This window comes from Arthrobacter sp. ok362 (genome assembly GCF_900102785.1).
Lineage (GTDB): Bacteria > Actinomycetota > Actinomycetes > Actinomycetales > Micrococcaceae > Arthrobacter.
The window spans coordinates 166,370-278,985 of the sequence record NZ_FNGC01000002.1 but is presented as its reverse complement, the minus strand read 5'-3'; the positions used below and the strand labels follow the sequence as shown (position 1 = coordinate 278,985).

103 protein-coding genes, 1 tRNA gene and 1 pseudogene (1 of these 105 cut by a window edge) are annotated in these 112,616 nt (G+C 67.6%); 51 read left to right on the top strand and 54 right to left on the bottom strand.

Features of this window, described 5'->3' with window-relative positions; all coding sequences use genetic code 11:
- Positions 1-718, bottom strand: partial view of an acetate kinase gene (locus tag BLQ10_RS03780; RefSeq protein ID WP_091558545.1) — the 5' portion only. Its footprint begins 452 nt before the window's first position; 718 of the gene's 1,170 nt are visible here — the first part of the coding sequence; the start codon lies at positions 716-718; its stop codon lies off the left edge, out of view.
- A 205-nt stretch (positions 719-923) separates the two neighbouring features.
- Between BLQ10_RS03780 and BLQ10_RS03775 the strand changes: the two genes are divergently transcribed.
- Positions 924-1,187: a hypothetical protein gene (locus BLQ10_RS03775; protein WP_091558543.1), complete on the top strand. Its 264-nt coding sequence runs from the start codon at positions 924-926 to the stop codon at positions 1,185-1,187.
- Here BLQ10_RS03775 and pta read toward each other — a convergent pair whose 3' ends face one another.
- A complete protein-coding gene (gene pta, locus BLQ10_RS03770) occupies positions 1,188-3,299 on the bottom strand; it encodes a phosphate acetyltransferase (RefSeq protein ID WP_091558866.1) in 2,112 nt (703 codons plus the stop codon).
- Between the two features lie 91 nt (positions 3,300-3,390).
- Between pta and BLQ10_RS03765 the strand changes: the two genes are divergently transcribed.
- From BLQ10_RS03765 to BLQ10_RS03750, 4 genes are all read left to right on the top strand, one after another.
- The gene (locus tag BLQ10_RS03765; RefSeq protein ID WP_091558540.1) at positions 3,391-3,936 is read left to right on the top strand and encodes a hotdog fold thioesterase; all 546 of its coding nucleotides are present in this window, start codon (positions 3,391-3,393) and stop codon (positions 3,934-3,936) included.
- A gap of 16 nt (positions 3,937-3,952) precedes the next feature.
- A complete protein-coding gene (gene paaK, locus BLQ10_RS03760; protein WP_091558538.1) occupies positions 3,953-5,281 on the top strand; it encodes a phenylacetate--CoA ligase PaaK in 1,329 nt (442 codons plus the stop codon).
- Between the two features lie 31 nt (positions 5,282-5,312).
- Entirely contained in the window at positions 5,313-5,918 is a 606-nt protein-coding gene (locus BLQ10_RS03755; protein WP_091558535.1) for a TetR/AcrR family transcriptional regulator, read from the top strand.
- Between the two features lie 103 nt (positions 5,919-6,021).
- Positions 6,022-6,864 (top strand): DUF427 domain-containing protein, encoded by an 843-nt coding sequence (locus tag BLQ10_RS03750; RefSeq protein ID WP_091558532.1) that lies wholly within the window; start codon positions 6,022-6,024, stop codon positions 6,862-6,864.
- A 108-nt stretch (positions 6,865-6,972) separates the two neighbouring features.
- Here the strand turns inward: BLQ10_RS03750 and BLQ10_RS03745 are convergent, their stop codons facing one another.
- Together BLQ10_RS03745 and paaZ are read right to left on the bottom strand one after the other, a co-directional pair.
- The gene (locus tag BLQ10_RS03745; RefSeq protein WP_091558531.1) at positions 6,973-7,380 is read right to left on the bottom strand and encodes a VOC family protein; all 408 of its coding nucleotides are present in this window, start codon (positions 7,378-7,380) and stop codon (positions 6,973-6,975) included.
- Between the two features lie 176 nt (positions 7,381-7,556).
- Positions 7,557-9,659: a phenylacetic acid degradation bifunctional protein PaaZ gene (gene paaZ, locus BLQ10_RS03740; protein WP_091558529.1), complete on the bottom strand. Its 2,103-nt coding sequence runs from the start codon at positions 9,657-9,659 to the stop codon at positions 7,557-7,559.
- 166 nt (positions 9,660-9,825) lie between these two features.
- On the opposite strand from paaZ, the gene BLQ10_RS03735 reads away from it, so the two are divergent.
- Together BLQ10_RS03735 and BLQ10_RS03730 are read left to right on the top strand one after the other, a co-directional pair.
- On the top strand, positions 9,826-10,242 hold the full coding sequence (locus BLQ10_RS03735) for a PaaI family thioesterase (protein WP_091558527.1): 417 nt from the start codon (positions 9,826-9,828) through the stop codon (positions 10,240-10,242).
- 257 nt (positions 10,243-10,499) lie between these two features.
- Positions 10,500-11,702, top strand: a complete 1,203-nt coding sequence (locus tag BLQ10_RS03730; RefSeq protein WP_091558525.1) for a globin domain-containing protein — start codon at positions 10,500-10,502, stop codon at positions 11,700-11,702.
- Between the two features lie 160 nt (positions 11,703-11,862).
- Here BLQ10_RS03730 and BLQ10_RS03725 read toward each other — a convergent pair whose 3' ends face one another.
- Positions 11,863-14,649, bottom strand: a complete 2,787-nt coding sequence (locus tag BLQ10_RS03725) for a S1 family peptidase (RefSeq protein ID WP_175558461.1) — start codon at positions 14,647-14,649, stop codon at positions 11,863-11,865.
- Between the two features lie 9 nt (positions 14,650-14,658).
- Positions 14,659-15,360 carry a tyrosine-protein phosphatase gene (locus BLQ10_RS03720; protein WP_091558523.1) on the bottom strand — a complete coding sequence of 234 codons (702 nt, stop codon included), beginning with the start codon at positions 15,358-15,360 and terminating at the stop codon, positions 14,659-14,661.
- Positions 15,361-15,630: 270 nt separating this feature from the next.
- Here BLQ10_RS03720 and BLQ10_RS03715 point away from each other — a divergent pair, with 270 nt between their 5' ends.
- Complete coding sequence (locus BLQ10_RS03715) at positions 15,631-16,479, top strand: SGNH/GDSL hydrolase family protein (RefSeq protein WP_139164172.1); 849 nt, start codon at positions 15,631-15,633, stop codon at positions 16,477-16,479.
- 45 nt (positions 16,480-16,524) lie between these two features.
- On the opposite strand, the gene BLQ10_RS03710 is transcribed toward BLQ10_RS03715, so the two are convergent.
- From BLQ10_RS03710 to BLQ10_RS03685, 6 genes are all read right to left on the bottom strand, one after another.
- Complete coding sequence (locus tag BLQ10_RS03710) at positions 16,525-17,148, bottom strand: GNAT family N-acetyltransferase (protein WP_091558518.1); 624 nt, start codon at positions 17,146-17,148, stop codon at positions 16,525-16,527.
- Between the two features lie 33 nt (positions 17,149-17,181).
- Positions 17,182-18,054 carry a 3-hydroxyacyl-CoA dehydrogenase family protein gene (locus BLQ10_RS03705; RefSeq protein ID WP_091558515.1) on the bottom strand — a complete coding sequence of 291 codons (873 nt, stop codon included), beginning with the start codon at positions 18,052-18,054 and terminating at the stop codon, positions 17,182-17,184.
- 2 nt (positions 18,055-18,056) lie between these two features.
- Entirely contained in the window at positions 18,057-18,872 is an 816-nt protein-coding gene (locus BLQ10_RS03700; protein ID WP_091558861.1) for an enoyl-CoA hydratase/isomerase family protein, read from the bottom strand.
- A 14-nt stretch (positions 18,873-18,886) separates the two neighbouring features.
- A complete protein-coding gene (locus BLQ10_RS03695; RefSeq protein WP_091558512.1) occupies positions 18,887-20,098 on the bottom strand; it encodes a thiolase family protein in 1,212 nt (403 codons plus the stop codon).
- Positions 20,099-20,207: 109 nt separating this feature from the next.
- Positions 20,208-20,885: a pentapeptide repeat-containing protein gene (locus tag BLQ10_RS03690; protein ID WP_091558510.1), complete on the bottom strand. Its 678-nt coding sequence runs from the start codon at positions 20,883-20,885 to the stop codon at positions 20,208-20,210.
- Positions 20,885-21,358, bottom strand: coding sequence for an SRPBCC family protein (locus tag BLQ10_RS03685; RefSeq protein WP_091558508.1), 474 nt, complete (start codon positions 21,356-21,358; stop codon positions 20,885-20,887). The genes BLQ10_RS03690 and BLQ10_RS03685 overlap by 1 nt, the downstream gene beginning before the upstream one ends.
- 111 nt (positions 21,359-21,469) lie before the next feature.
- Between BLQ10_RS03685 and BLQ10_RS03680 the strand changes: the two genes are divergently transcribed.
- From BLQ10_RS03680 to BLQ10_RS03670, 3 genes are all read left to right on the top strand, one after another.
- Positions 21,470-21,646 (top strand): CsbD family protein, encoded by a 177-nt coding sequence (locus BLQ10_RS03680; RefSeq protein WP_091558860.1) that lies wholly within the window; start codon positions 21,470-21,472, stop codon positions 21,644-21,646.
- Positions 21,647-21,751: 105 nt separating this feature from the next.
- A complete protein-coding gene (locus BLQ10_RS03675) occupies positions 21,752-22,519 on the top strand; it encodes a dienelactone hydrolase family protein (protein ID WP_091558505.1) in 768 nt (255 codons plus the stop codon).
- A gap of 107 nt (positions 22,520-22,626) precedes the next feature.
- A complete protein-coding gene (locus BLQ10_RS03670; RefSeq protein WP_091558503.1) occupies positions 22,627-23,484 on the top strand; it encodes a prephenate dehydratase in 858 nt (285 codons plus the stop codon).
- 202 nt (positions 23,485-23,686) lie between these two features.
- Here the strand turns inward: BLQ10_RS03670 and BLQ10_RS03665 are convergent, their stop codons facing one another.
- Entirely contained in the window at positions 23,687-25,618 is a 1,932-nt protein-coding gene (locus BLQ10_RS03665) for an FAD-binding monooxygenase (RefSeq protein WP_091558500.1), read from the bottom strand.
- Positions 25,619-25,841: 223 nt separating this feature from the next.
- On the opposite strand from BLQ10_RS03665, the gene BLQ10_RS03660 reads away from it, so the two are divergent.
- The 8 genes from BLQ10_RS03660 (at position 25,842) to BLQ10_RS03625 (ending at position 35,296) form a co-directional block, all read left to right on the top strand.
- Positions 25,842-27,314 (top strand): fumarylacetoacetate hydrolase family protein, encoded by a 1,473-nt coding sequence (locus BLQ10_RS03660; protein WP_091558857.1) that lies wholly within the window; start codon positions 25,842-25,844, stop codon positions 27,312-27,314.
- A complete protein-coding gene (locus BLQ10_RS03655) occupies positions 27,307-27,996 on the top strand; it encodes a GntR family transcriptional regulator (protein WP_091558498.1) in 690 nt (229 codons plus the stop codon). The genes BLQ10_RS03660 and BLQ10_RS03655 overlap by 8 nt, the downstream gene beginning before the upstream one ends.
- Before the next feature lie 15 nt (positions 27,997-28,011).
- Positions 28,012-29,538: a 5-carboxymethyl-2-hydroxymuconate semialdehyde dehydrogenase gene (gene hpaE, locus BLQ10_RS03650; protein WP_091558494.1), complete on the top strand. Its 1,527-nt coding sequence runs from the start codon at positions 28,012-28,014 to the stop codon at positions 29,536-29,538.
- A 39-nt stretch (positions 29,539-29,577) separates the two neighbouring features.
- Positions 29,578-30,672 (top strand): 3,4-dihydroxyphenylacetate 2,3-dioxygenase, encoded by a 1,095-nt coding sequence (gene hpaD / locus BLQ10_RS03645; RefSeq protein WP_091558492.1) that lies wholly within the window; start codon positions 29,578-29,580, stop codon positions 30,670-30,672.
- A 1-nt stretch (position 30,673) separates the two neighbouring features.
- Entirely contained in the window at positions 30,674-31,459 is a 786-nt protein-coding gene (gene hpaH / locus BLQ10_RS03640; RefSeq protein ID WP_091558490.1) for a 2-oxo-hept-4-ene-1,7-dioate hydratase, read from the top strand.
- Positions 31,444-32,277, top strand: a complete 834-nt coding sequence (locus BLQ10_RS03635) for an HpcH/HpaI aldolase family protein (RefSeq protein WP_175558460.1) — start codon at positions 31,444-31,446, stop codon at positions 32,275-32,277. The genes hpaH and BLQ10_RS03635 overlap by 16 nt, the downstream gene beginning before the upstream one ends.
- A 43-nt stretch (positions 32,278-32,320) precedes the next feature.
- Positions 32,321-33,838: an NAD-dependent succinate-semialdehyde dehydrogenase gene (locus BLQ10_RS03630; RefSeq protein ID WP_254785387.1), complete on the top strand. Its 1,518-nt coding sequence runs from the start codon at positions 32,321-32,323 to the stop codon at positions 33,836-33,838.
- Positions 33,839-33,901: 63 nt separating this feature from the next.
- Positions 33,902-35,296 (top strand): MFS transporter, encoded by a 1,395-nt coding sequence (locus tag BLQ10_RS03625; RefSeq protein ID WP_091558487.1) that lies wholly within the window; start codon positions 33,902-33,904, stop codon positions 35,294-35,296.
- A 131-nt stretch (positions 35,297-35,427) separates the two neighbouring features.
- Here the strand turns inward: BLQ10_RS03625 and BLQ10_RS03620 are convergent, their stop codons facing one another.
- Entirely contained in the window at positions 35,428-36,885 is a 1,458-nt protein-coding gene (locus BLQ10_RS03620; protein ID WP_091558485.1) for an amino acid permease, read from the bottom strand.
- 342 nt (positions 36,886-37,227) lie between these two features.
- Between BLQ10_RS03620 and BLQ10_RS21950 the strand changes: the two genes are divergently transcribed.
- The 7 genes from BLQ10_RS21950 (at position 37,228) to BLQ10_RS03585 (ending at position 44,054) form a co-directional block, all read left to right on the top strand.
- Positions 37,228-37,692 carry a hypothetical protein gene (locus BLQ10_RS21950; RefSeq protein ID WP_139164171.1) on the top strand — a complete coding sequence of 155 codons (465 nt, stop codon included), beginning with the start codon at positions 37,228-37,230 and terminating at the stop codon, positions 37,690-37,692.
- Positions 37,689-39,584, top strand: coding sequence for a hypothetical protein (locus BLQ10_RS03610; protein ID WP_091558479.1), 1,896 nt, complete (start codon positions 37,689-37,691; stop codon positions 39,582-39,584). Before BLQ10_RS21950 ends, BLQ10_RS03610 begins: the two co-directional genes overlap by 4 nt.
- Positions 39,585-39,689: 105 nt before the next feature.
- The gene (locus BLQ10_RS03605; protein WP_091558476.1) at positions 39,690-40,451 is read left to right on the top strand and encodes a CPBP family intramembrane glutamic endopeptidase; all 762 of its coding nucleotides are present in this window, start codon (positions 39,690-39,692) and stop codon (positions 40,449-40,451) included.
- A gap of 69 nt (positions 40,452-40,520) precedes the next feature.
- Complete coding sequence (locus tag BLQ10_RS03600) at positions 40,521-40,961, top strand: VOC family protein (protein WP_091558473.1); 441 nt, start codon at positions 40,521-40,523, stop codon at positions 40,959-40,961.
- Between the two features lie 21 nt (positions 40,962-40,982).
- The gene (locus BLQ10_RS03595) at positions 40,983-41,936 is read left to right on the top strand and encodes a 1,4-dihydroxy-2-naphthoyl-CoA synthase (protein ID WP_091558470.1); all 954 of its coding nucleotides are present in this window, start codon (positions 40,983-40,985) and stop codon (positions 41,934-41,936) included.
- A gap of 23 nt (positions 41,937-41,959) precedes the next feature.
- Entirely contained in the window at positions 41,960-43,105 is a 1,146-nt protein-coding gene (locus BLQ10_RS03590; protein WP_091558468.1) for an AMP-binding protein, read from the top strand.
- Between the two features lie 67 nt (positions 43,106-43,172).
- On the top strand, positions 43,173-44,054 hold the full coding sequence (locus tag BLQ10_RS03585) for a 1,4-dihydroxy-2-naphthoate polyprenyltransferase (protein ID WP_028276409.1): 882 nt from the start codon (positions 43,173-43,175) through the stop codon (positions 44,052-44,054).
- Positions 44,055-44,111: 57 nt separating this feature from the next.
- On the opposite strand, the gene BLQ10_RS03580 is transcribed toward BLQ10_RS03585, so the two are convergent.
- Entirely contained in the window at positions 44,112-44,435 is a 324-nt protein-coding gene (locus BLQ10_RS03580) for a DUF4229 domain-containing protein (RefSeq protein ID WP_091558466.1), read from the bottom strand.
- Between the two features lie 132 nt (positions 44,436-44,567).
- On the opposite strand from BLQ10_RS03580, the gene BLQ10_RS03575 reads away from it, so the two are divergent.
- A complete protein-coding gene (locus BLQ10_RS03575; protein ID WP_091558464.1) occupies positions 44,568-44,996 on the top strand; it encodes a PLD nuclease N-terminal domain-containing protein in 429 nt (142 codons plus the stop codon).
- 174 nt (positions 44,997-45,170) lie between these two features.
- A complete protein-coding gene (locus BLQ10_RS03570; RefSeq protein WP_091558462.1) occupies positions 45,171-46,754 on the top strand; it encodes an alkaline phosphatase D family protein in 1,584 nt (527 codons plus the stop codon).
- Positions 46,755-46,807: 53 nt separating this feature from the next.
- Here the strand turns inward: BLQ10_RS03570 and ccsB are convergent, their stop codons facing one another.
- From ccsB to BLQ10_RS03545, 5 genes are read right to left on the bottom strand one after another with little or no spacing between them, the layout of a single operon-like run.
- Positions 46,808-47,926, bottom strand: coding sequence for a c-type cytochrome biogenesis protein CcsB (gene ccsB / locus BLQ10_RS03565; protein ID WP_175558459.1), 1,119 nt, complete (start codon positions 47,924-47,926; stop codon positions 46,808-46,810).
- The gene (locus BLQ10_RS03560) at positions 47,926-49,716 is read right to left on the bottom strand and encodes a cytochrome c biogenesis protein ResB (protein WP_091558459.1); all 1,791 of its coding nucleotides are present in this window, start codon (positions 49,714-49,716) and stop codon (positions 47,926-47,928) included. The genes ccsB and BLQ10_RS03560 overlap by 1 nt, the downstream gene beginning before the upstream one ends.
- A complete protein-coding gene (locus BLQ10_RS03555) occupies positions 49,716-50,471 on the bottom strand; it encodes a cytochrome c biogenesis CcdA family protein (protein ID WP_091558456.1) in 756 nt (251 codons plus the stop codon). Before BLQ10_RS03555 ends, BLQ10_RS03560 begins: the two co-directional genes overlap by 1 nt.
- A 13-nt stretch (positions 50,472-50,484) precedes the next feature.
- Complete coding sequence (locus tag BLQ10_RS03550; protein WP_091558453.1) at positions 50,485-51,105, bottom strand: TlpA family protein disulfide reductase; 621 nt, start codon at positions 51,103-51,105, stop codon at positions 50,485-50,487.
- A gap of 2 nt (positions 51,106-51,107) precedes the next feature.
- A complete protein-coding gene (locus tag BLQ10_RS03545; RefSeq protein ID WP_091558450.1) occupies positions 51,108-51,773 on the bottom strand; it encodes a histidine phosphatase family protein in 666 nt (221 codons plus the stop codon).
- Between the two features lie 212 nt (positions 51,774-51,985).
- Here BLQ10_RS03545 and BLQ10_RS03540 point away from each other — a divergent pair, with 212 nt between their 5' ends.
- From BLQ10_RS03540 to BLQ10_RS03530, 3 genes are all read left to right on the top strand, one after another.
- Complete coding sequence (locus BLQ10_RS03540) at positions 51,986-52,534, top strand: YceI family protein (RefSeq protein WP_091558447.1); 549 nt, start codon at positions 51,986-51,988, stop codon at positions 52,532-52,534.
- A 498-nt stretch (positions 52,535-53,032) separates the two neighbouring features.
- Entirely contained in the window at positions 53,033-53,506 is a 474-nt protein-coding gene (locus tag BLQ10_RS22260; protein WP_175558458.1) for a hypothetical protein, read from the top strand.
- Between the two features lie 239 nt (positions 53,507-53,745).
- Positions 53,746-54,582: a Yip1 family protein gene (locus BLQ10_RS03530; RefSeq protein ID WP_091558443.1), complete on the top strand. Its 837-nt coding sequence runs from the start codon at positions 53,746-53,748 to the stop codon at positions 54,580-54,582.
- Positions 54,583-54,660: 78 nt separating this feature from the next.
- Here BLQ10_RS03530 and BLQ10_RS03525 read toward each other — a convergent pair whose 3' ends face one another.
- Both BLQ10_RS03525 and BLQ10_RS03520 read right to left on the bottom strand, forming a co-directional pair.
- The gene (locus tag BLQ10_RS03525; RefSeq protein ID WP_091558441.1) at positions 54,661-55,356 is read right to left on the bottom strand and encodes a redox-sensing transcriptional repressor Rex; all 696 of its coding nucleotides are present in this window, start codon (positions 55,354-55,356) and stop codon (positions 54,661-54,663) included.
- A 74-nt stretch (positions 55,357-55,430) separates the two neighbouring features.
- Positions 55,431-55,703 (bottom strand): glutaredoxin family protein, encoded by a 273-nt coding sequence (locus BLQ10_RS03520; RefSeq protein WP_091558438.1) that lies wholly within the window; start codon positions 55,701-55,703, stop codon positions 55,431-55,433.
- Positions 55,704-55,835: 132 nt separating this feature from the next.
- On the opposite strand from BLQ10_RS03520, the gene BLQ10_RS03515 reads away from it, so the two are divergent.
- A complete protein-coding gene (locus BLQ10_RS03515) occupies positions 55,836-56,654 on the top strand; it encodes an HAD family hydrolase (RefSeq protein ID WP_091558436.1) in 819 nt (272 codons plus the stop codon).
- Between the two features lie 131 nt (positions 56,655-56,785).
- Here BLQ10_RS03515 and BLQ10_RS03510 read toward each other — a convergent pair whose 3' ends face one another.
- The 3 genes from BLQ10_RS03510 to BLQ10_RS03500 all read right to left on the bottom strand — a co-directional run bounded on the left by BLQ10_RS03510 (position 56,786) and on the right by BLQ10_RS03500 (position 58,644).
- On the bottom strand, positions 56,786-56,884 hold the full coding sequence (locus BLQ10_RS03510; RefSeq protein WP_003792170.1) for a 30S ribosomal protein bS22: 99 nt from the start codon (positions 56,882-56,884) through the stop codon (positions 56,786-56,788).
- A gap of 204 nt (positions 56,885-57,088) precedes the next feature.
- Positions 57,089-57,310 (bottom strand): helix-turn-helix domain-containing protein, encoded by a 222-nt coding sequence (locus tag BLQ10_RS03505; protein ID WP_091558434.1) that lies wholly within the window; start codon positions 57,308-57,310, stop codon positions 57,089-57,091.
- Between the two features lie 197 nt (positions 57,311-57,507).
- Positions 57,508-58,644, bottom strand: coding sequence for a 3-deoxy-7-phosphoheptulonate synthase (locus BLQ10_RS03500; RefSeq protein WP_091558431.1), 1,137 nt, complete (start codon positions 58,642-58,644; stop codon positions 57,508-57,510).
- 353 nt (positions 58,645-58,997) lie between these two features.
- Between BLQ10_RS03500 and BLQ10_RS03495 the strand changes: the two genes are divergently transcribed.
- A complete protein-coding gene (locus tag BLQ10_RS03495; protein ID WP_091558428.1) occupies positions 58,998-60,344 on the top strand; it encodes an alpha-hydroxy acid oxidase in 1,347 nt (448 codons plus the stop codon).
- Positions 60,345-60,414: 70 nt separating this feature from the next.
- On the opposite strand, the gene BLQ10_RS03490 is transcribed toward BLQ10_RS03495, so the two are convergent.
- Complete coding sequence (locus tag BLQ10_RS03490; RefSeq protein ID WP_091558424.1) at positions 60,415-60,963, bottom strand: ArsR/SmtB family transcription factor; 549 nt, start codon at positions 60,961-60,963, stop codon at positions 60,415-60,417.
- Positions 60,964-61,044: 81 nt separating this feature from the next.
- Positions 61,045-62,268, bottom strand: coding sequence for an acetoin utilization protein AcuC (locus BLQ10_RS03485; RefSeq protein ID WP_091558422.1), 1,224 nt, complete (start codon positions 62,266-62,268; stop codon positions 61,045-61,047).
- A gap of 117 nt (positions 62,269-62,385) precedes the next feature.
- Between BLQ10_RS03485 and BLQ10_RS03480 the strand changes: the two genes are divergently transcribed.
- The gene (locus tag BLQ10_RS03480; protein ID WP_091558420.1) at positions 62,386-63,816 is read left to right on the top strand and encodes a TrkH family potassium uptake protein; all 1,431 of its coding nucleotides are present in this window, start codon (positions 62,386-62,388) and stop codon (positions 63,814-63,816) included.
- A complete protein-coding gene (locus BLQ10_RS03475) occupies positions 63,809-64,495 on the top strand; it encodes a potassium channel family protein (RefSeq protein WP_056433668.1) in 687 nt (228 codons plus the stop codon). Before BLQ10_RS03480 ends, BLQ10_RS03475 begins: the two co-directional genes overlap by 8 nt.
- A 67-nt stretch (positions 64,496-64,562) precedes the next feature.
- Here the strand turns inward: BLQ10_RS03475 and proC are convergent, their stop codons facing one another.
- From proC to BLQ10_RS03440, 7 genes are all read right to left on the bottom strand, one after another.
- A complete protein-coding gene (gene proC, locus BLQ10_RS03470) occupies positions 64,563-65,396 on the bottom strand; it encodes a pyrroline-5-carboxylate reductase (RefSeq protein ID WP_091558418.1) in 834 nt (277 codons plus the stop codon).
- A gap of 470 nt (positions 65,397-65,866) precedes the next feature.
- Entirely contained in the window at positions 65,867-67,168 is a 1,302-nt protein-coding gene (locus BLQ10_RS03465; RefSeq protein WP_091558416.1) for an RNA polymerase sigma factor, read from the bottom strand.
- A 22-nt stretch (positions 67,169-67,190) separates the two neighbouring features.
- The gene (locus BLQ10_RS03460; RefSeq protein ID WP_091558413.1) at positions 67,191-67,532 is read right to left on the bottom strand and encodes a YciI family protein; all 342 of its coding nucleotides are present in this window, start codon (positions 67,530-67,532) and stop codon (positions 67,191-67,193) included.
- A gap of 110 nt (positions 67,533-67,642) precedes the next feature.
- Positions 67,643-68,647 (bottom strand): Ppx/GppA phosphatase family protein, encoded by a 1,005-nt coding sequence (locus BLQ10_RS03455; protein WP_091558410.1) that lies wholly within the window; start codon positions 68,645-68,647, stop codon positions 67,643-67,645.
- Positions 68,648-68,730: 83 nt separating this feature from the next.
- Entirely contained in the window at positions 68,731-69,255 is a 525-nt protein-coding gene (locus tag BLQ10_RS03450) for an SseB family protein (RefSeq protein WP_091558407.1), read from the bottom strand.
- A gap of 116 nt (positions 69,256-69,371) precedes the next feature.
- On the bottom strand, positions 69,372-72,110 hold the full coding sequence (topA, locus tag BLQ10_RS03445; protein WP_091558404.1) for a type I DNA topoisomerase: 2,739 nt from the start codon (positions 72,108-72,110) through the stop codon (positions 69,372-69,374).
- A gap of 193 nt (positions 72,111-72,303) precedes the next feature.
- A complete protein-coding gene (locus BLQ10_RS03440) occupies positions 72,304-73,041 on the bottom strand; it encodes an ArsR/SmtB family transcription factor (protein WP_254785386.1) in 738 nt (245 codons plus the stop codon).
- Between the two features lie 79 nt (positions 73,042-73,120).
- On the opposite strand from BLQ10_RS03440, the pseudogene BLQ10_RS03435 reads away from it, so the two are divergent.
- Positions 73,121-74,404, top strand: a pseudogene (locus BLQ10_RS03435) (MFS transporter); the annotation flags it as partial.
- A gap of 27 nt (positions 74,405-74,431) precedes the next feature.
- Here BLQ10_RS03435 and BLQ10_RS22625 read toward each other — a convergent pair.
- Both BLQ10_RS22625 and BLQ10_RS03425 read right to left on the bottom strand, forming a co-directional pair.
- Positions 74,432-75,988 carry a DUF7059 domain-containing protein gene (locus tag BLQ10_RS22625; protein ID WP_254785397.1) on the bottom strand — a complete coding sequence of 519 codons (1,557 nt, stop codon included), beginning with the start codon at positions 75,986-75,988 and terminating at the stop codon, positions 74,432-74,434.
- A gap of 247 nt (positions 75,989-76,235) precedes the next feature.
- On the bottom strand, positions 76,236-77,060 hold the full coding sequence (locus BLQ10_RS03425) for a MerR family transcriptional regulator (protein ID WP_091558397.1): 825 nt from the start codon (positions 77,058-77,060) through the stop codon (positions 76,236-76,238).
- Between the two features lie 223 nt (positions 77,061-77,283).
- Between BLQ10_RS03425 and BLQ10_RS03420 the strand changes: the two genes are divergently transcribed.
- Both BLQ10_RS03420 and BLQ10_RS03415 read left to right on the top strand, forming a co-directional pair.
- Positions 77,284-77,742: a hypothetical protein gene (locus BLQ10_RS03420; protein ID WP_091558395.1), complete on the top strand. Its 459-nt coding sequence runs from the start codon at positions 77,284-77,286 to the stop codon at positions 77,740-77,742.
- 112 nt (positions 77,743-77,854) lie between these two features.
- Entirely contained in the window at positions 77,855-78,394 is a 540-nt protein-coding gene (locus BLQ10_RS03415; RefSeq protein WP_254785385.1) for a DUF6023 family protein, read from the top strand.
- Positions 78,395-78,428: 34 nt separating this feature from the next.
- Here the strand turns inward: BLQ10_RS03415 and BLQ10_RS03410 are convergent, their stop codons facing one another.
- Positions 78,429-79,322 (bottom strand): oxygen-dependent tRNA uridine(34) hydroxylase TrhO, encoded by an 894-nt coding sequence (locus tag BLQ10_RS03410; RefSeq protein ID WP_091558390.1) that lies wholly within the window; start codon positions 79,320-79,322, stop codon positions 78,429-78,431.
- 120 nt (positions 79,323-79,442) lie between these two features.
- Between BLQ10_RS03410 and BLQ10_RS03405 the strand changes: the two genes are divergently transcribed.
- Positions 79,443-80,135 carry a GNAT family N-acetyltransferase gene (locus BLQ10_RS03405; RefSeq protein ID WP_091558388.1) on the top strand — a complete coding sequence of 231 codons (693 nt, stop codon included), beginning with the start codon at positions 79,443-79,445 and terminating at the stop codon, positions 80,133-80,135.
- 151 nt (positions 80,136-80,286) lie between these two features.
- Entirely contained in the window at positions 80,287-82,719 is a 2,433-nt protein-coding gene (locus BLQ10_RS03400; RefSeq protein ID WP_254785384.1) for a DEAD/DEAH box helicase, read from the top strand.
- A 100-nt stretch (positions 82,720-82,819) separates the two neighbouring features.
- Here BLQ10_RS03400 and BLQ10_RS03395 read toward each other — a convergent pair whose 3' ends face one another.
- The 7 genes from BLQ10_RS03395 to ssd form a co-directional block, all read right to left on the bottom strand.
- On the bottom strand, positions 82,820-83,266 hold the full coding sequence (locus BLQ10_RS03395) for an Rv3654c family TadE-like protein (RefSeq protein WP_091558385.1): 447 nt from the start codon (positions 83,264-83,266) through the stop codon (positions 82,820-82,822).
- On the bottom strand, positions 83,263-83,715 hold the full coding sequence (locus tag BLQ10_RS03390) for a TadE family type IV pilus minor pilin (protein WP_091558382.1): 453 nt from the start codon (positions 83,713-83,715) through the stop codon (positions 83,263-83,265). The genes BLQ10_RS03395 and BLQ10_RS03390 overlap by 4 nt, the downstream gene beginning before the upstream one ends.
- On the bottom strand, positions 83,712-83,996 hold the full coding sequence (locus tag BLQ10_RS03385; protein ID WP_091558380.1) for a DUF4244 domain-containing protein: 285 nt from the start codon (positions 83,994-83,996) through the stop codon (positions 83,712-83,714). The genes BLQ10_RS03390 and BLQ10_RS03385 overlap by 4 nt, the downstream gene beginning before the upstream one ends.
- Positions 83,997-84,179: 183 nt before the next feature.
- Positions 84,180-84,809, bottom strand: coding sequence for a type II secretion system F family protein (locus BLQ10_RS03380; RefSeq protein WP_254785383.1), 630 nt, complete (start codon positions 84,807-84,809; stop codon positions 84,180-84,182).
- A gap of 13 nt (positions 84,810-84,822) precedes the next feature.
- Complete coding sequence (locus tag BLQ10_RS03375; protein ID WP_091558843.1) at positions 84,823-85,455, bottom strand: hypothetical protein; 633 nt, start codon at positions 85,453-85,455, stop codon at positions 84,823-84,825.
- Between the two features lie 209 nt (positions 85,456-85,664).
- Positions 85,665-87,005, bottom strand: a complete 1,341-nt coding sequence (locus BLQ10_RS03370) for a TadA family conjugal transfer-associated ATPase (protein WP_175558456.1) — start codon at positions 87,003-87,005, stop codon at positions 85,665-85,667.
- The gene (gene ssd / locus BLQ10_RS03365) at positions 87,002-88,111 is read right to left on the bottom strand and encodes a septum site-determining protein Ssd (RefSeq protein WP_091558375.1); all 1,110 of its coding nucleotides are present in this window, start codon (positions 88,109-88,111) and stop codon (positions 87,002-87,004) included. The genes BLQ10_RS03370 and ssd overlap by 4 nt, the downstream gene beginning before the upstream one ends.
- 134 nt (positions 88,112-88,245) lie before the next feature.
- Here ssd and BLQ10_RS03360 point away from each other — a divergent pair, with 134 nt between their 5' ends.
- Positions 88,246-89,976 carry a bifunctional 3'-5' exonuclease/DNA polymerase gene (locus BLQ10_RS03360; RefSeq protein ID WP_091558373.1) on the top strand — a complete coding sequence of 577 codons (1,731 nt, stop codon included), beginning with the start codon at positions 88,246-88,248 and terminating at the stop codon, positions 89,974-89,976.
- A 142-nt stretch (positions 89,977-90,118) separates the two neighbouring features.
- Complete coding sequence (locus BLQ10_RS03355) at positions 90,119-90,379, top strand: YegP family protein (protein WP_091558370.1); 261 nt, start codon at positions 90,119-90,121, stop codon at positions 90,377-90,379.
- Positions 90,380-90,446: 67 nt separating this feature from the next.
- On the opposite strand, the gene BLQ10_RS03350 is transcribed toward BLQ10_RS03355, so the two are convergent.
- From BLQ10_RS03350 to BLQ10_RS03340, 3 genes are read right to left on the bottom strand one after another with little or no spacing between them, the layout of a single operon-like run.
- Positions 90,447-91,127 carry an NUDIX hydrolase gene (locus BLQ10_RS03350; protein ID WP_091558367.1) on the bottom strand — a complete coding sequence of 227 codons (681 nt, stop codon included), beginning with the start codon at positions 91,125-91,127 and terminating at the stop codon, positions 90,447-90,449.
- Positions 91,124-91,957, bottom strand: a complete 834-nt coding sequence (gene nth / locus BLQ10_RS03345) for an endonuclease III (protein ID WP_091558838.1) — start codon at positions 91,955-91,957, stop codon at positions 91,124-91,126. The genes BLQ10_RS03350 and nth overlap by 4 nt, the downstream gene beginning before the upstream one ends.
- 33 nt (positions 91,958-91,990) lie before the next feature.
- A complete protein-coding gene (locus tag BLQ10_RS03340) occupies positions 91,991-93,400 on the bottom strand; it encodes a hypothetical protein (protein WP_091558365.1) in 1,410 nt (469 codons plus the stop codon).
- Between the two features lie 433 nt (positions 93,401-93,833).
- Between BLQ10_RS03340 and acs the strand changes: the two genes are divergently transcribed.
- Both acs and aroQ read left to right on the top strand, forming a co-directional pair.
- A complete protein-coding gene (gene acs, locus BLQ10_RS03335) occupies positions 93,834-95,864 on the top strand; it encodes an acetate--CoA ligase (RefSeq protein ID WP_091558362.1) in 2,031 nt (676 codons plus the stop codon).
- 193 nt (positions 95,865-96,057) lie between these two features.
- The gene (gene aroQ / locus BLQ10_RS03330) at positions 96,058-96,534 is read left to right on the top strand and encodes a type II 3-dehydroquinate dehydratase (protein WP_091558359.1); all 477 of its coding nucleotides are present in this window, start codon (positions 96,058-96,060) and stop codon (positions 96,532-96,534) included.
- A gap of 133 nt (positions 96,535-96,667) precedes the next feature.
- Here aroQ and BLQ10_RS03325 read toward each other — a convergent pair whose 3' ends face one another.
- Entirely contained in the window at positions 96,668-97,852 is a 1,185-nt protein-coding gene (locus BLQ10_RS03325) for a MarP family serine protease (RefSeq protein ID WP_091558357.1), read from the bottom strand.
- 214 nt (positions 97,853-98,066) lie between these two features.
- On the opposite strand from BLQ10_RS03325, the gene BLQ10_RS03320 reads away from it, so the two are divergent.
- The gene (locus BLQ10_RS03320; protein WP_011693220.1) at positions 98,067-98,744 is read left to right on the top strand and encodes a Crp/Fnr family transcriptional regulator; all 678 of its coding nucleotides are present in this window, start codon (positions 98,067-98,069) and stop codon (positions 98,742-98,744) included.
- Positions 98,745-99,101: 357 nt separating this feature from the next.
- On the opposite strand, the gene BLQ10_RS03315 is transcribed toward BLQ10_RS03320, so the two are convergent.
- Genes BLQ10_RS03315 through BLQ10_RS03305 form a run of 3 tightly spaced genes read right to left on the bottom strand, consistent with a single transcriptional unit; the run spans position 99,102 to position 100,778 of the window.
- Positions 99,102-100,013, bottom strand: a complete 912-nt coding sequence (locus BLQ10_RS03315; protein WP_091558355.1) for an NUDIX hydrolase — start codon at positions 100,011-100,013, stop codon at positions 99,102-99,104.
- Positions 100,014-100,029: 16 nt separating this feature from the next.
- A complete protein-coding gene (locus tag BLQ10_RS03310; RefSeq protein ID WP_254785382.1) occupies positions 100,030-100,620 on the bottom strand; it encodes a RidA family protein in 591 nt (196 codons plus the stop codon).
- A gap of 2 nt (positions 100,621-100,622) precedes the next feature.
- The gene (locus BLQ10_RS03305; RefSeq protein ID WP_009359196.1) at positions 100,623-100,778 is read right to left on the bottom strand and encodes a Sp36 family protein; all 156 of its coding nucleotides are present in this window, start codon (positions 100,776-100,778) and stop codon (positions 100,623-100,625) included.
- Between the two features lie 37 nt (positions 100,779-100,815).
- On the opposite strand from BLQ10_RS03305, the gene BLQ10_RS03300 reads away from it, so the two are divergent.
- The 5 genes from BLQ10_RS03300 to BLQ10_RS03280 all read left to right on the top strand — a co-directional run bounded on the left by BLQ10_RS03300 (position 100,816) and on the right by BLQ10_RS03280 (position 108,471).
- A complete protein-coding gene (locus BLQ10_RS03300) occupies positions 100,816-103,110 on the top strand; it encodes a transglycosylase domain-containing protein (RefSeq protein ID WP_091558352.1) in 2,295 nt (764 codons plus the stop codon).
- A gap of 3 nt (positions 103,111-103,113) precedes the next feature.
- Complete coding sequence (locus tag BLQ10_RS03295) at positions 103,114-104,061, top strand: metallophosphoesterase (protein ID WP_091558350.1); 948 nt, start codon at positions 103,114-103,116, stop codon at positions 104,059-104,061.
- Between the two features lie 399 nt (positions 104,062-104,460).
- Complete coding sequence (locus tag BLQ10_RS03290) at positions 104,461-106,284, top strand: ABC transporter ATP-binding protein (protein WP_091558347.1); 1,824 nt, start codon at positions 104,461-104,463, stop codon at positions 106,282-106,284.
- Positions 106,281-108,269 carry an ABC transporter ATP-binding protein gene (locus BLQ10_RS03285; protein ID WP_091558346.1) on the top strand — a complete coding sequence of 663 codons (1,989 nt, stop codon included), beginning with the start codon at positions 106,281-106,283 and terminating at the stop codon, positions 108,267-108,269. The genes BLQ10_RS03290 and BLQ10_RS03285 overlap by 4 nt, the downstream gene beginning before the upstream one ends.
- Before the next feature lie 125 nt (positions 108,270-108,394).
- A tRNA-Pro gene (locus BLQ10_RS03280) sits at positions 108,395-108,471 on the top strand.
- 168 nt (positions 108,472-108,639) lie between these two features.
- On the opposite strand, the gene BLQ10_RS03275 is transcribed toward BLQ10_RS03280, so the two are convergent.
- Positions 108,640-108,858, bottom strand: coding sequence for a hypothetical protein (locus BLQ10_RS03275; RefSeq protein WP_091558343.1), 219 nt, complete (start codon positions 108,856-108,858; stop codon positions 108,640-108,642).
- A 130-nt stretch (positions 108,859-108,988) separates the two neighbouring features.
- On the opposite strand from BLQ10_RS03275, the gene BLQ10_RS03270 reads away from it, so the two are divergent.
- Entirely contained in the window at positions 108,989-110,254 is a 1,266-nt protein-coding gene (locus BLQ10_RS03270; protein ID WP_091558341.1) for a helix-turn-helix domain-containing protein, read from the top strand.
- 15 nt (positions 110,255-110,269) lie between these two features.
- Here BLQ10_RS03270 and BLQ10_RS03265 read toward each other — a convergent pair whose 3' ends face one another.
- Complete coding sequence (locus BLQ10_RS03265) at positions 110,270-111,181, bottom strand: phosphoribosylaminoimidazolesuccinocarboxamide synthase (protein ID WP_175558466.1); 912 nt, start codon at positions 111,179-111,181, stop codon at positions 110,270-110,272.
- 62 nt (positions 111,182-111,243) lie between these two features.
- Positions 111,244-112,554, bottom strand: a complete 1,311-nt coding sequence (gene purD, locus BLQ10_RS03260; RefSeq protein WP_091558833.1) for a phosphoribosylamine--glycine ligase — start codon at positions 112,552-112,554, stop codon at positions 111,244-111,246.
- Between the last annotated feature and the right edge of the window lie 62 nt (positions 112,555-112,616).

The window sequence follows — 112,616 nt, the reverse complement described above, 5'->3', positions numbered from 1 at the left end:
GGAAGACCAGGATGGAAGGATCGAGGTCGCCGGAGCGGGTTCCCATGACGAGGCCCTCGAGGGGCGTGAATCCCATGGAGGTGTCGATCGACTGGCCGCCGCGGATCGCCGTGACCGAGGCGCCGTTGCCCAGGTGGGCGATGACGGCGTCGAACTCCTCGACCGGAACATCCAGCAGCGCCGCCGCCCGGTGCGCAACATATTCGTGGGAAGTGCCGTGGAACCCGTAGCGGCGGATCCCGTGGTTCGTGTAGAGCTCGTCCGGCACCGCATAACGCCAGGCGTGCTCGGGCAGGGTGCGGTGGAAGGCGGTGTCGAACACGGCCACCTGCGGCAGCTCGGGCCACTTCTTCGAGATCGCGCGGATGCCAAGGACGTTGGCGGGGTTATGCAGCGGCGCGAGCGGGTTCAACCGTTCAATGGCCCGGGTGATCTCGTTGTTGACCAGCACCGGCTCGGCGAAGCGCTCCCCGCCGTGCACCACGCGGTGGCCCACGGCATCGAGCACGCGGTCCCCCAAGGTTGCGTGGATGGCCGCGTCCACCTGCTCCAGCGCCTCGGCGTGGTCGCGGGGGCCTTCGATCTGGCCGTCGCCCTCACCGCCGGCACCCATGCCGATCTTCTCGATCAGGCCTTCGGTGAGCACGTTGCCGGCCTCGACGTCGCGCACCTGGTACTTGAGCGAGGACGAGCCGGAGTTGATGACGAGCACGAGCATGGGGCCTCCTAAGCCTTGGCTTCGACGCTACCTGCGAGGGTGCGTCGGGACTGGCATCACGCCGGAGCCTGGCGGAGCGCTCCTGGGTTCCACTATAAATTGCCGGATCAAATTGCCGGAACGCCAGTGGCGCCAATCCGTTGCGAAAGCCGGGCCGGGCGCCTAGAGTCGGCTGACCAACTAGACAACTCACGAAGGGATCTCCATGACTGACGACGCGACCCAGCCAAAGACCGCCCAGCCAGAGGGCACCGAGCCGGCCAGCGGTTCCGGTAAGCCGGATCCCACCGGCGTCGTAGGCGCGAACCCTGCCCTGGACGACACGGGAAACCCGAAGGCCGACGAGGTCGGAGAAGCCGCCGAGGCCCCCGAGAATCTGCAGGACCTGGATCTCACGCCGGCAGGCCTGGCCGATGAGCCCGCCAAGCAGGAAGATCCCGACAGTCTGGCGGAGCCGGAAAACAGCTGACTATGCACGGGCAGCCGCGGGTGCCGGCTCGGTGGCGGGCTCCACGGACTGCGCTTGGACGGCGGTGATGGCCACCGTGTTCACGATGTCCTCCACGGTGCAGCCGCGCGAGAGATCGTTGACCGGCTTGCGGAGCCCCTGCAGGACGGGCCCGACGGCGACCGCCCCGGAGGACTGCTGCACGGCCTTGTAGGTGTTGTTGCCGGTGTTGAGGTCCGGGAAGATGAACACGGTGGCCTGCCCGGCGACGGACGAGCCGGGCATCTTGGACTGCGCGATCGCGGCATCCACGGCGGCGTCGTACTGGATGGGGCCTTCGACGGCGAGATCCGGGCGGCGGGCCTTGACGACGTCGGTGGCCTGCCGGACTTTGTCCACTGCCTCCCCGGTCCCGGACCCGCCAGTGGAATAGGAGAGCATGGCCACGCGCGGCTCCACGCCGAACTGGGCGGCGGTCTCGGCCGAGGCCAGCGCGATGTCCGCCAGCTGCTCCGCGTTCGGGTCAGGATTGACCGCGCAGTCGCCGTAGACCAGCACCCGGTCCGGCATCAGCATCAGGAACACTGAGGAAACGATCTTCACGCCGTCCCGCGTCTTCACGAACTCCAATGCGGGACGAATGGTGTGGGCGGTGGTGTGAGCGGCGCCTGAGACCATGCCGTCCACGACTCCCAGTTGCACCATCATGGTGCCGAAGTAGCTGCCGTCGAGCATGACTTCCAGCGCCCGGGCGAGGTCCACGCCCTTGTGCGCCCGCAGCTCCGCGTACTTCTCCGCAAACTGCTGGCGAAGCTCCGACGTCGCGGGGTCCACGATGTTCATGCCGGAGAGGTCGATGCCCTGGGTGGACGCCAGCTCCCGGACCGCCGACTCGTCGCCCAGGATGGTGAGGTCGCAGACGTCCCTCCGGTGCAAAATTTCGGCGGCGCGCAGGATCCGCATGTCGTTCCCCTCCGGGAGGACGATGTGCCGGCGCTGCAGCCGGGCGCGCTCAACGAGGTCGTGCAGGAACCGCAGCGGCGTCATCCGTTCCGGGCGCGGCAGATGCAGGCGCTCCAGCAGCTCCGTTTCGTCCACCCGTTTGGCCCACAGGCCCAGGGCGGAGGCCACCTTGCGGCGGTGCCCGGACCAGATCTCGCTGCGCACCTCGGAGACCCGCTTGGCGGTGGTGTACGTGTCGCCCGGGGCCGCGTACACAGGGAACGGCGCCTGTGCCAGCAGGGAGTAGATGTTGGGGTCCGGGGCCAGGCCGCCGGTGAGGATGAGCGCCGACGGCACCGGGAACTCCGGCGAGAACGATGACGCGAGGCACGCAACCATCACGTCCGCACGGTCCCCTGGGACGATCACCAGGGCGCCGTCGTCGAGCACGTGCAGGAAGTTGGCAACATTCATCGCCGCCACCTTGATGGAATGGACGTCGCGTTCCATGTCCTGCCGGCCGGCCACCTGGCGGATCCCGAGGGCCGAAGCGACCTCGCCGGTGGTGGGCCTGGCGATGTCGTCAAGCTCCGGGAAGACGTACACGGGGCGGCCGGACGCACCCGGCTTCACGGCGGCGACGATCCCGTCCACGTCCTGCGGGTCGGCGCGGTTCACCATGATGGCCAGGAGGCTGCAGCGTTCCGCCGCCAGTTCCTTGCGGGCAACTTCGACGGCGTCGGCAGCCTCCGCCACGGTCCGCCCCTTCGCGCCCACCACGGCCACGATGGAGGCGGCCAGGTTGTTCGCGAGGCGTGCGTTGAGGTCGAATTCGACGGCGGCATCCTGGCCGGTGAGGTCCGTCCCCTCCACAATCACCACGTCGCAGTGGCGGGACATTTCGGCGAAGATCTCCACGCAGCGGGCGTCGATCTCGGCCCTGTTTCCCTCGGCCAGCAGCCCGCGGACTTCGGCAAACGTCAGGCCGCCGCGGCAGCGCTGATCGTCAAGGTCGAACCGGGCCTTCATCAGCGCCACCATCGGGTCCGCCGCGGCGTCGTTGCCGTGAACCACAGGCTTGAAGAAGCCGATGCGGTCCGCGTGCCGGTGCAGCGTGTCCGCCAGCCCCAGGGCTATGAGGGACTTGCCGGAGCCCGGGGTGGTCGCGCTGACGTAGATTCCTTTGGCCATGTGTCCCAGCATACTTACACCCCTTGACAGCAGGCACCCGGATGGGATTACCTAATGAACATTCGGTAAATAAAGCTGGAGGCAACGAGGCATGGCTGAAATGACGATTTCCGGTGACACCCACCCCATCCTGAAAGACGACTATGCCTCCGAATGGATGGGCATCGAAGTTGTCGCACTGGACGACGGACATGCCACAATCCGGATGACGCTCCGGCAGGAAATGCTCAACGGCTTCGGCATGGCCCACGGCGGAATGATCTTCGCCTTCGGCGACACAGCCTTCGCGCTGGCCTGCAACCCGGCCAGCCCGAAACCTGGCGAAGCCGGGATCGACACAGGCACCATCACCGTGGCCTCCGGCGTCGACATCAACTTCCTCAAGCCGGCCTTCCGCGGCCAGGTCCTGACCGCCGTCGCCAACCGCCGCGCCAGCACCGGGCGCAGCGGCCTCTACGACGTCCAGATCTACGCCGCCGATCCCGGCGCGGGCGCGCCTGCGCCGGGATCGGCACCCGCCGGCTCGGTTCCCGCCGCCACGGTCCCGGGCGAACTCCCCGCCGACTCCGCCGACGCACCTGCGTGGGAACTCATCGCCGAGTTCCGCGGCCGCAGCCGCACCATCTCCAAGAAATAGAAACAGGGAACCACAGATGACCCAAGAAACCGCCGCCGCCACAACTGACGCTGTCCTGGACCGCGAGGAAACAATCTCCCGCGACGAACTCGAGGCGCTCCAGCTCAGCCGCCTGCAGCACACGGTGGCATATGCCTACGACCGCGTCCCCCTGTACAAGCGCAAGTTCGACGAGGCCGGCGTCCACCCGACGGACCTGCGCGAGCTCTCCGACCTCGGCAAGTTCCCCTTCACCACGAAAGAAGACCTCCGGCTCGAGTACCCGTTCGGCATGTTCGCCGTGCCGCAGAACGAGGTCGCGCGGATCCACGCCAGCTCCGGCACCACGGGCCGCGCCACGGTTGTGGGCTACACAAAGAAGGACCTCGCCGACTGGGCCAAGCTCGTGGCCCGCTCGCTGCGCGCCTCCGGCGTCCGGCCGGGCATGAAGGTGCACAACGCCTACGGCTACGGCCTGTTCACCGGCGGCATGGGCGCCCACGCCGGCGCCGAGGCCCTCGGCTGCACCGTTATCCCGATCTCCGGCGGCCAGACCGAGCGCCAGATCACGCTCATCCAGGACTTCAAGCCCGACGCCATCCTGGCCACCCCGACGTACCTGCTGACCATCGCCGACGCCATGATGAAGCAGGGCATCGACCCGGCTTCCACCTCGCTGAAGTACGCGGTTCTGGGCGCCGAGCCGTGGACTGAGGAAATGCGGCACGAGCTCGAGACCACCATGAACATCAAGGCCTGCGACATCTACGGCCTCTCCGAGGTCATGGGCCCGGGCGTCGCCGGCGAAGCCGTGGAAACCCAGGACGGCAGCCACATCTGGGAGGACCACTTCCGCCCCGAGATCATCGACGCCTTCGACCCCACGGTGGTCCTGGCCGACGGCGAACCGGGCGAGCTGGTCTTCACCTCGCTCACCAAGGAAGCACTGCCGATCATCCGGTACCGCACCAAGGACCTCACCCGGCTGCTGCCGGGCACCGCGCGTCCGGCGCACCGGCGCATGGGCCGCATCACCGGCCGCAGCGACGACATGATCATCCTGCGCGGCGTGAACCTGTTCCCGTCCCAGATCGAGGAAATCGCCCTGCGCATCCCCGAGCTGAGCCCGCACTTCCAGCTGGAACTGACCCGCCCCGAGGGCCAGCGGATGGACCAGCTCACCGTCAGGATCGAGCGCCGGGGCGCTGTCACGGCCGAGGGCAGCGCAGCCGCCGCCAAGGTCCTTCAGCAGCAGATCAAGATCCACGTCGGCTCCTCCTGCACGGTCGACGTCGTCGAGCCCGGCTCACTGGAGCGGTCCAACGGCAAGCTGCGGCGGATCTATGACATGCGCCCCAAAGGCTGAGTGACCACCCGATCGTGAGAAACTAGCGAGTATGCCCAGCACAGCAACCACCACCAAGCGCGGCCGTCCCGGCTATGACCAGCAATCCGTCCTGCTGATCGCCGTCGACGTCTTCAACCGCCACGGCTACGACGCCACCTCGATGGGCATCCTCGCCGAGAACCTGGGCATCTCGAAGTCCGCGATCTACCACCACGTGCCGTCCAAGGGCGATCTCCTCAAGCTCGCGCTGGACCACGCCCTCGGCGGCCTGGAGGCCATCCTGGACCGGCCCGAGGCGCAGACCGGCTCGGCCGATGCCCGGCTGGAATTCGTGGTCCGTGAGACCATCTCAGTCCTGGTGGCACGCCTGCCGTTCGTCACGCTGCTGCTGCGGCTGCGCGGGAACACGGAGATCGAGCGGGACGCGTTGGAACGGCGCCGCACCTTCGACCACAAGGTCGCCGCCCTGATTTCCGAGGCCCGGGATGAGGGCTCGCTGCGCCAGGACATCGATCCCCGCACTGTGACCCGCCTGCTGTTCGGCACGATCAACTCGATCGTCGAGTGGTACAAGCCAGGCGGCTCGCTGTCCCCGGAAAAGCTGGCCGACGACGTCATCACCATGGCGTTCCACGGCCTCCACGTCCCCGACTAGCCTCCGCTGCGCCCGGCGTGCGCACCGCTGGGAGGACATTGACGCCCGGCGGCACCGCGGGGAGGACATTGACGCCCGGCGGCACCGCGGTCACTCTTGGAGCATGGCCACACGACTCTCCCGGGTGCTCTTTGGAGCGTTTCCGCAGCTGCGCTACGAACCGACGGCCAAACGGATCCGGGCACGTATTGCCGGCCACACCGTCGTGGACACCCTGAATGCCTACCTGATCTGGGAGCCGCGCCGGATCACGCCGGTCTTCGCCGTGCCGGAGAACGAGCTGCATGCGGAACTTGTCCCGCCGTCGCTGCCCGCCCCCGCTGTGGAGGAACACGCCGCGATCATCCGCCAGGACGTCCCGCCCGGATTTGACCCGAGGACCAGCTTCCATAAGCACACCGCGCCCGGCGAGGAACTCGACGTCGTGGCTCCGGGAGCCGCGGCGTCCCGGGCGGCCTTCCGGCCCGACGATCCGGACCTGGCTGGCTATGTCGTCCTGGAATTCGACAGCTTTGACTGGCTGGAGGACGACGAGGAGATCATCGGCCACCCCCGGGATCCGTTCCACCGTGTGGACATCCGCGCGTCCTCCGTGCCAGTGGAAGTCGCCCTCGACGGCGTCACGCTGGCCAGCACGAACCGTGCGGCGTTGCTGTACGAGACGATGCTCCCGGTGCGGTATTACATTCCGCCTGCTGACGTGCGGCTGGACCTCATGGAGGAGAGCCCCAAGCGCACGGTCTGCCCGTACAAGGGCAGAGCCAGCTATCACACGTACCCTGGCTCCGAAAGGGGCCGGAACATTGCATGGAGCTACGACCACCCCTTCCGTGACGCCGCCCAGATCCACGGCCTGGTGAGCTTCTTCAACGAAAGGGTGGACCTGACAGTAGGCGGAGTACTTCAGCCCCGGCCCGTAACGCCCTGGTCCACGAGGCCCGACTGAACGTCGCCCGGTTTACGGACAACAGAAGGGGCGCCCAGCTGAGCCGGAGCGCCGCGCTTCTGTCCACCCTGATTTTGTCCCCCCGAATTTCCAGGGCTGGACCGGACCTCAGAGCTGGTAATCAGCTGCCGTGGTGATGTTCTCGTGCACGCAGAGAATATTGTGCTCGGAGTCCATGAACCAGGCGCACTTCTCTGAATCCGTTGTACAAATGTGGTTTTCGGTCTTGAGATCCGGGCCATCGTAGTCCTGGAACATGACGCCTTTGGCTTCCATGTCGTGGACTGTGCGTTCGATCTCGCTGACTTCGAAACTCAGGGTGGTGTGCTCTGAGTGCTTTCCATCCTTGACTGGCATCAGCTGCAGCATGGGGCCGCCTTCTGAGCCGAACATTTCGCTTCCGTCGTCTGCCACGCCACGGTGCGGGAGCCCCAAAGTGTCCGCGTAGAAATGCCGGGCACGCGCTGCATCATCGACTGGCAGGACTGTTGTGGCTTTACTGAGTACTAGGGTCATTTCGCCACCTCCTACGAGCAAAATTTTACGCCGGAGCGGGGTGGAAAGAGCCTGCGATTTGCGCCTCTGAACAGTCGATGCTCCCTCGCTTCCGGCAGCTCTAGAACGGACGCTACCCACAACATGAGGGAGCGTCCGCACCGGAGCCGCAAGACGCGAGGGAGCGTCGGGAGGGACTACTTCTCGACGAGGGTCAGGACGTCGTAGATCGCCACGATTTCGTCGTTCTGGTTGGTCAGGACGGCGTCCCAGGCCACCTCGCCGTACTCGTCGGTCTCGCGCGGGGTGATCTTCTTGGCCGTCAGGGTCACCCGGATGGAGTCGCCCGCGGCCACCGGGGTGATGAAGCGAAGGTTCTCCAGGCCGTAGTTGGCCAGGACTGGGCCCGGTGCGGGCTCCACGAACAGGCCGGCGGCCCAGCTGAGCAGGAGGTAGCCGTGCGCCACGATGCCCGGGAAGAACGGGTTGGCCGCGGCGGCTTCCTGGTTGGTGTGGGCGTAGAAGGTGTCGCCGGTGGAGTTCGCGAACTTGGTGATTTCCTCCAGCGAGACCTCGCGCAGCCCCGAGCGGATGGCGTCGCCGATGTGCAGCGTGGCCAGGGATTTCCGGAACGGGTGCTGGCCCTCTGTCTCGAGCGTGAAGTTGCGGTCCGCACCGGTGTGCCAGACGCCGGTGACGGCGGTAAGCATGTTGGGCGAACCCTGGATGGCGGTGCGCTGCATGTGGTGCATGACGGAGCGGATGCCGCCGAGCTCTTCGCCGCCGCCGGCGCGGCCGGGACCGCCGTGGACCAGGTGCGGGACCGGGGAGCCGTGCCCGGTGGAGCTGCGGGCGTCCTCGCGGTTGAGCATGAGCACGCGGCCGTGGTGGGCCGCGATACCGGTGACCAGCTGCTGCGCCACGGCGGGATCGTTCGTGCAGACCGAGGCGACGAGCGATCCGCCGCCGCGGGCGGCGAGGCGGACGGCGTCGGCCAGGTCGGTGTAGCCGATCACCGAGGACACCGGGCCGAAGGCCTCGAGCGAGTGGACCTCCTCAGCCTCCGGGTCGGCCCAGCTCAGCAGGACCGGGGACATGAAGGCTCCGCCGTCGACGACGCCGACGCTTCCGTCCGCGCTGGTGACCTGCGGCGCATCGAGCGTGCCGTAGGCAAGCTCCCCGCCGGCGTCGAGCATGGACTGGACGGCGGCGCGCACGTCGGCGAGCTGCTCAAGGGAGGCCAGGGCGCCCATGGTGACGCCCTCGGCGCGGGGGTCACCGAGCACCACGCGTTCGCGGATGCGGTCCCCCACGGCGGCGGTGACGTCGGCGACGAGTTCCTGCGGCACGATCGCGCGGCGGATCGAGGTGCATTTCTGGCCGGCCTTGGCGGTCATCTCGGTGACGAGGGACTTGATGAAGGCGTCGAATTCCGGTGTGCCCTTGACGGCATCCGGGCCCAAAATCGCGGCATTGAGGGAGTCGGTCTCGGAGGTGAAGCGGACGCCGCCCGTGACCACGTTGGGGTGGGACTTGAGCGTGTTGGCGGTCGAGGCCGAGCCGGTGAAGGCCACGAGGTCCCGGTAGTCCAGGTGGTCCAGCAGGGTGCGGACGGAGCCGGAAATGAGCTGCAGGGAGCCCGTGGGCAGGATGCCGGATTCGTCGATCGCCTTGACCACGGCGGCGGCCACGTACCCGGTGGGGGTGGCCGGCTTGACGATGGTGGGCACGCCGGCGAGGAAAGCCGGGGCCAGCTTCTCCAGCATGCCCCACACGGGGAAGTTGAAGGCATTGATCTGCACCGCGACGCCGGGGATGCGGCTGTAGATGTGCTCGCCGGCAAACGAGCCGTCGCGGGACAGCACCTCCATGGGGCCGTCCACCACCACCTGGGCGTTGGGCAGTTCGCGGCGGCCCTTGGATCCGAAGGTGAACAGGACGCCGATCCCGCCGTCGATGTCGATCATCGAGTCGATTTTGGTGGCGCCGGTCTGCGCCGAGAGCGCGTAGAACTCCTCGCGGCGGCCGTTGAGGTACTGCGCCAGCTCCTTGAGCTTGAGCGCGCGCTGGTGGAAGGTCAGCGTGCCAAGTTCCGCCTGGCCGGTGGTGCGGCCGTAGTCCACGACGGCGGCGAGGTCGAGCCCCTCGGTGCTCACCTTGGCCAAGAGCTCGCCGGTGCTGGCGTCCAGGACTGGAGCTGCGCCGGCGGCGGAGGCGGCGTCGGGAGTCCACCAGGAACCCCGGATGAAGCTGGGAACGATCTCGACAGTGTCTACTGTGGGTGCGGCTGTGGTGGTCATCGTTGACGGGTCCTTCCAACGGGGGAGCAAGATCAACACGGCCGGAACATTACTGACCGTCCGTTCGGTAATATGATCTAGAGTACATGAATGAGGCCTGCCGCACACTAGCCGCGGCGGCACCGACCGTCCGGGCCCAGGGCCGGCCGGCAACAAAGGAGACGCTATGACGCCCGAGACCGGCAGCACCGAGTTGTGGAAGATCACCCTCGGGGAACTCGACGAGAAGATGGGCGTGAAGATCGTCGAGGAGTCCGTGGACCGCGTGGTGGCGACCATGCCGGTGGAGGGCAACCGGCAGTCGTTCGGGCTCCTGCACGGGGGTGCCTCACTCGCCGTGGGCGAGGCCGTGGGCTCCTGGGCCGCCGTCATCCACGCCAGCACCCTGGGCAAAACGGCGATGGGCGTCGACGTCTCGGCCACGCACCACAAATCGGCCCGCGAGGGGCTGATCACGATCACGGCAACCCCCATCCATCTGGGCGGCACCCTGACCACGCACGAGGTGCTGATCACGAACGAGGCCGGCCAGCGGCTCTGTACGCTGCGGATCACCAACCTGCTGGTGGACCGCAAGGCCTGACTACGGAGTTCGCGGTTCGCGGTTCGCGGTTCCGCCCCGAACCCTCGGATTCGCCCGAGACCTGCGGGGACGCCGGAGCCGTACGGCGAACACGCAGCTTTCCGGCGAGCCCGGGCCGGGAGGCCGCCTACACCAGGTCTCCCCTGGTGATGTAGGGCCGATCGACCCGGAAGGCCCGCTGCCCCGGCTGTTAGCTTGGAAGTACTGAGTCGCCCGGCACCGCTGGGTATCACCGCTTGCACCGGAAGGGATCCACCATGCTCTCAGACACCTCGTTTCCTATCATCAAGGCAACGCTTCCCGTAGTCGGCGAGCACGTCGAGGAAATCGCCAAGCGCTTCTACACACATATGTTCGAGGCGCGGCCGGACCTGCTGGACGGCCTCTTCAACCGGGGAAACCAGGCGGACGGCCGCCAGCAGCAGGCCCTCGCTGGCTCCATCGCGGCATTCGCCAGCATGCTCGTGGAGAAACCGGACCAGGTGCCGGACCATCTGCTCTCCCGGGTGGCCCACAAACACGTCTCGCTGGGACTGAGCCCGGACCAGTACCAGGTTGTCCACGACCACCTCATGTGGGCGATCGTGGATGTACTCGGCGATGCCGTCACTCCCGAGGTTGCCGCCGCTTGGGACGAGGTCTACTGGCTGCTGGCGAACCTGCTCATGAACAAGGAGCGCGGGCTGTACAACGCCGTGCACCTCTCCCCCGAAACCATCTGGCGGACGTGGCGGGTGACCCAGCGGATCCAGGAGACAGCCGACGTCGTGACGTTCGTTGTTGAACGGACCGACGAACGCGACGTCAAGCCGTCCCTGCCCGGGCAGTACGTGACCATCAAGATGACCATGCCCGACGGCGTGCAGCAGCCCCGGCAATACAGCCTGACCAAGGCCGACGACGGGCAGCACCGGCATTTCGCCGTCAAAAGGGTCCAAGGACTTCCGACGCCCGACGGCGAGATGTCCACCCTGCTCCACAACGATGTCCAGGTGGGCGACGAGGTGGTCCTCTCAGCACCTTTCGGCGACGTAGTGCTGGAGTACACCGACCGGCCCCTGGTCATGGCCAGCGCCGGAATCGGCATCACTCCCATGGCCGGAATGCTCTCACACCTAGTGAAATCCGGGTCCCCACGAAGTGTGATGCTGTTGCATGCCGACGACAGCCCGGCTTCGTTCCCTCTCCGGGCGCAGGTCAGCGAAGATCTCACGAAGCTTGCGGATGGGACACTTCACACGTGGTTCCTCAACCCCGAGGAGGGGCGGGACGAATCGGCGTTCTCGGGATTTATGGACGTGAGCGCGGTAGACCTGCCCGAGGACGCCGAGTACTACCTTTGCGGCCCCCTGCCCTTCCTCAAGTCAGTCCGGAGCGCCCTGATGGCCCGCGGGGTGTCGGCCAGGGACATCCAATATGAGGTGTTCGGCCCGGACCTTTGGCTGGCGGACTTCCAGTAGCCGCCGCGGCAGCCGGTATGCCTCCGGACTGCAAGGCCTGACCGGGCGAAACCATCGAGGTCGCCGGAAACCTGTGGGGTCGCCGTAACCGTACGGCGACCCCGCAGCGTTCCGGCGAGCCCGGGCCTGGACCGCCTCCGCCGAGGCCGCCGTCCGCCGGCTAGCGGCCCGTCCGGCGCCGGCCGAAGGCCACGAAGGCCGCGCCGAGCAGCAGGGCACCCGCACCGAGACCGGCGGCGGTCAACAGGCCGCCGGCTCCTGTGTTGGCCAACAGGCCGCCGGCTCCTGTGTTGGCCAACTGCCCCGCACTGCCCGACGGGCCGACACTTACGGTGACGGAGGTGTCCGACGGCGGGACGGGAGCCTGCGCCGGGCTTGCCTGGCCGTTGGCTGCTGGCTGGCTGGCCGCAGGCTGGCTGGCCGGCTGGTTGGGGGCCGGCTGGCTCGGGTCCGGGGTCCCGTGCGGGGTGCCCGCGGAAACAGGCGCGGCGTCGACAGTGAACGCCACGGCGGCCGGAAGCGAAGCGACACCGTCAATGGCTTGGGTAACTGTCAGGGTGTGCGCTCCGGCGGCCAGCCCCGCGGGGAACGGGACGCTCCACCGGGCGGCGCCGGCCAGGTTCAGCGGAACCTGCGGCTGCAGCGCGGCCCGCGCCCCGGCACCGCCGGAACCTGCCCGGACTGATCCAATGACCACCCCGTCCACCGCCGCGGTCACCTCGGCGCCATCAATGGCGGTGCCGGAGATGCCGGCGGGCAGGGCGTCCCGGCGCAGGTGTCTGCCATCCCGGAGGTTCGAGACGGCCGGAACCGGTGGAGTGACAGTGTAAGTGCGGGTCACCGAGGGACCGTCCGACTGTCCGGGAGCCGTGAGCACCGCCGTGACCGAAATTTTTCCGAAGACCGGCTGATGGGCCACCTTGATGCTCCAGTGCCCGTCTGCGGCGACCAGCCCGGTCCCGGTGAAGTCGCCGGAGAGCCGCACCGTGCGGCCGGCTTCTCCGGTGCCCTCGATCGTTTCGATGGCTGTGAGCGCCGGGCCTTCCAGCGGAGAGGTGATCGCCGGAGCCGGGAGGCGGGATACGTCGATGGACATGGAGACTGCCCCGGAGCGGCTGAATCCGTTCACCGTTTCAGCCGAGAACTTGAACTGCCCGGCCGAGGACGGGGCGGGGAACTGCCACTTTCCCGACGCGTCGATCGGCACTTCCAACGGCTGGCCTGGTTTCTGGCCCGATTTCTCGTCCACGACGGTGATGCGGACCTTGGAATGCGGAGCCACCACGGAGGCCGGACCGGCACCCACGTGCCCCGTGATCGGCTCCCCGGCCGTGACGGTTCCGTTCGCGGCCGCCGTGAGCGTTGGCTTGGTCAGGAACAGCTGCAGCTGGACACCGCCTGGGACCCGGCCGGTGGCGTCCTCGATCGTGGTCGCGATGGCCCGCGTCTGTACGCCGCCTTCGCTTTCCGCCCCGGTGTGCATGCCGACGGCGAAGTTCCCGCTGATCCACGGGCCGCCGGAATCTCCGGGGCGGGACTTGACCGTGCTGGAGTCGAAGCCGTTCAGCGCCCGGAGATCGTTGTCGTAGTCCGGCGGCAGGGAGTTCGGTCCGGCTATGACCCAGATGCCGACCGAGTCCACGGTCCCGCACGACCAGCCGAGGCTCCGGCCGGACCGGCACACGGGTTGGCCCCGGAATGGGGCCACGGTTCCCACGATCTTTACGGACGTCGGCCCCGGATCGGCGGGGTTGTCCCACCGAGTGACGGCGGGCTGGAGGTCCAAGCTGCTCCGGATGCCCCGGAGGACGGCGATGTCCGTGCCGACGTTGGTGCCGTCCGTCGCCACTACGGAATTGTCCGGACCGCCGAACTGGCTGAACCCGAATGTTCCCAGGGTCCCGGCGGCCGCGCCTGAACCGGCCCCGCCGGCCGCCGGAGCGCCCGCGGGATCTTCAATCCGGGCCTGTTTCGCGGCGCCGTCGGCGGCGCAGTGCCCGGCGGTCAGGACCAGGGGCTCGCCCGCGGGGCTGAAGGCCCCGAATCCGGCCGAACACACGGTGCGGCCGTCAATGATGTACCCCTGGCCGCCAAAGAAGCCCTCTTCCGTGGCGATCCGCGATCCTTGTTCCAGGGCCACGTTGGCGTAGCGGGCCACGAAATCCGCCGCGGACATCCTCGGCTTCGTGCCCGGCGCTGTCGCCGGCTGCGGATCAGAGCCGGAGGCGGGAACGGCGTCGGGAGCGGGAACGGCGTCAGAGCCGGGGACGGACTGCGCCGTGTTCGTGCCGCCGGTGCGGATCACGAAGTGGCCGTTGGTGTAGGTGACGGCCTGCAGCCCAGCGGCCCCGACCTCGCGGACGTAGGCCTCGAAGAGTTGCTGGGTGCTGGAGGCCAGGAGCTCCGCGGCCGAGGGGACAACGGCGGCGGCCGCAGGGGCGGCAAGCACGAAGTCGTCCGGGCCGGCGTGGTTCAGTTCGGCCACGCGGGCCAGGAGCTCGGGGCCGCTGCCTTCAACCGCGATCTTGCCGCCGGCGAGGCTGATCCCCACATAGCCGGGGAGGGCCCGCAGGGAGGGCGCGGCGTCGGCGGCGCGCCGCCCCAGTGCACCGGCGGCGTCAAATTCCGCAAGGGTCATGCCGAGGTCCCGCTGCACGGCCTCGGCGAGGCCGGCGTCGTTGCTTGGCGTCGCGGAGGGGACCGGAGAAGAATCAGCCAGAGGCGGGTCAGACGGCGCCGCCGTCGTCGAGACCGGCGCCGACGCCGGTGCCGGAGTCGAGTCGGCAGGGGCCGGCGTTGGCGTCGAGTCAGCCAGGGCCGGTGTGCCTGCGCCGGTTTCAGCCAGCGCCGGGACCGCGGTCAACGCAACGGCAGGCAAGGTGCCGGCAAGCGCAATCGCGAGGGCCGCGGCGGCCCGCACCATCGGCTGGAACTTCGGAGTGTTCACTCCGCTACCCTATCTGCCCACCTTTGCCAGGATGGCCGCGAGCTCGGCAGGCGTCACACCGTGGCGGAACAGGTAGTCCGCGGTGTTCAGGGACCGGACAAATTCCAGCAGGCTTTTGCCCCGGGATTCCAGCAGGGGCATCAGGACGTTCTCGGGCAGAAAACGCTCGTGCGGATGCGGGACAGCCGCGTGCCTGAGGTGCTCGTTGATGCCCCGCATGGAGCGCTCGTAGCCGCGCACAATGGCTTCGTCGCTATGCCCGGCAAGGTCCTGGAGCATGGCGGCGATCATGCCGCTCCGGTCCCGCCCGGCGGAGCACTGGATGACCACCCCGCCGTCCGCGGCGGCCACCGCTCTGAAGACACCCGCCAGCAGGTGCGGGAACAGCCTGGCGTTGTCGGCATAGCAGGCAGGGTCGTTCAGGTAGGGCACACAGAGCTCGCGGAATTCGCTGTTGCCCGGGTCTTCGGTGGGGGCCAGCACGACGTCGAAGCCGGCCAGGGCCGCCGCCCTCACCGGCGGGTCCGTCTCCCGGCACCGGATTTCGGCTTCATTGCGGAGGTCGATGACGGTTCGGATCCCACGCCGGTATGCCTGCCGCCAGCCGGCCTCGGTTAGCCATTCCCGGCGTCCCATCCGGAACACGTCCCCGGCCACATGCCATGCGTTGACCGCGCCGTCCCAGCCAAGAGGCCTCCCCCGCTCTTCCACCCCGCCAGCTAACCACAGGAGGTGCCAAGCCGGACAGCGGCACATCAAGGTAGCGATGCCGCGTACCCGCTCCGATAAACAGGTAGCGCCCACCGTGTCCGGCGCGGACGGCCTCGCGTACTGTGGCCGCATGATTGTCCCGGGAGCTGAAGGTCTTCACAGTCCCGGGTGGTCTCCCTGCCAGCCGGATTCCCGGGAGGCTCCGCTGGCCGCCACCTGTCGGTGCGCCCGCTGATTTCTCCCGCCGTGCCGATTCACAAGGGGACTCAAATGAACAATGTGCCATTCAGACGCTGGTCCGGACGACTGGCCGCGGCCGCGGCCGCCATGGCGCTGGCAGCCGGCTTCACGGCCGCACCCGCCACCGCGAATCCCGTCACCGCGAATGCGCCTGCACCCGTCTACATCGCCTTGGGCGACTCCTATGCGGCCGGCACCGGAGGCGGGGACTATCTGGTTTCACCGGCTGCCCCCCAGCAATGCCTTCAGACCGCAGCGGCCTACCCTGTGCTGCGGGGCGCCGCGCTGAACCTGGGCTGCTTTGGTGCCAAGACCACGGATGTCGCCGCAGCGGCAGGGCAGTTTGAACCGGCGCTGAAGACCGCAACGGTGGTGACTGTCACGGTCGGCGGCAACGACGTCGACACGGGCCAAGTGGCCGTGGCCTGCACGCTCGCTCCCAGCTCGCCCGAGTGCAGTGCGGCTCTGTACAACACGCTGGTGGTGAAGCTCAGAGAACTGCCGGGCAAGATCAAGGCGATGCTGACAACCATCAAGAACAAGGCACCAAACGCCAGGATCGTGTTGACCGGGTATCCGCGGCTCTTCACCATCAGCGCCGCGCTCACCACGCAGCAGGTGCAGGCGGCAAAGACGATGAACTCGGCGGCGGACCTGCTGAACGCCACCATCGCCTATTCGGCACTGGTGAACAGGGTCCGGTACGTCAGTGTCACGGAGCGGTTCACCGGCCACGGAATCGGTTCCGGGGACCCGTGGATCGTCGCGCCGTGCAATCCATTGGCCCCCTGCGCGAGGCCGCTTGACGCCTTCCACCCGACCGCAGCCGGCTACTCCGGCGGTTACGACGCGGCGCTGGAGGCGGCACGGGTCCCCTAGCCCCGGGAGACTCAGGTAGCCCCGGAAGATGACGCCAGGCGGAGGCTACCGCTGCCTGGCGAGCCGGAACTCCAACGCGTTGCGGACCATCGGCCACTCCTGTTCCAGGATGGAAAACACGACAGTGTCCCGCAGCGCGCCGTCAGCGCTGCGCGTGTGGCTGCGGAGCACACCGTCCTGCTTAGCGCCCAGCCGAGTGATGGCCTCGCGGGACTGGTGGTTGAGCCAGTGCGTCCGGAACTCGACGGCGGGGCAGCCCAGCGTCTCGAAGGCGTGCCGCAGCAGCAGCAACTTGGAGTCCGGGTTGGTGCCACTGCCATGTGCCGACGCCGCGTTCCAGGTGGAGCCGATCTCCACCCGGGGCGTGGCGGCGTCGATGTTCATGTAGGTGGTCATGCCGATCACCCGGCCCGGTCCGCCCGTAGCGGGGTCAAGCAGCCGCGTGGTGAAGGGCAGCATGTCGCCGCTGTCCTGCAGGGCCAGTCGCCGCTCAATCTCGGCGGCCATCTGTTGCGGCGCGGGCACACTGGTGTACCAGAGGTGCCACAGTTCGCCGTCGCTGGCCGCCTCGACCAGGCCGTCGTGGTGGTCCAGGCTCAGCGGCTCAAGGACGACGTATTTGCCGGTCAGGGTGATGGGGGCGATTGCGGGGCGGTCCAGGGAAGTCACCGCACCATCCTAGGGGCACCGGACAGGCTCCGGTCATTTGCTCCAGTCGAAGAAGCCCTTGCCGGACTTGCGGCCCAGTTCCCCGCGGGCAACCTTGTCGCGCAGAATCTGCGGCGGAGCGAAACGATCCCCCAGCGTGGACTGCAGGTACTCCGCGATGCCGAGGCGCACATCGAGGCCCACGATGTCGGTGGTCCGCAGCGGGCCCGTGGGGTGTTTGTAGCCCAGCACCATGGCGTTGTCGATGTCTTCAGCGGTGGCCACGCCCTCTTCCACCATCCGCATCGCCTCGAGGGCGATCGCGACGCCAAGCCGGGAGGAGGCGAAGCCGGGCGCGTCGTTGACCACGACGGCGGTCTTGCCGAGGGCCTCGACCCAGCCGCGGGCGGCCTGGGCCAGGGCGTCGGAAGTCTTCTCGCCGAGGACCACCTCGATGAGCGTCGACGCCGGCACCGGGTTGAAGAAGTGCAGGCCCAGGAAGTTCTGCGGCCGCTTCAGCTCACGGGCCAGTCCGTTGACGGACAGCGAGGACGTGTTTGACGCGAGGTAGGCGCCGTCGGCGAGCCGTTCCTCGATGCCGCGCAGCGCGGTGACCTTCAGATCCCAGTCCTCCGGCACAGCCTCGACCACCAGCTGCCGGCCGGCGAAGTCGTCGTAGTCCACCGTGACCGCGAGCCGGGAGACCATCTCGTCCAGGTTGCCATCCACGGCGCCGCGCTCGATGCTCTTGGCGGCTGCAGATTCGACCCGCTCGCGGGCGGCCTCGGCAGAAGCCTCGTCGCGCTCGACGACCAGGACGTTGGCTCCCTTGATCAGGAAGGCGTGGGCGATGCCGGCGCCCATGCGGCCGCCGCCGAGCACGCCGACTGCTGCGGGAAGGTTGGCGGGGAGTACTGGGTTGCCCATGATTACTTCTTCTTCTCGGATTCTTTGGCTGCCTTCTTTTCGGCAGATTGCTTGTCGGATTTTTTGTCTGATTTCTTATCCAAAAAAGCCTGCATACGGTCGAGCTTGGCCTGGGATTCGAAGAGGATCCCCTGCGCCAGCTGGTCAATGAGGGGATGCGCCTCGGCCGGGGCGTGGAACACGGACTTGGTGATCCGGACGGCGAGCGGGTCCTGCGAGGCGATCCGGTCCGCGAGCCCGTGGGCCGCGGCCATCAGACCGGACGGTTCATGGATTTCGGTGATGAGGTTGACGGCGAGGGCACGTTCTGCGCGGAGCACGGAACCGGCCAGCAGCATTTCTTTGGCGACGGGCTCCCCCACGAGTTCCTTGAGGCGCCAGCTGGCGCCCGCGGCGGCCAGGATGCCGAGGCCCGTTTCGGGATTGCCGATCCGGACGGACGGGGTGCCGATTCGGAAGTCGGCGGCATAGGCCAGTTCGGCGCCGCCGCCGAGGCAGAAGCCGTCCAGGGCTGCGATGACGGGCATCGGCAGCTTGGCGATCCGGACGAAAATGGTGGAGTTGATGCCCTGCAGGGCATCGTCGCGGCGCCGTTCGCGCAGCTGCCCGATGTCGGCGCCGGAGGCGAAAACCCCGTCAGTGCCGGCGATGATGAGGACTTTCGGGTATTGCTCGAGATGGGCGCAGACGGTGTGGAGTTCGTCGACCATCTGCTGGTCGATCGCGTTGCGGACCTCGGGGCGGTTGAGCACCACCACCACGCGGTCCTCGTGCTCTTCGACCAGGAGCGTGCTGAAGCCAGCCGGGTCGAGGTCCAGTGCCGGGGCCGCCACTACACGCGCTCCAGCAGCATGGCCGTGCCCTGACCGACGCCGATGCACATGGTGGCGAGGCCGATCTTCGCGTTTTCGCGTTCCATCCGTCCCAGCAGCGTGATGGCGATCCGGGAGCCGGACGAACCCAGCGGGTGGCCCAGGGAGATCGCGCCGCCGTCGCGGTTCACAATCTCCGGGTCGAGGCCGAGCCGGCGCATGCTGGCCAGGGACTGGGTCGCGAACGCCTCGTTCAGTTCGACGGCGCCGAGGTCATCGACGCTGAGCCCGGAACGGGCGAGCACCTTCTGGGTGGCCGGGACCGGTCCGATGCCCATAATTTCGGGCTCACAGCCGGCGGAGGCGCCGTCGATGATGCGGGCGCGCGGCGTGAGACCAAGCTTCTGGATGGCGGCTTCCGAGGCCACGATGATGGCGGAGGCGCCGTCGTTCAGGGTGGAGGAGTTGCCGGCCGTGACGATCGAGCCGCCCTTGACTACCGGCCGGAGCCCGGCGAGGACGTCCATGGTGGTGCCGGCGCGGGGGCCCTCATCGGTGTCCACCACGGTCTCGCCCTTGCGGGTCTTGACGGTCACGGGGACAATTTCCTCGGCGAACCGGCCGGCGGCTATGGCGGCCAGTGCGCGTTCGTGGGACCGGACGGCGAAGGCGTCGGCGTCCTCCCGCGAGATGCCGTCAACCCGGCCCACTTCTTCCGCCGTCTCGGGCATCGAGTAGGTCATCTTGCCGTCCCGGGAGAGCTCGCCCTTGGTGAACTGCGGGTTGACGAAACGCCAGCCGATGGAGGTATCGAAGATTTCGCCCGGTTTGGCGAAGGCGGTGCGGGGTTTTTCCTGGACCCAGGGGGCCCGGCTCATGGATTCGACTCCGCCGGCGATCACGATGTCCGCGGCGCCGGACTTGATCATGTGGCTGGCCATGATGATGGCGCTGAGCCCGGAGGCGCAGAGCCGGTTCACGGTGATGCCGGAGATGTGAAGGGGCAGCCCGGCAAGGAGGGTGGCCATGCGGGCCACGTTGCGGTTCTCTTCGCCGGCGCCGTTGGCGTTGCCGAGGATTACCTCGTCGATGGTGTCCGGATCGACGCCGGCGCGGGACACTGCCTCGCGAACCACCAGTGCGGCCAGGTCATCGGGGCGGACTGCCGAGAGGGCGCCGCCGTAGCGGCCCACCGGGGTGCGGGCCCCGCCAACAAGAAAAGCCTCGACCATGAGAACATCCTTCACCAAGAAAGCGGGGCCGGCAGCAGAGTAATTTACCGACCGTTCGTTCTATAAAGATTACACGGCGGGGCAAGGGGGTCAACCGGATGCCGCCGGATTACGCGACGACGACGCCCAGATGGGCTGCGAGCAATGGAGCCAGCAGGGTGAGCTGGTAGTCGTCGACAACGAGGCCGGCCAGGCTGCCCAGGCCGCTGATCGTGCGGAACTCGGTGCCCCGGAGATCGAAGTCCTTGAGCCGGGCTCCAGCGAAATCAAGGGTGCCGATCGTGCAGTTCTTCAAGGCCACTCGGGTGGCGGTGCAGGAACCCAGATCCAGCTCGTTAATGATGCAGTCGCTGATCTGCACATCCGTAAGCTTGGATCCGCGCAGATTCACGTAGTCGAGTTTGCCGCCGTCGATCCGCACCGACTGCCAGCCACATTCATAGAGCTCCGCCGATCCCCAGCGGGGGTTGCCGATTTCGACATCCCGCAGGCTGGTCCGTGCCGCCGTCAACACCGGGGCGTAGACCTCGGTCAGGATGCAGTCACGAAATGTGGCGCCGCGCAGCTCTGTCTCATTGAAGGACACGCCGGCGAATTCGCACTCGGCAAAGTCCGTGCCGCCAAGGTCCAGGCCGTCTGCAGACGCGCGGCTGTACCGGACGCCGTCGTACCGAACACCCCGCCGGAAGTCCGGGGCAGCGTCGTCCCGCAGCTCCGCCGGCCGGACCGGCGCGAGGCGGGGGGCGGTGACCTTGGGAGCTTTGTCCGCCGCAGCGCGCCGCGCCATTACAGGGACTCGGCTTTGGCGGCGATGTCCGCCAGGTCTTTCGCAAGCGCCTTGCGGGTGATGCGCATCCCGAGCGGGCCGAACACGGCGAGCATGATCCTGCTGAACCGGGTCGGTTTGACGACGTCGGCGCCGAAGGTCAGCGTGAGATCCGTTCCGCCGTCGCGCTCGGCCAGCGCGAACCTGGAGGTGTAGTCGGCGCCGCCCTGGAGGGCTTCTACCGTGGTGCTGCCGCGGCGGCCGTTCGACGGCGCCTCGGACTGGGAGACCCACATCTCCACCGTTTCCGAGCGCCCCATCATGGTGCGGGTCTCCTTCCAGCGGGTGCCCACGGCATAGGGTCCGTCGGTGAGCATCTGGATCGAGTCGACGCCGGACAGGGTCGCGGCGGATCCGGGAATGTCCGACACCACTGCCCAGACCGAGTCCGCCGGAGCATTGATGTGCTGCGTGAGAGTGGTCTTGTGGTCCATGCCCTTGAGCCTATCGGATCACCGCGCTGGACCCCTTGAATTAGTAAGCATGCTTCGTGTTATGGTGATCGGACAGTGAATTTCAACCGGAAACGAAAGGTGGCCAACACCATGGGTGTCGGAGACAAGATTCAGAACGAAGCGGAGAACCTGGGCGGCAAGGCCAAGGAAGCTGCCGGAAACGCCACTGACAACGACCAGTTGCGCGCCGAGGGCCAGAAGGATCAGGTTGTAGCCGACGCTAAGAAGGTCGGCGAAAACGCCAAGGACGCCTTCAAGAAGGACTAGTCCCAACAACTTTTGCGGCGCCGGATTTCCTTTGGGGGATGTCCGGCGTCGCTTTTTTGTACCCGTTTGGGAGAATAACCCCACACAGCCAATAAAGGGGACACCATGGCACGGACCGAAGCAGACCACGGCCAGCCCAGCCGGGATCACAGCAACGTCGACCTGAGCCGGGCCAGCGCTGCCGCCGGCGGTTCGCCGGCGCTGCGCGGCTACCTGGCGTCGCCGGAAGGCGAAGGGCCTTTTCCTGCGGTCCTGATGGTCCATGAGGCCTTCGGCCTGGACGACGTCACCGTCCGCCACGCCAACCGCATGGCGGCGGCCGGTTACCTGACGCTGGCCGTTGACCTGTACAGCGACGGCGGGGCCCGCCGCTGCCTCGTGGCCACCATGCGTGCGCTGGCGGCGGGCGAGGGCCGGGCCTTCACCGATCTGGCCACCGCCCGGGACTGGCTGCGGGAATCCGGCCGGACCACGGGCAAGATCGGCGTGATCGGTTTCTGCATGGGCGGCGGCTTCGCCCTGCTCCTGGCCAATGACGGCTTCGACGCCGCCGCCGTCAACTACGGCCGGCTCCCCAAAAACCCCGAGAAGGCCCTCGCCGGCGCCTGCCCGATCGTGGCCAACTTCGGTGGCAAGGACCGCACCCTGCGTGGTGGGGCCGCGAAACTCGAGTCCGTGCTCGACCGCCTGGGCGTGGAGAACGATGTCAAGGAATTCCCGCACGCCGGGCACGGCTTCCTTAACGATGTGGAGACCGGACCGAGGGCGCTGCGGCCGCTCTTCCGCGTCATGGGCGTCAAGCCGGATCCGGAATCGGCCCCGGAAGCCTGGCAGCGGATCGAGGACCACTTCGCCAAGCATCTGAAGGCCTGAGCGCCCTGCGCGCCCGCCGGCGCGCACGGGCTGTTTTGAGCCCTCAAAACGGCCCGTGCTGCGACTTACTTGGCTGGGCGGGCGCTTGGCGTGAAACCATACGGAACATGGCCCAGAAGATTGCGTACCAGGGTGAGCCCGGCGCCAACTCCAATATTGCGTGCATGCAGATGTTCCCCGACCTGGACAGCGTTCCCTGCGCCAGCTTCGAAGACGCCTTTGAACTGGTGTCCGGCGGCGCCGCCGACCTGGCCATGATCCCGATCGAGAACTCCATTGCCGGCAGGGTGGCCGACATCCATGTGCTGCTGCCCCAGTCCAAGCTGCAGATCGTGGGCGAGTATTTTCTGCCCATCCACTTCGACCTGCTGGGCATCCCGGGCAGCACCATCGAAGCGGCCACCGAGGTCCACAGCCACCTCCACGCGCTGGGGCAGTGCCGGCGGCTGATCCGCGCCGCCGGCCTGCGCCCCGTGATCGCCGGGGATACCGCCGGGTCCGCCCGCGAAGTGCGCGACTGGAACGATCCCACCAAACTGTCGCTCGCTCCCCCGCTCGCGGCCCAACTCTATGGCCTGGACGTGCTCGCCTCTGCCGTCGAGGATGATCCCTCCAACACCACGCGCTTCGTTGTCCTTGCACGGGAAATGCCGCTGCCGGCCCGGGACGTCCTGTCCGGACCGGCTGTCACCAGCTTTGTATTCCGTGTCCGGAACGTCCCCTCCGCTCTCTATAAGGCACTGGGCGGTTTCGCCACGAACGGGGTGAACATGACGCGGCTGGAAAGCTACATGGTGGGCAACGAGTTTGCCGCCACGATGTTCATGGCCGACGTCGAGGGTCACCCCGAGGATTTGCCGCTCAGCCTGGCGCTGGAGGAACTGGAGTTTTTCACCACGGAGGTGCGGATCCTTGGCGTCTACCCCGCCGCGGAATACAGGTCCGGGCAGACAGCCAGCCTCTGACCACCCGCAGAAATTCGCTGCGGATCCGGACCGGCGACGCGCAAACGGCCCGGCGTGACGACGCTCCATCCCAGTTACTCGGTGCTGGACCCCGCCGCACGTCTACGCACCCCCGGGATTTCGCGGGTACGTAGAGGTGCGGTCAGCAGCAACTGGGTGGGAGCGTCACTGCGCCATCGGAAAGGTGCCCGTGTGCCGGAGGTTAGCCTGCGTGGTTCTGGAATTCACGGGCGCGGTTGCCCGCCCGCAGGATCGGCGCGAAGAACGCGGCGAGCTCCGCGGTCGCCGTCAGGGGCAGGACATTCGCTACGTACTGATCCGGGCGCACCACCACGACGACGCCGCCGCGGTCGAGGCCGCGCAGCTCGAAGATGTCCGCCGAGGGATCGGTGCCGTAGACCTTCTCAAGGTAGGTGAGCTTGAACGGCCCGACCTCCGGCTTGAACACCGCAGGCACGCTGCCGATGTCGATGCCCGTGTGGTCCTGCTGGTAGATCACCTTCACGTCGAACCAGGCATCACGGTCGGCCCCTTCGGGGGTGGCGGCGAGCGGCGAGTCCGGAGCGTTCGCTAGCCACGCGGCAAGATCCGTGGTCGGCGACGCGGCTGCCGCCTGTTGTCCTGGCGCTGCCCCGTCCGCAAAGACATAGATGCGCCAGCGGCCGTCCGCCGTGGCCTGGTGGCCGAGCTGGACCGGGTTGGTGTCGGAGACGCGCTGGACCGGCGCGGACTTGAAGCGCTTGCCGACGGGGAAGCCTGTGGCAAGCTTCTGGTGTGTCGCCTCGGCGACGATCATCGACGGCGAGTACTCGGTCATGAAGCCCGCGGGGAACTCGGCGGTCCGCACGTAGAAGTCCTCGAGCTCCGAGGGGTTCTCGAACTCTTCGGGCTTCTTCGCCATGAGCGTCGACCACACCTTGTCGAAGTCGATGAGGTTCTTCGCGACGACCTGTCGCTCGGCCGAGTAGGTGGAGAGCAGGCTGTCCGGGCTGCGGCCCTCAAGCACGTGGCCGAGCTTCCAGCCGATGTTGAAGCCGTCCTGCATGGAGACGTTCATACCCTGGCCGGCCTTGGCGCTGTGCGTGTGGCAGGCGTCGCCGGTGATGAAAACACGTGGAGTGCGGGTGCCGAGCTCCTCCGGGAGGACGTCGTCGAACCTGTCGGTGAGGCGGTGGCCCACCTCGTACACGCTGTGCCAGGCCACGTTGCGCACGTCGAGCGTGTACGGGTGGATGATCGCGTTGGCCCTGGCGATGATCTGCTCGATGGTGGTCTTGCGGACGGCACCGTTGTCGTCTGCGGCGACCTCGCCGAGGTCGACGTACATGCGGAAGAGATGGCCGCCCTCGCGCGGGATCAGCAGGATGCTGCCGCCGTCATGGGACTGGATGGCGCATTTGAGGCGGATGTCGGGGAAGTCCGTCGAGGCGAGTACGTCCATGACGCCCCATGCGTGGTTTGCCTGGTCGCCGGCGAGCGTGCAGCCGATCGAGTCCCGCACCTTGCTCCGCGCGCCATCGGCACCGACGACGTACTTCGCCCGTACCGTGCGCACCTGGCCTTCGTCGGGGCCGGCAGTGTGGACGAGGGTCACGGTGACCGGGTAGTCCCCATCGTCGGCGACCTCGAGGCTGCGGAACTCAAGGCCATAGTCGGGCGACATGCGGGTGGGTGAGTTCGCCATGAACTCGCCGAAGTAATCCAGCACACGGGCCTGGTTGACGATGAGGTGCGGGAACTCGCTGATCCCGCCCGGGTCGTCGAGAGTGCGGGCGCTGCGGACGATGTTCGAGGGGTCCTGGGGGTCCGGCTTCCAGAAGGCCATTTCGGTGATCCGGTATGCCTCGGCGATGATCCGCTCCGCGAAGCCGAAGGCCTGGAAGGTCTCGACACTCCGGGCCTGGATGCCGTCGGCCTGGCCGATGGCGAGCCGCCCTGCACGGCGCTCCACAATGCGGGTCGTGATGCCCGGGAACTGGGACAGTTGGGCGGCCGCGAGCATACCCGCGGGTCCGGTGCCCACAATGAGCACGTCGACCTCGTCAGGAAGCGGTGTGGGGCGGTCGATGCCGACGCCGGCGGCCGGCTGGACGCGCGGGTCACCGGATACGTAACCGTGATGGTGGAAATGCACGGGCTTTCCTCACTTCGTTGTGTGGCGGCCTGTCGCCGTCTTGGTGTTCGATAATCGAATTCAGTGTTCGATAATCGAAATTTGGCTGGTGATCCAGAACTGTACGGCAGATATGACGCAGGTTACAAGTGCTTTGAAAACCCCCCGGAATCAGGGGTTGACGATCCGCTTTTCCTGGGTCATAGTCATCGTATACGATTTCGTACTCGATGAGGAGACATTCTTGGAACAGGTCACCGACCACATCCTGGCCGCGGCCCGTAAGGTCATCGCGGTGCATATCAACTACCCCAGCCGGGCAGCCCAGCGCGGCCGTACGCCGGACCAGCCTTCCTACTTCCTGAAGCCATCGTCCTCCCTGACAGTCGGTGCGGCAGCAGCCCCTTCAACGGTGGAACGCCCCGCTGGCTGCGAACTCCTCGGCTATGAGGGCGAAATCGCTTTGATCATCGGCAAGCCCGCCCGCCGTGTGGGCATCGAGGACGCCTGGAGCCACGTCGAGTGGGTCACGGCCAGCAACGACCTCGGCGTCTACGACCTCCGCTACGCGGACAAAGGCTCCAATCTCCGTTCCAAGGGCGGCGACGGGTTCACGCCGGTGGGGCCGGGCCTGATCGCGGCAGACGCCGTCGATCCCGCCGAACTCCGCATCCGCACCTGGCACAACGGCGAACTCGTCCAGGACGACACCACGGAGGACCTGCTCTTCCCGTTCGCCCGGCTCGTCGCGGACCTGTCCCAGCTGCTCACCCTCGAAGAGGGCGACATCATCCTGACCGGCACCCCGGCCGGGGCTTCGGTCGCCAAGCCGGGCGACGTCGTCGAGGTTGAAGTCAGCACCGCTGATTTGACCACCGGCCGGCTGGTCACCCGGGTCGCGGAAGGCACGACGCCGTTCGCCGACTTTGGTGCTTTGCCCAAGACGGATGACCTGCAGCGGGAGGAAGCCTACGGCTCCCGCGAAGCTGCCGGGCTTCCGGCCGTCGGCCCGGTCCTGTCCCCCGAGCTGAAGGCCAAGCTGGAAAGCGTCTGCACGGCCACCCTGTCCTCCCAGCTGCGCAAGCGCGGCCTGAACAACGTCAGCATCGACGGCCTCACCTCCACCCGCCCGGAAAAGCGGATCGTGGGCCTGGCCCGGACCCTGCGCTACGTACCCAACCGCGAGGACCTCTTCAAGACCCACGGCGGCGGCTTCAACGCCCAGAAGAAGGCCATCGACTCCCTCAACGAGGGCGAGATCCTGGTGATGGAGGCCCGCGGCGAAAAGGGCACCGGCACCATCGGCGACATCCTGGCCCTGCGCGCCGAGGTCCGCGGGGCAGCAGCCATCATCACCGACGGCGGCGTCCGCGATTTCTCCGCCGTGGCCGCCATGGACATGCCCACCTACTATGCCAACCCGCACCCCGCGGTCCTGGGCCGCCGGCACATCCCGTGGGACACGGACATCACCATCGCCTGCGGCGGCGCCACCGTGCAGCCCGGGGACATCATCGTGGCCGATGCCGACGGCATCCTGGTCATCCCGCCGGCCCTCGCCGAGGAGCTCGCAGACGACTCCATCGCCCAGGAACGCGAGGAAACCTTCATCGCAGAGATGGTGCAGCAGGGCCACAGCGTAGACGGCCTCTACCCGCTCAACGCCCAATGGCGGACCCGGTACCAGGAATGGGAAGCAGGCAAAGCCAATGACTGAGACGGCCACGACAACCGCGAGCAAGTCCCAGCGGGCCTACGAGACGGTCAAGGCCCGGATCGTGGACGGGACCTACTCCCCCGGCTACCGGCTGGTGCTGGCAAAGATCGCCGAGGATCTGGGTGTCAGTGTGGTGCCGGTCCGCGAAGCCATCCGCCGGCTCGAAGCCGAGGGCCTGGTTAAGTTCGAGCGGAACGTCGGCGCCACCGTCTCGGGCATCGACCCCACCGAGTACCTCTACACGATGCAGACCCTCAGCATCGTCGAGGGCGCCGCCACGGCACTCTCGGCTCCGTTGATCGGGGTGGCGGACGTGGCCCGCGCCCGGGCCGTCAACGCCGAGATGCGCGAATGCCTGCAGCACTTCGACCCCGTCCGGTTCACCCGGCTGAACCAAGACTTCCACAGCGTCCTGTTCGAGCACTGCCCCAACCCGCACATCCTGGACCTCGTCCACCGGGGCTGGAACCGGCTGGCGTCCCTGCGCTCCTCCACGTTCCGCTTCGTCCCCGGCCGCGCCCACGAATCTGTGGACGAGCACGAGGTGATTCTGAAGCTCATTGAAACCGGCGCCGACGCCGACACCATCGAGCAAGCCGCCCGCCGGCACCGCAGCGCCACCCTGGACGCTTACCTCGCCCAGGCGGCGGCAATCGACCTTCCGACCCAGCAGACCACATAGCAGTAAGGAAAAACAATGACGTTCACTGCCGCAGAAACCACCACCCACTACGTTCCGCAGGACCTTCCCACGCACATCCAGCACTTCATCAACGGCGAATTCGTTGATTCGGTGGGCGGGGCAACCTTCGATGTCCTGGACCCGGTGTCCAACACCAACTACGCCACCGCGGCCGCCGGGCAGAAGGAGGACATCGACCTCGCCGTCGCCGCCGCCCGCGAAGCGTTCGTCAACGGCCCGTGGCCGAAGATGAAGCCCCGCGAGCGTGCCCGCGTCTTGAACAAGATCGCCGACGCCGTCGAGGCCCAGGAGGCACGCCTGGCCGAGCTCGAGACCTTCGACACCGGCCTGCCCATCACCCAGGCCAAGGGCCAGGCGCTGCGCGCGGCGGAGAACTTCCGCTTCTTCGCGGACCTGATCGTGGCCCAGTTCGACGACGCCATGAAGGTCCCCGGCGCCCAGATCAACTACGTCAACCGTAAGCCGATCGGCGTCGCGGGCCTTATCACGCCGTGGAACACGCCGTTCATGCTCGAGTCCTGGAAGCTCGCCCCGGCCCTGGCCACCGGCAACACGGTGGTGCTCAAGCCGGCCGAATTCACCCCCCTGTCCGCCTCGCTGTGGGCGACGATCTTCAAGGACGCGGGCCTACCCGACGGTGTGTTCAACCTCGTCAACGGCCTGGGCGAGGAAGCCGGCGACGCCCTGGTCAAGCACCCGGACGTGCCGCTGATCTCCTTCACCGGTGAAACCACCACGGGCCAGACGATCTTCCGCAACGCCGCGGCCAACCTCAAGGGCCTGTCCATGGAGCTCGGCGGCAAGTCCCCGTGCGTCGTGTTTGCTGACGCCGACCTCGACGCCGCAATCGACTCCGCCCTGTTTGGCGTTTTCTCCCTCAACGGCGAGCGCTGCACAGCCGGCTCCCGGATCCTGGTGGAACGCCCCGTGTATGAGGAATTCTGCGGCAAGTACGCCGCCCGGGCCAAGAACATCGTGGTGGGTGACCCGCATGACCCCAAGACCGAGGTCGGCGCGCTGGTCCACCCGGAGCACTATGCCAAGGTGGCCTCCTACGTGGAGATCGGCAAGTCCGAAGGCCGGCTGCTGGCCGGCGGCGGCCGCCCGGAGAACTTGCCCGCAGGGCTCAACAACAGCAATTACATCGCCCCGACCGTGTTCGCCGACGTCGCCCCGGACGCGCGGATCTTCCAGGAGGAGATCTTCGGCCCGGTCGTTGCCATCACCCCGTTCGATACCGACGACGAAGCCCTCGCCCTGGCGAACAACACCAAATACGGGCTCGCGGCCTACATCTGGACCCAGAACCTGACCCGGGCGCATAACTTCTCCCAGAACGTCGAGGCCGGCATGGTCTGGCTCAACAGCCACAACGTCCGCGACCTCCGCACCCCGTTCGGCGGGGTCAAGGCCTCCGGGCTGGGTCATGAGGGCGGCTACCGGTCCATTGACTTCTACACCGATCAGCAGGCCGTGCACATCACCCTCGGCACGGTTCATACTCCTAAGTTCGGCGCCTGACAGCTCTGACCGGCCCCCTTTCAACGAAGAGAGAATCCCATGAACAACCAAATTCCACAGCACAACTTCGTCCCCACCCCCACCGTCCCGGCACCGGACATCGTCCGCTGCGCCTACATGGAGATCGTGGTCACTGACCTCGCCAAATCCCGCGCGTTCTATGTGGACCTGCTCGGTCTGCACGTCACCGAGGAAGATGAGAACGCGATCTACCTGCGCTCCCTCGAGGAGTTCATCCACCACAACCTGGTGCTCCGCAAGGGACCCATCGCCGCCGTCGCCGCCTTTGCGTACCGGGTGAAGTCCCCCGCCGAAGTGGACGCCGCCGAGGCGTACTACAAGGAACTGGGCTGCCGCACCGAGCGCCGCAAGGAAGGCTTCACCAAAGGTGTCGGCGACTCCGTCCGCGTCGAGGACCCGCTGGGCTTCCCGTACGAATTCTTCTACGACGTGGAGCATGTCGAACGCCTCACCCAGCGCTACGATCTCTACTCCGCCGGGGAACTGGTCCGCCTGGACCACTTCAACCAGGTCACCCCGGATGTTCCCCGCGGCCGGAAGTACCTCGAGGACCTCGGCTTCCGTGTCTCCGAAGACATCCAGGACTCCGACGGCGTCACCTACGCCGCGTGGATGCACCGCAAGCAGACCGTGCACGACACCGCACTGACCGGCGGCAACGGCCCGCGCATGCACCACGTCGCGTTCGCCACGCACGAGAAGCACAACATCATCCAGATCTGCGACAAGATGGGCGCCCTGCGCATCAGCGACCGGATCGAACGCGGCCCGGGCCGCCACGGGGTTTCCAACGCCTTCTACCTCTACATCCTGGACCCGGACGGCCACCGCATCGAGATCTACACCCAGGATTACTACACTGGCGACCCGGACAACCCCACCATCACCTGGGACGTGCACGATAACCAGCGCCGCGACTGGTGGGGCAACCCCGTGGTCCCGTCCTGGTACACCGAGGCCTCCCTGGTCCTGGATCTCGACGGCAACCCGCAGCCGGTCATCGTCCGCGAGGAAAAGAGCGAAATGGCCGTCACCGTGGGTGCGGACGGCTTCTCCTACACCCGCAAGGAAGACTCCGGCGTGGAGGGCTTCAAGCTCGGAGCGCAGGTCTAGCGTGCTGGATCCCGCGACGATCGAGGCGATCGCAGATGAACTGCTGGAGGCCGGCCGGTCCCGGACCCCGGTCCCCCGCCTGACGGCCCGCTACCCCGACATGACGGTGGAGGACTCCTATGCCGTCCAGCAGCTGTGGCGGCGCCGCAATGAGGACGCCGGACGGACCCTGGTGGGCCGCAAGATCGGCCTGACGTCCAAGGCGATGCAGGCCGCCACCGGCATCACCGAACCGGACTACGGCGCCATCTTCGATGACATGGTGCTGGAAACCGGCTGCTCCGTTCAGTGGGACCAATACACCCACCCGCGGGTGGAGGTGGAACTGGCGTTCGTGCTGAAGAAGGACCTGGCCGGACCCGGCTGCACCATCTTCGACGTCCTGAACGCCACCGACTACGTGGTCCCGGCCCTCGAGATCCTGGATTCCAGGATCGAAATGGAGGGCCGGACCATCGTGGACACCATCGCCGACAACGCCGCAATGGGTGCCATGGTGGTGGGCGGCAACCCGGTCCGTCCCGACGCCGTGGATCTGCGCTGGGTTTCCGCCATCCTCTACAAGAACCAGACCGTGGAGGAAACCGGGGTGGCCGCCGGCGTCCTGGACCACCCGGCCAGCGGGGTGCACTGGCTGGCGAACAAGATCGCTGCCCACGGGGACGGCATGAAAGCCGGCGACATCATCCTCGCCGGCTCCTTCACCCGGCCACTCTGGGTCTACAAGGGCGACACCGTCCACGCCGACTACGGACCCCTAGGGAGCATCACATGCCGCTTCGAGTAGAACCAGACGCCACCTTCCGGGACGCCCTGCGCAACCAAACCGGCGCTGCCGGCCGCCCACTGGCCGGAATGTGGGTCTGCTCCGGCAGCCCCCTGGTGGCGGAGCTCTGCGCCGGCTCCGGCCTGGACTGGCTCCTGGTCGACGCCGAGCACAGCCCCAACGGGATCGAATCCATCCTCGCCCAGCTGCAGGCCGTCAACGGCTACCCGGTCCACACCCTGGTCCGGCCGCCGGCGAACGACACCGTGCTCATCAAGCAGTACCTGGACCTGGGCGTCCAGAACCTGCTGATCCCGATGGTGAACACCGCAGCCGAGGCGGCGGCCGCCGTGGCCGCGACCCGCTACCCGCCCCACGGCGTCCGCGGCGTGGGCTCGGCCCTGGCCCGGGCAGCGCGTTGGAACCGGATCCCCGAGTACCTCGCCCACGCTTCCGACACCGTCAGCGTCACCGTCCAGATCGAATCCGAAGCCGCGGTTGCCGCCGTTGAGAACATCCTGACAGTGGACGGCGTGGACGCGATCTTCCTCGGACCCTCAGACCTCGCCGCTTCGATGGGGCTGCTGGGCCAACAGGAACACCCCGAGGTGCGGGCCGCCGTCGAACACTGCCTCGCCGCCGCCACCGGGGCCGGCAAACCCGCCGGCGTGAACGCCTTCAATCCCGCAACGGCCCGCGCCTACCTGGAAGCCGGCGCGGCCTTCGTGCTGGTGGGCGCCGATGTGGCACTGCTGGCCCGCGGCTCCGAGGCACTCGCCGCCGAATACATCCGGCCGGACCCGGTGGTTGAGCCTGGCGACACCCCCGCCAGCTACTGACCACTCCCGCACCAGCTACGCCCGCACGAGCGAAAGACTTCCAATGACAGCCTCACCTGTAATCTCCCCTGCCATCTCGCCCGAAATATCCCCTGCCACTGAGAGGGCGCTGCTCGCGTCCGTGCCCACCGGCCTGCTCATCAACGGGCAATGGCGGGGCGCGTCCGACGCCGGCACGTTCGACGTCCACGATCCCGCCACCGGCGAGGTCCTCGCCACCTTGGCCTCCGCCACCAGCGAGGACGCCCTGGCCGCCCTTGACGCCGCCGACGCGGTCCAGGCCTCCTGGGCCCGGACCGCACCCCGGGTGCGCGCCGAAATCCTGCGCCGCGCCTTTGGCCTGGTGACCGAACGCGCCGAGGACTTCGCACTCCTCATGACGCTGGAAATGGGCAAGCCGCTGGCCGAAGCCCGCGGCGAAGTGACCTACGGTGCCGAGTTCCTGCGCTGGTTCTCCGAGGAGACGGTGCGCGATTACGGCCGCTACCTCACCACCCCCGAAGGCAAGAACAAGATCCTGGTCCAGCACAAGCCCGTCGGCCCGTGCCTGCTCATCACCCCCTGGAACTTCCCCCTCGCGATGGCCACCCGCAAGGTCGCGCCCGCCATCGCCGCGGGCTGCACCATGGTCCTCAAACCCGCCAAGCTCACCCCGCTGACCGCCCAGCTCTTCGCCCAGACCATGCTTGACGCCGGCCTGCCCGCCGGAGTCCTCAACGTCGTGGCCTCCTCGAGCGCCGCCGGAATCTCCGGACCCCTGCTGGCCGATCCCCGCCTGCGCAAAGTCTCCTTCACCGGCTCCACCCCCGTGGGCAAGCGCCTCATGGCCGACGCCGCCCAGAACGTCCTGCGCACCTCCATGGAGCTCGGCGGCAACGCCCCCTTTATCGTCTTCGAGGACGCCGACCTGGACCAGGCCGTGCGGGGCGCCATGGCCGCCAAGATGCGCAACATGGGTGAGGCCTGCACCGCGGCCAACCGCTTCCTCGTCCAGGAATCCGTCGCGCAGGAGTTCACCGCCAAGTTCGCGGCCGCCATGGCTGCCCTGGCCACCGGCCGCGGCACCGAACCGGACACCCAGGTGGGCCCGCTCATCGACGCCGGCGCCCGCGACGACGTCCACGCGCTGGTCAGCGCCGCCGTCGACGCCGGGGCGACAGCGGTCACCGGCGGTTCGCCCGTGGAGGGCGCGGGCTATTTCTACCGGCCCACCGTGCTCGCCAACGTGCCCAACGACGCCGAAATCCTCCGCCAGGAAATCTTCGGCCCGGTAGCACCCGTCACCACCTTCGCCACTGAAGAGGACGCCGTCCGGCTCGCCAATGCCACTGAATACGGGCTGGCCTCATACATTTACAGCCGCGACTTCAACCGGCTGCTCCGCATGGCCGAACAGATCGAATTCGGCATGGTCGGCTTCAACGCCGGCGTCATCTCCAACGCCGCCGCCCCCTTCGGCGGCGTCAAGCAATCCGGGCTGGGACGCGAGGGCGGCTCCGAAGGCATCGCCGAATACACCACCACCCAGTACATCGGCATCGCCGACCCCTACGCCTCCTGACCTCCTGCAGTTCGCCAACCACTACAAGCGGGCACACCGTTGTGCCCGAGGGAACGAGACACCATGAGCGTTTTGTTGCACCCACCTCGCACTACGGCACGCGATACCCGCCGGGTAGCGTTTGCCACCGTCGTCGGGACCACCATCGAGTGGTACGACTTCTTCATCTACGCGAACGCTGCCGGCCTGGTGTTTGCCAAGCTTTTCTTCGAACCCGCCGGCAATGACATAGCCCTTTTGGTTTCCTTTGCGTCAGTGGGACTGAGCTTCCTGTTCCGGCCCCTGGGCGCATTCCTGGCCGGACACTTCGGCGACCGGCTGGGACGCAGGGCCATGTTGGTCCTCACACTGATCCTCATGGGCGCCTCCACCATGCTGATCGGCGTGCTGCCCACCTACGAGACCGCCGGCCTGGCCGCACCCGTCCTGCTGCTGTTCCTGCGCATCCTGCAAGGCATCTCTGCGGGCGGCGAATGGGGCGGTGCTGTCCTCATGGCCGTGGAACACGCACCCAGTTCCAAGCGCGGCCTGTTCGGTTCATTCCCGCAGCTCGGAGTCCCCTTGGGCATGCTGCTTGCCTCCGGCGTCCTGGCCCTGATGTCCGGCGTGGTCTCACCCGGCGCGGCCTTCGTCGAATGGGGCTGGCGTGTCCCGTTCCTGCTCAGCTTTGTGCTGATCATCGTGGGCTTCATTGTCCGCCAGAGCGTGGACGAGAGCCCTGTCTTTGCGGAAATTGCCACCCGGAAGCAGCAGACCCGCGTTCCGATCGTGGAGCTGTTCAAGAAGCACTGGCTGCTGGTCCTCCTAGCCGCGCTGGTCTTTGCCGGCAACAACGCCGCAGGCTACATGACCACCGGCGGCTATATCCTCAGCTACGCCACCGCCCCCAAGGGACTGGCCATGGACCGCACCGCAGTGCTCCTCGCCGTCACGGCCTCGGCTGCCCTGTGGTTCGTCTTTACGCTCATCGCCGGCTTCCTCGCCGACAGCATAGGCCGCAAGAAGACCTACCTCATCGGCTATGGCTGCCTGATCGTCACGTTCTTCCCGCTGTTTTGGCTCATCAATACCGGCAACATCTGGGCGATGCTCCTGGGCCTGGCCCTGTTCAGCGTCGGACTCGGCCTGACCTACGGACCGCAGGCCGCCCTCTACAGTGAACTCTTTCCGGCATCCATCCGTTTCTCCGGAGTTGCCATCTCCTACGCCGTGGGCGCGATCATCGGCGGCGCCTTTGCTCCGACGATCGCCACGGCGCTGGTCCAGGCGACGGGGACCACCATGTCAGTGTCTGCCTACCTGCTGATTGTCGCTCTGATCTCAACGGGCGCGGTTCTGGTGATCCGCGAACGGAAGGGCATCGATCTGGGCATCGACAACCAGTCCGAGCAGGAAGTCGGCGCCACGGTCTTCGATCGGCGCAGTCCCGTCAGCAGTCCCGGCGCAGTCCCGTCATGAACGAGGTCTGATCCCGCGGGGTTGAGCCACGGATGACCCGAGGCAGCGTTAACCTCGACGGCGGCAGCCACCTGGAAGGGTGGCTGCCGCCGTCGTCGTATATGCCGCCGCAGTGCAGGCCGCGGTGGGTCCTAGCTGAAGAGCTCGCTCTTGGGCCCGTTGTTCTTGACCTTCTGCCAGCCCAGCCACAGCACCAGGGCGAAGAACGGAACGGTGGCCAGGGTCCAGAGGCCGAGGTGGAAGACCTCGCCGGACTTGCTGGTCATGGTGTCAAAGCCGATCAGCACGGTGATGGCCAGCAGCGCGAGAAGTCCGGCCCAGCTGGTCCAGGGCGAGCCCGGCATGGGGAGGCTGGAGACGCGGCCCTTCTGGTGGCGCAGCGCGATCTGGCTGGCGAAGATGGCGCCCCACGTGAAGATCACGCCGATCGAGGCGGTGTTCAGCGCGAGGTCGAAGGCGTGCGAGCCGCCCAGCCAGATGTTCAGCAGGATGCCCACGAGGTAGAAAGCGGCGATCGCGAGGATGGCCGCGTACGGCACATGGCGCTTGGACATCCTGGTGAGCCACTGCGGGGCATGACCGTTGTTGGCCATGGTGCGGAACACGCGGCCGATCGAGTACAGGCCCGAGTTGCAGGAGGACAGCGCGGCGGTGATGACGATCATGTTCATCACGTCGCCCACCCAGCCGAGGCCCATCTGGCCAAACACGGTGACGAACGGGGACACGCCGGCCTTGTACTGGTCGGAGGGCAGCAGCATGGCCAGCAACAGCACAGACCCGACGTAGAACACCACGATGCGCAGTACGACGGCGCGGATCGCCTTGGGCACTTCGCGCTTGGCGTTTTCCATCTCGCCGGCGGTGATGCCGACGAGTTCGATGCCGTTGTAGGCGAAGATCACGGCGTTGAGCACGAGGACCATCACGAGTGCGCCCTTGGGGAACATCCCGCCGTCGTCGGCAAAGAGGTTGGCCACCGAGGCGTGGCCCGCGCCCACCTTGGCGTTGGTGACCACCATGAAGGTGCCAACGGCCAGGAAGATCAGGATGGCGCCGACCTTGAGGCAGGACGCCCAGAATTCAAACTCGCCGAACGCCTTGACGCTGAGCAGGTTGACGGCCACCAGCAGCGCGAGGGCGGCAATGGCCGAGGCTTCCACCGGCACGTTGGGGAAGAAGAACTGGAAGTACAGGCCGATCGCGATCAGTTCCGCGATTCCGGTCATGCCCCAGTTGATGAAGTACATCCAGCCGGAGAGGAAGGCGCCCTTCTTGCCGAACATTTCGCCGGCGTAGCTGACGAAGGAGCCCGAGGTCTGGCGGTACATGATGAGCTCGCCCAGTGCCCGCATCAGCAGGTAGGCGATCACGCCGGCAATGGCGTAGGAGAAGATCAGCGCCGGGCCCGTGGAGGCCAGGCGTCCGCCGGCCCCCATGAACAGGCCGACGCCGATCGCGCCGCCCATCGAGATCATGGTCACGTGGCGGCCGCTCAGGGTCTTCTTATAGCCCTCGGCGCTGAGGGTCGAGTCGACGGCGGGTTGCGCCGGCGCACTCTGAAGTTCGGTGGGGGTAGTTGATGGCACAGCTGATTCCTTGTAGGTCGAGGTATAGCCGGGACAGGACCGTGGATTCAAGTACACAAAATTCGGGCCTAAGCCTCTTGCAGGGGCTAAGACATGTACCGAACCTCACAAGTGTCGAAGCTCGCGCGGCTCATCTATCGTACTAGCACTCAGGACCCCGGCGTGACCCGGGCGACATCCGGATCCGCCCCGAACGCGCCACAACAACGGTCATTTCACGCAAAAGCGCTGGTCAGGCCGCTGTTTTCCATTAGTCTGGGCACACCGGCGGGGACTTTCCAGCCGGGGCGCCTGCAACATCAGTGCAGGCCATGGCGGGAACGCCGTGAGCCAGGGGGGACTATGAAACAGAGAGCGCTTCTGCCTGCAGTGCTGCTTCTCGTACTAACGGGGTGTTCGAGCGGCGGTTCCGGTCCGGCCGGACCCAGCGAAAGCCGCACCGCAGCAACGCCGGCACCATCAACATCAACAGCACAGACATCAGGATCTCCGGCGCCGGGTACCTCCGAGCCTGCCGATGTTTCCACTTCGCTGAACGCGCCCAACGCATTGCGGCAGCACGTCTGCACCGCAACAGCCGACGGGTCGTGGTCCTTCAAGGGCACCCTCGTCAACAACACCGATAAGAACAGAGTGTTCACCGTGGCCATCGCAGTCACGGTTGGCCCCGCGGTGGCGGGGCACACGCTCATCACCCAAGTCGTTGCAGCCGGCAAGTCGGCCGACATTGCCGCGGCGAACTTCGCGAAGACCAAGGACAGCGGCGGGACCTGCACGCCAGTCGTCTCCGTAGAGGATGCCCCATGAAAAAGAAGTTACTTCTCCTCACGGCGGTGATCCTCGGGCTTACTGCCGGGCCGCTGGCAGTCGGGCCGGCCTTCGCGGAGGATGCACCGACTGCGCCGCCGGCAACCAGCCCGGCGGCCACGCCGACCGAAACGCCGGCCGAGACGCCGACCCCGACTGGATCCGCCCCGGCTCCCGCCGGTCCGGTTCCAGAAGGAACTGCAACTCCCACTGCGACGGCGAAAGCCACCGCGGAGCAGACACTGCCCCTTGTCGAACCGACGCCGACCCCGACGAACAAGCCGACGCCTCCGCCCGTCGTCGTCCAAGGACCCATCGAGACGAAGTGGACGGCGCTGAAGGCTGCCGCCGGCGCCCTCGGCGCGCCGACGGCCAAACAGGTCTGCTCACTCGGCGTTTGCAGCCAGACGTTTGAAGGCGGGGTCATTTTCTGGACCTCGGCAACGGGGGCGCACCCGGTCCTGCGGACCGAGGGACACACCGGCCCCCGCTGGCACGCGAAGGGCGGCCTGGCGCTTTTCGGCTATCCCGTCACGGATGAGACTGCGGTGTCTGGCGGAACTATCCAGAAGTTCTCCAGTGGCCGCATCCTGGCGTGGACAGGGACGCGGTTGCTGGAGTTCTCGGCCATAAACGGCATCGGGAGCCGTTGGGTCGCGGCCGGCGGCGAGGCGGTCCTGGGCCTCCCCGTAACCGCCGAGGCCTGCGGACTGAAGGCATCCGGGTGCTTTCAACAGTTCGACAAAGGCTTCATCTACTGGGCGCCGGGAACCGGCGGCCATGTCGTCCGGGGTGGCATCCTGGGCCGATGGAAGGCCGGCGGGGCACAGAACAGCCTGCTGGGCTACCCGCTCACCGAGGAAACCTGCGGCCTGACTGCCAGGGGCTGCGTGCAGCGCTTCCAGGGTGGCAGCATCTTCTACTCGCCCGCCACGGGCGCGCACGTGACCCGCGGCGCTATCGGCAGCCGGTATTCCGCCGCCGGAGCGTCGCGAAGCATGCTGGGTTACCCGCTCACGAGCGAGACCTGCGGACAACCCGCCGGTGGCTGCGTGCAACGTTTCCAAGGCGGAAGTATTTACTGGTCGCCCACCACGGGTGCATGGATTTCCGGCAGGGGAATCGACAGCAGGTTCGTGTCAGCGGGTGGCCTTGGCGGCTCGCTGGGGTATCCGATCGCGAGCGAGCGTTGTGTGGCCGCTGCCTGTGCGCAGTCCTATCAGGGCGGGGAAATCACTTGGTCCAAGACCGCCGGGACCCGGCTCTACGGGAGGTCTGAATGCCATAAGCTCAACAATGGCCAGGCCAAGTACCCGACGTACGGCGCGAACCGTGTCCTGCTCACCTGGACCTCGGGCTACGGAGAGTCCCACGCGACCAACATGTACTGCATGAAAGTCGCCGGAGCTTATGTGCCGGACTGGCGGACTGACGGCTACGTCGGTAAGTCAGGGTTCAAGCGTCCGGGCGTGCCGTCCGGCCCCACGCGGAACCTGTACTCCCCCACTGGCTCGTTTTCCGTGACGGAAGCCTTCGGCCTGGGCAACCCGGGAACGAAGCTTTCCTACCGCACGCTGAACCCCCGTTCACGGTGGGGCGGCAACCCCTGGACGCCCACGTACAACAAGTACCACGAGTCGTCGTCCTGGGTCGGCTGGGACGAGAACATGTGGTGGTTCGCCAGCGGGGGCTACTACCGCCAGGGCGTGGTCATCAACTACAACCGGCCCAAAATCGTCCAGGACGCGGGCTTCGCCATTTTCCTGCACATGAACAAGGTGCCCACGGCCGGATGCATCTCTCTCGATGACTGGGCAGTGGTTGACTACATCCGCAAGTCCACCCCGGGCGACCGGATCATCATGGGGACCTACGGGGCACTGTTCCGTTAGATCCAGAGCACTGCAGCCCTCTAAGCTAACGCCCGGCGCCCTCGGCCCGGGCGTTAGCCGTTTCCGGGGGCTCGTGGTGAGGGCGGGCGGCGCTAGGCTGGGGACATGGGCACAGCTCTCCGCACACCACCCGCGCCGCAGCCGGAGCTATACCGGTTCTCCCGGCTCGATTTCATCACCGTTGGACTCTATGTTGCCGTGGCCGCATTCTTCGCCGTGGCGGGCGGGCTGTTGGCACCGCTGCTGCTGCAGATATCGCCCAATCCTGCGGTGGCGTCCTACGCGGTGAACCTGGTCTTTTACGCCACCATCGGCCTCCTTGCCCTGACCGCCGCGCGGCGGGTTGCCGGCCGCGACCTCCGCGTTCTGGCCACACGGCCCTGGTTCACGGCGTTCATGGTGCCGCTGGCCGTAGTGGCGATGCTCATCCTCACCGCGGTTCTCGTGGCCGCCAGCGGGCCGGTGCAGACCTCCGCCAATCAGGCCGGGCTCCAGGCGCTCATGCAGCAGGTCCCGGTCTGGCTCATGGTGCCCCTGCTGGTGGTGGTGGGCCCGTTCGTCGAGGAATACATTTTCCGCCACCTGCTGATCGGCAAACTGAGCCGCCGGGTCAACCTCTGGGTCTGCTGTGCCCTGTCCGCGGTCCTCTTCGGGGCCCTGCACATCGTGGGCCAGGAGCAAATGACCCTGCAGGTGCTGATGCCCTACCTCGCCATGGGCGCCGTCCTGGTGTTCGTATACGTGTGGACCGGGAAGAACGTGATGTTCTCCTACTTCGTCCACGCCTCCAAGAACCTTCTCGCGGTCATCTTCATTTACGCGATTCCGCCGGAGGTCCTCGAACAGCTGCAGCAGGTCCAGGGCTAGCCGAAGCAACGCGGGAGATCTGCGGGCCGGGCCCTTCCGGCGCGGACGCCGAGGTCGTAGGTTCTTTCCATGACACTGAACATCCAGATGGCCGTGGACTGCAAGAACCCGCACGAGCTCGCCGACTGGTGGGCTGAAACACTGGAGTGGGCCGTGGAGCCGCAGGATGAGGTTTTCATCCACTCCATGATCGATCAGGGCTTCGCTACGGAAACAGACACCACGATGCATCACGGCAAGCTCGTGTGGCGCGTGGGCGCCGCCATCCGCCCGCCCGAAGAACTCGGCGCCAAATCGCCGGCCCGGCGCATTCTGTTCCAGACCGTCCCGGAAGAAAAAACCATCAAGAACCGGGTCCATTGGGACGTGAGGCTCGCGGGTGCGGACAAGGACGCCGTGCGGGCCGCACTTGTTGCGCGCGGCGCCACGTTCCTCTGGACTGCCAACCAGGGACCGCATTCCTGGCACACCATGGCGGACCCGGAAGGCAACGAGTTCTGCATCAGCTGACGCCATTACTAGACTCGGACTGTGAGCAACGAAATCCCCGCCAAGGTATCCGACGTCTTTGACCCCACCCGGTGGCGCACCGTGTCCGGTTTCGACGACTTCCAGGACATGACCTACCACCGGCAGGTGGAGCGTGGGGGGGACGGCTCCGTGGTCCGGGACCTGCCCACCGTCCGCATCGCCTTCGACCGCCCCGAGGTCCGCAACGCCTTCAGGCCGGGCACTGTGGACGAGCTCTACCGCGCCATGGACCACGCCCGGATGACCCCGGACGTGGCCACCGTCCTGCTCACCGGAAACGGCCCCTCCCCCAAGGACGGCGGCCACTCGTTCTGCTCCGGCGGGGACCAGCGGATCCGCGGCCGTGACGGGTACCGGTACGCCGACGGCGAGACCCAAGAAACCATCGACCCCGCCCGCGCCGGCCGGCTGCACATCCTGGAAGTCCAGCGGCTCATGCGCACCATGCCCAAGGTGGTCATCGCAGTCGTCAACGGCTGGGCGGCCGGCGGTGGGCACTCTCTCCACGTCGTCTCGGACCTCACCATCGCCTCCCGCGAGCACGGAAAGTTCAAGCAGACCGATGCCACCGTGGGAAGTTTCGACGCCGGCTACGGCTCGGCCCTCCTGGCCCGCCAGATCGGCCAGAAGGCCGCCCGGGAAATCTTCTTCCTGGCCCGCGAATATTCCGCCGAGGACATGGTGAGGATGGGCGCCGTGAACGAGGCCGTGGACCACGAACGCCTTGAGGAGGTCGCCCTGGAGTACGCCGCGGACATTGCCCGGCAGTCCCCGCAGGCCATCCGCATGCTCAAGTTCGCGTTCAACCTGGCAGACGACGGCCTGGCCGGCCAGCAGGTCTTCGCCGGCGAGGCGACCCGCCTGGCGTACATGACCGACGAGGCCGTGGAGGGCAAGGAGGCCTTCCTCGAGAAGCGCGATCCCGACTGGTCCGCGTTCCCGTACTACTTCTAAGGCGCACAGTGACTTCCGGAGCCATGAACATCGAGCCCGCGCTCAAGGCGCTGGCTGCTGCCCTCCACGGCGAGGGTCCCGCCGTCGAACTCTCCGCCGGGCCGGACGGCTCACCGGTGCTGGGATTCCCTGATACGGCCGGCATCGAGGACGCGGCCGTCGTGGTGCGGACCTCCGGGTCCACCGGCGCGCCCAAGGCGACCGTCCTGACCGTCGAGGCCCTGGCGGCCTCGTCCATGGCGACCGCCTTTGCGCTCAAGGGCGAGGGCCAGTGGCTGCTGGCCCTCCCCGTCCAGTACGTGGCCGGGGTACAGGTGCTGGTCCGCTCGCTCTTTGCCGGGACCCGCCCGTGGGCCATGGACCTGTCCGGCGGCTTTACGCGGGAGGCCTTCACCGCCGCGGCGCTGGAGCTCACGGACAAGATCCGTTTCACCTCGCTGGTGCCCACGCAGCTTCAGAGGTTGCTGGACGCGCCCTCCGCCGAGACGCTGGCGGTGCTGCAGCGCTTCAACGCCGTCCTGCTTGGCGGCGGCCCCGCGCCTGTGGAGCTGCTCGCCGCGGCCCGGGACGCCGGAGTGCGCGTGGTGACCACCTACGGCTCGTCCGAGACCTGCGGCGGGTGCGTGTACGACGGCTTCCCCCTCGAAGACGTCCTGGTCCGCGTGGAGGACGACGGCCGCATCCTGCTGGGCGGGGCAACCATCGCCGCCGGGTACCTTCAGGCCCCCGAGCTCTCGGCAGCGACGTTCATCGAAGAGGACGGCGTCCGCTGGTACCGGACCAACGACCTCGGTGAACTGGACGCTGACGGCCGGCTCACCGTTCTCGGCCGGGCCGACGACGTCGTCATCACCGGCGGCGTCAAGGTTTCCGCCGCCCATGTCCAGACTGAGCTGGAAAAACTCGACGGCGTGCGGGCGGCTTTTGTCGCCGGTGTGCCCTCCGCCGAGTGGGGCCACGCCCTGGCCGCGTACGTCGCCGTGGGCGACAGTTCCCCGGAAGGCATGGCGGCGTTCGCCGCCCGTCGGAACGAAACCTGGGGACCGGCGTTGGGCCCGCTGGCCCCGAAAACGGTCCTGCCCGCGGCGGAACTGCTCATGCTGCCCAACGGCAAACCGGACCGCTTGGGCATGACGGTCCTGCTGGATGCGCTCCATCAGGGAAAATAGACAAGCCGCCTCCGGCCGGCGCTTCAACCAACCAACGAGTATTCAACCAACCAACGAGGTACTGACCGTGGCCACAGCCGCACAATGGATCCAAGGCGCCCGACTGCGCACCCTGCCGGCCGCGATCGCACCGGTGCTGATCGGCAGCGCAGCCGCCTACGAGATGGATTCGTTCATCCTGCTGAACGCCGTGCTCGCCGCCCTGGTCGCCCTGCTCCTGCAGATCGGCGTCAACTACGCCAACGACTACTCGGACGGCATCCGCGGCACGGATGAGGACCGGGTGGGTCCCCTCCGGCTGGTGGGCTCGGGCGCGGCCAGCCCGGAACACGTCAAACGGGCCGCGTTCGCGGCGTTCGGGCTGGCCATGCTGTTCGGCCTGATCCTGGTGATCATCACGCAGGCCTGGTGGCTCATCCTGGTCGGCGTCGGCTGCGTGCTGGCTGCCTGGGGCTACACAGGGGGCAAGAACCCGTACGGCTACCTCGGCCTGGGCGACGTCTTCGTGTTCGTGTTCTTCGGGCTCGTCGCAACACTTGGCACCACGTATACCCAGGCGGGGCAGCTCAGCCTCGCCGCCATCATCGGGGCGATTGGCACCGGGCTGATCGCGTGCGCGCTGCTGATGGCAAACAACGTCCGCGACATCCCGACCGATAGAAAGGCGGGAAAGAAAACCCTGGCTGTCCGGCTCGGGGACAAGCACGCACGCGAAAGCTACGTGCTGATGCTCGCCGTCGCGATCCTGCTGGTCATTGTCCTGGCCCCCGCGCGGCCCTGGATGTTGATCGTGCTGCTGCTGATCCCCGCCAGCCTCATGCCGTCCTGGCTGATGATTGCCGGGCGGCGCCGCAAGAGCCTCATCCCCGTGCTGAAACAGACCGGACTGATCAACCTCGGCTTCGCCGCGCTGTTCTCAATCGGACTCGTCCTCAGCCATGGGTTCTAAGGCCGGGGGCTCTGAGCCGCGGCTTCCCAAGGACTGCTTGAAACCACGGCCCGGCGCTCAGGCCTCTGGCTGCTGGGAATCCTTGCGGCGGTTGTCCGTGCGGACTGCAATGTCGGGGTTCGCGTCTACGAGGCGGTCTTCGGCCTCGGCGTCAGCCACCTCGCCGGCGCTGCGCATCGGCTTGGCCTTGCCCGAGAACCGGTGGTGGAGCGTCGCAGTGGCCGCGTCGCGTTGCCTCTGGAAGAACAGGAAGCTGATGGCGAAGGACATCATCCCGGCGCACAGGGCAGCCAGGAGCACTCCCAGCTGCAAGTAGAGGAAGAGCGCAAACAAGGGCGCAAACAGCGCCAGCCGAATCAGGGTGTATTTGAGGAAAGCCACCCCTTAAGTTTAGCCGCCAGGACGGCGGCGCTGCTTCGGCCCGTCCTGCTCCCCCGCAGCTGCGGTGCCGGCGGCCCGCACCCGGCCACAGTGACCGGCGCGGTCGAGGCGCCCGACGGCTAGACTGAAGGTATGCTCCGTGTAGTGGTTCCGATCGTCATATTGGCCGTATTTGTCTATGGACTGGTCGACCTCATCCGCACCGACGGGCGGCTGACCAGGGGCATCTCCAAGACCGCCTGGATCTTCGTGCAGATCCTCCTCCCCGTGGTCGGCGCCACCCTGTGGTTCCTCATTGGACGCCCCCGCGCCACGGACACCGCACCGGTCGCCTACAGCCACCCGGTAGCGCCCGACGACGACCCCGACTTCCTCCGCAACCTTGCAATCCCCCGCCGCAACCAGGCCGAGGCCGACAGGCTCAAGAAGCTCAAGGAAGAACTCGACGCCAAGGAACGCAAGCCCGACGCCGGTGGCGCGGAAGCCGGCGGCACTGAAGGCGCCGGCGATGCCCACGAACCCGGCGATGCCGGAACGCCAGGTACCGACGAAGTGAAGTAGCGCGGGGTTAAGTAGCGCGGGGTCAGGTAGGTGGGTTGACCGTTGCAGTATTCCTGCTGCCACCATGGTGGATACTGACGAACTGCCCGGCGCCAAGCGCGAATTCGGAGCATAGAATGGCTAGATCATCGGCCGAAGCATCTGAGCTCGGAAGTGGTGGAATGCGTTTGAACCATGGATGACATTTCGCGCAGGGCCTTACTTTCCGCCTGCTTGGGTGCCGGCGTCCTCGTTTCGTTGCCCGGGGCCGCTGCGCCCGGCATCTCAACAGCGGAGGATGCCGGGCTCCGGGGCGACCCGTTCATGCTCGGCATTGCCTCAGGCGAACCATGGCCGGACGGCTTCGTGCTTTGGACCCGTTTGGCGCTTGACCCGCTCACCGAGGACGGCCTCGGCGGGATGCCATCCAGAAGCATCCCGGTAGCCTGGGAGGTGGCCGAAGACGCCGCGATGGGCAAAGTGGTGGCCCACGGCCTTGAGTACGCCCATGTAGAGAACGCCCATTCCATCCATGTGGAATTGCGAGGGCTAAAGCCGGGACGCGAGTACTTTTACCGGTTCCGCTGCGGACGTCATGTCAGTCCCACTGGCCGGACGCTTACGAGCCCCGCGCCTTATGAGACTCCGGCTGCGCTCGCGATGGCCTTCGCGAGTTGCGCGAAGTATGAGCAAGGCTACTTCACGGCATACGCGCACCTTGCCCAAGACCACCCTGATCTGGTGCTGCACCTTGGCGACTACGTATACGAACGCCGCAGCGGCACCGATGTCCGCGAAGAGGCGCGCAACCGCGACGTGCTGGAGACGGTAACGCTTGAGGGCTACCGCCAGCGCCATGCACAGTACAAGTCCGACGCCGATCTGCAGGCCGCGCATGCGATCGCACCCTGGCTGGTGGTCTGGGACGACCACGAAGTCGACAACAACTATGCGGATGACGTTCCCGAGGACAGGAGTCCGGCCGAGATGAACGATACCGCTGCGCGCTTCCGTGTGCGCCGCGCCGCGGCATTCAAGGCCTACTACGAGAACATGCCGTTGCGCGCCTCCTCTGTGCCGGCCGGAGCGGACATGAAGATCTATCGCACAATCCGTTGGGGCCAGCTGGCCAATTTCCATATGATGGACACCCGCCAGTACCGGGATGCTCAGATCTCCGGCGGGTGGGGGAAGAATCTTGCCGGGCGGCTGGACAAGAACCGCACAATCACCGGCACCCGGCAGGAGAAGTGGCTCTTGGAAGGATTCAGGAACTCCACCCAGCGCTGGGACATCCTGGGCCAGCAGGTCTTCTTCGCCGAACGGGACCGCAATGAGGCCGCCGGCATCGACGACGTGTCCATGGACAGCTGGGACGGCTACGCAGCATCGCGCCGGCGTATCACCCAGGGCTGGGTGGATGCCAAGGTGCGCAACGCCGTCGTACTCACAGGGGACGTTCACCGGCACTGGGCCAACGAACTGAAAGTCGATTTTAAGGACCCCGCGTCGCCGGTGGTGGGCTCGGAACTGGTCAGCACGTCCATTACCTCCGGGGGCAACGGTTCAGATGCCACGTTCGATCCCATCATGGCGTGGAACCCGCATCTGAAGTTCTTCAACAATCAGCGCGGCTACGTGAATACACGGATCACCAAAGACTCCCTGCGGGCCGATTTCCGCGTGCTGGACTTCGTTAGCAGGCCGGGGTCCCCGGTCAGCACCAAGGCCTCGTTTCAGATCAACGACACCGTTCCGGGCCTCGAGCCCCGCGCGTAGTCGCGGCCCGCGGCAAGACGTAGCTGTCCCCCGCCGGTCCGGGGCGCTGTTGTTTACAGGCCGGAGTAGGAGTGCAGGCCGTTGAAGAACTGATTCACGATCGTGAAGTTGAAGACCACGCACAGGTAGCCGACGATCGACAGCCAGGCGGCACGGGTTCCGGTCCAGCCACGGGTGGCGCGGGCGTGCAGGTATCCGGCGTAGACCACCCAGATCACGAACGTCCAGACTTCCTTCGTGTCCCAGCCCCAGAACCGGCCCCAGGCCTTCTCGGCCCAGATGGCGCCGAACATGAGCGTAAACGTCCAGCCGACGAACGCGATGGCGTTGATGCGGTAGGACAGGTTCTCCAGGCTCAGGGCGTTCGGGACCAGGCGCATGAATCCGAGCTTGTCGGCACCGCCGGCGCCGATGCTCTTCTGCCGGTGCGACTGCACGAGCTGCAGCGCGGACATGGCGAACGTCAGGGTGAACAGCGCCGAGGACATCACCGCGATGGAAACGTGGATGATCAGCCAGTAGCTCTGCAGCGCCGGCACGAGGTGGCCCACGGGCGTCCAGAAGGCGATGGAGGCCGCAACCAGCATGATGATGGCCAGACCGATCACAAACGTGCCCAGGAAGCGCAGGTCGCGGCGGATCAGCACCAGCAAGAAGACGGCCACGGCAACGAACGCGCCGGTGGTGAGGAATTCGTACATGTTGCCCCACGGCACGCGGCCGGCACCCAGCGCGCGGGTGATCACACCGGCCGCATGAATCGCAGCGCCGAGGACGGTCAACGCGACGGCCACCCGGGCGGGGGCACGCCGCTCGCCGGTGTAGCGCATGCTGCCGTCGGCGGTCTGGCCCGCACCGGCCGCGGTGCCGCGACCGGAGACGGCCGACGTCGGACGCTCGGCACGGCCTGCAGGGCCGCTGACGTCCGCATCGGAGCGGTCAACGTCGCTCCCGGCGGTCCCCGCACCGACGCCGACCGCCACCCGCGCGGACTCGGTTGTGGTCGACTGCGCGGCGAGTTCCGCGGCCTTGAGGTCCACCGCGCGCAGCATCTTGCTGCTCTTGGCCAGGTCCCAGGCGAAGGCGATGAACGCCACCGTGTACGTGCCGGCGGCCAGCAGCATGAAGAGCTCGCTGTACTGGCCCATGGTTTCGTTGATCGAGAACAACATTACTGATCCTTCTTCGACTCGGAAGAGCCGGCTGTTGACTGGATGAAGTCTTCTGCGGGTTGTTCTTCGGTGGCGTGCGTGCCGCCGGCACCCGTGCTGCCTGTAGCCGTGCTGGCCTTGTCCGCCCGGTCATTATCCGCTGTTGTGCTGGGAGCGGGCTGGGAACCGGTCGTGGCGTCCTCGCCCACTAGCCATTCGTCGGAGAGGAGCCTGCGGATAGCCGCAGCCTCCCCGGCCAGTCGGTGGTCTTCACCGCGGGCCAGGAGACCGTACTCCACCATGGTGCGGCCGTCCGCGTGGGTGCCGGTACGGACCCAGACGCGGCGGCGGTTCACGTAGAGCGAGGTCACCAGCCCCGCAACAGCAAGGAGCGCGAAGATCAGGGCGTACAGCTGGCCGGGGTTGTGGTGAATGTCCACGCCGATGTAGCGCTTGACGCCGTCGAAGCTGATGGAGCCCTTGCCGTTCGGCAGCGTGTAGTTGCTCCCGGGCGCCAGGACGATGCCCTTCGTGGCGAGGTTGCGGGCGTTGAGCGGCGTCAGTTTCTTGACGTCGAGTTCGAAGACGTTCTGCGGCGAACCCGCGTCCAGGCCGAGGTCGCCGAAGTAGGAGTTCAGCGTCAGCTGCGGGTTGATGAGCTCCGGATCACCGCTGAAGGACACGCCCTTGTCGGTGACGAAGGCCGTCGGCAGGAAGAACCCGGCGAAGGCGAGCTGTTCCGGTTTGGCGTCCGGGACCTTGATGACCACGGAGGAGTAGTAGTTCTCGCCCTGGAGCTTGGCGACCACGGGACCCTGCATGGCAATATTGCCGGCGCCGTCGCGGATGGTGACCACAGGAGCGTAGCCGTTGCCGGTGAGGTACACGCTGGTGCCGCCGAGGCTGAGGGGGTCGTTGACCTTGAGCACTTCCTTCTTGGCAGGTGCGTCCGGGTTTTCCTTCGTGGTCACGGCGGCCGCGAAGTCGATGGGCTGACCGAATTTGCCCTTCGATTCACGGTCGAAGGTGATGTCGAACTTGTCCAGCTGCACCGAATACGGCTGGAGCTGGCTGCTCTGGAAATTGGTGCCGGGCGTGAACTGGTCGTAGCCGACGAGGGTGTTGACGAACGTGTCGCCCTCCACCAGGATCCGCTGCCCGCTGTAGCCGAAGAGGCCGCCGGCCGCCACCGAGACCAGCACGCCGATCAGCGAGGTGTGGAAGACGAGGTTGCCGACCTCCTTCAGGAAGCCACGCTCGGCCCCGATAGAGGGGCGGGCGCCGTCGCGGTCCCGAACGTCGACCCGGTATCCACGCTTCTTCAGCAGCTCTGCGGCGCCGGAGATGGCGGCCGACGCCGGGATCCCGGCGTCGGCCGGAATCACGAGGGTTCCGTATTCGGGGAGCCTGGACAGGCGGGCGGGAGTGCGCGGGGGCTGGGAGCGCATCGCCTTGTAGTGCGCGATGGCGCGCGGGATCACACAGCCGATCAGCGAGACGAAAAGCAGGATGTAGATCGCGGAAAACCATGCAGAGGAATAGACGTCGTAGAGCTGCAGCGAGTCCAGGATCTTCCCGTAGTCCGGGTGGTCCTTGATGTACTGGGTGACGATCGCCGGGTTGGCCGGGCGCTGCGGGAACAGCGAGCCGGGCACGGCGGCGACGGCAAGCAGCAGGAGCAGAAACAGGGCCGTGCGCATGCTGGTCAGCTGCGTCCACGCCCACCGGAGCATGCCCAACGGACCCAGCGAGGGCAGGACGGCCTCGGGCTTCGGGGACTTCTTCTTCTTTTCGTTCACGCGCTCGCTCATCAGATTGGCAATTTCACATCGGTTTGGAACCAGTACTGCAACCCGGAGACCCAGGTGCCCCACACGCCGCTGGCCATCAGGATGCCGAGCAGGATCAGGATGCCGCCGCCGGTGCGCTGGATGGCGAGCCGGTGCGTGCGGAAGAAGGACATCACGCCGATGCCGCGGCGCACGGCCAGGGCGATCAGCAGGAACGGGATTCCCAGCCCAAGGCTATACACGAAGGCCAGGAACGCCCCTTTGGCCGCCGAGGAGCCGCCGGAGAGGCTGAGCAGCTGGACGGCGGAATAGGTGGGGCCGATGCACGGTGCCCAGCCGAGCCCGAAGGTGATGCCCAGCAAGGGCGCGCCCCACAGCCCGGCCGGTGGTTTGGCGTGGATCTTGGCATCGCGCTGGAGCCAGCCGAAGCCGCCCATGAACACAACGCCCATGACAATCACCAGGACGCCCAGCAGCTGGGTGATCCACTTGTTCTGCGAGCCGGTGATGAGGCTGCCCAGCTGCCCGAAGGCCCCGCCGAGCAGCACGAAAATCACGGAGAAGCCGAGGACGAACAGCCCTATGCCGGCCAGCATGCGCCCGCGCCTTTGCTTCTGCAGGTCGACGCCGGTCAGTCCCGTCACGTAGCCCAGATATCCGGGCACCAGCGGAAGGACGCAGGGCGAGAGGAACGAGACGAGTCCGGCCAGCAGCGCGACGGGGATGGCAAGCAGGAGCGATCCGTTCAGGATGGCTTCGGCGAAGGGGCTGTTCACGGCAGGGACCGCGCTACTCGGCCACGGCGGCGGCGATGAGGGCCTTCAGGGTGCCCTGCTGGATTTCGCCCAGGACCCGGGAGGCGACGCGGCCTTGCTTGTCCAGCACGAGGGTGGTGGGCACGGCGCCGGGCGGCACGAGTCCGGAGACAGCCAGCAGCACCGCCCCGTCCTTGTCATTGAAGCTCGGGTACGTCAGGTTGAAGGTCTTGTCGAACGCGTCGGCCGTGGCTTTCTCGTCGCGCAGGTTTACGCCGAAGAACTGCACGCCCTTGGGCTTGAATTCCTGGTGCAGCGCCTCGAGGGACGGCGCCTCGACCCGGCAGGGGGCGCAGGCGGCGAACCAGAAGTTCAGCACGGTGACCTTGCCGGGGAAGTCCGCCGACGTGACGGCGGTGCCGTCGAACAGCGTCCCCTTCAGCGCCACGGGACTCTTGCGGTCAGCGACGGCGAACTCGGTCACGGACCCGTCTCCGGCCACGTAATTCTTGTTGTCCCCGGCCTTGGCCTGCTTGGCGAGGGCATCGTCCTGGGCGCAGCCGGACAGCCCGAACACTGCGGCCAGCGCGGCGCCGCCGGCAGTCAGTACGCTGCGGCGGGACAGCGGAGTCCCTTCAAGGCGGTTCGCGGCCATGGTCAGGCTCCCGGGGTGCTGGCGGCACCGGGCAGGAGGGCGGCAGCGGGCTCGCTGTAGTCGACGCGCACCAGAGCGCCGGCGTCGTCGAACACCAGGGACGTGAGGGACGTCAACGTGCATTCGCGCTTGCGCGGGTCGTGCCACAACGGCCGGCCTTCGGCGCTGAGCCGCGTCGCCCAAATGGGCAGCTGGTGGCTGACAAGGATGGCTTCGGCCCCGTTGCCGCCCAGCTCGACGGCCCGGACGCGCGCGTCCTGGGCGGCCGCGATGACCCGCGCAGCCTGCTCCTTGTATGGCTCACCCCAGGATGGCCGGAACGGGTTGTACAGCCGGGCCCAGTGCTTGGGCCGGAGCAGCTCCGCCTTGGAGACGTGGAGGCCCTGAAAATAGTTCTCGGCTTCGATGATGCGGGCTTCGGTGGCAATCTCGAGGCCCAGGGCATCGGCAATCGGCTGTGCCGTCTCCTGCGCACGGGTCAGCGGGGACGCGGCGAGATGGACGATCCGGGCCCCTTGTTCGGAACGCTCCCTCAAGTGTTCGGCCAGCGCGCGGGCCATCTCCCGGCCGAGTTCGGAGAGGTGGAATTCCGGCAGCCTGCCGTACAGGACACCATCGGGATTGTGGACCTCGCCGTGGCGGAGCAAATGAACAGTGGCTTGGGGCATGTCTACCAGTTTCTCAAAGATGCCGGTCGATCTGAAATCTTCTACAGGAAGTAGAACTGATGAGTTTGGAAAAATGTTCCCCGGAGTTGGAATAAAAGATGCAAATGCATGTTTATACTGGGTGAGCAGTTAGTTGAGGATTCAACCAATGAGGCTTCGACTAACGATCAGACGAACCACCGCAGTACCAACCCGACTCAAGGAGCATCACCATGGCACTTCCCGCAAACGTCACCACCGGCACCTGGACCCTCGACCCGTCACACAGCGAGATCGGTTTCACCGTTCGCCACGCCGGCATCAGCAAGGTCCGCGGCCAGTTCACCGACGCCGCAGCCACCCTGGACCTCGCCGAGAACGTCACCGACTCCAAGGTCAATGCCTCGATCAAGACCGCAAGTTTCGACTCCGGCGACGCCAACCGCGACGGCCACGTCCGCGGCGAAGACTTCTTCGATGTCGAGAAGTTCCCGGAGATCTCCTTTGTCTCCAACACCATCGTCCCCAAGGGCGACGCCTACGAACTCCAGGGCGACCTCACCATCAAGGGCGTCACCCGCCCCGTGGCCCTCGAGACCGAGTTCAACGGCGTGGCCGTCGATCCGTTCGGCAACACCCGCGCTGGCCTCAGCGCCGAAACCACCATCAGCCGCAAGGACTTCGGCCTGACCTGGAACGCGGTCCTCGACGCCGGCGGCGTGCTGGTCAGCGACAAGGTTGCCATCAACCTGGAACTGGCTTTCATCGCTCCCGCAGCGTAACCAGTATTCGGTGCAGTCCGGGTCCGGTCATTTCGTCCGGTCCCGGCGGCCGACGCCGGTCCGCCGGTTTCAGCGCCCTGCTTCATCTTCGCGATGAAGCAGGGCGCTGTTGTTTGCGCCGCTCCTGTTGCCGGGACAGGCGGTGCGAACGGCGCCGCCGCGGGCCTGTGGATTCCCTAGATAACAGGGATACGGCGGTCTACAGTGAGAGCCATGAGCAACCCGAGTGATGTACCGCCACAGCAGCCGGGCGCCCAGCCTCCGGCGTCGGGGAACGTCCCGCCAGCCGGCCCACAGCAACCCCCGGTCAACCCGTCGTCCACTCCCGGCTACCAGCCACCGCCGCAGCCGGGGTACCAAGGTGAGCCCGGCTATCAAGCTCCCCCACCGGGGTATCAGGCACCGCCGCCCGGCTATCAAACTCCCCCACCGGGGTATCAGGCACCGCCGCCCGGGTACCAGGGCCAGCCGGCGTCCACGGGCGGATTCCGCTTCGAGATGCCCACCGACCGTCCCAGGAACGTCAGCGATGCCCTGCCTATAGGCGGCCTCTCCGGAATGTTCAGGGTCGCTGCGATGCCCACCGTGCTGAAGGTCTCGTACTGGATCTGGCTTATCGGCGGACTCCTGGGACTCCTGGGCGGAGTCATCGGGTTGTTCGGGTCTTTCGTCCTGATCGCCTTCGCGCCGGCAATCGGGCTCCTGGTGCTGCTCCTTGTAATCGTGGCTCTTGCACTGGCCACCGCTCAGATCATCCTGGCCATGAAAATGAAGGAAGGCCGGGAGTGGGCCCGCTTCGCCCTCACCATTCTTGTCGGCATCTCTTTGGTGCTGGCCCTCATCAGTGCGGGCGTCGCCGACGGCCGGGCGGGCGGAAACCTGCCGGGCTTCATCATCAGCCTGGTGGCGACCGTACTCATGTGGCTACCGAACGCCCAGGCCTGGTTTGTCGCCAACCGGGGCCGGATCTAGGCCTGCAGACCCACCGGGAACCCGCCGGATCGTTGCGGCGGCAGTGCATCCCCGCCGCCATTCCAGCCGCTTCCCCGCCGCGGCCGTGCCGGCCTTCGAATGAGGGTTGAGAATACCTCTCCGGAATGATCCACAGGGCGGCCGGGCCGCGGTACGGTTGAGCTAAACCATGCTGGGGGCAGGGGAGGATCTCTGGTCCCGTTGGACGATTCAGTGATCGACACGCAAAGGACCGCTACATGAGCAACTCGCCAGTCCAGCCCCCACCGCCCAACGGCTCCGAGCCGGGCCGGGAGTCCACTCCGGGCTACGACCAGAACGCCCCGCAGACCCCGCAGTACGGCCAGCAGACCCCGCCCGCCTATGGCCAAAACGCGCCGCAGTACGGCCAGCAGACACCGCCGGCCTACGGCCAAAACGCGCCGCAGTACGGCCAGCAGACACCGCCGGCCTACGGCCAAAACGCGCCGCAGTACGGCCAGCAGACACCGCCGGCCTACGGCCAAAACGCGCCGCAGTACGGCCAGCAGACACCGCCGGCCTACGGCCAAAACGCCCCGCAGTACGGCCAGTCCCCCTACGCCCAGTACCCGTCCGAACAGCCGCAGGCTCCGGGCCCGGTTCCCCAGTTGGTCAATACGTCGTTCTGGCTGATCATCGCAGCCGGAGCCCTGTGGGTCATCTCGATGCTGATTTCACTGGGATCCCTGGACACCCCTGCCGTCCGTGACATGTTCGAGCAGCAGATGGCAACGAGCGGCACGAAGGTCGATTTCGAATCCATCAAGGGTGTCCTGATCGGCACCATCGTGGTGTTCGCCTTGATCAGCGCCGGGCTATACGCCCTGGTCGCATTCAATGTCCGCAAGGGCAAGAACTGGGCTCGTATTCTGGGAACCGTATTCGCCGCCTTGTCGATCTTCAACATCATCCCGCTCAGCCTCGCCACGCTGGCGGCGCTGGTGGGCATTGCGGCCATCGTGCTGCTCTACCTGCCCGCGGCCTCGCCGTATTTCCGGAAGCGGCAGTCCCTTGCCAACCCCTACGGACAGCCCGGAGCCCCCTTCGGGAAGTAACTTCGACAAGAACCACCCAGCCAAGAACCACCAGCAGAAAACGGTTCAGCGGGCGCGGGAGCCGGAGGGTTGGCCGATCTAGTCGGCGTCTTCCGGGTCCTGCGCCCTTTGTGCGTGGTAGGCCAGAATCTGCAGTTCCGTTGCCATGTCGACCTTGCGGAGATTGACCCCCGGGGGGACCTGCAGCATTACCGGTGCGAAGCTGAGGATGCTCCGCACGCCGGCGGCAATGACCCGGTCGCAGACGTCCTGGGCCACCGCGGCGGGCAAGGCGAGGACCACCATGTTGGCACCCGTCCGTTGCAGTACCGGCTCAAGGTCAGCAGCGTCGCTGACCCGCAGCCAGCCGACCTCGCTACCCACCACCATCTGGTCGGCGTCGAAAATTGCCACAATGTCAAAGCCCCGCGACTCGAATCCGCCGTACCGGGCCAGAGCCTTGCCCAGGTTGCCCGCACCGACGATCGCGACTTTCCAGTCATGCGTCAGCCCGAGCGCAGCCGCGATATTGCGGTTAAGGTACTGGACCTCGTAACCAACACCCCGGGTTCCATAGGAGCCGACATAGGAGAGGTCCTTGCGCAGCGTCGAGGAACTAACTCCGGAGGCCTCCGCCAGCGACTCGGACGAGACCCGGTCAACCCCGTCAGCCAACAGTGTGGTCAGGGCGCGCAGATAGATGGTCAGCCGGGCCACGGCCGCGGGTGGAATCTGTTTGGCGGCAGTCCCGGCTCCCCCGGGGACAGCCCCGGGGGATGAATCCAGCGAAGTCACTATCTGCTCCATTGCGTCGCGTTGTGCTTCCCACTCTAGAGCCCCCGCGCATCACGCAACAAAGCACCCCGCCGTCAGGACGGCTGGCCGAGGACCCGTTGCAGGGTCCGGGTCAGGCGGGCCTCGTCGATCTTCCAGAAATCCCGCTGGACCCCGTTGACCAACACCACCGGGATCTCCTCGGCAAAGCGCTCACGCAGCCCTGCGTCGTCGTCCACCGATTTCTCCGACCAATCGATTCCGAGCGCAGCGGTGACACGGGCGACGGCGGCGCGCGCCTCCGCGCACAGGTGACAGTCAGCTTTGGTGATCAGAACGACATCGGGGACGGGCGGGGGTGTGGCCATGCATCCACCGTAGCCCGGTGGCCGCTTCGGCGTCGACGCGCGGCACCGTGCGGGAGGGCCGCACCGCAGTTCTGCCGCCGCGTCGCGCACCCTGCGGCAGGTCCGGGGCCGGTCATTGACTAGACTCGTGGCATGCCCGAGGAGAAATACGTCGCTGTGGCCAGCGAGCCTGCTGCATCGACGCAGCACGGCGAAGCCGCTTTCTTCGACGTCGACAACACCCTCATGAAGGGCGCAAGCCTTTTCCACGTGGCACGCAAGCTGCACCAGCGCGGCGCGTTCACCCTGAGGCAGGCTGCCGGTTTCGCCTGGAAGCAGCTCATGTTCATACTGCGCGGCGAAAACATCGACGATGTCCATGCCGTCCGTGACTCCGCCCTGACACTGGCCGCCGGCATCACGGCGAAGGACATCGAAGCCCTGGGCGAAGAAGTCTATGACGAGATGATTGAGTCGCGGATCTGGCCGGGAGCCAAGGCCCTGGCGGAGCAGCACCTCCGGGTCGGGCGCAAAGTATGGCTCGTCACAGCGACGCCGATCGAGGTAGCCACGGTCATTGCCGCCCGGCTGGGCCTGACCGGGGCGCTGGGCACGGTGGGCGAGATCCTGGACGGCTCGTACACGGGGCGGCTTGTGGGCGAAATCCTCCATGGCCCGGCCAAGGCCGTCGCAGTCCAGAAAATTGCCGAGGACCAGGGGCTGGACCTCAGCCGCTGCTGGGCCTACAGCGATTCCCACAACGACATCCCGCTGCTGAGCATGGTGGGGCACCCCGTTGCCATCAATCCCGACTCCAAGCTGCGCCGTTACGCCCGCGAACACAACTGGCCGGTCTACGACTTCCGTGCCGGCCGGCGCGCCGCCACACTGGGATTCAAGGCCGCGACGGTCGGCGGGGCCATCTACGGCCTGTGGCGGGGCTTCTCCCGTTTCCGCGGACCCAGCCGCTAGGCCCCCGCAGCTTTCCCGTGCCGGTTCGGAACGCGTCGCGGATCCGGCGCGAAATCTTCCGACCGGGACGGCGCAAGAAAAATGCCCGCCGCCTGGAAGGCAACGGGCATTTCATGCATTTCGAAGTATTGCTACTTCTTATTGCGACGCTGGTGGCGCGTCTTGCGAAGCAGCTTGCGGTGCTTCTTCTTGGCCATACGCTTGCGACGCTTCTTAATAACTGAACCCACGAAAGTTCCTTACCGGCTAGATGCAGTACCTGCCTGTTGGGAAGGGTCCGCGGGCTAAGCAGCAGACTGAAGCAACTGACAGGTTCTTACAATGACGTAAAACGTTCCTTAACAGGGTACCGCCTCTGCGAGGCACCCACGACCGCGGGCCCCGTGCGGGGCCCAAAGCGGTCAATTCACGCTGTGAATGTTGCCGCCAGCTGTTCAGCCAGTTCCGGCGTGGCCGTCGCCCCGGTCGACGACGGCACCCTTGAGGTACTGTTCGACGGCGTTTTCCGGCACGCGGTAAGAGCGGCCGAACCGCACGGCCGGCATCTCCCCCGAATGCACAAGACGGTAAACAGTCATCTTTGATACCCGCATAAGTTCCGCGACTTCGGCCACGGTCAAAAAGCGGGCCTTGGAGAAGTTGGCCTCCGTAGACATTTCCCTATTCCTTTGCTCAAGCGAACGGCAGCCCCACCTGGTGACATGGCGGTGTGCCGATGCTGAGCCATCAAACAACCATGTGTTAGCAACACTAGTTGCTCATGGTGCCAATGTGAAAGAGTTCTCAGGAATCCCCACACGATTTCCGCAGGAATTTCGAAAATCTCGCACCGCCCGCGCTTCCTGTTCAACCCTCAGCCGCGCGTCCGGCGTGTACGGGCCGAGGCGGCCATTTGGCCAAGTACCGACGCCGTTACATCCCAGTCCATGCAGGCATCCGTGACGCTCTGGCCGTAGACCAGCCCGTCGCGGCCGGCGGCTCCGTCTTTGCCTGCGGCTGTGACGGCGGCGTTGAGCTCGAGGGTTTGAGCCCCGCCCACCAGGAAGCTCTCCAGCATGACACCGGCGATGGCCCCGGCCGCGGCTCCCCCACCTTCCAGCTGGGCACCAATTTCGAGGGCGACCTCGGCCTGGCGGTGGTGGTTCTTACCGCTGTTGGCGTGGCTGGCGTCGACGATCAGGCGGGGGTTCAACTGCTTCGCGGCGAGTTTGGCGGAGGCCGCTTCAACGTCTGCGGCGGAGTAGTTGGGTCCCTTGCGTCCGCCGCGGAGGATGACGTGGGTGTCCGGGTTGCCGGCGGTGGCCACAAGAGCGGCCCTGCCGTCGTCGTCGATCCCGAGGAACGCCTGGGCGGCAGCGGCGGCGCTGCACGCATCCAGCGCCACCTGGAGGTCGCCGTCGGTCCCGTTCTTGAAACCGATCGGCATGGACAGCCCAGAAGCCAACTGGCGGTGGATCTGGCTCTCCGTGGTGCGGGCACCGATTGCGCCCCAGACGACCAGGTCCGCGACGTACTGGGGGCTGATGGGCTCAAGGAACTCGGTGGCGGTGGGCAGACCCAGGGCGGTGACCTGCCGCAGGAACGCCCGGGCTGCGCGTAGGCCCGCGGCGATGTCGTGGCTGCCGTCCAGCCGGGGGTCGTTGATCAGGCCCTTCCAGCCCACCGTGGTGCGCGGCTTTTCGAAGTACGTGCGCATGACGATCAGCAGGTCTTCGCGGTGCTTCTCCGCTTGGCTCACCAGCCGGCGGGCGTATTCCAGCCCGGCCTTGGGGTCGTGGATGGAGCAGGGGCCCACAATGACGAGAAGCCGGTCGTCCACACCGTCCATGATGGCCCGGACCTCGTCCCGGCCCCGTCCGACGACCTCGGCCAGGCGGGCCTCCAACGGCAGTTCCGCCATGAGGTCCTGCGGAGTGGGGAGCGCGGTGAACTCGCTAACGCGCAGGTTCGAGGTGGAATGCTGGGTGCCGGGGGCTGCTTCGATGCTCATGTTCGGGTCCTGTTCCGGATGCGGAGCGGGCCCTGATCAGAACCCGCCGGAGAAATGGCGAAGGGCAGAGAATGATCTCTGCCCTGTTGGCTCTGAAGGAAAGTTGGATGCGTGTCAGTTAGACGCGGGCCCCTCCAGAGCCAACGAAAAATACGCATACCAACGGTTAGTCATAGCGTCGACGATAGCCCGGCGCCGCGGCCGGGGCAAACGACGTGCGTAACAATTCGGCGGCGCACAAGGTCAGGCACCCGGCCCGGCGCGCAGCCCGGTCAGCCGACTGTATGCCCAAAACATGACCGCTAGAGTGTTCTGGAGCACACGCTGAAGATCCTGCAGAACCGGAGACAGCCATGACGCAGACCGTCCCGCCCGGCAACCCCGAGGCTCCGACCACTCCCGCGGCCACCGCCACGGACCCTGGGGCCTCCGCGTCCGGGCAAGCCACAGCGGCGGCCGCCCGCGGCATCCCTGCCGCGTTGAAGCGCCGCGTGCCCAAATACGCCGACCTTGCGCCCTTGATGCAGTTCAAGAAGCCGGAGTTCAGCCGGGCCGCCAGGCTGCGCCGTGCCAGCACCATCTGGGACCTGCGGGACATGGCCAAGCGCCACACGCCCCAGGCGCCGTTCGACTACACCGACGGCGCCGCCGAGGCCGAAATCTCCCTCCGCCGCGCCCGCCAGGCGTTCCTGGACATCGAGTTCCGGCCCGGGGTCCTGCGTGACGTCTCCAGCATCGACCTGAGCACGGACATCCTGGGTGGGCCGTCCCGGCTGCCGGTGGGGATCGCGCCCACAGGGTTTACCCGGATGATGCAGTCCGAGGGCGAATACGCCGGCTCCCAGGCCGCCGCAGCCGCCGGCATTCCCTATACCCTCTCCACCATGGGCACGGCGTCCCTGGAGGACGTGGCGGCCGCGGCACCCACGGGCCGGAACTGGTTCCAGCTGTACCTGTGGACGGACCGGGACCGTTCGCTGGAACTGATCCAACGTGCCGCCGCTGCGGGCAACGACACCCTTATGGTCACGGTGGACACCGCCGTCGCCGGCGCCAGGCTCCGCGACGTCCGCAACGGCATGACCATCCCGCCCGCCCTGACGCTCAAGACCATCCTCGACGCCTCCTACCGGCCCGCGTGGTGGTTCAACTTCCTTACCCACGAGCCGCTGACTTTCGCGTCACTGTCCCGGTACACGGGCACGGTCGCGGAGCTGATCAACTCCATGTTCGACCCCACCCTGACCTACGCCGACCTCGACTGGCTGCGCGAGACATGGAAGGGCAAACTCGTGGTCAAGGGCATCCAGACGGTCGACGACGCCCGCAAGGTGGTGGACCACGGCGCGGACGGGATTGTGCTCTCCAACCACGGCGGCCGCCAGCTGGACCGGGCACCGATCCCGTTCCACCTGCTCCCCGAGGTCTCTGCCGCGCTGAAGGCGGACCGCAGCGAGGCGGCGATCATCCTGGACACCGGCATCATGAGCGGCGCGGACATCATCGCCGCCCTCGCCCTCGGCGCCGACTTCACGCTGATCGGTCGCGCCTACCTGTACGGGCTCATGGCCGGCGGACGGGCCGGGGTGGACCGCGCCCTCCAAATCCTGGCGAAGGACATGGAACGCACCATGGCCCTGCTGGGCGTCAGCCGGATCGCGGACCTCACCCCGGATCACGTGCGGATCCTCGGCAACTAGCACGCCGAGCGCGCGAGCAAGAAGCGTCGGCGGAGCGCGTACGCAGGGCGGCATACGCGGGGAGGAGGGGTTACTTCTTGCGGCCGAACTTGGGCAGGTTGGCCAGGAGATCGGCGGCCTTGGTGGCGGCCCGGCCCACGGTGCGCCCAATCTGCTGGGGCATCTTGTCCTCCCCTGCCGTTCCCACCGGGATGACGACGGCGGGGCTCAGCGGGCTGCCGGCAGGGCGGGCCGCCAGTGCGGCGGCGGGCTGCGCGGCCACCGGCTGCGGGACGGCCGCAGCGGCCAGGCCATCCGGGACGGCGGCAGGACTGGATTCGCGGTGGAGGGCCGCGGCCGCGTCCGCTGTCGCAGCGGGGCCGACGTCGAACGCCTGCAGCCAGCTGGCGATCCCGGCGAGCGGCTTGGGGTTGAGCGTGTAGTACCGCTTCTGGCCCTGGGCGCGCATGCTCACCAGGTCCGCTTCGCGGAGGACTTTGAGATGCTTCGAAATGGTGGGCTGGCTTGCCTCAAGCTCCTGGACCAGTTCCCCCACTGCCTTATCCCCCTTGCGGAGGGCTATCAGAATGTCACGCCTGGTTGCCTCAGCAATGACGGCAAATACGTCGTCTGTCACCATGCCCTCCACACTAGCGACATATACGCCAGATGGCATCCACCAGTTGGTGCCTTGGTACCGGGCCTCAGCCCGGGCCCGGACCTAGTCGAACCAGGGGTCCAGTCCGTGCAGGGGAAACACTTCCTTGCGGGTGGCCATGATGGTACGGTCCACCTCGTCGTTGGGGTCAAAGCCCACTTCCCAGGACCTCCACCAGAGGTCGACGTCGTCGCCCATAGTCTCGGGGGGCTCCACCCCGAATTTGGCCCCGTACTTGTCTTTGACATAGCTTCGCCAGTCCTCCGGAACCGGGGTGCGCAGCGGTACCGGCCGGCCGGCGGCGATGCCAATGAGGTGGCTCCAGGACCGCGGCACCACACTGACGACGTTGTAACCGCCGCCCCCTGTGGAAATCCACCGGTTGTCGCAGTAGCGCGCGGCAAGGTTGCCGATGGCCGTGGCGGCCTCGCGCTGGCCGTCCACGCTGATGTTCAGGTGCGCGAGCGGGTCAAGCCGGTGCGAGTCGCAGCCGTGCTGGCTGACGATGACTTCCGGTTCGAACGCGCCAATGAGCTGGGGCACGACGGCGTGGAAGGCCCGCAGCCATCCGGCGTCCGCGGTGCCGGCCGGGAGGGCGACGTTCACGGCGCTGCCTTGCGCGTTCGGGCCGCCGATCTCGTTGGCAAACCCGGTGCCCGGGAAGAGGGTCAGCCCGGACTCGTGCAGTGAAATAGTCAGCACGCGCGGATCGTCCCAGAAGATGCTCTGCGTGCCGTCGCCGTGGTGCGCATCCACGTCGACGTAGGCCACGCGCTGGACGCCGCCGTCGAGCAGCCGCTGGACCGCGAGGGCGGCGTCGTTGTAGATGCAAAAACCGCTCGCGCGGTCCCGGGAGGCGTGGTGCATCCCGCCGCCGAAGTTCACGGCCCGCACCGCGCTGCCGTCCAGGACGGCAGCGGCCGCGAGCAGGGAGCCGCCGGCCAGCCGGGCGCTGGCTTCGTGCATGCCGGCAAAGGCGGGGTCATCCTCGGTCCCGAGGCCCCTGGCGTGGTCGGGGGTGTCCGGGTTTTCGCTCACACGCCGCACGGCGGCCACAAACTCCGCACTGTGGACCGCGCACAGCTCCGCGTCGGCGGCCACGTTCGGTGCCGCCACCGTGACGTGGTCCAGATCCAGCAGTCCCAGGCTGCCGGCCAGCTTCGCCGTAAGCTCCATTCGCTCCGGCGCCATCGGGTGGGAGTGGCCAAAGTTGTAGGCAGTCATGGCAGGAGCCCACACCACCGTCGTCGGCAGCGCGGTCTGAGCGAGTCCGGGCAGGAATGTCATCAATCACAGGCTACCGGAGCGGTCCCGGCTTCCCCCGCTTGCATGGGTGCTTTCCCCGGCCATTACCCGAGAATAGTGGTTTACTACTTGGGGAAGCAGTTTCAACCGAGGAAAAACATGACGCAAAGCCAGTCGAGGTCCACGAGCCCGGCCAGCTGGCAGCCAGGCACGCCGGAGCGGGACGGCCTGTGGATCTTCACACGCCTGCGCGACTTCATTGACGGCATCGCAAACAGCTCGCCGGCCCGCCTGGCGCTCACGGCGTTCGGCCTCGTAATCCTGATCTTCACCGCTTTGCTCTCGCTGCCCGTGTCGTCGGCGACGGGGCGGGCCACACCATTGCACGAGGCCCTTTTCACGGCGGCGTCCGCAGTCTGCGTCACGGGCCTGACCGTGGTCTCCACGGCCGTGCACTGGTCCTTCTTCGGCCAGCTCGTGATCCTGGTCGCCATTTTCGTGGGCGGCTTGGGCACCTTGACCCTCGCGTCCCTGCTGGCGCTCATGGTCAGCAAGAAACTTGGTGTCCGCGGCAAGCTGATCGCACAAGAGGCCCTGAACGCCGGCCGGCTCGGTGAAGTCGGCACGCTGCTCCGGATCGTGATCGTGACGTCCGTCGTGATCGAGGGCGCCCTGGCACTGGTGCTCATCCCCCGGTTCCTGATCCTCGGGGAGAGCTTCCCGCAGTCCATCTGGCACGGCGTCTTCTACGCCATTTCGGCCTTCAACAATGCCGGCTTCACGCCGCATTCGGACGGAATCGTCCCATACCAGACCGATCTCTGGATCCTCGTCCCGCTCATGGTCGGTGTATTCCTGGGCAGCCTGGGCTTCCCCGTCGTCATGGTGCTGCAGCAGAACGGGCTGCGGTGGAAGAAATGGAACCTCCACACCAAGTTGACCATCCAGGTCTCCTTCATCCTCCTCGCCGTCGGGACGGTCCTCTGGGGCTTCCTGGAGTGGGACAACCTGCGCACCATCGGGAACATGGACCTCGGCGACAAGATCACGCATGCGCTGTTTGCCTCGGTCATGCTGCGGTCCGGCGGCTTCAACCTTGTGGACCAGAACCACATGGAGTCCACCACCATGCTGCTCTCCGATGCCCTCATGTTCGCCGGCGGCGGCTCGGCATCCACGGCCGGCGGCATCAAGGTCACCACCATCGCCGTGATGTTCCTGGCGATCACCGCCGAGGCCCGCGGCGACGCCGATGTGAAGATCTACGGCCGGACCATCCCGGAGGGCACCATGCGCGTAGCCATCTCGGTGATCGTCGCCGGTGCCACGCTCGTCTCGGTCTCGGCCCTCCTGCTCCTGCACATCAGCGGCGCCTCCCTGGACCGGGTGCTGTTTGAAACGATTTCCGCCTTCGCCACGGTGGGCGTAAGCACCAACCTCAGTGCAGAGTTGCCGCCGTCGGGGGTTTACGTCCTCGCCGCGCTCATGTTTGCCGGGCGCGTCGGGACTGTCACCCTTGCTGCCGGACTGGCCCTGCGCCAGCGCAGCCAGCTGTACCACTACCCGGAAGAGAGACCGATCATTGGCTAGTTCCTCAGGCGCCGTCAACCGCCCCGCCCACAATGCCCCCGTGCTGGTGATCGGGCTGGGCCGTTTTGGCGCATCCACCGCAGAGCAGCTGGTCAAGCAGGGCCGGGAGGTCCTCGCCATTGAACGCGACCGCAGCCTCGTTCAGAAGTGGTCGAGCGTCCTGACGCACGTCGTGGAAGCCGACGCCACCAACATCGACGCCCTCCGCCAGCTCGGCGCCCAGGAGTTCAGTTCCGCCGTCGTTGGCGTGGGCACCTCGATCGAATCCTCCGTGCTGATCACCGTGAACCTCGTGGACCTCGGGATCGAACATCTCTGGGTCAAGGCCATCACGCCCTCGCACGGCAAGATCCTGACCCGGATCGGCGCCAACCACGTCATCTACCCGGAGGCTGACGCCGGCGTCCGCGCCGCGCACCTGGTTTCCGGGCGCATGCTGGACTTCATCGAGTTTGACGATGACTTCGCGATCGTCAAAATGTACCCGCCGCGCGAGACCGTGGGCTTCACCCTCGACGAGTCCAAGGTCCGCTCCAAGTACGGCGTCACGATTGTGGGCGTGAAGTCTCCTGGTGAGGACTTCACTTACGCGCGGCCGGAAACCAAGGTTTCCTCGCGGGACATGCTCATCGTTTCGGGCCACGTGGACCTGCTCGAACGGTTCGCCGCACGCCCCTAGGCCACCACCGGCGCCCACCGGTGCCCAAAACCGGAGCCGGTAGCGGCCGGTGTCCGCCCGGGCAGGCTCAGGCGAGCTGCCGGGTGATTTCTGCCGCGCGCGCAGCGGCCGCGCGGGCGCCGTCGGCGATGATGGCCGGCAGTCCCCGCTCGTCAAACGTGGCAATGGCCCGCTCCGTGGTGCCGTTCGGGCTCGTGACCGCCTTGCGCAGCGCGGAAGGGTCCGCGCCGGGCTCGGCAAGCATGAAGCCTGCCCCGGCGACCGTCTCGCGGGCCAGCAACAGGGACAGTTCCGGATCCAGGCCCAGTTGTGCGCCGGCCTCCGCCATGGCCTCTGCGAGGTAGAAGGCGTAGGCCGGGCCCGAGCCGCTGATCGCGGAGAGGGCGTCCACCTGGTCTTCGGGGATTTCCACCACGGTGCCGGCGGCTGCGAGGATGTCCTTGGCGTGCTGGAGCTGCCCGGCGGAGCAGTTGGTCCCGGGAGAGACGGAGACGACGCCGCGGCCAAGCTTCGCCGGCGTGTTCGGCATCGTGCGGATGACAGGCTGGCCGGGCGGCAGCGCCGCCTCCAGCTGCTCCAGGGACACGGCGGCCGCGACGCTGATGACGATCGTGTCCGGTGAAAGGGACCCGCTGATTTCCCGGGCCAGATCGGCGATGCCCACGGGCTTGACGCCAAGGATTACGACGCCGGAGCCTGTGGCGGCCTGCTTGTTGTTGTCGGGCTCTTCTTCGCCCGCGATGGCCGTGATCCCGTGGTGCCGCTGGGCCAGCTCGGCCGCGCGCTCGGCCCGGCGGACGGTAGCGACGATATCGGCAGGGTCAACGCCGCCGTCGATCAGCCCACCCAGAATTGCCTCGTTCATTGACCCACAGCCCAGGAATGCGATTCGGTTGCTCATGTCCCCATCATTGCAGTCGAACGCGATTCCCAGCCAGCTCACACCTTCACCGCAGTCAGCGCACAACTTCGGACCCTAACGTAGTAGCTACCTCATTGAGGGTGCGAGTGATGCAGCAGGCATGCGGATGCCTGCGCGGCACCGGTGGTTGGCAGCGGCTTTTCCCATTTTCCCGCAGCGGACCGCCGGTGCCTTTGCCGTTTAAGGGCCCACCGGTGGAGCAGGCGAGCCCCCGGGGGACGCCGTCGGATTGCCAGCGAACGTACAGGGAAATCTCGCTGGGCGCCCATGATCGGCCACTACCTTGGAAAGTGCCTCAACAGGTGCGAGTGATGATAGCCGGCTCCCCGGAGCCGGCGGTGCGCCGGGCGATTGGCAGCAGAGTTCCCCCAAGTCCTGCTCCAATCGCCCGGCGCTACTCATTTAACCGGCGCTGACCGGCCCGCGTCGGGGCACGGGCGGGCCGGTTCCTAAACGGCTCCCGCCGCGCCGAACACCGGGCTGCGGAGCTTGCTCTCCAGAAACCGGCGCTCGGCGGCGCTTCCGGCCAGCGCCAGGGCCCGCCTGTAACCCTCGGCGGCCTCCGGATAGCGGCGCAGGCGCACCAGGAAGTCGGCTCGTACGGCGTGAAAGAGGTAATAGTTGTCCAGTCGCAGGCCCTCTACCGCGGCCAGCGCGGCAACCGGCCCCTGCAGTTCTGCAAGGGCAACGGCGCGGTTCAGCGCCACGACCGGTCCGGGCGCGACGGCCAGGAGCTGGTCATACAACTGCAGGATCTGCGCCCAGTCGGTGTCCGCGGCGGTCGCGGCGTCGCTGTGGACGGCGTTGATCGCCGCCTGGAGCTGATACGGCCCAGGACGGTTCCGGCGCAGGCACCGGCGCACCAGCTCCTGGCCTTCGGCGGCCAGGGCGCTGTCCCAACGCCCCCGGTCCTGGGCCGCGAGCAGCACGAGTCCGCCGTCGGCGGCGAACCGGGCGCCACGGCGGGACTCAACGAGCAGCATCAGTGCCAGCAGTCCCGCCGCTTCCGGCTCGTCCGGCATCAGGGACGCCAACAGCCTGCCCAGCCGGATGGCTTCCGTGCGGAGCTCCGTACGGGCCGCGCCGTCCGCGGGGCCCGCGGTGTAGCCCTCGTTGAAAATCAGGTAGACGACCGCCAGCACCGGTTGCAGCCGTTCGGGCAGTTCGGCGCCCTGCGGGACACGGTACGGGATCTTGGCATCCCGGATTTTCGCCTTCGCCCGGACCAGCCGCTGTGCCATGGTCGCTTCCGGCACCAGGAAGGCCCGGGCGATCTCCGCCGTCGTCAATCCACCGAGCAGCCGCAGTGTGAGCGCCACCTGGGCGGATCTGGCCAGGGAGGGGTGGCAGCACGTGAAAATCAGCCGCAAAGTGTCGTCGTCCACGTCCTCGACTCCTGACTGTTCCGTCAGGAACTGCTCGTCGGCCGCCGGCGCGGGCCCGGTCCCGGACCGCGCCGCCGCCAGCGAGGCCGCCTGGGCATGTTTGTCCTCGCGGGAGGCCTCCCTCCGCAGCCGGTCGATCGCCCGGCGCCGTGCCGTCGTGATGATCCAGCCGGCCGGGCTGGGCGGGATGCCTGCCGACGGCCAGTGCTGGACGGCCGCAGCAAAAGCATCCTGGACGGCGTCCTCGGCAATATCGATGTTCCCGAACGTACGCGCCAGGACGGCTACGGCGCGGCCGTATTCGACCCGGAACACGCGGGCAATGTCCGCCTCGGTCGCGCCGTCATTTGCACCATGGTCGCCCACAGCAGTCCCCTCGGCCCGGCGGCTAGTGCTGGAAGGGACGGACTTCAACGGGAAGTGTGGTGACGCCGGCCAGCTTCCGTGCCCAGCCAAGGGCAGCGTCCAGGTCCTCGGCCTCGATCACGGTGAATCCGCCGAGGTGTTCTTTGCCTTCGGTGAACGGCCCGTCGGTCACGAGGATCTCGCCGCCGCTGGGCCGGAGGACCGTGGCGGACTCTGCCGGGTGCAGTCCCGCGGCGAACACCCAGGCCCCTGCCGCCTGCATTTCATGGTTCAGGGCCGCAAGGTCACGCATGATCGGTTCGAGGAACTCAGGGTCCGGGGCGGGGCCGTCCGGCTGGTAAATGCTGAGCAGGTACTGCGTCATTTCGGGTGCCTCCTTGTCGAATCAGCCGGCTGTGTGCCGGCCTCTCAGCAATTACACGATCGAGGACGCTTTGGATCGACACCGTCTCGACACCGTCGCGGCGTGCGGTCTCAGGAAGCTTTTTCCGGCGCCTGGAGCCGCGCCGGCGGCTGCTCTGCCACGTGCGGCGCGGGGTCGATCGGCCCCTCAAACACCAACTGGTCCAGGCGGCGGAGGATGAGCCCCTCACGCAGGGCCCACGGGCAGATCTCCATGCTGGTGAACTCGAACATTTCCAGGGCCGCTTCCGCGACGAGGGCGCCGGCGAGGACCTGGGGCGCACGGGCCTCGGAGACGCCGGGCAGGTGGAGCCTGTCCCCTACCTCCATGGCCGAGATCCGCTGCGCCCAGAGCCCCAGGTCGAGGGACAGCAGCTCCCGCTTGACGTAGGGCCCAGCGGCGCTGGGGGCGGCACCGGCAATCCTGGCGAGGGACCGGAACGTCTTGGACGTGCCCGCGACCAGGTTGGGCCGGCCCAGCTTCTCGAATTTGCGCACCGCGGGTTTTAGCGTGGAGCGGATGTAGCGGCGCAGCTCCTTGATGCTCTTGGCCGAGGGCGGGTCCTCGGGCAGCCAGTCGCGCGTCAGGCGGCTGGCACCGAGCGGAACGGACATCGCCAGCTCGGGCAGCTCGTCCTGTCCGAGGGCCATCTCGAAGGAGCCGCCGCCGATGTCCAGGTTCAAGATGGGCCCGGCGCCCCAGCCGTACCAGCGCCGGACGGCGAAGAACGTCATGGACGCCTCTTCGCTGCCGGTGAGCTCCCGGAGGGTGACGGTGGTTTCATACTTGACGCGGGCCAGGACGGCAGCGCCGTTGGTGGCCTCGCGGATGGCCGAGGTGCAGAACGCGAGGAGGTCGTCGGCTTTGTGCTTGGCCGCGAATTCCCACGCCTCGAGGACGAACTCGACGAGTTCATGCTGCCCGGCGTCGTTGATGCTGCCGTCGTCGTCGAGGAACTGCACGAGGGACAGCGGCCGCTTGTGCGAGGCATAGGGGACTGGGCGGGCGCCTGGATGGGCGTCGACCAGCAGGAGGTGGACGGTGTTGGACCCGATGTCGAGGACGCCTAGACGCATGTTGACATTATTCCCCCCACGGAAGCGGCTGGCCTAACGCCGACGGCGGAATTCGCGAGGAATACCGCCGTCGGCGCCGCGGCTTAGGCCGGGCCGCCGTCCTGCGCCGGGCCGCCGTCCTGCGCCGGGCCGCCGTCCTGCGCCGGGCGGTCCACGGCCCCGCCAGTGGGCTGGGCGGCAGCCCCGTCAGCGGGCTCGTCCGTTGGCTTGAAGTCGCGGCGGATGTTGGCCACGCCCTCCGGGTCGATTTCAAAGCCGAAGGCGGCCCCGGGGTTGATCACCATGCCGAGCTCCGCACCGAGGTTGCCGATGATTGCGGCGCCCTGCGTGCCCAGCACGTTCGGGGCGGCGGCGAGATACTGCTCGGTGACGCGGCTCGGGTGCGAGAAAACGGCCAGGACGGGCTTGCCGGAGGAGTTCGCGAGGACCAGCGGCTCCACCTGGGAGTCGGGACCTTCCAAGGCGTCGGAGCTGACCACATAGACCTCGTTGTTGAGGAAGGCGAGGATCACGTCCACCGGGTTGGCGTCCGGCTGCTCCCCCCGGGCAAGCTGCTCCTCGAGTTCGTTCAGCGGCTGGTTGTCCAGGTGTGCGGGCTGTTCAGTCATATTCCTACTGGAACACGTCCACGGCTGGTCCGCAAACGCGAAATCGCCGGAAACCTGCGGATTCGCCGGTAATTTCCGGCGAATCCGCAGGTTTCCGGCGAATTCGGTGGGTTGGCCTACTTCTTGGCAGGGGCCTTCCGGGCGGGTGCCTTGCGGGCCGTCGTCGTGCGCTTGACCGGGCCCTTGGCCCGCTTTTCTGCCAGGAGTTCGACGGCGCGGTCCCGGGTCAGCTCCTCGATCGAGGTGCTGCGGGGCACGGTGATGTTGGTGATGCCGTCGGTGATATACGGGCCGAACCGGCCTTCCTTCACCACGATGTTCTTCTCCGAGACCGGGTCCGGTCCGAATTCGGCCAGTGGCGGCACGGCGGCACGGGCGCCGCGCTGCTTGGGCTGCGAGTAGATCTCCAGCGCCGCATCGAGCGTGATCGTGAAGATCTCCTCTTCGGAGCCGATCGAGCGGGAGTCCGTGCCCTTCTTCAGGTACGGGCCGAACCGGCCGTTCTGCACCGTGATCGGGTTGCCGTCGGCGTCCTGGCCGAGCACGCGGGGCAGGCTCATGAGCTGCAGGGCCTCGTCCAGCGTAATGGTGTCCACACTCATGGACGCGAACAGGGAGCCGGTGCGGGGCTTGGCCTTGACGGGCTTCTTCGGCGGCTTGGGCTTGCCGTTCTTGTAGTACTCAACGGGCTGGTTGGCCAGCTGTTCCTCGGTCATCTCCGGGATGACCTCGGTGACGTAGGCGCCGTAGCGGCCGTTCTTGGCCACGATGGTGTGCCCGGTATGCGGGTCCGCGCCGAGGACGCGCTCCTCCGGGGCAGCGGTCTCCATGAGTTCAACGGCTTTGGCGGCCGTGAGCTCATCCGGGGCCAGGTCCTCCGGGACGTTGGCGCGGGCCGCTTCAACCACTTCGCCGGTCTCGGGATCCACGATCGCTGTGGAGCTTTCCAGGTACGGGCCGAACTTGCCGACCCGGAGTGTGATCGCGTCCGTGATGGGGATGGAGTTGATCTCGCGGGCATCGATCTCACCGAGGTTGTTCACGATGCTCAGCAGGCCGGGCTCGGAGTCTTCACCGAAGTAGAAGTGCTTGAGCCAGGCCGGTCCTGCCGCCTGGCCGTTGGCGATCTTGTCCAGGTCGGCTTCCATGTCGGCGGTGAACTCGTAGTCCACGTAGTCGTGGAAGTGCTGCTCGAGGAGCCGGATCACGGAGAACGCGATCCAGCTCGGGACCAGCGCGGAGCCTTGCTTCCGGACGTAGCCGCGGTCCTGGATCGTGGAGATGGTGGAGGCGTAGGTCGACGGGCGGCCGATGCCCTTCTTTTCCAGCTCCGCGGTCAGCGAGGCTTCGGTGTAGCGCGGCGGCGGCGAGGTCTCGTGGCCGACGGCGACAATGTCGGTCGCGGTGAGCGCGTCGTCCTTGGCCACGTTGGGCAGCCGGCGTGCTTCCTCGGACTCGTCGTCGCCGCGGCTTTCGTCCTTGCCCTCTTCGTAGGCGGCGAGGAAGCCGGGGAAGGTGATGACGGTGCCCGACGCCGAGAATTCGGCGTCGCGGCGATCGGCCGGGTTGCCAACAGTCACGGCGCCGAGGCGGATCGTGGCGGTGGAGCCCTTGGCGTCAGCCATCTGCGAGGCGACCGTGCGCTTCCAGATGAGCTCGTAGAGCCGGAATTCGTCGCCGGAGAGCTGCTTGGCCACCTGGGCCGGCGTGCGGAAGGAGTCCCCGGCGGGACGGATGGCCTCGTGGGCTTCCTGCGCGTTCGCTGCCTTGCCGCTGTAGACCCGCGGCGACTGCGGCACGTACTCGGGGCCGTACAGCTCAGAGGCCTGGCGCCGGGCGGCCGTGACGGCCTCGTTGCTCAGCGCGGACGAGTCCGTACGCATATAGGTGATGTAGCCGTTTTCGTAGAGCCGCTGGGCCACCTGCATCGTGCTCTTCGAGGAGAAGCGCAGCTTGCGGCCGGCCTCCTGCTGCAGGGTGGAGGTGGTGAACGGCGCGGCCGGGCGGCGGGTGTACGGCTTGGTGTCGACGGAGCGGACACGGAATTCGGCGTCCTGCAGCCCCGCTGCGAGCGACGCGGCGAGTTCCTCGTTGAGGTGGACGGCGTTGCGCGAGGTGAGCTCGCCGTTGTCGTTGAAGTCCCGGCCGCTGGCGACCTTGGCGCCGTCGACGGCGGCGAGTTTGGCTTTGAAGGAGCCGGAACCGGCGCCGAACTGGCCGGTGAGGTCCCAGTAGGAGGCGGCCTTGAAGGCCATCCGCTCGCGTTCGCGGTCCACCACCATGCGGGTGACGACGGACTGCACGCGGCCGGCGGAGAGGCCGCGTGCCACCTTGCGCCAGAGCACGGGGGAGATCTCATAGCCGTACAGCCGGTCCAGGACGCGCCGGGTTTCCTGGGCGTCCACCAGGTCCTGGTCGACATCGCGCAGGTTGTCCATGGCACGGTGGATGGCTTCCTTGGTGATTTCGCCGAAGGTCATCCGGTAGACCGGCACCTTGGGCTTAAGCACTTCGAGCAGGTGCCACGCGATGGCCTCGCCCTCGCGGTCCCCATCGGTTGCGAGATAGAGAGCGTCGGCGTCTTTGAGCTGGGCCTTGAGCTCGGCGACCTTTTTCTTCTTGTCCGAGGACACCACGTAGTAAGGCTTGAAGTCGTTGTCAATGTCGACCGCGAACTTGCCCAGCGGGGTCTTCTTCAGTTCCGCGGGGAGCTCCGAGGGCTGCGGAAGGTCGCGGATGTGACCGATCGAGGCCTCCACGATGAAGCCTTCGCCGAGGTACTTGGCGATGGTTTTGCTCTTGGCCGGAGACTCCACGATCACGAGTTTCTTGCCGGTTTTGGCCTTGCTTGGCACGGTGCTCCTACAGAAAAAGGTGGCTCGGGCAGATGCGCCCATACCCGCCTAGTTCACCATATTTTGCAGAATCCCGCGCATCCGGCCGGAAATGACGGCCCCGCGGAGGCGGGTTCGGGCCGCGGGAAGACCTCGTGCCCGGCGGCCTTTGAGGGCGCTCCGGATGCAACATCCGGCGGTGCCGGCGGCAGTCTCAGGCCTTGCCGGCGTCGGGCTCCTCGGCGGTGCCGGCGGCCGGCTTCGCGGCGGCAGGCTTCGCGGCGGCAGGCTTCGCGGCGGCCGGCTTCGCGGCGGCCGGTCCGCGGTCGTCCGGAATCATCGACCACATCGTGGCCATGCGTTCGGCGCCCTCGGGCACGTGGTCCGGATCCTCAAGTTCGTAGTCTCGCAGGAGATCGAAGACCCGCCGCGTAAGTTCGGCCCGCTGGTCCGGCGTCAGGTACAGCAGGTTGCTGGCCAGCACCACCGAGGACGGGCCGTCGGCGGTGTCGCCGTTCTCGCGCCGGGCGTTGCGGGCCTTGGCGTACGCAAGGACCCGGCGGCGGTAGGCGTCGAGCTCAAGGTCGAGGACGGCGAGTTCCGGGCTGGCCACTCCCCCAAGCGAGTGGATGGTGAAATCGGTGCCGGCGGCCTTCCAGCGCCGCTCCCGGGCGTCCCCGGCCGTGGCTGCGGGAACCACAATGCCCCACTTCTGCAGTGCCCGCAGGTGGTAGCTCATGGCACTGGGCGTCAGGCCCGTCTGCGCGGCAAGCTCGGTGGCCGTCCGGCTCACCTGGGTGGAATACAGTTCGGAAATGACCTCCAGCCGGGCGGCGTGGGCCAGGGCACGGATCGCCTTCGGGTCAGTTATTTCCACTTGCTTCTCCGGACGATGCCGGCGCTTGGTGGCCGGCGGAGCCGTGGACTCCGCCGTCGGGGTTTCTGCGTTCACTCCTCCAGTGTATCCAGCCTCTCCAAACTATGAAAGAAATGCTTGACATCTATTCCGGGACGGGTCTACTTTCCTATTTATGAAACAAACACTTCATAATGTGTCCGCTCCCGCACCAACGGCGCAGCCCCTGTGGCGCAACCGCGACTTCCTGATCGCCGGCACCGCCCGGTTCGTGGCGACGGCGGGGATGGGCGCCGTCGTCGTCAGCGTCATGCTGCACCTGCAAAACGCGGCCGCCGCCGGCGAAACGCCGGTCGCCGGGCCCTGGCTCGTGGCCGCGTACCTGCTGTGCTCGGCGCTGCCGCTGGTCCTGCTGGCTCCGTGGGCCGGCCGGCTCGCCGACACCATGGACTCCCGCACGTTGGCGACGGCGAGTTCCGCGGTCAGCGCCGCCGCCGTCGCCGGCATGGGGCTGGGCATGCAGTACCTGGAGAACTATCTGCCTGTGCTGTTTGCCATGACGTTCCTGCTCGACGCGGCCCAGGCCGTGGCCGGACCCACCTGGCAAGCCCTGCTGCCGCGGATCGTCGGCGAGGACCGCACGCCGCGGGCCATGGGCACCATGCAGGCGACCATCATGATTGCGGGCATGGCCGGTCCCGCCGCAGGCGGTCTGCTCAGCGGCTGGGGCGGGACCGGGCTGGTCTTCGCCGTGGCCAGCGGTTGCTACGTCGCCATGGGTCTGGGCGCCCTGCTGATCCGGACCCGCCGCGGCACGGCAGCCGAACGGGCCGGCCGGGCGAAACCTGCGCTGCTCGACGGACTGCGCCTGATCCGCCGGGACAGCCTGGTCTGGGCCCTGGTCCTGGGCGCGATGTTCTTCATCGTCGTCGGCGAGGCCACCAACGTGCTCGAGGTGTTCCTTGCCCGCAGCGAACTTGGCGCCACCGAGACGCAGTACGGGCTCCTGTCCGCAGTGTTCGGCCTCGGCATGGCGGCCGGGGCGGCGATGGCCGGGAGGATCCGGGCGCCCCGGCTCCGGCTGCGCGTGCTGCTGACCTCCATGACCGGCACCTCGGCCTTCCTGGTCCTCACGGGGATGGTTCCCAGCGTGGAACTGCTCTTTGTGGCCTACACCGCGACGGGAGCGGCCTGCGGCGTCCTGAACGCCTGTTTCGGCGCCATCGCGATCCTGCGGATTCCGGAAAGTGGGCGCGGCCAGGCGATGGCGATCGTTGGCGGGATGACGCGCGCCGTCTCCATCGGAGCGCTGGCCCTGGGCGGGCTTCTGGGCGCCCTGGTGCCGGTGCGCGTCAGCTTCGTGCTCACCGGGGCCGCCGGCGCCCTGGTAGCCCTGGCCCTCACCGCGTACGTCCTGCCGCGGTTCGGTCGGGAGGACGCCGGCGTTAGCCCGGCCGCTAAGGCGCCTGAGGCGGCGAGCGACGTTTCAGGCGGGCAGCAGGAAGCCGTCGCGAACCAGATTCCCCACTTCCTCGAGGAGGCCAGTGCGGAACACCGTGGCGTCAAACCCCTCGTAGCCGCCCAGCAGGGCCTCGAGGGCGCCGATGATCTGCCCGACGGACAGGTCGCCGTCGCACGCTGAGACGAAGCCGGCCAGCTCGGTACTGAGCAGGTTGGTGCGGCGCAGCCCGGCACCCTGCCGCAGCAGGATGACGCCGGGGTGTTCCGCCCCCGGGCGCTGATGCCGTTCTTCGGTGACGTCCTCCGCGACCAGCAGGTGGGCGGCGGCCAGATCGCGGGCGGCCAGCCAGTCGGCCCGCTCGACGGCGGCACCCAGGTGTGGGCCCACCGGCTGTTCGATCGGGTACGTGATCTCCTCGAAGCGGGAAAGCACCCGCCCGGCGCCGTCGGCGGGCCGCCGCAGCCAGATCATGCCAAAGCCGATTCCCGCAACATTGCGCGAGGCGAAGTCGTCGAGGTAGGCCGCGTACGAGTCCTGGTAGAGCCGGCGGTCACGGTTTTCCGACGCGTCCTGCAGCCAGGTCTCGGCATACTGCTCCGGGCCCACCTCCTCGCGCTGGATGAACCATACGTCGGCGGCCGGGCTGGCCCAGTTCTGGGGCCGTTCGGCCCAGCCGGCACCCGCCGCGATCTCCCAGTTGCCCAAGAGCTGGGCCGTTCCGCCCGGGGCAAGGACAGAGGGCAGCGCGCGGACCAGCGAAGACACAATCTCGTCCCCCGGCAGGCCGCCGTCGCGGTAGGTGAACTGGTCCGTGGCGGTCTCTCCGAGGCTGCGGGGCGTGATGACGAACGGCGGGTTGGACACCACCAGCTCGAACTCCTGCCCCGCGACCGGTTCCAGCAGGGACCCGAGCCTGAGGCTGACGCGGGCGTCGAGGTCGGCCGGGTCCAGGTGCAGCTCGTCGGCGTTGAGCAAAAGGTTGAACCGGGTGAACGCCAGTGCGCGTTCGGAAATGTCCGTGGCGGTCACGTGCTCGGCATGGTGCAGCAGGTGAAAGGTCTGGATGCCGCAGCCGGTGCCGAGATCGAGGGCCCTGGCAACATGGCGGCGGGCGGTGACCTGGACCAGGGTGGTGGAGGCTTGCCCGATCCCCAGGACGTGGTCGTGGCGGAGGACGCCTGCGCGCTGGTGGGCCGCGAGGTCGCTGGCCACCCAGAGGTCCGCTCCACCCTGACCGACCCCGTCCTCCCCCACGGTCGGGTCCCAGCCGTAGGGCCTCAGGTCCACCTTGGCCTGGATCAGGTCCCCGCCCGAGGGCTCCACGAGGCCGAGTTCCATCAGCCCCTCCGTGCGGATGCCGGGGAGGGCCGCGTCGAGGGTCTGCGCGCGCTGCGGCTCGGAGAGGAGCCAGAGACGCACGACGCCGGCGAGCGCCGCCGGCGCGGGCTCCCCGAGGGAGCGCCCGGTGACGATCACGGCAGGGATGAGCTGGTCCCGGCCGAGGGCGGAGTGCGCGGCCTCGCCGAGCAGCTCCGCAACCCCGTCCACGGTGTAGCCAACAGCACGCAGGTCCGCGGCCAGGGCCTCGAGGAGGCCGGGAAGGTCGCTCCGCGGAGCGTCGGGAGTGTTGCCTGCTGTGAACGGGGTTGTGGGAGCCTGGGTTGAAAGAGCCTGGGTTGAAGGAAGCGGTGCGGCGGGGCCCTGCGCTGAGGAAGTCACCGGACAAGTTTAGTCCGGTGTCCCGGCCCCGGCGTTTGGCCCCGGGGTTTGACTCCGGATTTGGCCCGGGTTTGGCCTCGGGGTTTGGCCCGGGACCGGGCGGGTCCGGCTAGAGTTCCGTCTCCGCGTAGATTTTCAGGGCGTCCCGGACGAAGGCGGCGCCGTCGGCACCGCCGTAGTTCGCGGCGAAACGGGGGTCGGCCACATACATCTCGCCGAGTCCCGTCACGTACCCCTTGATGTCCGGACCTGCGCCGTTCTTGCCACCCGCGGGGCCGCCTGCGGCGGGTGGCGCCGCCGGGGTGCCGCCTGCGGCGGGTGACGCCGCCGGGGTGCCGGGGATACCCCGGAGCCATTCGACGTGGCGCCGGGCCAGGTCCTGCGCCTGCGCGCTGTCCGCCGGAACCCCCGACTCCGCAGCGGCCGCCCAGTCAGCGCCGAGCTGCCGCGACTGCTCCGTCCAGGCAGCCTTCTCCTCGGCCCCCATGCCGCGCCACCAGGTGTCCGACTTTGCATAGGCATCCTTGCCCCACCGCTGCTGGACTTCCTCCTGGTACTTGGTGTGGTCGAAACCGTCGAACATTTCGTCCGCCATGATCTTTCCTCCCGTTTGCAATGCCTCAATGGTGTGACGGACCGAAGCAATCTGCCGGCCCAGCCTGTCCTGTTCCTGCAGCAGCCACGCCAGGTGCCGGCCCAGTGCATGCTCCGCGTCCGCCTCGTTGCCGAGCACCTCCGCGATCGCCGGCAGACCGAGCCCCAACTCGCGCAGGAGCAGGATCCGCTGCAGGCGGACCAGCGACTCTTGGCCGTAGTACCGGTAGCCGTTGTTGCCGGTGCGGCTTGGCCTGAGCAGGCCGATGTCGTCGTAGTGACGCAAAGTCCGGCCGGTGGTGCCGGCCAATTTCGCGATCTGCTGAACGGACCAGTCCATGCCTCCACCTTCCTGTTCCCTCGGGCCTGTTCCCTCGGGTCTGTTCCCTCGGGCCCGTTCCCTCCGCCTTCGGGTCTGCTGTTCCCCTGCCGGCCGGCCGCCGCCTGCCCGTCCCTTCGACTCTAAACTTTGACGCAACGTCAAAGTCAAGGGTCCGCGGGTGAGGGCGCCGGGAAAGGTTAATGCGGCCGGAAGGGAGCCTGCGAGACGGTAAGTTTGAGGCATGGTTTTCCCTTCCTCCCACGCCCCGGCCGCCCGGCTTGTCCGGCGGACGCTCACAGGTGCGGCCGCCGCCGTCGCCGTGCTGGCCGCTACGGCATGTTCCCCGGCCGGTTCGATTGAGAGCGCCGACGTCCCGGCATGGAAGGCGACGGCCCTGCCCTCGGTCCCCGGGACGGTGCTGGAGGATGCCGGCAAGATCCTGAACCGGGATCCGATCGTCCGGGCCGCTTCCGGCGTGCCCGCCGGCACCTACACCTTGACCATGACTTGCGACGGCGGCGGAAAGGCGTTCTTCGCCGTCAGCCTGGACGGCAGCCAACTGGCCGAAGCAGGAGCCGCCTGCAACGGCAGCCGCGAAACCGCCCGCATCAAGGTGCCCGTCGCGGGCGACCTCACGCTCAGCACGTCCAGTGTGGATGCCCCGCTCCTCTACGCCTACCACCTGGCAGCGTCGGAGTAAGATATGCCCGCAGCCTGGTCCCCGGGGTCCGGCACTGTGCCCGCTGATGGGCCTGTCCGGCCCGGTCCGTTGGCCTCTGGCGTTTGGTCCCGGGCAGCCCTAATCTCAAGATATGCCAACTGTGCCGGCGAGCAGGGCGCCGCGACAGCGCACCTCGGCCGCCGCCGTGGTGCTCTCAGTTGCGGTGTTTCTCGGGGCGGCCCTGTCCGGCTGCGAGTATGAATACAGCGCCGACCGCTGGGACGATGAATCGACCTCCGTTGCGCCGACCACTGACGCTGCCCTGCCCAAGGACCCTCACCTCACCGAGCCGGTGTCGGGGCAGGAGCTGGACGCCTGGGTCCACGACGTACTGCCCGACGCCGCGGGGCAAGTTTTCCATACGGGTGTTGGGACGCTGGAGGCCGACGAGGAGCGGGAAGAGACCACAGCCCGGCTGCCCAAGGGTACCTACGCCCTGACCCTGGCTTGCCGGAGCGCCCGCCGGGTGTCCTTTTCCATCGAGAACGGCGAGATCGAACTCGTGGACCTGGCTCTCCGGTGCGGAACGACCAGGGTGAACGTGGTGCAGCTGGCCGCAGATGCGGCGCTCTCGATCAAAGTGGATGCGAACGGACCGGCGAACTATGCATACCGGGTGAGCCGCATCTGAGGGTTTCCGGCCGGCCAAAAGTCCGGAGCATGCCTTAGGCGGCGCAGCCGTCGGGGCACCGCAGGGTTTCGGGGCTCGCGGCGCACTCGGTGCAGTAAAGCGTCAGCGTCCGGCAGTTCGGATTCGAGCAGTTTTCGAACTTGCTCGTGGGCGCCGCGCAGCGGACGCACTCGCCGATGGTCTTGGCATCCCCGCTGAACTCGAGGTGCATGCGCTTGTCGAAAACGTACAGGGAGCCCTCCCACAGGCCCTGGTCCTTGAAGGCCTCGCCGTAGCGGACAATGCCGCCGTCAAGCTGGTAGACCTCCTTGAACCCGCGGTTCACCATGAGGCTCGAAAGCACCTCGCAACGGATGCCTCCCGTGCAGTAGGTGACAACCGGCTTGTCCTTGAGGGCGTCGTATTTGCCCGAGTCGAGTTCTTTGATGAAGTCATGGGTAGTGGCGACGTCGGGGACCACAGCGTCTTTGAACTTGCCGATCTGGGCCTCGAAACCGTTGCGGCCGTCGAAGAACACGACCTCGTCGCCCTGCTGTTTCTTGGCTTCAATGAGTTCGTGGAGCTCCTCGGGCTTGAGGTGGGTTCCGCCGCCCACCACTCCACCGGCGTCGACCTTGAGCTCGCCCGGGGCGCCGAAGGATACGATTTCGTCCCGCACCTTCACGCTGAGCCGCGGGAAGTCTGCCGCGCCGCCGTCGGACCACTTCACGTCGATGTCGTGGAATCCCTTGTACTCCCGGGTGGCCTTGACGTATTGCTTCACGGCGTTCAGTTCCCCGCCGACCGTGGCGTTGATGCCGTCCTTGGAAAGGATGATGCGGCCGGTTAGTCCGAGTTTTTCGCACAGGGCGCGCTGCCAGAGCCGGACGGCGTCCGGGTCAGTGAGGGGGGTGAATCCGTAAAAGAGCACAATCCTGTTCAAAGCCACGCTTTTAAGGGTACTGGCTGGGGCGGAGGGCCGGGGGCGACAGTCACAATTGGATAAGCAAGCGGCCTTCCCCCGACCCGGCCACTGTTGCTTGTGGCACGGCTGGAATACGCTCATCACATGAGTCTTGACGCCATGGTTGAAGACACCACTCACCTGCTGGAAATCTGGGTTGCCGGTTGGGCCGGTTGCCGCGGATACGAGACACGCAGGGAGGGGCGCTTCCCCGCCGCCTTTCGCTCGGACACCACCCACGAATGGGAATATTTCGCCTACGATCCCTCCGAAGCGGAGTTCGCGGCGCTGGCGGCGAAGACGGCTGAAGTTCCGGCCAGAGTCCTCACGATCCTGACCAATGACGTGGCCCGGTACAAATTCCTCGGACAGCGGCACGGCATCCATGTCACCTCGGCTTCCCAGACCATGATGATCGTGGACATGGAGACCCAGGACTCCGAAGACCCCTGGCTTTCGGACGACGACCTCAAGCTTGAGACCTCGCGGACGGACGGCGTCCACCACGCGGTAGTCAGCGCAGGCGAGGAGGTCGCCGCGAGCGGACGCGTGTTTGTGGTGGGACACACCGCCATCTTCGACAAGATCGTGACGTCGCCGACCTACCAGCGGCGGGGGCTGGGCAGCTTCATCATGAAGGCACTCGCGGCCCAGGCGTTCGAACACGACGTCGATTCTGGGTTGCTGCTCGCCTCGCTGGACGGCCAGAAGCTCTATTCGCACCTCGGCTGGCGCATGGTGTGCCACGTCCTGATGTTGTCGACGTCGGACGAAGGGGCGGACCTGTCCGTCGGTTGAGGCGCTGCGCGCGCTTGCCCCGGCCGGGACGGGCTCCCGGGGCAACCTGCCGTCCTCTTGGCCCCCGCGTGACCCCGTTCGTCCTTTCGCCGCGCCGACGCCGCAGTGCCGGCCGTGCGGGCGATTTGAGGCCGGATGAAAGAATATGTGAGTGAACCCGCATGAGTCCCTGATTCCGTTGCTGGGCCGAGGCCCGGACCCGGAACAGCTGCGCCATGTGCGAACGATCCCGGCCCGCGAGGCCGTCAATGCGCCGTGGCCGGCCTGGTCCCACCCGGATCTCGTGAAAGCGTACGGCTCCCTGGGCATCCACGAGCCCTACCTTCACCAGGTCCAGGCCGCCGAACTGGCCCACGCCGGAGAGCACGTGGTCATTGCCACCGGGACGGCGTCCGGTAAGTCCCTGGCGTACCAGCTGCCTGCCCTGGACGCGATCCATCGTTCCGAGCTCAGGGTCCTGTCCAATCCCGGAAAAATCCACGACGACGGCGCCGTGACCCTCTACCTGTCCCCCACCAAGGCACTGGCCGCCGACCAGTTGGCCGCGATCCGGGCGATGAAGCTCCCCACCGTCCGGGCCGAAACATATGACGGCGACACCGATCCAGCTTCCCGGCGCTGGATCCGGGACCATGCGAACTTCATCCTCGCCAACCCTGACATGCTGCACTTCGGCATCCTCCCGAACCATGCGTGGTGGGCCAGGTTTTTCCGGCGCCTCCGCTATGTGATCGTGGATGAGGCCCACAGCTACCGCGGAGTCTTCGGCTCCCATGTGGCAAACCTCATGCGCCGGCTGCGTCGGATCTGCGCCTACTACAGCCCCGGCGGCTCGCATCCCGGACCTGTATTCATTGCGGCGTCCGCCACGGCGTCTGACCCCGAGCAGTCCTTCGGCAGGCTGATCGGCGCACCAGTGCGTGCCGTTTCCCAAGACAGCTCGCCCCACGGGTCCACCACCGTGGCGTTTTGGGAGCCGGCCCTGACCGAACTCCGCGGCGAAAACGGTGCCAAGGAGCGCCGGACCGCCGTCGCCGAGACCGCCGACCTGCTGGCCAACCTGGTGTCCTCCCGCACCCGGACCATTGCGTTCATCAAGTCCAGGCGCGGGGCAGAGACGATTTCCTCCATCGCCAAGCGCCTCCTTGACGAGGTGGACCCCAGCCTGCCGCAGCGTGTGGCCGCCTATCGCTCCGGCTATCTGCCGGAGGAGCGGCGGGCCCTGGAAAAGTCGCTGCGCTCGGGTGAACTTCTGGGTGTCTCGAGCACGTCCGCGCTGGAACTGGGCATCGATATTTCCGGTCTCGACGCCGTGCTGGTCGCAGGCTGGCCCGGCACGCGAGCGTCGTTGTTCCAACAGATCGGCCGGGCGGGGCGCGCCGGCCAGGACGCGATCGCGGCCTTCGTGGCGAGCGACGACCCGCTGGACACGTACTTGGTGAACCACCCCGAGGCGATTTTCGACGTCTCGGTGGAGGCCACGGTCTTCGATCCCTCCAACCCGTACGTCCTGGGCCCGCATCTGTGCGCCGCCGCTGCGGAACTTCCCCTCGGATTCGCCGAACTGGAGCTCTTCGGGGCCACGTCGGAGAAGCTGCTGGACCGGCTGGTTCTGCAGGGCTACCTGCGCAAACGGCCGGCCGGATGGTTTTGGACCCATCCGCAGAGTGCCGCCGCCATGGTGAACCTCCGGGCCGATGGCGGGGGGCCGGTGAGCATCGTGGATGCCGAGACCGGCTCCTTGCTCGGCACCATGGATTCGCCCCAGACCCACTACCAGGCCCACACCGGCGCCATCTATGTCCACCAGGGCGACAGCTATGTGGTGGAGGACCTGAACGAAGACGATCACTGTGTGGTGGTGCGCCGGGCGAACCCCGACTATTACACCACCGCCCGGGACGTGACCCAGATCGAGGTCCTCGAAACGGAACGCACCACCCAGTGGGGCGATGTGGCCGTGCATTTCGGCGATGTGAAAGTGACAACGCAGGTGGTCTCCTTCCAGCGCAAGGCGCTGATTTCGAATGAGATCCTCGGCGAGGAACCCCTGGAACTGGGCGCCAGGGACCTGTTTACCAAGGCGGTCTGGTTTGTCGTGGACAACCGCTCGCTGACCGGCGCCGGGCTGATCGAGGCACAGTTCCCCGGAGCCCTGCACGCTGCCGAGCACGCTGCCATTGGCCTCCTGCCGCTCGTGGCTTCCAGCGACCGCTGGGACATCGGCGGAGTGTCCACGGCCATTCACGCCGATACTGGAGTGCCCACCATCTTTGTCTACGACGGCCATCCCGGCGGGGCCGGCTTCGCCGAACGCGGCTACGACAAGGCCAGGTTGTGGCTGACCGCCACGCGCGACGCCATCAAGGCCTGCGAGTGCGAGTCCGGCTGCCCGTCCTGCGTCCAGTCACCCAAGTGCGGCAACAAGAACAACCCTCTCGACAAGGACGCTGCCGTCACACTGATCGACGTGCTGCTCAAAGATGCCAGCGAACTGATGCAGAGCGGCAACTCCGGCACAACGGCGGCCGCGGCCGCCGCCGTGACAACGGGAGATAAGCCCGCCCAACCGCTCCGCGCCTGAACCGCGCAACGGCATTCCGGCGGCGCACGGCTGTGGCACGTCGGCGGCGCCAGCCGCGGGCAGATTCGCGGCTCCCGGCATCCCGCCGGGGAAGGGGGCATCATTCACGGCGAGACCCGCTCCCGGGCGCAGGGGGCGGTCCCGCTCGGGCCAGCCCTGTGGCCGCCCCGAGGAACGGCCCGGCGCCGAGCTCGATGCGGACCTGAACTGTGGCGTCCGGACCTTCAGCACAGGCAACCATCGTGGCGTTGTTCTTCAGCGCAACGTCCCGGGCCACGGCACACGGCTCGCCGGTCGTGATTCCCCGTGCGGCATCCGCGGCAGCCAGCGCCGCGAGGTCGGCGGCCGCCGCAGCCCTCGACGCCGCGACGGCCGATTGGGCCAGAAGCAGCAGCAAGGCCAGCGCCATGATGACCACCAGCCCGAGTCCCAGGGCCAAGACGGTCCCCGACCCCCGCTCTGCAGGCCGGCAGCTGTGCGGGGAACGGACAGGCGACGGAGTTCGGGGCCGCGGCGCGTGGGCCCCGGCACCGGTCGGCGACTTCAGGTGCCCTGCCCCAGGGAGCCGAAGGCACCATCCAACCGGGGCTGTTGTGCCGCACCGGGGGCCTCAGCACGCGCCCACACACTGGCGCTCAGGACCCACGGAATGAGAGAACCAACGGCCCCGGGGACGCGGCCGGAGACGGTGACCCGGTGCCATTCGCCGTCGACCGTCACCTCGGCCCCTGCCGTGTCACCGGCGAGCCGGCGGACAATCTGTCCCACTTCGGCGGCCTCGGCTCCCCTCGCCAGTGCACGGGCACCACCTCGGGCCGCTTCTTCGACGCGCAGTTGCGTCACTCCGGCCGCCGAGCCCGCGAGCAGCAGGGCGAGCAGGAGTACGACCGAGGGCAACGCCACGGCGAACTCTGCAGTGACCGTCCCGCGGCACTCCGCGGTTGGCGGCGGCTCCCTCCGGTTGCCATTGCACCAGCCGCGCCAGACTGCCTTCATGGCAACGTGAGCGCTGTCCGAATGAGGTTCAGCAGGAAACCGCGGACCTCATCGCTGCGCATGATGAACACGAGGACCCCGGCGAACCCTACGGCGGCCAGCGTTGCAATGGCATATTCAGCGGTAGCCATTCCCGCCTGGGCGGATGGCGGCCTCCTGCGCCCGTGCGGCTGGACGGGGACAACCGAGCTGGCGCCGGGATAGATTTCGTACACCTCGGCAACGGCGCCCTCCCCTGTGTCCATGCGACGTGCAGCGGGTGTGTCCTGATTTGTTGACATCTGCTTTCCTTCCACGGGACACCGGCAGGATCGCCGGCTGGTTCGACTCTCCCGGCTTGGCTGTTGCGCCGTAAGCCCCGAGGTCCGCCAAGTGGAAAACGTGCCCATAGGTGGCGGACTGTGGAGGAGAACTGTGGGCCGCCTCCGAGTGGAGGGACCCCGTGAGTTCCGCCGCGACCGGCATCAGGCCGGGAGGAGCCCCAGGAGCACGGGCACGACGCCGAGGCACACGAAGGCCGGCAGGGAGCACAGGCCCAGCGGCACAACGAGCTTCACGCCCAGCGCCGCCGCCCGCTGCTCGGCAGCCCTGTTGCGTTCGCGGCGAAGCCGGGCCGCCTGGGCATAGAGCAGTGCTGAGGAGGGGGCGCCGGTGAGCGCGGCGAAGCCAAGGGCGTCGCGCAGGGCGAGGAGCTGGGGCGCCCGGGCACCGGAACTGCGCCATGCTGTGCCCCAGTCGGCGCCGATTGCGAGTGCTGACACCACCGGCCGCAGCTGCCGCCCGAGTTCCGGCGGGACCAGGGCGGCGACGAGTTCGAGGGACCGGCCAAGGCCCGCTCCCGCATCCAGCATGGCGCCGATCAGTTCCAGCATCATGGCGGTATCCCGCAGACCTGGGAAGCCGGGACGTCCGGGCCGCCCGGTGTCGCGGGGCGCCTGGCTCCGGGCGGCCGGGTCAGCCGGGTCGGCCGGGTCGGCCGGGGCCGGAAATTGGCGCCGGACCCGCCGGCGGACACGGCCCGGGCGTGCGAGGACCACGACGGCTGCACCGGCCAGGCTCGTTGCCACCACGAATCCGGCCAGTTCCGGCCTCACGGCGGCCGCGGTGTCACGATGGGGCTTCCGCCGCGGCCCGGACGAGCTGTGCGGACCACAACCGGCCGACGGCGGTCAGCGCCACCCCTGCGGCCAACGCCGCGAGGCCCCAGGGCTTTCCCAACAGTGTCGCCACCGGGTCCACGCCGAGCAGCAGGCCGAGAACCAGGCCGGACAGCGGGAGCCAGGTCAGTAGACGGACAGTTGCGCGGGGCCCCGCCAAGGCGGTCTGCCGGGCGGCCTCGGCGTCGTCCTCCGTCTCAAGGTGGGCGGCAAAGCGCGCCAGGACATCGGCAAGCGGGCAACCGCTGGCCTCGGCTGTGTCAAAGCATGCGGCGAGCTCGCCCCACACGCGCACATCGCGGCCGGCTCCGCCGCAAACCTCGCGCCGGATGGCAGCGGCCACGGAGGACCCGCGCAGGGCGGCTGCACGCGCGGCGGCAAGGATCCTGAGGGACTCCGGGCCGAGGACCGTTCCGGAGCCTTCGCGGGCCCGGTCACGGCCGGCACCGTGACCCGCCATCTGGACCGCGGACCATTCCCGCGCAGCGTCCCCGCCGTACAGGACCCAGAGTTCGTCCCACAGCCGGGCGGGGATGCGCCCTCCCTTCAGCAGCGCGGCCAACTGTTGGACCACGACCGTCATTGGGACGGGCCCAGCACCTGCGGATCCCCCGCCGCGCACACTACCGAATCCCCGGACGGCTCCCCGCCGGCGGGATCGCGGCTGCCCATAGGCGGCGGAACTTCCCGTGCCGGCGCGGTGCAGTGCCCTGCGGGTACGCTGACCGGCCGCACGCGCGGTCGGAAATGCCAGCCACACGGCCAGGACCAAAGCGATGATCAGGAGGGCGGTCACCGCAGCGTCCAAGCCCTCGGGGGTTCGTGTACGGAACCCGGCGGACGCCCTGCCGGCCGCGCCTCCTGTGGCTCGGAGGGGCCCGCCCCGGCCGACCCGGGATCCAGGCCGAGACGGTGCGCCAGCTGCGGCCAGGCCGGACCCAAGCGGAGCTGGCCTTGTTGGACGCCCAGTGCGACGGTGACAGTCAGGCCCACGTCGTCTGCCTCCATGATTCCAATGCTCGCGACCTGGCGCCCGGCTTCGGTCCGTTCGACATGCACGACTGCATCGATCGCGCTGGCGACCTGCAGCCGCACGGCGTCCTGGCCCATGCCGGCGAGCGCGCCAAGGGCCGCCAGCCGGGCAGGCACAGCCGCGGCCTCATTCGCGTGGATGGTCCCGCCGCCTCCCGTATGTCCGGTGTTCATGGCCGAGAGCAGCTCGCGGACCTCCGCGCCGCGGCATTCGCCCACCACCAGCCGGTCCGGCCGCATCCGCAGGGCCTGGCGGACAAGTTCGCCGAGGTCCACGGCACCGCCGCCTTCCAGGTTTCCGTGCCGGGATTCCAGCGAGACGACGTGCGGGTGGACCGGATTCAGTTCCGCGGCGTCCTCAATCAGGACGAGTCGCTCCCCGCGATGGCACAGTCCGAGCAGGGTTGCCAGCAACGTGGTTTTCCCCGAGCCGGTGGCGCCGCTGATGAGGAAGCTCAGCCTGGCCGCCACCATGCGTTCGAGCACGGACTGGACCAGGCTCCCGAAAGTCCCGGTCCCGAACATACCGTCGCGCCTCAGCTCGGGCATGGAGAAGACCGTGGCCCGGCGGATGCGCACGCTCAGGAGGGTTCCGGCCGTGGAAATGGGCGGCAGCACCGCGTGCACCCGGTAGCCGCCGTCGAGCCTGACATCGACGCATGGCGAACCGTCATCCAGGCGGCGGCCGCCGGCTGCCACCAGCCTCGCGGCGAGGGCCCGGATCTGCGGCTCCCCGGAAAAGACGACCGGCGCCTTTTCCAGACCGCCGCCGCGGTCCAACCAGACCGAGTCCGGCCCGTTGACAAAGATGTCCGTCACGGCGGGGTCCCGGGTGAGCGGCTGCAGGGGGCCCAAGCCATTCAGTTCCGCGCTGATGCTCTCCACCGCAGCCAGGGCGCCGGCCGTGCCGAGCAGCCGTCCGCTCGCCTGGACCGCGGCCGCCACCCGCGACGGGGTCACCGGGGAGGAATCTGCCATGACGGACTCGCGCACGGAATCCAGCAGCGTCTGGTCGAGAAATCCCGGCGAGCGCCGGCGGCCCGGTGCCCGCCCGGTGGGGTGTTCGGGTTCGGCGGGTTCCACGCCCGCATGGGCACTCATGAGTCATCTCCGCCGTTCAGGTCAAGGACTCCGGCGGCGAACCGGCGGATGGCGCGCTGCCGGCCTGCTTCCAGAAGGCGGCCGTGTTCCGTTGCTCCGGCCAGACCCTTGATGTCCGGCATGATGCCTTGAAGGGCAAGCCCCACGGAGTCGGCAATCAGCGGCGCATCCAAGGCGGCGCCGGAACCTGCCCGGACCACGAGCGCGGTGTCCACGGGTGGTAGCTCCTGCAGCAGCCAGGCCGTGGCGACGGCGGCCCGCAGCCGGGCGGGCGCAACGACGATGATCCGGTCGCATTCGCCGGCGAAGGCCCGCAAAGCCTCCCGTTCCCGGCCAATATCCAGCACGACCAACTCGCAGCCGCGGCGGGCGGCATCGAGAACCGCGGCCACGGTGGTGACGTCCACACCGGCGGCCCGGTCCCGGGTTCCCGGCCACGACAGGAAGGCGAATCCGCCGGCGACCGGCAGCGCATCGTCCAGCTGGGCCGGGTCGATGCTGCCGCTCACCCCGGCCAGATCCGGCCAGCGGAGCCCGGGGGCGTCCTCGGCGGCCAACGCCAGTTCCAGGCCGCCGCCCCAGGGGTCGCCGTCGACCAGGAGCACGCGGATCCCGATTCCGGCGGCGGCCTGCGCGATCCAGATGGCGGCCGTCGTGGCCCCGGCACCGCCGCAGCCGCCTGTGAGACCCAGAACGAGTCCGCCGGCTTCCGGCGCGCGGGACCGGCTCAGGTATTCCGCCAACCAGGCGGCCGCGTCCGGCAGCACCGCGACGCGTTCGGCCCCGACTGCGGCGGCCAGATGCCACAGCCCGTCCCCGTCACCTTTGAGGCCGAGCAGCACGGCAGGGGCCCTCCGTCGGGGTGGTAAGTCGCGGATGTCGCTGCCCACCAGCACGGCGGCCGCGGCGTCCCAGAACGGCGCGGCCTCGGCAACGTCCTGCACCGCCCGCAACTGGCCGCCGACCGCAGCGACGATGCGTTCCACTTCGCTGCGCAGCACATCGACCCCGGTGACGAGGAGGGTTTCCGCGGAATCCCCAGGGATCCAGGGCCCCTGCTCCGGCGGAGGCGGCGAGCCCGGACCACGTTGCTGGTGCCTGTTCATGCTGCCACTTTGCCCGGGCGGGAAGCGCAGCGTAACCGCCGTCGTGGGCTATGTGGACAAGCCTCGCGGCTTTCCTGCACCGCGGCCAGGGAATGCGCGCAGACCACACCCCGGAGCAGGGCAGAATTGACCCTATGTACCTGTTGCTCGCTGCCCACGCCGACGGCGCGGCGCTGCAGCAACTCACGGCGGATGGCTTCCCTGAACCGTCCAACCCGGAACCCCGGGTTGTCAGCGCCGGCGACCTCGCCGGAGTTGTGCGCGGGCTTGAGGAGCGGCACCCGCGCTGGATCTGGCACCGCACACAGGACTGGTACCCCGCGCTGCTGGGGGCCGGGGTGGAACTCGAACGCTGCTACGACCTCACGTTGTGCGGCGCGATCCTGGCCCACTCCGAGTTCACCGCCCACACCGTCTATGCGCAGGCGGCTGAGAAGCTGACGCAGGACGACGAGCTGCCCCAGCCACTGCGGGGCCTGCAGCCCCCTGCCCCGCCGCCGGAACAGGGGGCCCTGTTCGATGCTCCGGCCCCCGGTCAGCGTCCCGGCCAATCCCTTGAGGCTCTTCGCGCCGAGTACGCCGCGCAGCAGGAGGCGCTTAGCCAGGCGGGAACGGCCTCCGGCACGGCGATCATCACCGACGCCGGCCGGCGCCAACGGCTGCAGCTGCTGCTCGCGGCGGAATCCGCCGGGGCCATGATCGCCGCCGAAATGCAGCACACCGGTGTCCCGTGGCGGGAGGAACTGCACGAGCAGATTCTCGCGGATCACCTCGGACCCCGCCCGGCTCCGGGCCAGCGTCCGAACAAACTCGAATCGCTCACGGCCGAGCTGAGGCTGCTGCTGAAGTCGCCGGCGCTGAACCCGGACTCCCCGCAGGAGCTCATGCGCGCCCTGCACCGCAACGGCATCGAAGTGAAAACCACCCGCCAATGGGAGCTGAAGGAATCCAGCCACCCCGCGATCTTGCCGCTGCTGGACTACAAGAAGCTGGCCCGTCTCCACGCGGCCAATGGCTGGGCGTGGCTTGATACCTGGGTGAAGGACGGCAGGTTCCAGCCCGAGTACGTGGTGGGCGGCGTGGTGTCGGGCCGGTGGGCGTCCCGGGGCGGCGGGGCGCTGCAAATCCCACGCCAGGTCCGCGGCGCGGTCCACGCCGATCCCGGCCACAAACTGATCGTTGCCGACGCCTCGCAGCTGGAACCGCGTGTGCTCGTGGCGCTGGCGCAGGATTCCAAAATGGCCGAGGCCGCCCGGGACAAGGACCTCTACGCCGGCATTGCCGCACAAGGCTTCGGCGGCGACCGGGCAAAAGCCAAGGTGGCCCTCCTCGGAGCTATCTACGGGGCGACCACGGGCGAGTCCGGGCGGCTGATGCCCCAGCTGGCCCGCACCTACCCCCGCGCCGTGGGCTTCGTCGAGCAGGCTGCCCGCGACGGCGAAGCCGGCAGGACCGTCACCTCACGGCTGGGCCGCAGCAGCCCGCCGCCGTCGGAACGCTGGCTGCAGAGCCAGCACTCCACCACCGCGGAAGAACAGCGCCGGGCGGACTCGATCGCACGCTCGCGCGGCCGCTTCACCCGGAATTTCGTGGTCCAGGGCTCGGCCGCTGACTGGGCGGCGTGCTGGCTCGCGGAACTGCGACGCCGGCTGCGCGCCATGCGGTCGGACGGCGCAGCCGCTGGCGAGCTGGTGTTCTTCCTCCACGACGAAGTCATGGTGCACTGCCCCGAAAGCGCCGTCGGGGACTGCATCAAGGCGATCGAGGACTCCGCAGCTACCGCCAAGGAGCTGTTGTTCGGCCGGATTCCGGTGGAATTTCCGGTCAGCGTGGCCGTCGTGGACTCGTACGACAACGCCAAATGAGTGACCGAAATCACCGCTCGTAACGTACCCGTCGGTAGCGTTGTGTGGGTTCCGTCACCGGGCTACCCTCGAAAAGGCCGGCGAACATCCCATACGAACCGCCGGCGATTGCAACGAGGCAAGGAATTGGGGAGGCAGCGGTTTGGCTGGCACTTTTGAGATCGCGCAGGCTGGCGACAAGGCTTATTTCTTCAGGCTGACGGCGGCGGATGGCACGGTAGTGGCCGTGTCACCGCTCTTCAGCTCCATCAAAAACGCGGCGGCGGGCATCAACGCCGTGCGCGAGAACGCCGCGACGGGACTGGTTGTGGATCGTTCCGGAATGCACAAGCGGGTCCCCACCAGCAGGTCTACAGGACGGGCGCGCGCTCCCCTGGCGGGCAGCGCCGCGGCTACCAGCTAGCGGACTGGCGGGCAGCGCCGCGGCTACCAGCTAGCGGACCGGCCGGCAGGCCGACGTCCTGCGGGCTTCACACATCGATCCCGTAGAGCCGCGCGCGGTCCCACGGAACGGCCCAGCCCAGTTGTTCAAAGAGCTGGTTCAGGATCATCCCGGTAAACCCCCACACCACCACGCCGTTGACGGTGAAGGCGGGGCTCTGGAACGTCTGGCCGGCCCGGCTGACCGTTGCCATCACCCGGTTGTCCGGGTCCAGCAGGTCCCGGACCGGAACACGGAACACCTGCGCGGATTCACCGTAGTCCACCACACGGACCGGTGACTGGGCGGCCCACCAGGCCAGGACCGGAGTGACCAGGAAATTACCCCGGGGAAGCGCCAGTTCAGGCATCACTCCGAGTACGTCCACGCCCGCAGGGTTCAGCCCGGTCTCCTCTTCCGCCTCGCGTAGGGCCGCGTCGACCACAGATTCACCCGGGTCGATGCCGCCGCCCGGAAACGCCACTTGTCCGGGATGGTCCTCCAGGGTTTGGGCCCGCTGCAGCAGCAGGACGTCCAGATCGGCTGGAGCCAGCAACTTCTCGGACACCGCCGGAACGTTGTCCAGCGCACCAAAGAGCATGAGCACGGCGGCCCTGCGGACCCTCTCGCCGGGTTCGACGGCGAGTTCCCGCCAGCGCGGATCCGGGGCCGGCGCCGTGCCCGCCTCCACCGCGGCAATGAGGTCGACGAGGTCCTGGCGCGCGGTCACGGCTGCTTCCTCTGCGATTCCATCCGGATTTCGGCGGCGCGGTGCGTCTCGGCCAGCAACCGGGCCAGCAGTTCGTCCTGCCCCGGGGCGAGTTCGTACTTGAGCAGTTTCTTAGCCTTCTCCGGTTCGGTTTCCCCCATCCCGTAGCTGGGGCACCAGTTGGCCACCGCGCAGGCGCCGCACGCCGGCTTGCGGGAATGGCAGACGCGGCGGCCGTGAAAGACGACGCGGTGCGAGAGCATGGTCCAGTCCTTCGGCTCGAACAGCTCAGCGACGTCGGACTCGATCCGCACCGGATCATCCGACTCCGTCCAGCCGAAACGCCGCGCCAGACGGCCGAAGTGGGTGTCCACCGTAATGCCCGGAATGCCGAAGGCATTGCCCAGCACGACGTTCGCGGTTTTCCGCCCGACGCCGGGCAGCGTCACCAGGTCCTCCAGCCGGCCCGGCACCTCGCCGTCGTACTCGTCCACAAGCCGGGTGCACAGCGCCAGGAGGTTTCTGGCCTTCGCGCGAAAGAAGCCGGTGGGCTTGATGATGGCCTCCAGCTCGGCCGGATCCGCCTCCGCCATCCGCCGCGCGTCCGGGTAGCGCGCGAACAGCAGGGGCGTGATCTGGTTGACCAGCACGTCCGTGGTCTGGGCGGACAGCACGGTTGCTATCACGAGCTCGAACGGGCTGCGGAAGTCCAGCTCCGCGTGGGCATAGGGATACTGTTCCGCGAGTGCCCGGTTGATCCGGCGGGCGCGGCGCTTGAGCGCCAGGACAGACTCCCCGGACGCCCGCGCCGCGCCGGGCTTCGCGCTCCCGGGGTCCGGGGTGCCGGATATCGTGTTGCCGGATTCCGTGGTCACGGGGGTGGGCTAACCGCGTTCGATGTTGCTGAGGTCCCGCAAAACGCCCAACCGGCCGTCGGTGTGCTGGACCAGGAATTCGTTGCCGCGGTCCTCGAGGGCAAGGACCCAGCCGCCGGGTTCAATGACGAACGCCTGGGCTCCGGTGCGCTCGTCGACGGCGGTGCGGGGCTGTGCGACGGCGAACCAGAACGCCTCGTGCACAGGGTGGACATCGTCCTCGGCGGGCCGGCTGGCGGGATCCACGGTGGCGCCGATGGGCTCCTGCGGGCGGACCTGCTCCTGTGGGCGGACCTGGGGGTTGACGGTGGTCGGGGCACTGCCGCCGGGGGCTGCCGGAACGCCGGCGGCCTGGGTCTGTTCAGCGGCGGCCTGGGTCTGCGCAGGGGCGGCAGCGGTGGCGGCAGCGGTGGCGGCGCCAGCGGCGGCAACGGCGGACGCCGGAACAGCGGCGGCCCGGGTCTTTTCCGCGCCGGAAACAGCCGGCTCCGCCGACGTCGACGGCGTCGATGAGGCCGACGGCGCAGGGGCAGCCGCGCCGGCTGCTGTTACAACGCCCGAGATCTGGGTCTCCGGTGCGCTGGGAGCCGCAGCGCCCGGCGCCGCAACGGATGTCGCACCCGCCGAAGGCGCCCCAGCTGTTGGTGCCCCCGCTGACGGCACGGCCGGTGAGGTGGGCGCCGGCACGGCCGCCTGGCCGCCGGAAACCGGGCCGCCGGCGGCCGGGCGCTTGGCCCAGCCCGCTGCCGCACCGGATGCTGCCACCTTGGATGCACCTGTTCCTGCGGAGTCCTTGGCCGTTTTGGCCTGCTTCGGCGTCTTGGGCGCCCGGGGCTTTTGCACCGGGGCAACAGCTTCACGGGCCACGATGTGGGCAGGCGTTTCCTCCCGGCCCAGGAAGTCGCCGGCAAAGAACGGGATCCAGCGGGCCAGGACGGTGGCCGCGAAGAGCCCCAAGGCGCCAAGGAGCGCTATAAGCATGCTCGGCACGAACGCCCCGGCGACTGCGAGGAAGAAGAAGGCCAGTGTGAACGACGCCACGACGGACGCGAACTGGTCGATCGACAGGGACCCGATCCGGATCTTGGTCGCCGGGCTGAGGCGGCGGGCCACGAACAACGCGGTGACAATAAGCGGAAGCACGATTCCCAGGCCCAGGAAGAACAGGCTGCCCAGGTTCCACAGGTTGTACGCGAAGGCAAACATCGGAATCAGCGAGGCGATGAAAAGAAGCAGCGTGGAGCCGAAGACGGTGAGGTCACGGATGGTGAAGGGACCGAGGACGGCTTCGTTTTTCTTCGCGGTCTTCTTGTCCACCGTGAAGCGTGGCGCATCCCCGAACCCGGCAGGCCCCGGCTGCGCCGTTGCGCCTTGGCCCTGGGCGGGCGCCCGGAGCTGCCCGTTGTCTTGCTCGTTCATTCCGTATCTCCTTAGCATGGCGGCACTCTGGACAGCGCCGTCTAACGGCAGGCAAGGACAGTACCGCAAGCGGTTCCTGTCGCCTCCATCGGATGTCACAACTTCATCTCAGCCTAGCCAAGTGGATGACCGATCACTAGCTGACAAGCCGAGGGCGGACACAGCAGAATTCTCCGGCTTTCCGAACCCCCGGACGCTCGCGCCGGGCCGCCGTCCGGCACCGCCAAGGCACCACTCGGCGCTTAACAAAGACCGCTCGCGGCGCTAATTGTGACGAGGCGCACGTTTGGTCGGACCCACGTATTAGTGTTTATTCCAGACAGCTCCGGCGGCACTGCCGCGGTCTGCCGCCGCCCGACGTCGCGCATGCGGCCCGGCGTGGAGGCGACGCGCACGGCCGCCCAGCCCGGATCGATGAATGATGAGGTGCACCATGTCCCAGCAGACACCCGGCTCCATGGCCACGCAGGCGCCCCACGGCGACGCCTTCGAAAACCTGTCCCAGGAGAACCGCCGTTTCGCGCCCTCGGCCGAGTTCGCGGCCAATGCGGTGGTCACCGCCGGCGAGTACGCCGAGGCCGACGCCGACCGCCCCGCGTTCTGGGCGAAGACGGCCCGCGATCTGCTGAGCTGGAGCAAGGACTTCACCCAGACGCTGGACTGGTCCAACCCGCCGTTCGCGAAGTGGTTCGTCGGCGGGGAGGTCAACGCCGCCTACAACGCCCTGGACCGCCACGTCGAGGCCGGCCACGGGGACCGGGTGGCGATCTACTTCGAGGGCGAGCCCGGCGACACCCGCACGTACACCTACGCACAGCTCACCGAGGAAGTGAAGAAGGCCGCGAACGCCTTCGAGTCCCTCGGCGTGGCCAAGGGCGACCGCGTCGCGGTCTACCTGCCCATGATTCCTGAGGCCGTCATCACCATGCTGGCCTGCGCCAGGATCGGTGCCATCCACTCCGTGGTCTTCGGCGGCTTCTCCGCCGATGCCCTGCGTTCCCGGATCGACGACGCCGAAGCCAAGCTGGTGGTCACGGCCGACGGCACTTACCGCCGCGGCAAGCCCAGCGCCCTGAAGGCCGCGGTCGACGACGCCCTGGCCCGCGAGGGAGATGGAGACGGCCACACCGTGCAGAACGTCGTGGTGGTCAAGCGCAACGGCCAGGACGTGGACTGGCACGAGGGCCGGGACCACTGGTGGGCGGACACCGTCGGCGCCGCGTCCACCGAGCACACCGCCGTCGGGCACGACGCCGAGCACCCGCTCTTCATCCTCTACACCTCCGGCACCACGGGAAAGCCCAAGGGCATCCTGCACACCACCGGCGGCTACCTCACCCAGACCGCCTACACGCACAAGGCGGTCTTCGACCTCCACCCGGAGACCGACGTCTACTGGTGCACCGCCGACATCGGTTGGGTCACCGGGCATTCCTACGTCGCCTACGCCCCGCTCATCAACGGCGCCACCCAGGTCATGTACGAAGGCACGCCGGACTCCCCGCACCAGGGCCGCTGGTGGGAGATCGTGGAGAAGTACAAGGTCTCCATCCTCTACACCGCCCCCACAGCCATCCGCACGTTCATGAAGTGGGGCAAGGACATCCCGGCCAAGTCCGACCTCTCCTCGATCCGCGTCCTCGGTTCCGTCGGCGAACCCATCAACCCGGAAGCCTGGATGTGGTACCGCGAGGTCATCGGCGCCAATGCCGGTAAGAACGGCGAACGCAAGGAGAACCCCGCACCGATCGTGGACACCTGGTGGCAGACCGAGACCGGGGCGCAAATGATCGCCCCGCTGCCGGGTGTCACGGCGACCAAGCCCGGCTCGGCCCAGGTCCCGCTGCCCGGCATCGCCGTGGACGTGGTGGACGAGCTCGGCGAATCTGTGCCCAACGGGCACGGCGGCTTCTTGGTGATCCGCGAACCGTGGCCGGCCATGCTGCGCGGGATCTGGGGCGACCCGGAACGGTTCAAGGAAACGTACTGGTCCCGCTTCGAGACCATGTACTTCGCCGGCGACGGCGCCAAGAAGGACGAGGACGGCGACCTCTGGCTGCTGGGCCGGGTGGATGACGTGATGAACATTTCCGGCCACCGGCTCTCCACCGCCGAAATCGAGTCCGCCCTGGTATCCCACCCCGCGGTGGCGGAAGCCGCCGTCGTCGGAGCCGCGGACGAGACCACCGGCCAGGCCGTCGTCGCCTTCGTGATCCTGCGCGGGGATGCCGTGGACTCCGGCGACGACACCGTCCAGGAACTCCGCAACCACGTGGGCAAGGAAATCGGTCCGATCGCCAAGCCGAAAACCATCCTCGTGGTCCCCGAACTGCCTAAGACCCGGTCCGGCAAGATCATGCGCCGCCTGCTCAAGGACGTCGCGGAAGGCCGAGAGGTCGGCGACGCGACCACTCTGGCGGACAACACGGTCATGGCCCAGATTGCGAAATCGCTGAAGAAATAGCCGGCGCGCGTTTCGACACGGGGTTTTGCCGACGGCGTTGGGCCGGCGGCGGCGTTGCCCACTGGGCCGCGCCGCCGTCGTCGTCGGTCCTGTGGGTCCACGCCGCAGCGGGCAACCGGCAACCTGCCCCGTAGCGAACGGTGCGCCGGTAACGAACAGCGCATGCGGGCCGCGGCGCGATAGATTTGCAGACATGACTGAAGCCACCCCCGCCAGCGGCGCAGGCCGCGGCACCATTCTGGTACTCAACGGACCCAATTTGAACCTGCTCGGCACGCGCGAGCCGGAGAAATACGGGACGGCGACGCTGGCCGATGTCGAACAGCTCGCCAAAGATGCCGGCGCGGCACACAGCCTGGATGTCGAGTGCTTCCAGTCCAACCACGAGGGTGCCCTGGTGGACGCCATCCACGCCGCACGCGGGAAGGCGGTGGGAATCGTGATCAACGCCGGCGCCTACACGCACACGTCCGTGGCCATCCGGGACGCCATTTCCGCTGTTGCCCTGCCGACGGTCGAGGTGCACATCACCAATGTTCACGCCCGCGAGGCCTTCCGGCACCATTCCTACCTTTCGGACATCAGCAAGGCCGTGATCGCCGGCGCCGGGATCCTGGGCTACCGCTTCGCGGTGGAATACCTCGCCGGACTGCACGCGGACAAGGACTGAGCATGTCCCCCACGGAGCCCGCGGCGGCGTCCGGGGACTCGGCCACCGATTCGGCAACGGCGCAGTGGTACCGGCACGGGCAGAGCCTGGAGTGGCTCTGAGCCGTGGCTCTAGGCTCAGCGTGGCAGTCCGGCTATTTCTTGATGCACTGTCCGGACGAGACGGCACTGCCCAAACCCGGCGCCCGGGCTGCCACCGGGCCGAGGTCAGCCATGGTGATCGCAAATCCGAGTGAGGACTCGGTGGTGGCCTTAGCGAAGACCACCCCCGCCACCTGCCCGTTCATGGTCAGGAGCGGGCCGCCGGAGTTGCCAGGCTGTACGTCACCGGCAAGCCGGTACACGTCCTCGGGTGACGCGTTATTGCCGTAGATGTCGGGGACCAGCACGGTGGCGATGTCCTGCACCGTGGCCGGTTTGGACTGGAAGGGCCCGCCGTGCGGATAGCCGGCGAAGGCCGCGGCGCTGCCGGACGGCAGGTCAGCGGCCAGCGCCAGGGGTTCCGAGCGCAGGCCATCCACCGCCACAACGGCGAGGTCGTGCTGGGGGTCAAAGTAGACGACGCTCCCCGGCAGGGCGCGGCCGCCGGGGGTCTCCACCACCGGTTCCTCGACTCCGGCAACCACGTGGGCGTTGGTCACCACCCGCCCGGGAGCGACCACAAAGCCGGTTCCGGTCTGGTTTTGGCCGCACTGGTAGGCAGTTCCGGCGATCTTAAGTACGGATGCGGCGGCCTTGTTCAGCGCCGGCGTGTCTGTGCTGGTGTCCGGAATGGCAACGGGCTGGCTCTGGCCGAAGCCGTCCAGCAGTGTGGGGATGCCGTCGCCGATCACCGCAGAGCGCAGCTGCGCCATCGATGCCTTGACCGGCGTCGGCGTCGCGCCGTCGATGAACCTGATGACTTTGGACTCCGCGAGCTGCTCGGACACGAACGGCACGCCCAGGGCCCCGATGCTGAACGCCAGCATCGACATCACGAGGGCGGACACCACCACGTTCACGCCCCCGCCCACGAGGCGGTCCACTGCCCTCAGGGGGCTGAACGGGACCACGCTGCGGATTTGCCGGCCGATCATGGTGCCGAGGCCGTTCCCCACGATCATGAGCAGGACGGCGGTGGCAACGATTGCCGTCAGGCGCCAGCCGCTGTCCTCAACGAGGCCGCTGACGATGGGAACGGAGACGAAGGCGGCGACGGCGCCCGCAGCGAATCCCGCGATGCCTCCGAGCGTCACAAGGAAGCCATTGCGAAGACCGTGGATCAGGTAGGACAAGAGCGCCACAACCAACGCCAGGTCCAAAATTGTCAAGCCAAACACCGGGGCTCCTCACAGACAGTTCAGCGACGATTCTACCGGTGTAAGCTGAACGTTTGCCGACCGGCCGCCAGCCTGCACAGGATCTGCGCGGACTTCCCGAGCCGTGCGCTTTCGGCCCCTTCGGGCGTTTCAGTGCCAACTACGTCACAGAAGCTCCAAAATTCTGAAAGAATGGCTGAAGCGCCCCAGCCGACACAGCTAGTCAGGAGATTTCATGGATATCGAGGTATTGCGCCGCGCCCCCCTTTTCGCCACGCTCGACGACGAGGCGTTCCGTCTGCTGACGGACGAACTTACCGAGGTGGACCTTTCCCGCGGTGCCTCGGTATTCCGGGAAGGCGATCAGGGTGACCAGCTCTACTTCATCGTCTCCGGCAAGGTGAAGCTCGGCCGCACGTCGCCGGACGGCCGGGAGTCGCTGCTGGCCATCCTCGGCCCGGGCGAACTTTTCGGCGAAATGGCGCTGTTCGACCCCAGCCCGCGAACGGCCACGGCAACTGCGGTTTCCGAGACGCGACTCGCCGGCCTGAAGAACGAGAGCCTCAACGCTCTCTTGCGCACCCGCCCTGAGGTTTCGGCCCAGCTGCTGCAGGCCTTGGCACGCCGCCTGCGCCGCACCAACGATTCCCTCTCCGACCTCGTCTTCTCCGACGTGCCGGGCCGTGTGGCCAAGGCACTGCTGGATCTGGCCGATCGCTTCGGCCGCCCGGCGACCGACGGCGTCCTGGTCGCCCACGAATTGACGCAGGAAGAGCTCGCCCAGCTGGTCGGCGCCTCCCGTGAAACGGTCAACAAGGCCCTCGCTGAATTCGTGCAGCGCGGCTGGCTGCGCCTGGAAGCCCGCGCCGTCGTCATTCTCGACATGCAGCGTCTGCGCCAGCGTTCCCGCTAGGGATCCCCAGCAGCAACCACGAAGGCCGGCCCCGGGAACGGGACCGGCCTTCTGTCGTTATGCCCTCGGCTTCCTCCGCCTTCTTGTCCGCGGGACATGCCCAGCTCCGGCAGCGAGGACTGGACATAATGCCACTATGTCCAGCGGCCAGGGCCAACGGAGGGCATGTCCCGGGCCGGCACGGGGCAACGAGGGACATGCCCAGTGGTGCGGACCAGGAAAGAGCATGTCCCGGGCCGGCACGGGGCAACGAGGGACATGTCCAGCGGTGCGGACCAGGAAAGGGCATGTCCCCACCCCAGAGTCCCCACCCCAGAGTCCCCACCCCAGAGTCCCCACGACCAGCGTTCCAAGGACCTAGCGTTCCCGCTGTGGTTCACCGGCAATCGTCTTGGCGGCTTCAACTTCGAGCATGAGCCGGCCCTCTTCCTCGACGAGCTTCGGCTGGTAGACGTGGGCCTTGCGCTTGTAGCTGAGGTAAGCGATGCAGCCGTTGGCCTTGGCCATCTTCTCGAGCATGATCTCGGAGCCGGGCACCAGGAGTTCGCCCAGGGTCCGGCCTACGGTGTTCTCCTGGCCCACCTCGTCGCCGAGCACGGTGGCGTCCCGTTCGCTCACGACTTTCCGGACGCACACCCAGCGGCCCCACACGCCCTTGCTCGCCAGCAGCGAGGGCTGCTGGTTCACGGGCACGGTGGCGGCGAAGTAGCGGGTGTTGAACCGGCGGTGCGCAAAATCGGGGCTGAGCCAGTTCACCAGGGGCTTGAGCAGGTCAGTGCGCAGCGAGAGCCCGCGCTTGGCGAGCAAGTCGGTAAACGATTTCTCCTGCTCCGCCACGGCTTCCCGGGCGCGCATCCAGTCTGCTCTGGAGGTCACCTCGACCGTGGTGGACAGGTCGGGGCCGGCCAGCAGGATGCCGGTCTCCTCAAACAGCTCACGGATCGCGCCGACGACGTGGCGGCGCGCCAGCCCGACGTCGGACGTCCCCATCTGCTCGGCCCAGTGCTGGGGCGACGGGCCAAGCCAGCCGACGGCGTCGTCGTCGGACGCATCCAACGATCCGCCGGGGAAGGCGAGGACACCGAGCGGGGAGGACCCCGTCCGGTAACCAAGCCAGGTTTCCAGGCCCGTGGGCGAGTCCCGCAGGAGGATCACCGAGGAGGCCAGGCGGGGGGCGCGGGGCGTCCGCTCACCGTGTTCAATCCAGCTGCGTGCTGCTCCCTCGAGATCGGGGGGCAGAACGAACAGGCGACGTGTTAACTGAGGCAACGAAGTGACCGGTCTTCTAGGCGAATTCGGCGATCAGTTCGACTTCGACGGGCGAGTCGAGCGGCAGGACGGATACTCCGACGGCGGAACGTGCGTGCTGGCCGGCGTCGCCGAGGACCTGGCCCAGCAGCTCCGAGGCGCCGTTGATGACACCGGGCTGGCCGGTAAAGGATGGGTCGGAGGAAACAAACCCTACAACCTTAACGATCCGCGTGATGCGGTCGAGGTCGCCGATCACACTCTTGACCGCAGCCAGGGCGTTGACGGCGCAGATGGCAGCGTAGGCCTTTGCGTCTTCCGGGGACACCGTGGACTCGTCCGCGGCGCCCGCTGAGCCGGCGGACACCTTGCCGGTGGCCTCGAGCTTGCCGTTGATGAATGGCAGCTGCCCGGAGGTGTAGACATGGTTGCCGGAAATGACGGCCGGAACATACGCCGCGACCGGGGCCGCGACGTCGGGGAGCGTCAGGCCCAGTTCGGCCAGACGCTGTTCGACGGCGGACGCCACGCCGGCGCCGGTGGCGTGGCTCGCCGCGGCGGCGGTATTTTCCGAGGCGTTTTGCGCGCCCGCCGGCGTGGCCGGAATGGCTTCTGAGGGGGTGCTCATGGCTACTGCTTCTCCCGCTTCAGGTAGGCAACCAGGCCGTTTCCGTCCGGGCCAGGAACAACCTGGACGAGTTCCCAGCCGTCCTCGCCCCACTGGTCCAGGATCTGCTTCGTGGCATGGATAATGAGCGGAATCGTGGCGTACTCCCATTTGGTCATGACATAAAGCCTAGTCGTTGCCGGTAAAGTGGAAAACATGGCGACTGGCAAGAACCCTTTATTCGACACGGCCACCACCCTCGGAAAGATCCTTCTTTTCCTGGGCGTGAGCGCCATTTGTGGCGTCCTCGTGGCGGGCCTCCTGGTCCCCGCGGCGGCCGTTTCCGGCAGCGCGGCGAGTGGGTCGATCCAGTTCTTTGACACCCTTCCCGCTGAGCTGAAGGTCGATCCGCCCAGCCAGGCGACCACGATCCTGGCGGCCGACGGCAGCGTGATCGCCAACCTCTATACGGAAAACCGCACCCGCGTCTCGCTGGACCAGATGTCCCCCAACATCAAGAACGCGATCATCGCCATCGAGGACAGCCGCTTCTACGAGCACGGCGGCGTGGACACCACCGGCATCCTGCGCGCCCTGGTGAGCACCGCCCGCGGCAACAAGCAGGGCGCGTCCACCATTACGCAGCAGTACGTCAACAACGTCATCAACTCCTCGCTGGAGGCCGAAGGCAAGGGTGACCAGGTCCTCCTCAACGGCGTCAACAAGGGCGTCGGGGACAAGCTCCGCGAAATGAAGCTGGCCATCGCGCTGGAGAAGAAGTTCACCAAGGAGCAGATCCTTGAGGGCTACCTGAACATCGTGTTCTTCAACCGTGACGCCTACGGCATTGAAGCCGCCTCCAAGTTCTTCTTCAGCACCACGGCCAAGAACCTGACCCTGCCGCAGGCCGCCCTGCTGGCCGGCGTCGTGAACAGCCCTTCGTACTATGACCCGATCACTAATCCGGAGAACGCCAAGGTCCGCCGCGACCTCGTGCTCCATGCGATGCTGACCCAGGGCAAGATCAAGCAGGCCGAGTACGACGCAGCGGTCGCGACGCCGGTGACGACCAAGGTCACCCAGCCCCGGCAGGGTTGCCCGTACTCGAAGACGGCGCCGTATTTCTGCGACTACGTGGTGCACCTGCTGCTGAACAACCCGGCCTACGGCGCTGACGCTGCCGAGCGTGAGCGGAAGATCTTCCGCGGAGGCCTGACCATCAAGACCACCCTGGACCCCAAGGCCCAGGCCGTGGCCCAGGCCCAGGTGGACGGTTCCGCCGGCGCAAACCCGGACAAGTGGGGCGCGTCCCTGGTGTCCGTCCAGCCGGGATCGGGCAAAATCGTCTCCATGGCGCAGAACACCGTCTTCATTCCCGCGCCGGGCAAGTTCAACCAGGTGCAGAACTTCAACGTGGACGTCCAGGATGCCAAGGGCAATGACCTCAACGGTCTCGGCGGCTTCCAGCCCGGCTCCACGATGAAGCCCTTCACGTTCGCGGAGTGGCTCAATGAGGGCAAGTCGATGAACACGCGGCTCAACGGCGCCGTGCGGCGGTACTCTCCCGGCTTCCCGTGGAGGAACACCTGCCCAACACCGACGACCGACTCGTACGATGACACCGCCGGCACCCACGACCTGCAGAACGCCGACGAGAACCACTACAAGTACATGTCCGTCCTTGACGGCCTGGCGAACTCCATCAACACCATCACCTTCGCGTCCGCGTCCCAGCTGGACCTGTGCGGGATCCAGAAGGTCGTCGACTCCGTCGGGATCCATGGCGGGCTGCCGCAGCCCAACGATCCCCACCCCCAAGTGAACATGACCCGACTTTCCAACCTCATCGGTGCCACCCAGACGGCCCCGCTGACCATGGCCAGCGCGTTCGCCACCTTCGCCAACGACGGCAAGTACTGCGAACCGATCGCCATCGATTCGGTGACGGACGCGACGGGGGCCCAGCTGCCGGCCCAGACACCCAACTGCCGGGACGCAATCAAGCCCGAGGTGGCCCGCGGCGTCGCGTACGCCATGCAGGAAGTGCTCAACCGCGGCTCGGGCTCGCTGATCCAGCCCCGGATTTCGACCCGGACCTCCTTCCCCATCGCGGCCAAGACCGGAACTAACGACAACAACAGCTCCACCTGGGTGGCCGGCTACACCAGGGGCCTGGCTACGGCCACGTGGTTTGGCGATCCCCTGGGCGACCAGCAGCGCGCCGGGCAGAATGTCACGATCAACGGCAACTTTTACAAGGGCATCGACGGCTATATGATCGCCGGTCCGCAGTTCTCGAACTACATGGCCCAGGTCGCGCCCGGCTACGGCACCGATCCGTTCCCGGCTCCGCCGTCGGACATGCTGTACGGTCCGGCGCCCGTGGCACCGCCTCAGGACACCACCCCGACGGAACAGAGCACCACTCCGAAGGAACAGAGCACCAATCCGGCCACGCAACCGTCCGCCGACCCGAAGCCGGCACCCACGAAGTCGTCCGGCAAGAAGTAGCCGATGACCTGGGCGAACCATCTGGCAAGCCGCGTTCGAAGCATCGGACGCGGCTTTGCCGTGACCGCCGCGATCGGGACGGCGGCAGGGGCGGCCGCCGCCGGGTACGGGCTGTGGGAGAAGAACCAGTTCGTGCTCAGGGAGGAGACTCTTCCCATCCTGCCGGCCGGGTTCGGCCCGTTCCGGATCCTGCACCTCTCCGACATCCACTTCGTGCCGGGCCAGCACCGGAAGGCCCGGTGGCTGTCGTCCCTGGCGGAGTTGAGGCCCGACCTCGTGGTGAATACGGGCGATAACCTCAGCCATGCCAAGGGCGTTGACCCTCTCGTGGCGGCCCTGCGTCCCCTACTGGAATTCCCCGGCGTGTTTGTCCCCGGCTCGAACGACTACTTCGGCCCGAGCTTCAGGAACCCCGCCTCATATTTGCGCGGCCCCTCGGCCCAGCGCCCAGAACCGGAGAAACTCGACTGGCCCCGGCTGAGGTCCGAGTTCGGCATGTCAGGCTGGGTGGAACTGACCAACCGGTGCCAGTCCCTGGTGCTGAAGGGCATGCGCTTCGATTTCTCCGGCGTCGACGATCCCCACCTGCGCCTCGAACGGTACGCGGGCTGGCCGCGCGGCACCAAGGGCCGGGACGCCGACCCGCATGTTCGCATCGCCGTGGCGCACGCTCCCTACCAGCGCGTCCTCGACCACTTCACCGAAGCCGGCGCCGACCTCCTCCTGGCCGGCCACACCCACGGCGGACAGATCTGCGTCCCGGGATACGGGGCACTTGTCACCAACTGTGACCTTCCCTCTTGGCGGGCCCGGGGCCTGCACGCCTGGGAAAGCAACGGCAGTACGACGCCGGTGAACGTCTCGGGGGGCATCGGCACCTCCCGCTTCGCTCCGGTCCGCATCGCCTGCCGGCCCGAAGCCGTCCTGCTCACGCTGACCTCCCGCGCCTAGCCCTGCCCGCATCCAAGCTTGCCCGCCCTCCGGCCTGACGGGTGGACATGCCCTCCCCTCGTGCCCCCGCCCGCGGCCTCAAGGGTGGACATGCCCTCCCCTCACGCCCCCGCCCACGGGACATGCCCTCCGCAGGCCGCGAGCGTTGGGCATAGACCCACAATGCCCATCCGCCGCGGCGAAGACTGGACATGTCCTCCGAGGGTCGGCGCCAAGACTGGACATGTCCCGCGGGCACCCGCCCCGCCACGCGGGACCCATTGCGGATCGTAATGACTGGGCGAGATGCTGGAAGCGCTGGACAACGTGTGAATCCGGTCACCCGATGACCTAGGGTAGTTGCTACAGGAAACTACATTCAACGGTGCTATCTATGCACGGGCGTCTTAAGAAGCAGGCATGGCCAAGCAGAGTTCATTCTTCACCTCCATCAGCCGTCTCTACCCGCACGTCAGGCCAATCCTGCCCCGGCTGGTCATGGGCCTGCTCTGCGCACTGCTGGCCAGTGTCATGGCGCTGGCCATCCCCCAGGTGCTTCGCGTGCTGGTCAACGAATCCCTGAAGCCCGGCGGCAGCGCGGACGCTGTCTGGGGCGCCTCGCTCCTCATCCTGGCCCTCGGCATCGCCGAGGCGGGCCTCGTGGCCCTGCGCCGGCAGTTCGTCATCAATCCGGCCACCACCGTCGAGACCCGGATGCGGGTCTCCCTCTACGGACACCTTCAGGGCCTAACGGTCTCCTTCCATGACCGCTGGGGCTCCGGGCAGCTGCTCTCCCGGGCCATGACGGACCTGAACTTCCTGCGCCGCTGGATGGCCTTCGGCGCCATCATGCTGGTGGTCACCACGCTCACCGTGGTGATCGGCGTCGTGGTGATGTTCTCCATGAGCTGGCAGCTGGCCCTGATCTTCCTGGCCGCCGCCGTGCCCATCATGATCTACGGTTTCCGCTTCCGCACCCGGTTCAGCAAGGTAGCCCGCCGCAGCCAGGACCAGGCCGGGGACCTCGCCACGACGGTCGAGGAATCCGTCCACGGCATCCGCGTCCTGAAGGCCTTCGGCCGCAGCCGCGAGGCGCTGGAGAACTTCAACGAACAAGCCGAGGAACTCCGGCAGACGGAGATCGCCAAGGCCAAACACCTGGCCACTTTCAGCCTGGTGGTGACGCTCCTGCCCGAACTCGCGCTCGGCGTCGGCCTCGTCGTCGGCATCCTGCTGGCATCCACGGATCAGCTCTCCATCGGGTCCCTCGTGGCCTTCTTCGCCACCGCCGCCGTGGTTGCCGCGCCGGTCGAGTTCTGCGGCATGCTGCTGGCGATGGCCCTAACCGCGAAGTCCGCGGTGGACCGGCACTTCGAGGTCATGGACGCGCAGAACACGATCACCAGCCCGGACCAGCCCCGCCGGCCGGCCGGCCTCAAGGGTGCCCTCAGCTTCCGCAATGCCTCGTTCGCGTTCGAGGACGCCCCGGACAAGCCGATCCTCAAGAACATCACCCTGGACATCCGGCCCGGCGAAACCATGGCCCTCGTGGGCATCACAGGCGGCGGCAAGAGCGCGCTGCTGCAACTGGTCCCCCGCCTCTACGACGTCACCGGCGGCTCCATCACCATCGACGGCGTGGACCTGCGTGAATTCGGCGTGGAGGATCTGCGCACCGCGGTCGCCGTGGCGTTCGAAGACACCACCTTGTTCTCGAGCTCCGTCCGGGACAATGTCCTGCTCGGTGCACCCGATCCCGGGTCGGCGGAAGGCCGTGACGCGGCCCTGGAGGAAGCCCTCGACGTGGCCCAGGCCCACTTCGCCTATTCCCTGCCGCACGGCGTGGATACCCTGATCGGCGAGGAGGGCCTCAGCCTCTCCGGCGGCCAGCGCCAGCGCATCGCCCTGGCCCGCGCCATCGCCGCGAAACCGGCCGTGCTGGTCCTGGACGACCCGCTCTCGGCGCTGGACGTGAACACCGAGGTACTCGTCGAGGCACGGCTGCGCCAGGTCCTCGCGGACACCACCACGCTGATCGTGGCCCACCGGCCCTCCACGGTGGCACTGGCGGACCGGGTGGCCCTGCTCGAGGACGGCCGGATCGCCGCCGTCGGAACGCACGCGGAACTGCTCGCCCAGAACAGCCACTACCGCTACGTGATCGCCAGCCTGGACGCGGAACCGCGGGACCTGGATTCAGAATTGTCCGCCCTCGAGGACCAGTCCGAGGAGATTTCCCGATGAGCAGCGCATCGTTCGGCACCGCCAATGAGGACAACGCGCACCTCAGCAGGAACGAGAGCAAGGCCGTCCGGCGGCGCTCCCTGACCCTTCTGGGGTCCCTGATCCGCCCCGTCCGGGCCCGTTTCTGGCTGACGATCGGCGCCGTCGTCCTGTCCCAGGCCGCCCGCGTGGCCGGGCCGGCGCTGATAGCCTTCGGGATCGACCACGCCCTGCCGGCCGTGCGCGCCGGCGACAGCCTTCCCCTGGTGTTCGCCGGCGTCGCCTACCTTGCCGCGGCCGTCGTGGCGGCCGGCCTGACGGCCCTGTACGTGACCTGGACGGCGCGGCTCAGCCAGGCGATGCTGCTGGACCTCCGCGTCCGGGTCTTCCGCCACACGCAGCGGCTGAGCCTGGAATTCCATGAGAAATACACCTCCGGCCGCATCATCGCCCGGCAGACCTCGGATCTGGAGGCCCTGCGCGAACTGCTGGATTCCGGCGTGAGCTCGCTGGCCTCGGGAATGCTGTTCATGGCGTTTACGGCCGTGACGGTGTTCGCCCTGGACTGGCGCACCGGGGTGCTGGTGCTGGCCGCGGGTGTGCCGATGTATTTCCTGGCCCGCTGGTACCAGAAGCACTCACAGATCGCCTTCCGCGAATCCCGGGTGGTCTCGGCCCGGCTGATCGTGCACTTCGTGGAGACCATGACCGGCATCCGGGCCGTGAAGGCGTTCCGGAAGGAACGCGAAAATGCCGCGCGCTACGCCGAACTGTCGGAGGACTACCGGCGCGCGACCGTCCGCTCCATCAACCTCAACGGCATCTTCCAGCCCGGGCTGGTCCTGATCGGGAACGTGTGCGTGGCCCTCGTGCTGCTCACGGGCGGTTTCCGGGTCCTCAGCGGCGGCCTCGAGGTCGGCGTACTCCTGGCCCTGATCCTGTCCACCAAGCGTTTCTTCCAGCCGGTGGACCAGATGGCGATGTTCTATAACTCCTTCCAAAGCGCCCAGGCTGCCCTGGAAAAGGTCTCGGGCCTGCTCGAGGAGATCCCCACCGTGCGGCCGCCGAAGACACCCGCTGCCCTGCCCCACGCGCAGGGCAGCATCGACTTCAACGGCGTCGAATTCCGTTACGGCGACGGCCCGGTCGTCATTCCGCGGCTGGACCTGCACATCCCCGCCGGCCAGACGGTCGCGCTGGTCGGGCAGACCGGCGCCGGCAAGTCCACCCTCGCGAAGCTGATCGCCCGCTTCTACGACGTCTCCGCCGGGTCCCTGACTCTCGACGGCGTGGACTTGCGCCAGCTCACCACCGAGGACCTGCGCCGGAACGTTGTCATGGTCACCCAGGAGGCCTTCCTGTTCAGCGGTTCCGTGGCGGACAACATCGCGCTGGGCCGGCCCGAGGCCTCGCGCGAGGAGATCGAGGATGCGGCACGGGCAGTGGGGGCGCACGCCTTCATCATGGAACTTCCGGACGGCTACGACACCGACGTCAACAAGCGCGGCGGCCGCGTCTCCGCCGGACAGCGCCAGTTGATCAGCTTCGCCCGGGCCTTCCTGGCCCGCCCGGCCGTCCTGATCCTGGACGAGGCAACGTCCTCGCTGGACATCCCGTCGGAGCGCATGGTCCAGCAGGGCCTCGCGGGGCTCCTGCGCGGCACGCGCGAGACCGGCACCCGCGAGACCGGCACGCGCGAGACCGGCACCCGCGAGACCGGCACCCGCGAGACCGGCACCCGCGAGACCGGGACGCGGGAGGGCGGCACCCGGGACGCGGCCGGCGGGCTGCCCGCCGCAGACGCGGCCTCCGGCCCGGACGCTGCCCCCGCAGCCGGGCGGACAGCGCTGATCATTGCCCACCGACTCTCCACCGTGGAGACGGCAGACCGGGTCCTGGTGGTGCACGACGGACGCGTCGTCGAAGACGGCACCCCGGCGCAGCTGATCGGCGACGGCGGTGCCTTCGCCCGGCTCCACGGCGCCTGGAAAGACTCGCTGGTCTGAACAGCTCGTGGTGAGACCAGTCCGCCCCGGGCCAGGACGACGGGCGCGGCCCCTCACCCCCGCCCGATTTCACATCCGGGGCCTTGATCGGATACTCTTGTGAAGTTGCTTTTGAAGCAGCGGATCGGGATGTGGCGCAGCTTGGTAGCGCGCGTCGTTCGGGACGACGAGGTCGCAGGTTCAAATCCTGTCATCCCGACCAAAGACAAAAGAGGGCCCTTCACGCGGAGGGTCCTCTTTTGCGTTTCCTGCACCATTTAGTGTTTTCCAACGTACTGTTCCAGCGCCGGTGATCCTCCGGGCGCGGGGACGCCGCCCGGACACGCAACAGCCCCGGGAGAAATCTCCCGGGGCTGTTGCGTCGGACCTGTTACATCGGGTCGGGCCAGTTGCCGACGTTCAGCGAGTGGGTCATGGGGTCGGGCCAGTTGCCCACCGCCTGGGCGGCGCGCATGGGGTCGGGCCAGTTGCCGACGGCGGCAACGTTGGAGACATCGGTAAGTGAAGCAGCGGACAGCACGGCCGGGGCCGCGGCGGAGAATGCCAGTGCGCCCGCCAAAACGGCGCCGGCTGCAATCTTCTTCAACATAGAGTTCCTCAATATGGGTTGGGGTCCTTAACCAAGTCAGCACTACCCTTGTTGACACACATTGTAAAATGGTTTCTACAGAGACTGTCAAGCATTTAGTACAAAGAATGTCCGGAATTAGGAGGTATCCGTGGGGAACGGATTTGGGGAGAAGCTCCGCGCGGAACGGCTCGAACGGGGCCTGACGCAGGCGGAGCTGGGCCGCGACCTGTACTCCCCCAGTTACATCTCTTTGCTGGAAACCGGACGCCGCGAGCCGACGGCCGATGTCATCGAAGAGCTTGCCCACCGGCTCGAACTGGCCCCCAAGGCACTCGAGGCCTGGAGCCAGCCGGTGTCCGTCAGCGACGCCGAATACGTGCTCGCCGGGCTGTATGCCCGGCAGGCCTGGGACCTCCGGGACTATCCCGTGGCCGCCACCCACGCCGCCACCGCCGCCAGGATCGCCCTTGAGGCCAAGAACACCAGCGCCTGGTGGAACATGACCTACATGCAGGCCGAATGCCTGATCAAGCAGGGCCTCTGGCAGGAGTGCAAGGACGTGGTCCAGAATCTCCTGGAGCACCCGATGGCCGCGGAATCGGCCGGACTCGGCGTCCGGGCCGAACAGATGCTCGCCGCCGCCTCGCAGGGCCAGGGCCAGCTCGCCGCCGCCGTCGAGCATGCGCAGGAAGCGGTCCGGCTCTGCGCAGAGCTGCCCAAGGGCTCCACCATGATCATCGGCGCCCTCCGCGCCCTCATCGGCGCCCTGGCCGAGAGCGGCCGCCTGGATGAGGCCTGGGAGTACTGCCAGGCCATGAACGACCAGATGGACGACCACTCGATGTCCCAGCTCGCCGGCGAAGTGGCCTGGGTGATCGGCAACGTGGCCTTCATGCGCCACGACTACCCCGAGGGAATCAAATACCACGAGCGGGCGGGCCGCCTGCTGTCCCCGGCCAATGACATCGACCTGTGGGCCCGGTTCAACAAGGCCTCGGCCGCCGTCCGCCTCTCCTCGGGGATCGTCGAACCCGAAACCCTGTCATCGATCGAACGCGCCGAGCTGGCCCTCTCGATCGTCGGCGGCAACAAGACGGACCAGCTGGAAGTGGCCTTCATCCGGGCCCGCTGGCTTTACCTCACCGGAGACATCGTGGCCGCCGTCCAGAAGCTGCGCGAGATCCACGCCGAGCGGGAGGCGCTGGCCCGGCACACGGCAGGCGAGGTCTCCCTGCTGCTGGGCAAGGCCCTCAAAGCTGCCGGGGAGTCCGCGGAGGCCCTGGTGTACCTCGAGGAAGCCCAGAAGGAGTTCAGCGCGGCGGGCGCCTCGGACCGGGTCCAGCAGGCCTTGGACGCCGTGCTCGAGATCAAGCTGGCCCAGCGGCGGGCCGAGGCTGCTTCCGCGGAAGCCTAGCCCGGCCCGGCCGGGCTAGGCGAACGTCCGGCCGGTGAGCTTCTCGTAGGCCTCCACATAGCGGCTGCGCGTGCGCGCCACGACGTCGGCCGGAAGAACGGGCGGGGGCGTGTCGGAGGCCTTGTCCCAGCCCGATTCGGACGAGGTCAGCCAGTCGCGCACGTACTGCTTGTCGTAGGACGGCTGGGCCTGCCCGGGCTGGTACGTGGCCGCATCCCAGAAGCGTGACGAATCGGGGGTCAGCACCTCATCACCCAGGGTGATGAGGCCGGTGGAAGCGTCGAGGCCGAACTCCACCTTGGTGTCGGCCAGGATGATGCCACGGCCGCGCGCGATTTCCTCGGCCTTGGTGTAGATCTCCAGGGTCAGCCGGCTCAGCTCCGCCGCGACGTCTGCACCCACGAGGCCCACGACGGCGTCGTAGGTGATGTTCTCGTCGTGCTCGCCCACTTCGGCCTTCGCCGAGGGCGTGAAGATGGCTTCCTGCAGCCGCGATCCGTCAACGAGGCCGGTGGGCAGCGGGATGCTGCACACCGTGCCCGACGCGCGGTACTCCAGAAGCCCCGAGCCGGTGAGGTAGCCGCGCGCGATGCATTCGACCGGGAACATGTCCAGTTTCTTGCAGATCATTGCCCGGCCCTCGACGGCGGCGGGAACACCGTCGTCGGCCGTGGACGCGAGGACGTGGTGGGCGACGCCGAGCTGTTCGAACCACCACAGGCTCAACTGGGTCAGGATGCGGCCCTTGTCCGGAATCTCGCTGGCCAGGACGTGGTCGTAGGCGCTGATGCGGTCGCTGGCCACCACCAGGACGCAGTCCTGGCCGAAGCGTTCGGTGAAGGCCGGGTCCGCGGGGACGTAGAGGTCGCGGACTTTGCCGGAGTAGACGTGCCGCCAGCCGGGCAGGTCCAGCGTGGCGGTGTCCAGTCCGCCCTTGGGCGTGGTCTCGGGCGTGGTGTCGGGCGTCCGGGCCGCGGGTTCTGTCACGTTCACGCCTTCGCTTTCGACGCGGCCGGGGTTCCCGGCGCCGCTACGCGGATTTGCCCGCGGGCGGCCTTGCCGCCGATGTCGGTGCGGAACTGGCTGCCGTCCAGCTGGACGAGCTCGACGCCGTCGTACGCCCGCTCCCGGGCCTCCACGAGGTCCGTGCCCAGCGCCACAACGGCCAGGACGCGGCCGCCGGCGGACACGACCTTGCCGGCGCCGTCGAGCTTGGTACCGGCGTGGATCACGTGGACGCCGTCCAAAGCGTCGACCTTCTTCAGGCCGCGGATGCGGTCGCCGGTGCGCGGGGTGCCGGGGTAGTTCTCTGCGGCGACGACGACGGCGACCGCCGTGTCCTTGGACCAGCGCAGCGGCTGCACCTTGTCCAGTTCGCCCTTGGCGGCGGCCATGAGCAGCCCGCCGAGGGGCGTCTTGAGCCGGGCGAGGACGGCCTGGGTTTCCGGATCGCCAAACCGGACGTTGAATTCGATGACCCGCGTGCCGCGCGAGGTCAGGGCGAGGCCGACGAAGAGGACACCGACGAACGGGGTGCCGCGGTGGGCCATCTGGTTGACCGTGGGCTGGGCGACGCGGTCGATCACTTCCTGGACGAGGCCTTCGGGGGCCCATTCCAGCGGTGTGTAGGCGCCCATGCCGCCGGTGTTGGGGCCTTCGTCGTTGTCGAAGATGCGTTTGAAGTCCTGCGCCGGGGACAGGGCCACGGTGTTGCTGCCGTCGCAGAGGACGAACACGGAAACCTCGGGCCCGTCGAGGAACTCCTCGATCACGACCGTGCCGCCGGCGTCGAAGCAGCTCTGGGCGTGTGCGAGGGCCTCGTCCCGGTTGTTGGTGACGACGACGCCCTTGCCTGCGGCGAGCCCGTCGTCCTTGACGACGTAGGGGGCGCCGAAGGTGTCGAGCGCGTCGGCGGCTTCCTCGGCGGTGCCGGCCACCCGGGCCATGGCGGTGGGGACGCCGGCCTCGGCCATGACTTCCTTGGCGAAGGCCTTGGACGCCTCCAGCTGGGCCGCGGCCTTGCCGGGGCCGAAGACGGGGATGCCGGCGGTCCGGACGGCGTCGGACACACCGGCGGCGAGGGGCGCCTCCGGGCCGACCACCACCAGGTCTACGGTGAGTTTGAGGGCCAGCGCGGCGACGGCGTCGGGATCGTTCGCGTCGATCGCATATGTGGGGACCAGCGCGCTGATGCCGGCATTGCCCGGGGCCGCGTGGACCTCGGAAACGTTGGGGTCTGCAAGCAAGGATCGGACAATGGCGTGTTCGCGGCCGCCGGGGCCGATGACAAGTACCTTCACAGTCTCCAAGGGTACGTGGTGCACCCCGCAGGCTCCTAAGCTGTGTCGGCCGCTGGACATGC

What these genes read in the sequence shown, in the direction of transcription:
- BLQ10_RS03775 (WP_091558543.1), top strand. Translation starts at nt 924, where the DNA reads ATGACTGACGACGCGACCCAGCCAAAGACCGCCCAGCCAGAGGGCACC.
- pta (WP_091558866.1), bottom strand. Translation starts at nt 3,299, where the DNA reads ATGGCCAAAGGAATCTACGTCAGCGCGACCACCCCGGGCTCCGGCAAG.
- BLQ10_RS03765 (WP_091558540.1), top strand. Translation starts at nt 3,391, where the DNA reads ATGGCTGAAATGACGATTTCCGGTGACACCCACCCCATCCTGAAAGAC.
- paaK (WP_091558538.1), top strand. Translation starts at nt 3,953, where the DNA reads ATGACCCAAGAAACCGCCGCCGCCACAACTGACGCTGTCCTGGACCGC.
- BLQ10_RS03755 (WP_091558535.1), top strand. Translation starts at nt 5,313, where the DNA reads ATGCCCAGCACAGCAACCACCACCAAGCGCGGCCGTCCCGGCTATGAC.
- BLQ10_RS03750 (WP_091558532.1), top strand. Translation starts at nt 6,022, where the DNA reads ATGGCCACACGACTCTCCCGGGTGCTCTTTGGAGCGTTTCCGCAGCTG.
- BLQ10_RS03745 (WP_091558531.1), bottom strand. Translation starts at nt 7,380, where the DNA reads ATGACCCTAGTACTCAGTAAAGCCACAACAGTCCTGCCAGTCGATGAT.
- paaZ (WP_091558529.1), bottom strand. Translation starts at nt 9,659, where the DNA reads ATGACCACCACAGCCGCACCCACAGTAGACACTGTCGAGATCGTTCCC.
- BLQ10_RS03735 (WP_091558527.1), top strand. Translation starts at nt 9,826, where the DNA reads ATGACGCCCGAGACCGGCAGCACCGAGTTGTGGAAGATCACCCTCGGG.
- BLQ10_RS03730 (WP_091558525.1), top strand. Translation starts at nt 10,500, where the DNA reads ATGCTCTCAGACACCTCGTTTCCTATCATCAAGGCAACGCTTCCCGTA.
- BLQ10_RS03715 (WP_139164172.1), top strand. Translation starts at nt 15,631, where the DNA reads ATGAACAATGTGCCATTCAGACGCTGGTCCGGACGACTGGCCGCGGCC.
- BLQ10_RS03705 (WP_091558515.1), bottom strand. Translation starts at nt 18,054, where the DNA reads ATGGGCAACCCAGTACTCCCCGCCAACCTTCCCGCAGCAGTCGGCGTG.
- BLQ10_RS03695 (WP_091558512.1), bottom strand. Translation starts at nt 20,098, where the DNA reads ATGGTCGAGGCTTTTCTTGTTGGCGGGGCCCGCACCCCGGTGGGCCGC.
- BLQ10_RS03690 (WP_091558510.1), bottom strand. Translation starts at nt 20,885, where the DNA reads ATGGCGCGGCGCGCTGCGGCGGACAAAGCTCCCAAGGTCACCGCCCCC.
- BLQ10_RS03685 (WP_091558508.1), bottom strand. Translation starts at nt 21,358, where the DNA reads ATGGACCACAAGACCACTCTCACGCAGCACATCAATGCTCCGGCGGAC.
- BLQ10_RS03680 (WP_091558860.1), top strand. Translation starts at nt 21,470, where the DNA reads ATGGGTGTCGGAGACAAGATTCAGAACGAAGCGGAGAACCTGGGCGGC.
- BLQ10_RS03675 (WP_091558505.1), top strand. Translation starts at nt 21,752, where the DNA reads ATGGCACGGACCGAAGCAGACCACGGCCAGCCCAGCCGGGATCACAGC.
- BLQ10_RS03670 (WP_091558503.1), top strand. Translation starts at nt 22,627, where the DNA reads ATGGCCCAGAAGATTGCGTACCAGGGTGAGCCCGGCGCCAACTCCAAT.
- BLQ10_RS03655 (WP_091558498.1), top strand. Translation starts at nt 27,307, where the DNA reads ATGACTGAGACGGCCACGACAACCGCGAGCAAGTCCCAGCGGGCCTAC.
- hpaE (WP_091558494.1), top strand. Translation starts at nt 28,012, where the DNA reads ATGACGTTCACTGCCGCAGAAACCACCACCCACTACGTTCCGCAGGAC.
- hpaD (WP_091558492.1), top strand. Translation starts at nt 29,578, where the DNA reads ATGAACAACCAAATTCCACAGCACAACTTCGTCCCCACCCCCACCGTC.
- BLQ10_RS03635 (WP_175558460.1), top strand. Translation starts at nt 31,444, where the DNA reads ATGCCGCTTCGAGTAGAACCAGACGCCACCTTCCGGGACGCCCTGCGC.
- BLQ10_RS03630 (WP_254785387.1), top strand. Translation starts at nt 32,321, where the DNA reads ATGACAGCCTCACCTGTAATCTCCCCTGCCATCTCGCCCGAAATATCC.
- BLQ10_RS03625 (WP_091558487.1), top strand. Translation starts at nt 33,902, where the DNA reads ATGAGCGTTTTGTTGCACCCACCTCGCACTACGGCACGCGATACCCGC.
- BLQ10_RS21950 (WP_139164171.1), top strand. Translation starts at nt 37,228, where the DNA reads ATGAAACAGAGAGCGCTTCTGCCTGCAGTGCTGCTTCTCGTACTAACG.
- BLQ10_RS03610 (WP_091558479.1), top strand. Translation starts at nt 37,689, where the DNA reads ATGAAAAAGAAGTTACTTCTCCTCACGGCGGTGATCCTCGGGCTTACT.
- BLQ10_RS03605 (WP_091558476.1), top strand. Translation starts at nt 39,690, where the DNA reads ATGGGCACAGCTCTCCGCACACCACCCGCGCCGCAGCCGGAGCTATAC.
- BLQ10_RS03600 (WP_091558473.1), top strand. Translation starts at nt 40,521, where the DNA reads ATGACACTGAACATCCAGATGGCCGTGGACTGCAAGAACCCGCACGAG.
- BLQ10_RS03590 (WP_091558468.1), top strand. Translation starts at nt 41,960, where the DNA reads ATGAACATCGAGCCCGCGCTCAAGGCGCTGGCTGCTGCCCTCCACGGC.
- BLQ10_RS03575 (WP_091558464.1), top strand. Translation starts at nt 44,568, where the DNA reads ATGCTCCGTGTAGTGGTTCCGATCGTCATATTGGCCGTATTTGTCTAT.
- BLQ10_RS03570 (WP_091558462.1), top strand. Translation starts at nt 45,171, where the DNA reads ATGGATGACATTTCGCGCAGGGCCTTACTTTCCGCCTGCTTGGGTGCC.
- ccsB (WP_175558459.1), bottom strand. Translation starts at nt 47,926, where the DNA reads ATGTTGTTCTCGATCAACGAAACCATGGGCCAGTACAGCGAGCTCTTC.
- BLQ10_RS03560 (WP_091558459.1), bottom strand. Translation starts at nt 49,716, where the DNA reads ATGAGCGAGCGCGTGAACGAAAAGAAGAAGAAGTCCCCGAAGCCCGAG.
- BLQ10_RS03550 (WP_091558453.1), bottom strand. Translation starts at nt 51,105, where the DNA reads ATGGCCGCGAACCGCCTTGAAGGGACTCCGCTGTCCCGCCGCAGCGTA.
- BLQ10_RS03545 (WP_091558450.1), bottom strand. Translation starts at nt 51,773, where the DNA reads ATGCCCCAAGCCACTGTTCATTTGCTCCGCCACGGCGAGGTCCACAAT.
- BLQ10_RS03540 (WP_091558447.1), top strand. Translation starts at nt 51,986, where the DNA reads ATGGCACTTCCCGCAAACGTCACCACCGGCACCTGGACCCTCGACCCG.
- BLQ10_RS22260 (WP_175558458.1), top strand. Translation starts at nt 53,033, where the DNA reads ATGCCCACCGACCGTCCCAGGAACGTCAGCGATGCCCTGCCTATAGGC.
- BLQ10_RS03530 (WP_091558443.1), top strand. Translation starts at nt 53,746, where the DNA reads ATGAGCAACTCGCCAGTCCAGCCCCCACCGCCCAACGGCTCCGAGCCG.
- BLQ10_RS03520 (WP_091558438.1), bottom strand. Translation starts at nt 55,703, where the DNA reads ATGGCCACACCCCCGCCCGTCCCCGATGTCGTTCTGATCACCAAAGCT.
- BLQ10_RS03515 (WP_091558436.1), top strand. Translation starts at nt 55,836, where the DNA reads ATGCCCGAGGAGAAATACGTCGCTGTGGCCAGCGAGCCTGCTGCATCG.
- BLQ10_RS03505 (WP_091558434.1), bottom strand. Translation starts at nt 57,310, where the DNA reads ATGTCTACGGAGGCCAACTTCTCCAAGGCCCGCTTTTTGACCGTGGCC.
- BLQ10_RS03500 (WP_091558431.1), bottom strand. Translation starts at nt 58,644, where the DNA reads ATGAGCATCGAAGCAGCCCCCGGCACCCAGCATTCCACCTCGAACCTG.
- BLQ10_RS03495 (WP_091558428.1), top strand. Translation starts at nt 58,998, where the DNA reads ATGACGCAGACCGTCCCGCCCGGCAACCCCGAGGCTCCGACCACTCCC.
- BLQ10_RS03490 (WP_091558424.1), bottom strand. Translation starts at nt 60,963, where the DNA reads ATGGTGACAGACGACGTATTTGCCGTCATTGCTGAGGCAACCAGGCGT.
- BLQ10_RS03485 (WP_091558422.1), bottom strand. Translation starts at nt 62,268, where the DNA reads ATGACATTCCTGCCCGGACTCGCTCAGACCGCGCTGCCGACGACGGTG.
- BLQ10_RS03480 (WP_091558420.1), top strand. Translation starts at nt 62,386, where the DNA reads ATGACGCAAAGCCAGTCGAGGTCCACGAGCCCGGCCAGCTGGCAGCCA.
- proC (WP_091558418.1), bottom strand. Translation starts at nt 65,396, where the DNA reads ATGAGCAACCGAATCGCATTCCTGGGCTGTGGGTCAATGAACGAGGCA.
- BLQ10_RS03460 (WP_091558413.1), bottom strand. Translation starts at nt 67,532, where the DNA reads ATGACGCAGTACCTGCTCAGCATTTACCAGCCGGACGGCCCCGCCCCG.
- BLQ10_RS03455 (WP_091558410.1), bottom strand. Translation starts at nt 68,647, where the DNA reads ATGCGTCTAGGCGTCCTCGACATCGGGTCCAACACCGTCCACCTCCTG.
- BLQ10_RS03450 (WP_091558407.1), bottom strand. Translation starts at nt 69,255, where the DNA reads ATGACTGAACAGCCCGCACACCTGGACAACCAGCCGCTGAACGAACTC.
- BLQ10_RS03425 (WP_091558397.1), bottom strand. Translation starts at nt 77,060, where the DNA reads ATGGACTGGTCCGTTCAGCAGATCGCGAAATTGGCCGGCACCACCGGC.
- BLQ10_RS03420 (WP_091558395.1), top strand. Translation starts at nt 77,284, where the DNA reads ATGGTTTTCCCTTCCTCCCACGCCCCGGCCGCCCGGCTTGTCCGGCGG.
- BLQ10_RS03415 (WP_254785385.1), top strand. Translation starts at nt 77,855, where the DNA reads ATGCCAACTGTGCCGGCGAGCAGGGCGCCGCGACAGCGCACCTCGGCC.
- BLQ10_RS03405 (WP_091558388.1), top strand. Translation starts at nt 79,443, where the DNA reads ATGAGTCTTGACGCCATGGTTGAAGACACCACTCACCTGCTGGAAATC.
- BLQ10_RS03390 (WP_091558382.1), bottom strand. Translation starts at nt 83,715, where the DNA reads ATGAAGGCAGTCTGGCGCGGCTGGTGCAATGGCAACCGGAGGGAGCCG.
- BLQ10_RS03385 (WP_091558380.1), bottom strand. Translation starts at nt 83,996, where the DNA reads ATGTCAACAAATCAGGACACACCCGCTGCACGTCGCATGGACACAGGG.
- BLQ10_RS03375 (WP_091558843.1), bottom strand. Translation starts at nt 85,455, where the DNA reads ATGACGGTCGTGGTCCAACAGTTGGCCGCGCTGCTGAAGGGAGGGCGC.
- BLQ10_RS03370 (WP_175558456.1), bottom strand. Translation starts at nt 87,005, where the DNA reads ATGAGTGCCCATGCGGGCGTGGAACCCGCCGAACCCGAACACCCCACC.
- ssd (WP_091558375.1), bottom strand. Translation starts at nt 88,111, where the DNA reads ATGAACAGGCACCAGCAACGTGGTCCGGGCTCGCCGCCTCCGCCGGAG.
- BLQ10_RS03360 (WP_091558373.1), top strand. Translation starts at nt 88,246, where the DNA reads ATGTACCTGTTGCTCGCTGCCCACGCCGACGGCGCGGCGCTGCAGCAA.
- BLQ10_RS03340 (WP_091558365.1), bottom strand. Translation starts at nt 93,400, where the DNA reads ATGAACGAGCAAGACAACGGGCAGCTCCGGGCGCCCGCCCAGGGCCAA.
- acs (WP_091558362.1), top strand. Translation starts at nt 93,834, where the DNA reads ATGTCCCAGCAGACACCCGGCTCCATGGCCACGCAGGCGCCCCACGGC.
- aroQ (WP_091558359.1), top strand. Translation starts at nt 96,058, where the DNA reads ATGACTGAAGCCACCCCCGCCAGCGGCGCAGGCCGCGGCACCATTCTG.
- BLQ10_RS03320 (WP_011693220.1), top strand. Translation starts at nt 98,067, where the DNA reads ATGGATATCGAGGTATTGCGCCGCGCCCCCCTTTTCGCCACGCTCGAC.
- BLQ10_RS03310 (WP_254785382.1), bottom strand. Translation starts at nt 100,620, where the DNA reads ATGAGCACCCCCTCAGAAGCCATTCCGGCCACGCCGGCGGGCGCGCAA.
- BLQ10_RS03305 (WP_009359196.1), bottom strand. Translation starts at nt 100,778, where the DNA reads ATGACCAAATGGGAGTACGCCACGATTCCGCTCATTATCCATGCCACG.
- BLQ10_RS03300 (WP_091558352.1), top strand. Translation starts at nt 100,816, where the DNA reads ATGGCGACTGGCAAGAACCCTTTATTCGACACGGCCACCACCCTCGGA.
- BLQ10_RS03295 (WP_091558350.1), top strand. Translation starts at nt 103,114, where the DNA reads ATGACCTGGGCGAACCATCTGGCAAGCCGCGTTCGAAGCATCGGACGC.
- BLQ10_RS03290 (WP_091558347.1), top strand. Translation starts at nt 104,461, where the DNA reads ATGGCCAAGCAGAGTTCATTCTTCACCTCCATCAGCCGTCTCTACCCG.
- BLQ10_RS03285 (WP_091558346.1), top strand. Translation starts at nt 106,281, where the DNA reads ATGAGCAGCGCATCGTTCGGCACCGCCAATGAGGACAACGCGCACCTC.
- BLQ10_RS03275 (WP_091558343.1), bottom strand. Translation starts at nt 108,858, where the DNA reads ATGTTGAAGAAGATTGCAGCCGGCGCCGTTTTGGCGGGCGCACTGGCA.